A 115,343-nucleotide genomic window follows, 5' to 3' on the forward strand; every position below is an offset into this window, starting at 1 on the left:
CTAACGCCGCCGCCCTCGCCCCGCGCTACCCAAATCACAACAAATTGCCCGAAAATCGGGCCGGCGATGCTGCGGCAGCTGCATCGCACGTTACTTGTTACTGCCTCAACGTCTGGTCAAAGCGCTTTTTCAGCAGGGTGCTAGATTACCAATCTACTTCAAGGATAACACAAAGTACAACCATTTTTCCTTATGAAACTCACCTACCTCAAGACCACCCTATCCAATTTTGCCACCCTTGCAGGGTTTGGCTGCGCATTCGCTACTACAGCCTCCGCGGAGGCTGTGGCCTACGAAGGCTTCGATATCCCGGCCGGCTCATTTGATGGAGCATCAGGAGAGACCAGTTTTGGCTGGTTTGACGTCTGGAGTGTCGTCCATAACCAAACCATCAGCGCAGAAGGCCTTTCTTATGGTAATCTCGCGACGACCGGTGGAGCACTCGAACTTTCCGATGGCACGACTCCCTCTCAGAAGGTTGGAGATATCGCCCGCGAAATAGACGAAGTATACTTCCCCACTTCCCCGGGCGAGCTCTGGATGAGTGTACTCATCCAGCCCAACATCGTAGCAGGCTCTCCTGCTGACGGTGGATTTATCCAGGTGGTGCTAGGCAATGGTGCGACCAACTCGCTCTACTTAGGGACAGCGTGGAGGGGCAGTGTATGGTCGGTGGGGGGAGAACGCGCTTCCCCGAAGACGGTTAACTCCTCGGTTCCAGTAGAACATGGCGTTACCACCCTTCTTGTGATGAGGCTCGACTTCACCACCGATACGGGCTCCTTCTGGGTCAATCCCGATATTTCTGCAAACACCGCTCCCTCCGAACCTGTTGGAACCTTTTCCTTGCTTTCGGACTTCGAAGCAGACCGAGTGACGGTTTGGTTCAGCAACTACATTGATGATGGGGAAGTCTTTATCGACTACACGGGCTCCAAGGTCGACGAGATCCGCTTTGGCACTGACTGGTCATCTGTAATCGTGCTGGGTGAAGGCGGTGGCGGAGACGAGACGTGGGGAGGCTTTGACATCGACGACGACAACAACGTCGACACGGGCGAATGGATGAAGTGGCTCTATGTCGAGCAGGCGCCTTGGATCTGGTCTTACAAGTTCAAGAAGTGGCTCTACATCGAAGAGGGCAACATTGCCGACAATGGCACTTGGGCCTACATCCCGGGCGACACTTCTCCGGAGACCCCCGGCACCGGCACCACTTGGTCGGGCTTTAGTGTAGATGCCAACAATAATGCCGACACGGGCGAATGGATGGGATGGGTGCAAGTGGCTTCGACCCCTTGGATCTGGTCTTACGATCTCGGGCAGTGGATCTACATCGAGGAGGGCTTCATCGGCAGCGACGGCGCCTGGGGCTTCATCTCGCGTTAACTTTCGGGTGCGACGTTGTTTCTATCTGGCAAGCGCGGGGGCTAAAAGTCCTCGCGCTTTTTTGGTTGGACTAAACTACCGGACGATAGTCTCCGAAACTGCTCAAAGCCCCAAGTCGTATCAACCAATTGGATCATCCAATCGCATCAAACCTTGCTTGAGCTAAGAGGTCGGAAATCATCCCTCTTAAAACGCTGGTCCATCCAAGCTTTGGTAAACCATGGATTACGTCCTTGGCGTTTCTCAAGCCAGAACCACAACGCCAATTGCGGTGACTTCAATACCTTGCGCTTGAAGCGAGGAAAATTACGACATTCGTGGCGTAAAATATTGACCTGCAGCTGACGACAGGAATCCCGGAAGGCCGGGTCAAATCGGCTTGCGTAATCAGAACAGACTTTGGCGGTCCGCTTTAGATTCGACAGCGTATCATGCTGCGTCAGCTGGCCTTCGTAAGTCCGCCAAGTGGCCAGATAATCGGCGAGATGCACTACATCGGTGTGCGTGAAAGCCATCATCTGCCAAGCATAGTCTCCAATCGGCCCGTATTCGGTGGGGAAGAGGCCTGTCTTTTCAAAAAGACTTCTACGGATGAGCACACCCGTCATCGATACAATAATCGTCCCTATGCAAGGCATCATCAAAAGATCGGCGGCGCCCGAGCGAGTATGGTCACGGTGCATCCATCCGTCGAAGACCTTTACGTTGAACATATTATCCCACTTATTCTCCAAGACCTTTCCTTGCTCATCGAGCATGTGGATATTGAAGTCGCACAAGTCGATTTTGGGGTGCTGCTCCAACGCTGTACAAGCCCGCTCCAGACATTGAGGATAAAAAGTGTCGTCACTCGTGGCGAAGTAAACGTATTCACCACTGGAATGCTCGACACAGCGATTCCAATTACGATACAGACCGTCGCGTGGGGTTTGGAACATTTTTACCCGCCGGTCTCCAGCAAAACGCTCTTGCATGTATTCCCAGGAACCGTCATCGGAATGGCTGTCGACCACAATGAGTTCCCAGTCTTGAAATGTCTGGGCGTAAATGGAGTCGATTCTGGCCGGCAGGAAGCGGCGGTGATTCAGATTAGGCAGGCAGATGGAAATTTTCGGAGCAGCCATGGTAGACAAATGAGATTCGCAAGCGTTCAGCTCTCTGCAGAGCAGCATTGGCCGATCCAGTCCTGAAGCGGCATCGCCGAAAAGTGTAGCGAATAAAGCTGCGTGAAACTGCTGTTTGCTCTCCAATCGAGCAAACATTGGAGGCTCACGAAACTTGGCGGTTGAGGCATGACGAGGTTGACAGAACTTGATCGAAAAGCCCCGCAGCATGGTGGTGTCTTCAGGAAAGTCGAGTGCCAATCCCCTTCCCCGCCTGTTCCCCGATTGAGCAAGCTGCCGTTAAATCTACTTTCCGTCAAAGGATGGACGGCTCTTTGCCTGCCCCGACCACTGACTCGTAGAACTCGATCTCGATCAGCGACAGCTCGCCTTGGCCGACGTTTTCTTCGCCGGTCGTGGCGTTGCCCTGGTCGATCAATTCCGTGATCTCACCAAAAGCGTCGCGCGCTTCGCTGCCAGCCAGCACTTGGATCTCTACCGTGCGGCCCTCTGCTGCTGCCTTCAGGGGCAGCGTGATGTAGCCCAGGCTGCGCGGGGTGACGCCGGAGAAGACTTCCTGCCCGCCGAGCAAGACGCGGATCGGGTAGCTACGGGCGCGAAAACCGCCCGTCTTCATCGTGATTTCGCTCAAGCGAGCGGTCCGCTCCAGCTCAAAAGTGATCGAGCCCTGCCCCACCCAGGCCGTCGCTTCGTTGTCGTCGAAGGCGAGGCGAGGATCGTTACCCGAAGCTCTGGCGGTGCGCACCGGCACATCGTAACGGGTGGGTGTAACCGTTGAGGCCTGCGGCGTGGGGCCTTTGCCCAGACGCGCGGCCAGCGCTTCGCCGGGGTGTTGGTGCGACCAGCCATCGGCGACGCTCACGGGTTGAGATTGGACGGAAGCCGTAGCCGGCTGAAGCCCTTTGGACTGGGCGCGCAGCGTAATACGACCACTCTCGGGCAGCGTGCGGACGAGCACGCGGTTGACGCCGCCTTCGACCGGCAGGGACGTGGCGAGGATGTAATTATCGGGCCCTTGGGCAATGCCGCCCCGCCATTCCGCCGGCCCTTCGAGGGAGAAGTCGACCTTATTGAGCGCAGTCGGGCAGCGCCGACCTTGGGCGTCCACCACTTCGACTTGCGCGAGGAAGACGTCCGCACCGTTGGCCTTCAAGCCGGTGGGGGATTGCATGATCTCCAGCTTCAGCGCCACCGGCTCACCCGCCGTTTCATGGCGCGCAGTGCAGACGGGCTTGCCACGGGCGTCTAGCCCCACGGCTTCGATCACACCCGGCTCCCAGGCGACGTCTTCGAAGGTGAAGAGGAAGTGGTGCTGGCGCTGGCCCTGCCCCAGCGAGCGATCATTGATGCGCAGCTCCACCGCGTCGGTATTGGAAACGACGTGGATGTCTTTGACGACACCTGCCTTGTAATTCCAATGTCCGATGATGTGGGCGGCCGGTTGCGCGGGATCGACCCAGCCGTCCCACATCACCTGATGGGCAAAGAAGCCGTCTTTGGGGATGCGCATCGGGTCGACTTCGCCGCTGCGGCGGTAGTTCTCGGCGCCACGGTAGTGGGTATTGGTGTCCGAAAAAATGATATTGAGGCCACCGCCATTGACGCGCCGCCCTGTGCCCGGACGCTCAAGCCAGTAATCGTACCAGCGCTCGACGTTTTCGATGGCGTGCGAATCCTGGTTGCGGTTGTAGGCGCGGGCGGGATGGCCGCGATAGAGCGGTCCGTCGCCGTCCGGGTGGTAGGGAGGCGAAAACTCGTCCCAGTATTTGCGCAGGCCTTCGTCGCGCGAGTATTCCGTCTGCCAATATGGGATGCCGGCGCTTTTGTTGATATAGAGCATCTCGCCGCCATATTCGGCCTCCTGCGAGCCCAGCATGTCGCGACTGCCGATGGCGCGGCCGCCGTGAGGGTCGAAGCGGTCGCGCAGGGCCTTCATCTCGGCCATATGGGGCTCGCTGATCTCGTTGTTGCCCGCCTCGTAGACGATCACGCTGGGGTTGTTGCGGTTGTAAATAATCGCGTCGCGCATCAGCTCCAGACGCTGGACCCACTTACGGCCGGTCGCGTCGCGCTCGGAATCGCCCGCCGGCAGCATCTGCATCAGGCCCACGCGGTCGCACGATTCCACGTCCTGCTTCCAGGGGGTGACGTGCATCCAGCGGACCATGTTGGCGCCGCTTTCGACCATCAGCGCGTTGGAGTAATCGCTGAGCCACGGCGGCACGGAGAGGCCGATCGCAGGCCACTCGTTGGAAGTGCGCTGAGCGTAGCCCTTCACATGGATTACGCGTCCGTTGAGTTTGACGACGCCGTCTTCGAAGGCGGTCTGGCGGAAGCCGGTGGTGGTACGGACGCGATCGACGACTTCGCCGTCGACCTTCAGCAGCGTCGTGACTTCGTAGAGGTAGCCGTAGCCCCAGCTCCAGAACTCCAGATTCTCCACCCGGGCCGAAGCGGTTGCGACGATCCGGCCGCGCTGCGGGGCCACGAATTCGCCCCCGGAGAAGGCGGCCACCAGCTTGCCTTCGGGGTTGCGCACCTCCACCTCGAACTCGAAGGGCTGGTTGTGGCGCGGTTCGAACACGACTTCCGACTCCACGTTGATCACTGCGCTCTGGCCTGAGACGTCGATTTCCGTCGGGTAGATATAGACGCCGGTGTGGCCGAGGTTGGAGTAGAGCGGCAAGGTCTGGTGCAGGATACCCGTCAGGTGGAGGCGCACATTTTTGACGAGCCCACCGTAGTTGGCGTTGAAATTCTGGTCGGCCCACTGGAAGCCTTGCCCGGATACGCGCTCCCGGTAGTCCCAGGCGTTGTCGGTGCGCACGGCGATGACGTTTTCCTCCGGCCAGGGCTTAACGTAGCCGGTGAGGTCGAAGCCGAAGGCCATGACGCCGTTTTCGTGGGAGCCGACTCGCTCGCCGTTGACCCACACTTCCGCCAGTTGGCGCGCGCCCTCGAACTCGATGTAGACCTTGCCCGGTTCGCTGCGCTCCGGCAGCTTGAAGCGCTTGCGGTACCAGGCAATCCCGGTCCGGTGGTCGTGAATGGAGAGGTGAAAGGCGTCGTCTTCGTTCCAGGCGCGCGGCAGCGTCACCGGCTCGAAGGCAGAATCGTCGAAGCCGGGTTGCTCGGCGCCGGGAAATTCGCCCACCCCCATCCGCCAGCCCGGGTTGAAGTTGAGGTTGAGCCGCTCGGGCACCTCGGCCCATAAGCTGGTCGCAAGCGACATCGCAAAGAGGGTCAACAGCTGGCGCAGGCCGAGCCTGCACCGGTTTCGGGGAGTTTTGAGCATGGGGAATAAGAGGGTGTTTCGCTGCCCACGAGGCAGGGGCGGCGACGTGTGAGGGGATTATTCTGACACCTGTCCCGAAAAAGGACGCGTCTAACCCTAACACAGTAGATGCAGCACGAGGTATCCCTAAAACAAGGCAGTTCCGGACTCAAAAACTCTGCGCCTCTGACCGTCAACCGTGCCCGGGGGCAGCACCCCCTAACCGCTCCACCACCCAATAGACGCTGATGGCAATGATCGCACAAGTCAGCGCAGGCGCGCCGTAGCGGCTCCAGACGACGTGGCGGCGCGCCCACAGCAGCAGCGGTAATACGAGGGCCGCCAGCATAACTTGCCCGGCCTCTACCCCGAGGTTGAAGGCCAGCAGAGACGAAACCAACTCCTTCAGATCCGGCCCGAGCCCCATTTCGCGCAGAATGGCGGCAAAACCGAAGCCGTGCACCAGCCCAAAAAGCCCGGCGAGCCACCAGCGATCGGCCTCATGATCACGACGCAGCAGGCTGTCGAGGCAGACGAAGATGATCGAGGCGGCAATGAAGGGCTCGACAAACCAGTCGGGCAGCGTGAAGAGGTCGAGCGCCGCGAGGGCCAGCGTGAGCGTGTGCGCCAGCGTGAAGCACGAGATCACCACGAGCATGGATTTGAGGCTGCGCACGCCCAGCAGGAGCGCGGCGAGGAACAGGAGGTGGTCGAGCCCGATCAGGATGTGCTCGACGCCCAGCCGAAAAAATTCGCCCAGAGAAATCCCCGGCGAAGGCAGGGATTCGACTGCGGCGACCTCGCCCTCTGCCGAGCCTGCCACCGGAGCCGCCTCTGGCCTTGCGACCGGTAGCAAAGGCAGCGAAATGGTGGCGTCGTCGTGGCGGAGCACCGCCATGCCCAGCGAGCGACCATCGGAGCCGAACAGCGTAATGACGCTCTTCGTCAACTCCGGCACCGCCTCATAGAGCGTGAGGTGCAGGCCCAGTCGCGAGGCTGCCGGGCGTGGGTAGATGAGCACAATATCGACCTCCAGGCCCTTGGCCTCGGTCACGACCCGCTCGGCCGCCACGGTTTCCGCGCCGCTTTGCACCACAAACAGGTGCGGGGCGAGCGAGACATCCTGCTCGACCGTCAGGCCGGGCTGGAGCGCACGGGTGGTTTCGGCGACTTTCTCCGGCGGATAACCGGCGTGTGCGAGCAGGGCGTTCATGGCGTCTAGCCCCAGCGTTACCCGCAGCTCCACGTGGTCGTCCGTCACGAGGCCCTCGGTCGAGGCCTCAAAGGGGGCGTGAGCCCGTAAGGTGCCGACAAGACAAACGATCAGGGCAGTAAAAAGCCCCAAGGGGCAAAATCGAAAGAGACGAAATTTCTGCATAATGAAAATGGCAATGAAGGCATTACTCATGCCCTAACGGAAGAGAGGGCTCCCGCTACAGGAGCCCTCCCACCCTATTTGCGGGAAATCCCGCTGGTCTGTTATTGCTACCTATTACCGTACTAAAGCGTAGGGTCTTCGGCGACGACGCGGACGAAGAACTTCGACGCGTCGGGATGGCGAATGTGGGCCTGCACCGTTTCGGTCAGGTCTTCGTTGTCTTCCACCGAGATGATCTCATAGCCCGGGGCCGCATCGGCGTCCAAAGCGGTCCAGGTGGTGAGGTCGGTCGAGATTTCGTAGTGGTATTCCACCGCCACGTTTTGCGGGCGGGTGTAGGTGAGCGTCACCGCCGCGCCATCTTCATAGGCCCCGAGGCCGGATGCCTGCGGCAGGTTGCCGTGGCCTTCACCGGTGATGGGGTCGATGCCGAAGGCAAAGGCGAGGAAGTTGCTGATGCCGTCGCCGTTGTAATCATCGGTCGCGCCTGTGTTTTCGGCTCCCACCGGGAAGATGCTGGCAGCGTATTGGGCATAGCTGGTCGCCATCGCCACCAGCGTGACGCTGAGGGTGCCGCCGCTGATGCTGACTTCGCCGCCGAGGCCCGGGGTGAGCGATTCGACCGTGATGTCTGCCGCCGTCAGGTCCGTCGAACCGAAGGCTGCCAGCGTATACACCTGGCCGGCTTCGACTCCGCTGCCTGCGCTGATCCGGATGACGTGCGAGCCTTCGCCCGACTTGCCGAGCGCGCCGGTGACGCTGAGCGTGCTCGTCGAGCCGCCGAGGACAAACTCCAGCATGCCGCCGGCCTGCCAATCGAGGGACGAGACCGTGAGGCCGGTGCCGGGCGTCGCCGCGCCGGGGGCCAGGGTGCCGCCGTTTTGCAGCGCCACCGCACGGTCGACAATGCCGCCGCCGCTGAGGCGACCGCCGGCAACTGTGAGGGCCGCGTCTCCTCCGATCGTGCCGTTGGCGACCAGCTCGCCTTCCTGCACCGCGAGGGCGCCGGCAAAGCTGCTGTTGCCGCTGAGCACGAGGTGCCCTGCCCCAGTCTTGACGATGCCGCCCGAGCCGGAGATGTCGCCCGCCAGCGTGATGTCGCGAGCGTCACCGTTGATGTTGGCGGTGTGGACCGTCACGTCGCCCTCGCCGCTGAGTGCCAGGGGCACTTGCGTCGACCAGTCCGACTTGGCGCCCAGGGTGCCGCTCACGAGGGAGACGTTGGAGACAAAGTCGCCCGTCCCCCGTCGCTCGATGCCGCCTGCACCCACGTAGAGCGTGCCGCCGTTGAGGGTGAGCGTGGCGGTGCCGAGCGTGATCGTCTCGTCGAAGCCGAGCTTGATGCGGTCGACCACACTGGTGCCGCCGAGGAACTGTGCGACGGACCCGTTGTTGTTGCCGCGCACAATGACGAGGCCGTCCACGAGGTTGGTAGCATAGAAGCTGCCGCCAGTCACGCGCAGGTGGCCACCGCGACCGCCCGTGCTCTGGTTGCCCAACATGATCGGGCCCGTGACCGAAACCGTGCCGCCTTCGACGGACATGGCCGCGTTGGAGTTGGCCGTGCCCAGGTGGATATCGCCCAGTTGGGCCTCGCCGCCCCGGATGATCAGGCCGTCGTTATAAGACACGCTGCCGGCGGTGCTGCGGCGGAACTCGACCGTGCTCGCGATGAGCAGGCCGTCGTTGAGGATGGCGACGTTGCCGGAGTTGTTGCTGCCGTAGATGCGGCCAAAGCTGGCGGTGCCACCGTCGATGATGAGCGCACCGGCGCCGTTGATGTCGGCATCGCCATCGGAGACGATTTCGCCACCTGCGATACGGAAGGTGTTACCCCCGCCGTTGACCGCGATGCTGCCGGGGCGGTAGCTGGCTGCCGTATCTACGATCAGCTGGCCGGCGTCGACGTTGATCGAGCCCGACAGGGAGCCTTCGCTGGCGAGGACGAGCGTGCCCGCGCCGCGCTTGGCAAAACCAGCCGTGCCTGCCAGGGGCACTGCAATCGTGGCAGTGCTTTCGGCAGCCAGGCCGTCGACCGTGATGGAGGGGCCTTGGAGGTCGCCAGCCAGCGTCAGCTCGCTGCCCGCACCGCTGCCGTTGCTGATCAGCCAGTTGCCCGCGCTGCTTGCATCGGCATCACCAAAGTTGAGGTGCGTGATGCGGCGCGGCTGGTCGAGGACTACTTCGAGCGTTTCTTCAACATCCACCGTGGCAAAATTGGCGGTCTGGTCCAGGCCGTCGGCGACGATGCCGCCTTCCCAGTTGGCGTTGTCGCTCCAGTTGCCGCCCGTGAGGGAGTGCGTCCAGGTGCCGCTGCCGAGCAGCACGCGGGTGAAGACGTCGCCCTCGGCAAAGCCACCGTTGAGGGCGTTGCCCGCCACGTCGGTAATGCCCGTGCCAGCGGCGTTGACGGTGAGTTGCAACGTGCCGGCGCCGTCGAGCGGTTCGACCGTTACGTCGAAGGCGTTGCCTTCCGCCGGCTCGACCGTGCTGATCGTGCCGGTGAGGGAGCTGCCCAACGCAAGAGCGAAGTCGGCCGCATCGACGCCCGCTACGGCTTCCGAGAAGGTGACGCGGAAGGTTGCGGCGGTGGCGCTCGAAGTGCTGGACTCGGGCGAGATCAGCTCTACGGAGGCGACCGTCGGGGCCATCTGGTCGACCGTCACCGGGAACAGCACCGAGCCGAGGCCGTCGGAGCTGATGGCGACAAAGGTGTAGCTGCCGGGCTCAAGCGTCGTGCCGGAGTAGTCGAATTCCCATTCGCCGCTGCCGTTGGCCGTGGCGGTGCCGATGACGCCGCCACCGAGCTGCAGGATCGAAACGGTGGCACCGGCGGAGGCCGTGCCGCTGAAGACCAGCGCGCCATCGGTCGTAATCCCGTCGGCATCATCCACGCCCGTATCGGTGACGACGCCGCCCACGCTGGGCACCGCCACATCCGCATCGAGCGTCTTTTGGGCCGCACTGCTCAGGTTGCCCGCCGGGTCTTCGGCCACCGCCGAGACGGTGTGACTGCCGGCGGTCAACGGATCGCCGCTGTAGGGCAGCATCCAGTTGCCATTGGCATCGACGCTGGCCGTGCCGATCAGGCCAAGGCCGCTGACTTCAACTTCCACACGGGAGAGCGGTTCGGCGGTGCCGATCACGGTAAAGCCGCCTTCGGAGGCCGCCACGACTTCGATCACCGGCGCGTCGGGCACGACGGTTTCGATCTCGATCACAAAGGGCAGCGAGTAGTCGTCCTGGCCGTTATCGAGGCGGGCCAGAAGGTAGTGGCTGCCATCGGCCAAGGCCGTTTCGTAAGGGAACGTCCAAGCGCCGCTGGCGTCGGCCACCGCCGTGCCGTCGTCGCTGCCGCCCACGCGAGAGACGATGACGGTCGAGCCTGGGGGCGCGATGCCGGAGAGCGTGGGCATGTTGTCGTTGGTCAAGTGGTCGCCAGCGGAGTGCCCGGCGTCGTCGCTAAAGCCGGTGATGGAGGGGGCGGTCGCGGTGGAGCTGAGCACGGGCACGATGTCCGGGGCGGGCGGCAAGGTCATGCCGTCGCCCAGGTAATAGTCGATCATGTGCGACTGGAGGTAGCCCTTGACGGTAAAGCCGGCCCGGTAGGTGGGGTTGTGGGGCAGCGTGTAGAGGCGCACGTCGGTCGGGATCGGCGTGGTGTAGATCATCAACTCCGTGCGGTCGGAATTTTCGAAGAGTACTTCTTCGCGCCAGTCGCCCATGATGTCGCCGTAAAACTGGGCCGCGTCGCGCCAGGAATCGACCGCACCATCATTACCGGCCGAGAGCAGGTTGATCGTGCCGCCGGTAGTCGGGTCCCACTTTTCGACGATCTCGCGGTTGAGGTTTTCGCTCATCACGTCGCCATCCCACCAGATGCGGAAGTTGGGCCACGGGCGGCGCGGGTTGGGCGAGATGACGCTGCCGTCCTCGATTTCGTGGATGCCGTGGAACGACCAGTATTCGTAGCCGCGGTGCGCTGCGCTGATGTCGGCGGCCGTGCCGCGCCCGGTGTCTTCGATCCCGCCAAAGTGCTGGTGGATCATCTCGCCGGTGGCGGCATCGTAGACGTAGTAGAGCAACCCGCTGCCGTTGTTTTGCTGGATGCCAAAGCCTTCCAGGCCGGGGCGGTCGGGGTCGAGATCGCCGATGTGGAAGCGGTCGCCGTGCACGACGCCCTGATCCTTGAGGTTGTAGAGCACGGTGCCGTCGTCATCGAGCACGTAACCGCCATCACAGACTTCGTCGCGGCCGTCGCCATCGACATCGGCAATGCGGATCTGGTGGAAGTTGGGGTAGTCGACTTCGCTGCCGGGCGCGAACTTCCAACGCTGGGTCAAGTCGGTGCCGTCGAAGTCCCAGGTCGTCACCATAACATTGAAGGCGCCGCTGCCGATACGGTTCTTGGCCTTGAAGACAAAGCTGGGCTTTTCGCCATCGAGGTAGGCAATGCCGAAGTGGCCGGCCACGGTGCCGTCGGCGATATAGTCGGTCGGCACCGGGGCGGTGGCACGGGGGCCGCCGGTCATCCCGTCGAGCACCGAGACGAACTGGGTCATGTTATCGCCGTAGGTGAACTCGCTGTCGTCGCCATAGGTGACGCCATTGGCCGTGATGATCACCACCTCGGAGAGACCGTCGCCATCGAGGTCGTAAACCGTAACGCCGTCGTTGTGGCCCGCACTGATGGTGGAGGCGGGCGGCTCGATGTTGTCGGGGTCGACGGAATTGGGGCCGAAGTCGACGCGCCAGAGGAAGGTGCCGTCGCTCAGATAGGCGTCGAGCAGGCAGGGCCTCCCCGTCACGGAAGGCAGGCGGTTGACGATGTAATCGTACTCGCCGTCGCCGTTGAGATCGCCCACCCAAGCAGTGTGGACGTAGGTAGCCCAAGGCGTGGGCTCGAGCGGCACGCTGAAGTAGGGCCGGTCGGATGCATTGGCGGGCAGCGTGTAGGCGGCACTGGCCTGAAGCTCCGTGCCGTTGATCACAGGCCGCACAAAATAGGCGTTCGGGACGCTGAGGTCGGCCGTGGTATCGGTAAAGTTGGTGCCGGCGGCGAGCGGCTCGGCGTTCAGCTTCACGGCCATGCCATCGTTGGCCGAGCGGTAGAGGTTGAACGGCAGGTCTTGCGGCTCGTAGCCGAGCAAACGCCAACTGACGAAAACGCTGTTGTCGGTATTGCGAATGGCGACGACGCCACGGCCCAGATTTTCCATCTGGCGCTGCGCTTCTACCGCCTGAAATGCGGCAGTGGAGGCAAGCAAGGTAGCGAAGAGGCGCCCGTATTTACGTAGATACGTGCAAGGGCAGAGATACTGCATATTGGAGGAGTGGTGGGGTTAGGGCCCGTCGGTAGGAGCAACACGGGCTCCGTTTGGGGGTAGTCGCCGTCACAGGAAGGCAAAACTGCGGTGCCCGTTGACCGCCATCATAATTCCTGACGGCTCTGAAAAGAATCCCTTGTTTCAGGGATATTGGAGGTAAACCGCTGAAATCTGGCGCATTTAGTCACATATAACGCGCAAAACCGCACGCTTTACGATTGGCCAAGGCCGCGCAAACGATCAAACTCGATGCCATCCCCTGCCATGACAACCGTATCAAAACCCCGACTCCCCGCCTCCCTCGCGTTTGCATGCGCCTTGTTCGCAACGGCTTCCGCGTGGGCAGCTCCCGCCATGAAGCCCCAACCTGCTCCCGAGATCTACCATGATGGCTGGATCGACCTGAACAAGAACGGAGAAATGGACCCGTATGAGGATCCATCCTTACCTGAAGACGCGCGCATCGACGACTTGCTGGGCCGCATGACGCTGGAAGAAAAGACGGCGCAGATGACGACCCTCTACGGTTTCCCTCGCGTGCTCAAAGATGAGCTGCCTACCTCGCAGTGGAAGGAGCGGATGTGGAAGGACGGCATCGGCAATATCGACGAGCACATGAACGGCAACGAGGGCTGGGATGGCGGCCTCCCCAACCCGGAGCACGATCTCCCCTGGGCCAAGCACACGGCGGCCATCCACGAGGTGCAGCGGTGGTTCATCGAAGAAACGCGGCTGGGCATCCCGGTCGACTTTACCAACGAGGGCATCCGCGGTCTGATGCACTCCGAGGCCACGAGCTTCCCCGCCCAGCTGGGCGTAGCCAGCACCTGGAACCCGGAGCTGGTGCGCGAGATTGGCCGGGTGACGGGCAGCGAGGCCAAGGCGCTCGGCTACAGCAACGTCTATTCCCCCGTGCTCGACGTGGCCCGCGACCCGCGTTGGGGCCGCATCATCGAGAGCTACGGCGAAGACCCCTTTCTCATCTCCGAGCTGGGCCTGCAACAAGTCCTGGGGATCCAGGAGCAGGGCGTGGCCTCGACCCTCAAGCACTACGCCGTCTACGGCATTCCCAAGGGGGGGCGCGACGGCCATGCCCGCACCGATCCGCACGCGACCTGGAGCGAAGTCCAGACGATGTACCTGGCGCCTTTCCGCAAGGCGATCCGTGAGGGTGGCGCGCTGGGCGTGATGTCTTCCTACAACGATTATGATGGGGTGCCGGTGCAGAGCAGCTCGCTCTTTCTGCAAGACATCCTGCGCGACGAGTGGGGCTTCGAGGGCTATGTCGTCTCCGACAGCGCGGCGGTGGAGTTTATCCACGAGAAACACCGCGTAGCCCCTACCCCCAAGGAAGCGATCCGCCTGTCCGTCGAGGCCGGGCTGAATGTGCGCACCAACTTTACCCCGCCCGAAGAATATGCGGAGCCCCTGCGCGAGCTGGTGCGCGATGGCAGCCTTTCGATGGAGGTGATCGACGCCCGGGTGCGCGACATCCTGCGTGTGAAGTTCCGCCTTGGCCTCTTCGACCGCCCCTTTGCCGCCGACCCGGCCAAAGCGGCCGACGTCGTGCGCGCGCCGGAGCACATGGCCACGGCGGCCCAGGCCGCGCGGGAGTCGATCATCCTGCTCAAGAACGAGGGGGGCCTGTTGCCACTCGATGCCGGGAAGCTCAAGCGCGTGCTCGTGACCGGCCCGATGTCGGACCATAACCGCGCCTGGTGGAGCCGCTACGGCGCCCAGCATCTCGACTTTACCACCCCGCTGGAGGGTCTGCGCGCCGCGCTGGAAGGCAAATGCGAGATCGACTTTGTGAAGGGAGTCGAAGCTGCCGACGAGAATTGGCCGCTGAGCGACGTCTACAAAGAGCCGCCGTCGGCCGACGTGCGCGCGGGGATCGAGGCCGCCGTGGCCGCCGCCCGCAATGCGGACGTGATCATCGCGTGCCTCGGCGAGACCGACGAGCAGTGCCGCGAATCGCGCAGCCGCATCAGCCTCGACCTGCCGGGCTATCAGGAGGAGTTGCTGCGTGCACTCCACGCGACGGGCAAGCCGGTGGTGCTCGTGCTTTCCAACGGACGCCCGCTGAGCACCCAGTTTGCCGCCCGCCAAGTGCCCGCGATCCTCGAAATGTGGTTCCCGGGCGAAGACGGCGGCACGGCACTCGCCGAGGTGCTGCTGGGCGATTACAACCCGGCGGGTCGCCTGCCGGTGACGGTGCCGCAGTCGGTCGGCCAGCTGCCCTTCAACTTCCCGACCAAGCCGGGAGCGCAGGCGCAGGACTACGGGCAAGTGGAAGGCCCGCTCTACCCCTTTGGCCACGGCTTGAGCTACACCCAGTTTGGCTATGCCGGGCTGGAGGTGACGCCCAAGCGGAGCACCGCCGATCACGACATCCGCGTGCGCGTCACCGTTACCAACAAGGGGCAGCGCGCGGGCGACGAAGTGGTGCAGCTCTATTTGCGCGACGACTACAGCAGCGTGACGACTTACGAGCAGCAACTGCGGGGCTTCCAACGGGTGCACCTCGCGCCGGGCGAAAGCCGCGTGGTGGAGTTCACGCTCGACCGCGAAGACCTGCAGCTGTTCGACGCGAAGCAGCAATGGGTGGTCGAGCCGGGCCGCTTTACCGTAATGATCGGGGCCTCTTCGGCGGACATTCGCCAGACGACCACCTTCACCATCACCGATGAGGAAGGCCAGGCGCCGGAAGAGGTCGCCATCAACGATGAGTGGATCGACCCGGTGTAAGACGATGCCGACCGCCCTGCCCGCTCATCCTTTGCCCGGCTCCCGCCAGCGGGTGTTGATCGCCCTCTACTGGTGGGAAGACCGTGTATTCGAGGGCGTGGCCAAGGTGGCGGCCGAGCACGGCTGGGTGCTCGACTGCCGGATGCGGTGGACCCATTCGGCGCAAGCCTTCGCGCAATGGCGGGGCGATGGCATTATCGCCAACCCGGGGGCCTCCAGGCGGCTTGTGCCACTGGTCGACCTGCTGGAACGCGCTACAGTGCCCATCGTGGGGCTGCAGACCTTTGGCGACTACCGCTCGACCGCGCGTGTGCTGGTCGACCACCGGGAGATCGGGCGGCTGGCGGCGGAGCACTTCCTCGCCCTGGGGTTCCGCCAGCTGGCTTTTGTGCGCTTCGCGGACAACCCGATCGAGCGCGCCCGTAGCGAGGGCTACCGTGAAACTGCTCAGGCTGCCGGCGCGGCGTTTTGCGAGATCCCTTTTGCCCAGCTTCGCGAGCGGCTGGCCGAGCTGCCGCTGCCGGTGGCCCTTTGGGCGCTGAACGACGTCAATGCGCTCGAAGTCACCACTGCCTGTCTCGAAGCCGGCTACCGTATTCCCGAACAAGTGGCGATCCTCGGGGCCGACGACACCCGGATCGTCTGCGACCTGGCAGAAGTGCCCCTCTCCAGCATCGACTGTAACCACGAGCGCCAAGGCTATGAAGCGGCCCAACTGCTGCAGCGGCTGATGGCGGGGGAAGGAGGTGCCGGCGAGCCGATCCTCATCCCGCCGACCGGCGTCACCAGCCGCAAGTCGACCGATACCATTGCCGTGCCCGATCTCCCCACCACGCAGGCCCTCCGGCTGATTCGCGACCGTTTTCGCGAGCCGCTGCGCGTCGAAGAGATTGCGCAGCAGGTGGGCGTTTCCTCGCGGCGGCTGCAGGCATCCTTCCGCGCGCATCTGGGCTTCACGATGGTGCACGAGCTGGCGCGGGTGCGGGTAGAGCACGCCTGTACGCTGCTGGCCGATCCCGAACTGAAGCTCGACGCCGTGGCCTACGAAAGCGGCTTTTCCAGTCGCTTCCACTTTATCCGCGCCTTCCAGCGTATTACGGGCGAGACGCCGAGCGCCTTGCGCAAGTCACTGCTCGCCCACCCGTAGCCAGCCGCTTTGGCGGATGCGGCAGCGAAGGCCTCCCCTGCCCTTCAGCCACTGAAAAGCGCCGGTCGTAATCGCCTCGTCCATCCAGTAGCAGGGCGCGCATTCCTCGCTGCCTTCCAGCTCCACTTCCCCAAGGAAGAAGCGGCTACCGATGAGCGCATTGAGGTCGAGCCCGCGCACCAGCACGTTGCGCCGAAACGCCGCCGGGTCGATCTCCGGTAGGGCAAACGCGCATTGCAGGGCGTCGATCACCGCGCCGTCGATCAGGGTCAGCTGGCCCTTGAAATCGGGCTTGTGGTCGTAATAGCGGTCGCCCACCAGCCCTTTGCCCGCGTGGCATTCCACCGCGTCCACCTCGACCACACCGTGATCGAGGCGGCCTTTGCCGTGGCGGCCCTTGAAGTCGTGGCCCGGCGAGATCCAGATGCGCTCGATCCGGGCGGGCGACGTTGTCGGTTCAATAGACATCGCGGAGGTAGCGCTTGTTGCGCTTCAGCTCCTCAACGTAGGCGGCGGCTCCCTCGGCGTCGATGCCTTTATGCTCGGCCACGACGGCATGCAAGGCGGCGTCGACATCCTTGGCCATGCGCGAAGCGTCGCCGCAGACGTAGACGTGTGCGCCCTCTTCGAGCCAGCGAAACAGCTCCGCGCCTTCGTCCTGCATGCGGTGCTGCACGTAGATCTTGCGCTCCTGGTCGCGCGAAAAGGCGAGGCTGAGGCGGCTGAGCACGCCGTCGGTGCGGAAGCTTTCCAGCTCGTCGCGGTAGAGGAAGTCGCAGCTCGATTTCTGGTCGCCGAAGAAGAGCCAGTTGCGGCCTCCGCCGACGTGCTTGCGCTCGTGCAGGAAGGCGCGGAAGGGCGCGATGCCGGTGCCGGGCCCGATCATGATGACGGGCGTCTCCGGCTGCGCGGGCAGCTTGAAGTGGGCGTTGGCCTGCAGGTAGACCCCCACCTTGCTGCCAACCTCGCAGCAGGCCAGAAAGTCCGAACAGACGCCCTTGCGACCGCGCCCATGCGTCTCATAGCGCACGCGGCCCACCGTCAGGTGCACCTCGCCGGGGTTGGCGCGCGGGCTGGACGAGATCGAATAGAGGCGCGGCTGGAGCTTCTTCAGGCTTTGCACCAGCGCATCCGCATTCTCGAACTGCGGGCGATAGTCGGTAAAGAGGTCGATCAGCTCCCGGCCATCGGCGTAGGCGGCAAACTTCTCGGCTTCGGCGCACAGCTCGTCGAGCGTAGCGTCGCAGCGGGCGGCCATTGCCTGGGCCAGCGGCAACGTGAGGCGAGAGATGTCGCGCTCGGTACTCAGGACCTCCTGCAACGTGCCGCCCGCGACCGCATCGTCCGGCTTCAGGCCTGCCGCAGCGATCAAATCGGCCACGGCGGAGGAGCAGTTACGTGGGTAAACGCCCAACACATCGCCCGGCTCGTAGCTAAGGCCGGAGCCTGCGAGCGAAAACGCTACATGCCGGGTCTCCTTGCCCGAGCCGGGTCCATTGAGCACACGGTTGTCCACGATCTCGGCCATGAAGGGATTGCGCTTGGAGTATTCGGGCGCGGCGTCTTCTTCGGGCTCGGAAACACTGATCTGCGGTGCCTTCCCGGCGGCGGACTCGTCCCGTGCCTCTTCGAGCACCTGCTTGACCCAGCCTTCAAAGGGCTCGTCGTAGTCCACATCGCAATCGACCCGGTCGAGGATACGGGTGGCGCCAAGGGCTTCGAGTCGAGCATCGAAATCCTTGCCCGTCTGGCAAAAGTCCGGGTAGTTGGAGTCGCCCAAGGCCAGCACGGCGAAGCGGAGGCCGTCGAGCTGCGGCGCACCTTCGGCGTGGAGGAAGTCGTAGAGCGCACGGGCGTTGTCCGGCGGCTCACCCTCGCCGTAGGTGCTGGTGATGATCAGGACCGTCTGGGCGTCCTTGAGCTGCGCCGGGTCGAAGGCGGCCATGTCCGAGACCTTCACCGCGTAACCCGCCTTTTCGCCCGCCTTGCGGGTCTGCTTGGCGAGACCCTCGGCGTTGCCGGTCTGCGAGCCGTAGAGCACGGTCAACGTCTGGGCGGGCGCGGCGTTCTCGGCTTCACCCTCGCGCTCGGAAAAGAGCCCGGCGAGGAATCCGTTGAGCCAGGAGCGCTGTTCGATGGTAAACGGCGCGTTATCGGGAATGAAGGGCAATGTCGCAGGCATGGATCGAAAAGGTGGAGGTGGAAAATTGGAACAGGAGTTAAAAGGAGTTAAAAAGAGTCTGATTACAGGTGGGTTCAGGCTCATGGTCGTTTTCTGCAACTCCTTTTCACTCTTTTTAACTCCTGTTCATAATCGTTATTCAAACTAGTTCGATGGTGACGGCGCAGCCTTTGTAGCTGGGCTGGCGCGAATGGGGATCGACAATTTGGTGAGTAAGGAAATTGGTGCCGGGGAAGTGCATCGGCAGGAAAACCTGGCCAGGTTGCACGGTGGGCACGATGACGGCGGTAGCGAGCGTTTCGCCGCGTCGCGAGCGGACCCGCACGCGCTGTTGCGGCTCGATGCCGAGGCGGTGGGCGTCGTCGGGGCAGATTTCGAGGCACAGCTCCTTGGGGCCGAGCTTGCGGAGCACGTCGCTCTTGGCCGAGCGGGTCTGCGTGTGCCATTGGGCGGAGCTGCCGCGCCCGGTGAGCAGCCAGAACGGGTATTCCCCATCGGTCGGCTCGGGCACGGCGGCGGGAGGATCGAAATGGAAGCGTGCACGACCGCTGGGCGTAAAGAAGCGACCATCGGCGAAGAGGCGGCGCTCCTTCTCCGGCGCGATACCCTCCGGGCAGGGCCACTGGATTCCGCCCTGCTCGTCGAGGTGGTCGTAATCGCGGATGCCGGTGATGTCGCAGGGCTGGCCTCGGCTGACTTCCTTGAGCGTCTGGAATACGTCGGCGGGGCTCTGCCAGCGCTCAAACAGGCGGCTGTTGTCCCAGGTGTCGGAGAGTGCCTTGAAAATGTAGAAATCGGAGAGCGCCTGGCCGGGTGCGCGACGCGTCTTGCGAATGCGACCGATGCGGCGCTCGGAGTTGATAAAGACGCCGTCTTTCTCGCCCCAACCGGCGGCGGGCAACAGCAGGTCGGCCATCTGTGCGGTCTCGGTGCTGTGATACATGTCTTGCACCACGAGGAAGTCCAGTTGCTCGCGCAGTCGGCGGAAGCGGCCCTGCTCAATCCATGAATGGGCGGGGTTGGTCGCAATGATCCACAGCCCCTTGATCTGCCCTGCCTCGACCGCTTCGAGGATCTGGTCGTAGGCGAGGCTGTTCTCGGTGGGGATGCGGTCGGGGTCGATTCCCAGCGCGGCCGCGACCTTTGTGCGGTGGGCCGGGTTCTTGAAGTCGTGGCCGCCGAGCAGGTTGGTCGTGTTGCTGAAGAGGCGGGAACCCATCGCATTGCACTGGCCGGTAATGGAGTTGGCCCCGGTGCCGGGCTTGCCGATGTTGCCGGTCATCAGCGCGAGGTTGATCAGCGACTGCGCGATGCGGGTGCCTTCGTAGCTCTGGTTGACTCCCATCGTCCACCAGAACGACACCCGCTTGCCCGAAGCCAGTAGCTCGGCAAAGCTCAGGATCTGTGCCTCCGTCAGGCCCGAACGGGCGGCGGCGGCCGGTAGGTCGTAGTCGCGGACAAAAGCGGCAAACTCGTCGAAACCTTCCGTATGGGCGTCCACGAAGGCCCGGTCCACCGCGCCCCACTCGATGAGGAGGTTTGCGAGGCCGTAGAACAGCGCGAGGTCGCTCTTGGGCTGGATCGCGAGGTGGCGCGTCGCGGCCATGGCGGTCTCGGTCTTGCGCGGGTCGACCACCACGATCTCGGGGCTGCGACGGTTGCGCATCACGCGCTGCCACATGATCGGGTGCGCGATGCAGGGGTTAGCCCCGACAAACACGATCACGTCGGACTCTTCGTAGTCTGCGTAGGTGTAGGGGGGCGCGTCGAAGCCGAACGACTGTTTGTAGGCTGCCACGGCGGTGGCCATACACTGGCGGGTGTTGCCGTCGCCGTGCAGGACGCCCATCTGGAACTTCGCGAAACAACCGAGCATGGCCATTTCTTCGCAAGGGATTTGGCCCGTGCTCAGGAACGCAACGCTGGCCTTGCCGTGCTGCGCCTGAATCGCCTTGAAGCGGTCGCGGAAGGTCGCCAGCGCCTGGTGCCACTCGATGGGTTGCATGCCGCCGGCGCCGCGCAAGAGGGGCACGGTGGCGCGGTCTGGAGCAGCCAGCGGCGTGAGGGCTTCCCAGCCTTTGGGGCAGGCCATCCCGAGGTTGACCGGATACTGCGGCGACGCGCTGAGGTTGATCGCCTCCCCTTGATGCAGGTGCACGTTGAGCGAACAGCCGGTGGCGCAAAAACCGCAGACGCTCTTGACCGTGGCGTCGGGCTGGAGGCGCGAGGGCAACTGACCGAGACCGAACTGGCCCGGACGGCGCACGAGATCTTCGGTCAGCGGGCCTTGCCAGCGGCGGAGGGAATAAGGGCGGTCTATCGTGTTTAAAGGGCTCATGCGGTCATACCTCCCGGCATTTTGGGTGCGTCGACGGCTTTGAAGAAGAGCACGCGCTCGCAGAATTCGCCCACGAGGAAGAGCAGCCCGGCCAGACCGGCCAAAAGCGGCAGCCCCAACGCAACGGAGGCTAACCACGCGGCGATGGCACCCCCACCCCAGGCGGCGCGAGCAAGGGTCCACCGCCGAAGCGGTCCGCGCATAAGGCGCGTGGAGACGCTTGACGTGCCCTTCGCCCAGAGCGGGCGAAATTCGAGGAAGAGCTTCGTGGCGAGTGCCCCGGCGGCGGCGAGGCCCCAGAGCGGTCCGGTGGCGAGGCTGAGCCCGGAGAGCGTAGCCGTGGCGGCGACGCCGAAGAAGCGCAGGCTCGTGCGTGGCCAGTGCCAGAAGCGGCGGTGCGTGTCGTGGTAGATCATCATGCTGCTGCCGACCGCGAGCCAGCCGAGCAGCGTCAGCCCGCCCCAGACCGGCAGGGGCAGCGCGAAAAGGAAATGGTGCACGGCCACCAAGCTGAAGAACGCCGGTGCGTAGCCGCCGAAGAGCACGATCTCGCGGCTGAGCCAGGAGCGGCGCAGGCCGAGGAACGCGCGCCAGGCTCCGAGCGGGCGACCCAGGTGCAGGATGCTGGCGGTGAGGCCAGCCCCGAGCAGCACGGCAGTGATGGCCTCCAGCCAGAGCGGGTGATTCGTAAGCGTGGCGGCGGTTTGCAGGCCGACGGCGGCTTGGGTGAGCGTCAGCATCGCCACCAGCGGAGTGTGGGCGTGCTGGGGGCGCAGCACCTCGGTATCGGCGGCGCGAGCGTTTGCCGGCACCGGGCGCTGCGAGATGTAGCGGGTCGTCGGCCGGGTGTATTCCGGGGCTGGCGCGGCGGCGAGAAAGGCGTCGTTGGCTGGCTTTTCGGCGGCGGGTGCGGTCCTGGAGACGATCGTGATCTTGATCGCCTGGGTCGGGCAGGCTTGCACGCAGGCGGGGGCCTCGCCTTCAGCCAAACGTCCGTGGCACATGTCGCATTTGCGCACGATGCCCAGCCGCTCCGAGAACTTCGGCACGTCGTAGGGGCACTTGAGCACGCAGTATTGGCAGCCGATGCACTGGTCGTCGAGGTGGCGGACGATGCCCGTCAGCGGATCCTTCTCATAGGCGAGCACCGGGCAACCGTTCAGGCAACCGGGATCTTCGCAGTGGTGGCAAGCGCTGGTGATCGTCTGCTGATAAGGTGCGTTGCCGCTGCCGCCCACGATCAGGCCCACGTCGCGCCAGGTTTCTTCCTCTTCGAGGCCGTTGAGGCTGTGGCAGGCGGCGACACAGGCCTTGCAGCCGGTGCACGCGTCCATGTCGACCTCGAAGGCGTATTGCTCGCCCGGCTTGGGCTGGCTCAGCGGGATGAGGTCGCGGTAGTAGGGCGCCATGGCTGGGCCTCCCGCGTCGTGCAGCTTGGAGAAGCGTTCGACGGGCGTGCCCATGTCCTGCTGTTGCCGCAGGTATTGCTCGATGGGCGAGCGCTCGACTGTGACCGAGTCGGACATGCGTGGCTTACGCGGCGGCGGTTTGCAGCGAAAGGAGGTTCTTGAGTTCTTCGATCGTGTGGCGGCGCGTGAACTGCCAGAAGGTCTCGCCGGGCTCGCGGTGCTCCAGATAGCCCTCGACCACTTCGGCCAGCAGCGGCTTCAGCTCGTCGAACGGCACGCTGGCAAAGAGCTGGCGGCCGATGGACTGACGCTCGTCCACCCCACCCCCGACGAAGACATGGTAGCCCTCGACGCTGGAGTCGCCGCGCTTGACCTTCGCGCCCAGCAGGCCGATGTCGCCAATGTAGTGCTGGGCGCAGGAGTGCGGGCAGCCGGTCAGGTGAATGTTGATCGGGCGGTCGAGTTGGAAGCGCTCGGAAAGGTAATCGCCGAGGGCGGCGGCATGGCCTTTGGTGTCGGTAGCGGCGTATTTGCAGCCCTGGTTGCCGGTGCAGGCGACGAGGCCCGCCTTGACCGTCGTGGTCTCGTGCGTCAGGCCGAGATCGCGCAGGCCTTGCAGCAGCGGCTCGACGTCTTCGCTGGCGACGTGGGGGATAAGCAGGTTTTGCCACACCGTGAGGCGGATTTCGCCGGCCCCGTAACGGCTGGCGAGGGTGGCAATGCCCTTCATCTGGGCGGGCGACATGCGACCGACGGGCGTGACGACGCCAACGTAGTGGCGGCCGTCATTCTGCCCGTGCACGCCGACGTAGCCGTGCTGGTTAGTAGCGGGGCGCGGCTCGCACTTGTCCAGCGCGAGGCGGCGGAGCGGGAACGCGAGCTTCTTGGCGACCTCGTCGAGGTATTTCTCCACACCCCACTCGTCGACCAGATACTTGAGGCGCGCCTTGTTGCGGTTGGTACGGTTGCCGTGCTCAATGAACACGCGCACCATCGCGGCGGCGACCGGGATGGCCTCACTGGGCTTGATCAGGAGGCCGCAGTCGCTGGCGAACTGCCGGTGACCGGTTATGCCGCAGAGCTGCACGCGGAAGTAGACGCCTGGCTCCACCCCGTGGCCTTCGCCGACGCGGGTGGCGTAAAAGCCGATGTCGTTGGTATCGGCGCAGACGCTGATCGAGCCGCCGCTGTCGAACGCGATGTTGAACTTGCGCGGCAGGCCGTAGAGGTCGCGGTGGTTGAGGATGTAATGGTGCATGGCCCGCGCGTAGGGCATCACGTCGATCAGCTCTTGCGCATCGAAGCCGGAGGTGGGCGAGGCGGTGACGTTGCGGATGTTGTCCGCCCCGGAGCCGCGGGAGGTCAGGCCCAGCTCGTCGAGCTTGATCAGGGTGTTGATCGTGTCGCGCGGCATGATCTCGCGGATCTGGAGGTTGGCGCGGGTGGTAACGTGCGCGTAGCCCCCACCCCAGTCTTCGGCGATCTCGGCGAGGCCGGCGAGCTGGTGGCTGAGCAGGCGGCCCCCCGCGATGCGGCAGCGCAGCATGAAGCTGTCTTGCGCGGGCTTGACGTGGAAGAGGCCGTAAAACTTGAAGCGGAACATGTCGCCCCCCTCGGGGAACTGGTCGACCTCGGAAAGCGCGACGATCTTGTCCCACACGTCGAGGCCGTTTTGCTCATGCTTGATCCGCTCTTCCTTGCACAGGTCTTCGAGCGGGGTGCCGTAGACGATTTCCTCCTCCACGGCCTGCTGCGGATCGCCCGTAAACTGCCCCTGCCGGTTCTGCCCGAGGAAGGGCAAGCCACGCTGCTGCACGCCCGCAAAAAAGCCTTGCAGGTATTGCTTCTGTTCGTCGGTGAAAGCGGCGGTATTCATGATGAAAAAAGGTTTATGATGAACAGGAGTTAGAGGAGTTTCAGGAGTTCCAAACAGGAGGTTTTCGATTCTCTTTAATCAACTCCCTACACTCCCAAAACTTCTGTTCCAATTATCTTATATTAAAAGATGGCGGCGATGCGCTGCATCACGGTTTGCTTGGGCTTGTTTGGAGCCGTGGTAGCTTTATTTTTCTTCGCGGCGTGCTTCTGTTCTTCGCATTCGTCGAGGAACGAAAGCAGGGCCTGGCGGTAGCGGTAAAACTGGTCCGTCTCCAGCAGGGCGGCGCGGTCGCGGGGGCGCTCGAACTCGATGTCGAGCACGCGCCCGACCTTCGCCCCGGGGCCGTTGGTCATCATGCACACGCGGTCGGACATGTAGATGGCTTCGTCCACGTCGTGCGTGATGATCATCGTGGTGATGTGCTCGCGGTCGAGGATCTCGAGGATCACGTCCTGCAACTCCATGCGGGTGAGCGAATCGAGGCGGCCAAAGGGCTCATCGAGCAGCAACATCTTGGGCTTCAGCGCGACGGCGCGGGCAATGCCTACCCGCTGCTGCATCCCGCCCGACATCTCGCGCGGGTATTTGTGCATCGAATCGGCCAGCCCGACGACGCTGAGCGAATACTCCACGATGTCGTGGCGCTGCTGCTTGGTGGCGTGCGGGTAGACGCGGTCGACCCCCATCTTGACGTTCTGGAAAGCCGTCATCCACGGCAGCAGGCAGGGCGCTTGAAAGACTACCGCGCGGTCCGGACCAGGGCCGTCGATTTCGTGGCCGTCGACCACGATACCGCCCGCGCTGATCGGGTTGAGCCCAGCGACCATCGTCAGGACCGTGCTCTTGCCGCAACCGGAGTGGCCGATGACGGAGATAACCTCCCCCTGACGCACGATAAGGTTAAAACCATCGACAACCTTCACGTCTTCGCCGAAGGGATTCGGGTAGGCTTTGACGAGGTTGGAAATTTCTACGTAGCGGTCCTGGCGCATGATGAATATTGAGGAAAATTAAGGATTTAACAGAAGCACGCTAAGAACACTAAGTTCTAAAATTTATGCCATTCTTTGCGCTCTTGGTGCTCTTCTGTTGAGAGATTTACTTAAGCCGCGGTGTCGGTCTTGGACTTGCGTTCCCAGACGCGCGTGCGGCGCGTTTCGTAGAAGTCGTGCGGGCGCACGTCGGGCATCTCCTTGCGCTGGTCGGTCCGCAGGGCTTTGGCCTCCTTATTAAGGCCGATTAGGTATTGCGAGATGCGGGTGCGCAGGTGCTTGAACGCCGGGTCGGAGTTCGAGAGGGTGCGGTCGCGGGGGCGCGGCAGGTCGATCTCGAAGGCGTCGGCCAGGGTGGCATTCGGGCCCATCGTGAGCGGCACCACGCGGTCGGCCATCAGCAGGGCCTCGTCGACATCGTTGGTGATCATGACGACGGTGCGGCGGTCTTCTTCCCAAATGCGGACGATCTCGTCTTGCAGGTTGGCGCGGGTGAGGGCGTCGAGGGCCGAGAGCGGTTCGTCGAGCAGGATCACCTCGGGCTGCATGGCAAGCGTCCGGGCGAGCGATACCCGCTGGCGCATCCCGCCGGAGAGCTCGTGCGGCTTCTTCTCGGTCGCGGGCGTGAGGCTGACCATCTCGATATAGCGCTCGATGTGGGCCTTGCGCTGAGCCTTGCTGTGCTTGGGGAAGACCTGCTTCACCGCGAGCTCGATGTTGCCGTAGACGCTGAGCCAGGGCAGCAGCGAGTAGTTCTGAAACATGATGCCGCGCTCCGGGCCGGGCTCGGTCACCGGCTTGCCCTTCATGCGCACCTGGCCTTTCTCGGGCTGCTGCAGACCGGCGAGGAGCGAAACGAGGGTGCTCTTGCCGCTACCGGAGAAGCCGATGATGGCGACGAATTCGTTTTCCCGCACCTGCAGGTTGACGTCCTTCAGCACCTCCGTGCGGTTGTTCGGCGGACCGAAGCCAAGGGAGACGTTGTCGAGTTCGAGAAAGGCCATGATAAAGAAAGGTTTGGATTTAACAGAAGAACACGAAGGGCACGAAGAGTTCAGAATGAACAAGATTTTTCATGTCCCTTTCTCTGAGTTCTTTGTGTCCTTCTGTTGAACAGGTTTTTCCCCTTACAGCGCGGTGGGGGCGCCGTCGAAGGAGACGAGGCGTTGGAAGACGATCATGATGCGGTCGAGGGCGAGGCCGATGGCGCCGACCACGAAGACGACCACGAACATCTGGGCGAAGGTCTGCGAGGAGCCGTTGTTGAACATGTCCCACACAAACTTGCCGATGCCTTCGCTGGAGCTGAGCAGCTCGGCGGCGATCAGCACCATCCAGCCCACCCCGAGGGAGATGCGCAGGCCGGCAAAGATCAGCGGCAGCGCGGACGGGATCACGATCTTCACCAGACGGCTCCAGAAGCCGAGGCGCAGCACGCGGGCGACGTTGAGGTGGTCCTTGTCGATCGCAGCGACGCCGAACGCGGTGTTGACCAAGGTGGGCCAGAGCGAGCAGAGCGCGACGGTGATGGCGGAAGACAGGAACGCAGGGTTCACGTCATACGCGCCGAGGAAGGGGATGGCGTTGAAGAAGTCGAGCAAGGCCGAGTTATCGGGCTCGGGGATGAATCCGCCGACGATGATGAACACGATGGGGAGCCACACGATGGGCGAAACCGGCTTGAAGAGGCTGATCAGCGGCGTCATCGCGGCCATGAAGACCCGATTGAGGCCGCAGAGAATGCCGATTGGGATGGCGACGATCGAAGCGAGCACAAAGCCGGTGAAGACGCAGAGGATACTGCGTGCGATCTGGTCGGGCAGCGTCCAGGGCTTGGCGTAGGTGGAGGTTTCGATACGGCTGAGCGTCTGCTCTTGCGCGAGTATCTGGTTGGCCAGAGCGAGGGTATCGTCGCCGCTCTGGGCACCGAGGAAGGCTTCTTCGCGCTCCTTGAGCTGCGCCTGAGCCTCGGCCAGCTTCAGGCTCTGGCTGTCGGTGGTGAGGATGTCGCGGCGCTTGCGGAGGAATTGCAGCTCTTGCGCGGCGGCGTTGCTGGCGCGGCGGGCGGCTTCCAGCTCGGGCGACCGGGCGTTTTCGATCTCGCTGATCTGGTCTTTGAAGGCACTCAGTTTGTTCTTCTCCGCTTCTTCCCAGGCGCGATGTTCGCGCACGGCGGCAAGGAACTCCTGACGCGCTTCGGCGTCGCCGGCGGGCAGTTGGGCGGCCTCAGCGGACAGGGCCGCCTCGCGCTGCTTCGACTCATCGCGGAAGGCCACGCGCAGGTCGCGGTATTCGTCGTAAAGCGGCTTGGCTTGCTCCATCATCTGGCTGCGGTAGGTCTCTTCGACCTTGCCCAGCTCTTCGGCGCGCTGTTGGGCCAGCGGCTCCAGCTCGGCCATGCGGACCTCAACGGCGGCGAGGGCCTTTTCGCGGTCGGCACCCGAACGGAGGTAATCCGCGGCCTTGGTGTCTTCCCACTCGTCGAATTGCCAGGTGTCGCGGCCGGCCTGGTAGACGACGGCGGGCGACGGCACCTCACCGGCCTTGGTCTTGTGGCGAGGACCCACGTAGGCCCACAAGGCGACGAAAGCGGCGAGCGTCAGGAGCGGGATGACGATAAAGAGGCCGATGCGGCGCAGCTGCTCCTTGGGCTCTTCGCCGTAGAGGAGGCGCACGACGGGGTCGAAGACCTGCAGGCCGGCGACGTCGATGGCTTTGAGAAGCTTGTATTTGAAGGCCATGGTGGGTGGTGCGGGAAAGGTGGTTGGGAGGTCTGGGCCGATCCCGGGCGGCGAATGGCAAGACGCCGCCCGGGCCGGTGGTTTCCAGGCTGTTACGTCACTTGCCGGCCGTCGTGCCGGCAAAGTCCTTGTTGCCGATCTGGTGGCTGTTGAGGTAGCCGATCGGGTCGTGGGCGTCGAAAGCGATGCCGTCGATAAAGGCGGAGGTGGCAGGCTTGTAGCCGTCGGTCTCCCACGGGATCTCGCTCTTTTCGATCAGGCCCTCGTCGAGCAGCTCTTGAGCGGCGGCCAGATAGACTTCGGGGAGGTAGACTTTCCTGGCCGTCTCTGCATACCACTCGGCGGGCTTGGCTTCGGTGATCTGGCCCCAACGGCGCATTTGCGTGAGGAACCAGATGCCGTCGCTGTACCACGGGTAGGTGGCGTGATACTTGTAAAAGACGTTAAAGTCGGGCATCTCGCGCTTGTCGGTCTTCTGGAAGTAGAAGTAGCCGGTCATCGAATTCTTGATCACGTTGAAGTCGGCGCCCACGTAGTTGGGCTGGCTGAGGATGCGCACGGCCTCGTCGCGGTTGACGTAGTGGCCGCTGGCGTCGGCTTCATCGAGCCAGCGCCCGGCGCGGATCAGCGCCTTGACGACGGCCACGTGGGTGTTCGGGTTGGAATCGGCCCACTTTTTCGTGACGCCGAAGACCTTTTCCGGGTTGTTCTGCCAGATGTCGTAATTCGTCACGACCGGCACCCCGATGCCCTTGGTCACCGCTTGCTGGTTCCAGGGCTCGCCCACGCAGTAGCCGTGAATGTTGCCAGCTTCGAGCACGGTGGGCATCATCGGCGGCGGCGTGACCGACAGCTCGACCTGGGCGTCCGTGCGGCCCCCAACATCGGTCTCGGTATACATGCCGGGGTGGATGCCGGCGGCGGCGAGCCAGTAGCGCAGCTCGTAATTGTGGGTCGAGACGGGGAAGACCATGCCCATCTGGAGCTTCTGGCCCGTGGCGAGCATTTCATCGACAATGGGCTTGAGCGCGGTGGCCGGGATCGGGTGCTCCGGGAAGGGGGTGTCGAGGTCGAAGTCGATCTCCTGCATGCGTTCCCAGATATTATTGGAGACGGTGATCGCGTTGCCGTTGAGGTCCATCGTGAAGGCCGTGACCACATGGGCCTGCGTGCCGATGCCGATGGTGGCGGCGATGGGCTGGCCGCTGAGCATGTGGGCGCCGTCGATGTTGCCGTTGATGACGTTGTCGAGCAGCGTCTTCCAGTTGGGCTGGGCAACGACTTCGACCGACAGGCCTTCGTCCTGGAAAAAGCCCTTCTCCTTCGCGATGACGAGGGGGGCGCAGTCGGTGAGTTTGATGAACCCAAATTTGAGTTCGGTCTTCTCCAGCGCCGCAAAGGAAGAGGCGACGGTGAGGAGGGTGGCGCAAAAAGTGACCAGGCTTTTCATGGATAGCGAATGGATGGGTCTGGTGTGATCGCAGTGGTTAATTTTTCTTATGAGCGGCTGTGGTGCCAGTGGTGCCAATTGGCCAAAACTGTGCAGGCGATTCGGTTCACGCAGCGCATGAATGAAATTCATACTTCTCTGGAAACCTCATGAATGCTTCAGTAAGCGAAGGTGAGTTCGGCGATGACGCGGCTGACGTCGGCCCGGGTGTCGCCGTCGTAAAGGGCAACTTTGACCAGCGCGGTCACTTTTTCATGGATCGGATAGGTCAGCACGAGGTCCACTTCGTCGCCGTCGGCGGCCTCGCCCTCATCGGACTGGAAGTGATGGTAAAAGACGGTGCCGCCCAGCTTGCCGACCTTGTAGCCCACGCTGGCGTAGAAGTCCTGCAGGCCTCCCGCGCCCCCGTTGTCGAGGTAGGCGTCGGCAAAGCCGTTGTAGGCGTGCGCGGTGGCGAGGGGAGTCAGGAACTGGCCCTTGCCCTCGTCGCTGCCCAATAGCTCGTAACCGAGGCCGAGCTTGAGCGCGCCGATCTCCGCCCCACCCTGCAGGTGCGTGTACCACGTATCGATGTTGGCGTCGTCACGGTCTTGCCAGGCCGCTTCGGCCCGGTAGGTCAGCTTCACGCCGTCGAGCGGCAGCGAGCCTGCCACAAAGCCGCCGAAAGTCTCCGTCTCCGACGCGCCCGCGCCTTCAAGGTCGAGCAGATAGGCGTAGGCCCCGACACTGACGGTGGGCGTGATCGCATAGGCGAGGTGGATCAGGTGTGAATCGCTCTCCCAGTCGCGCTCGTCCGCAAAGATGCGGTTGACGTGGTCGAGGTAAGCGTAGTCGAGCTTGAGTCCCTTGACCGGCTCCAGGCGCACGAGCCCGGCGTCGAAAGTCTGTTCGTTCTGGCGCCAGCCGACGTTGCCGATAAAGCGGGCGTTGTCGTAGATCAGCCGCTGACGGCCGCCCTTGACGAGCGTGTATTCGTTGGCGAACTGGAGGTAAGCCTGGTTGAGCTCGGTCGTCTCAGGGTCGGCGACGACGGTCTTGCCCGGTTCGCCGTTGAGACCGGCGGCGTTGTAGGCCCCATCGTCGAGCACGCGGGTATCGGTAAATTCAATCTGGGCGGAAAAGCCCTGCCAGGGTTCGGTCGTGTATCCAAGCAGCGTCTTGAGCGTCGCCGCATGGGAGGTGTCGAGGCCGTCCTGGTCGGCGGATTCATAGCGGGGGCGCAAGGTCAGGTTGGCCTTGCCCTCGGCGAGGGCATCGAGCGGCGTTTCCGCAGCCCCGGCAGCGGAGCAGAGCAGGAGGGTGCCGAAAGCGGCCAGGGCGGGACGAGCGGAACGAATTTGAGTCAGGTGCATTTTTTACAAGCAGGATGGAGATATTGGCGGCCTGGAAGCCTGCCCTCCCCTGTTGCAACTGGCTTACCTTGACCAGCAAATGGGCAAATTCATACAGTTCATCGTCGTCCGTAAAAGTATGACCACGATTCATACTGCGCTGAACGCTCTTCTCCGAGCAGCGCCCAATCGATGCGGTTTGGACCGATAAACCGCGCGATAGACGGTCACGACCCCGTCCTCAACCCTGCACCTGCGGACCTGTGAGCAGGCCCCGCCCTGGGAGCGTTAGCTGATTTGCCGCTCGGAGCGGTCCAGGCGCACCTGAGCCTTCTTATACAAGGCCGGAGCATAGATAGAGCGTAATTGCTCATCCGAAAGCTGGCGGCTGCTCTCCATCTGCCCGCTCTGCACGAGGCAGCGCTGCAGCCAGCGAGCCTTGGGCAGCGTGATCTCCTGCACCTTTGGGCCGCCAAACTGGAACATCGGCCCCGGCGCCTCCAGACCCTCCACGCCACGGGAGAAGGTGCCCTGCAGGCTGGCCTTGATCGCAGGGGCCGGCATGTCGAGGTAGACGCGGCGGGAAAGCGTTTGCGCCAGTTGGTCGGCGTTGGCCGGGTCGTCGCACCAGTTGGCGGCACGGATCAGGGCCACCAGCAGCGCCTCGACCTCCTGTGGATTGGCGTCAATCGTGTCGCGACGGGCCATCAGTACCTTCTCCGGGTGGTTGGGCTCGATCTCGCGAGAGAGGGCCATAATCGCGCCCAATCCCAGGCTTACGGCCATGGAATTCCAGGGCTCTCCCACGCACGCGCCAATGACGGTGCCGGACTCCAGGTGGCGCAGGAACTGGCGCGGCGGCAGGGTGACGACATCGACTTGCTTGCCCGGCGTGAGGCCAATCTGCGACAGCCAGCGCCGCAGGAGATAATGGTGCGTGGAAAAGGGCGAAACCGAGCCGAGGACGAAGCGCCGTTCCCAGCGGTTTTGCCGCACATAGGTGGCGAAATCTTCAGAGGTTTTAACCCCCTCGTCGACCAGTTTGCGGCTGATCGTGATCGCGTTGCCGTGGGTGTTGAGCACCATCAGGCCTTGGCAGACTGTTGCGAACGAACCGAGGCCAATGCTTGCGGCCAGCGGCAGCGGCCCGAGCGCGTGCGCCGCCGTCAACTCCCCCTGGACGATCTTGTCCAGCAGGGTCGCCCAGCCCATTTCGCGCGACAGCTCCACAAACAGCCCTTCCTCCCGGAAGTAACCGAGCTCGGCCGCCATGATGAGCGGCGCCGCGTCGCATAGTTGTACGAAGCCGAGGCGCCAGTTCTGACTGCCCTGCGGGGTAACCCTTGTCATGGAAACCTCTCCAGCCAAGAACATGCCAAAGCGGCCGATTGGCCAAAGCTGGCCCAGTTCTCGCTTCAATAAAGCCATGCCCTCATTGCTGGACAGCCGTCAGTTGCTCAACTTTGTTACGCTTGCCCGCACCGGCAGCTACACGCGCGCCGCCCACGAGCTGAACTTGACGCAAAGCGCCATCAGCCACTCGATCAAGGCACTGGAAACCGATCTGGGCTACAAACTGGTCAAGCGCGCGGGCCAGCGGCTGCTGTTGACCGAGCACGGCGAAATCTTCCACACTGAGGCGCAGCAGATCGTGGAGAGCATGTTCCGGCTGCGGCACAAGCTGGACGAGCTGAACGAGTGGGGCCGCGGTCGCCTGCGGGTGGCCGCCAGCAACACGGCCTGCCAATACCTTGTGCCTTCGATCCTGCGCGAGTTCAAGCAGTCGTTCCCCCACTGCAACGTCGCGCTCGTACCCGCTGACACCCCAGCGAGTGTTGAAGCACTGCGGCACAACCAGGTGGATCTCGCGGTGGGCATCCGCCCCGTCGCGGCCACCGACCTGACCTTTTACCCGCTCTTTTCCGACGAGCTGAGGCTGGTCTTCTCGCCCCAGCACGCCTGGGCGCGGCAGCGCTCGATCAGCGTCGAAGACCTCGCGGGCGAAACGATCCTAAGCTACGCCCGCAGCAGCCTGACCTTTTCCATGCTGGAAGCCTACCTCAATCGGGCTGGAATGCGCCTGCGCCCACCTCTGGAAGTGGGCAGTATGGAGGCGATCAAGGAGATGGCGCGCATCGGCCAAGGCGTAGGCGTGGTCGCCGATTGGGTGATCGAGAAAGACGTTGCCGCCGGCAAGCTGATCTCGCGTCCTCTGCCCGCCCCGCGCCTGAAACGCGAGTGGGGCCTGTTGACGCTCAAGGGCAAGGCGCTGAATCTGCTGGAGGAGACGTTTCTCGGGTTGGCCGAAGAGGCCGCCATTGCCCTGCAGGGCAAGAACATCATCCGCTACGACGACCTGCCGATCAACGCCCAGCTGGCCGCGGCGCAGTAGGATCGACCCACTCCACGCTGCCGTCGGCGTAGAATTCTTCTTTCCAGACGGGCACGCGCTCCTTGATCGCGTCGATGATCCAGCTGCACGCGGCGAAGGCTTCCTGCCGGTGCCCGGAGGAGACGCCTACCCAGACCGCGCAGTCGCCAATCGCGAGATCGCCGATGCGGTGGACGGCATAGGCCGCCGCCAAGGGAAAGCGGGCACGCGCCTCAGTCAGGATCTTCTCGCCCTCCTTTATCGCCAGCGGCGCGTAGGCGCTGTAGCTGAGGCGATCGACCGCACGGCCTTGGTGATGGTCACGCACCAGCCCCTCGAAGGTCGCGATCGCACCGGCAGCGGGGTCCTCCAGACGCGCCCGCCAAGTGGCGACATCAACCGGTTTTTCGCTGAGTTCAAAACACGCCATGGTCAACCTCCGGCCAAGGGGGGCATGATCGCCAGGGTGCCGCGCGCGGGCAAGGGATCGCCTGCAGCGGTGTATTCGTCGTCGACCGCAAAGAGCACGCGCTCCACCGGCAGGCGGAAACCGTGCCGCGCGGCCAGATCGGCATAGAGCGCAGCGGGCGTTGCGGCAGCGGTTGAAAGCGTTTCGCTCCCGACTCCGCGTTGGGCCCGCAGGCTGCCAAAGTAGAGCACCTCAAGCTGCTTCATGGCGCGCCTCCGGGAAGGCCGCCGACCAGTCTGCCGGCGTGTTGGCGTTGTCGAGGGCGCGACGCGAGGGCAGCGGCAGCATCCGCACACGCGGCCCCGCCAGCACCTTGCGCGGGCAGCGGACATCGAGCGCCCAGGCACGTTGAGCCACTGGCAACAGAGCCGGGCGATAGAGTGCGCACAGCGGTTCGGGCTTGCCGTCGAATTCGCTGCGGTAGGCCACCGCCGCGTCCTGAGGCTGCACCGAGGCGAGCAGGCGTTCGAGCGTGCGCTCCTCCAGTAGCGGGAGGTCGCAGGCGAGCACCAGCCATTCTGCCTGCGGGTGCGTCAGCTGCGCAGAAAGGATCGCACCGAGCGGCCCCTGCCCCGGCCAGCGGTCGACCAGCACCGGCCAGCGCTCGGGCGGCACGGGAGCGCTCCGACGCGAGACGTAGACGCGGTCGGCAAAACGCTGCGCTAGGGCGACCGTATGCTCCAACTGCGTGCGGCCATCGGGGCGGCGCAGGGCGGCCTTGTCGCGACCCATGCGGCGGCTCTTGCCACCTGCGAGCACGAGAGCGAAACGCTTCACGAGGCGGCCTCCCGCTGGTAATCGCCGGAAGCCCCACCGGTCTTGGATTCGAGGCGCACGTGCCGGATTTCGAGGTCGGGCCCGAACGCCTTGCACATGTCGATGATCGTCAGCGCGGCAGCGGAGGCACCCGTCAGCGCCTCCATTTCGACGCCAGTACGGTAGGTAGTGCGCACGCGGCAACGGATCTCCAGGATGGGAGCCTCCGCCGGGGTGATCGTAATGCGGCAGCCTTCGATCGGCAACGGGTGGCAAAACGGGATCCAGTCGGCGGTGCGTTTGACGGCCTGCGTGCCGGCGATGATCGCGGTGTGAAAGACGGGGCCTTTTTTGGTCTGGATGTCGCCATCGGCCAAGGCCTGCCACGCGCCGGGATTGAGGCGCACCTGCGCGCTGGCCACAGCCTCGCGGGCCGAAACCTCTTTGGCCGTAACGTCGACCATCTGAGGCTGCCCCTCGGGGGTAAGGTGGGTAAAGGTTTGTTTCATCAACGGAGGAAGGGATAGTACGGGACGCCTTCTTGAGCAGGAGGCATGCCGCCCCGTGCAATTTCGACCACCCCCGTCGCGCCCACCGCCGCCGCGAAATCCCCGGAGTTCTGGAAGGCCAATGGCCGTGCCCTGCCCGCCTCCAGCCGCACGGGTATGAGGCGCGTGGCCTGCGGCATCGTCTCGACCGGCTCGATCAGCGGCACATGCATGGGCTCGGGCCAACGCCCCGTCTCCAACAGGGCCAGCAATGGCACGAGGTAGCGCGTGGCGGCGGCAAGCACCGACAAGGGGTTACCCGGTAGCCCGAGCGCCAGCGGCCCGCCGTCGACTTGCCACGCGCCTAGCGGCTTGCCCGGCTTTTGGGCGACGCCGTGGAAGAGGCAGCGGCCCATGCCGTCGAGCAAGCGCGGCAGGAAGTCGCGCTGGCCTCGGCTCATCCCGCCCACGACCACGATCAGGTCGGCGGACCGGCTCGCCTCCAGCCAGCGCCGGATCATGTCGGCATCGTCGATCAAGTGGCTGCTTTCGACCTCCGCGCCATGCGCCCGCAGCAGCGCCTCCAGCACCGCGCGATTGCTCTGGCGCACCTGGTGTGTGGCGGGAGCGAGGTGCACCGGCATCACTTCATCGCCCGTCGTCAGCAGGTGCACGCGGGGGCGGCGCACCACCGACAGCGCGACAGCCCCCACAGCAGCAGCGACCCCCATCTCGGGCAGCCCCAGTCGGGCCTGAGCAGGAATGAGCACGCGCCCAGCAGGGGCATCGGACGCTTGGGCGTGTATGAATTGACCAGCGGTCAGGCTATGAATGGAATTCATAGTGAGCGTCTGCTTGTCGCGCTGCGTCCATTCGTAGGGCACGACGGCATCGGCATCGGGCGGCACGGGCGCGCCGGTCATGATCTCAATGGCTTCGCCTTCATCCAGCGGATCCTCGCTAACAGGCTGCCCAGCCCAGGTCCGGCCCACCACCTGCCAACGAGGACCGGTGCCACATACCGCGTAGCCGTCCATCATACTGCGGTCGTAAGGCGGCTGATCGCGGTCGGCAATAATGTCGTTAGCCAGCCAGCGCCCCAACGCGTCGGGCAATTGCACGCTTTCGATCCCAAGCTGGCGTCCGGCCTGCTGGAGAAGGGTATTCACGCCACTTGGCTCAATCAGCGCATCCATGCCACCAGTTTCCCTGCCCCGCCGCACAAGGCGAACCGAAATTTCACCACCCGCCATGTCCTTTCCTGCCCTTGCCCCTGCCCCCGTGCAATCCACCACCCCCCTCGACCGCCGCCAGCGTCCCGTCCACGACTTGCGGCTCTCGGTGATCGAGCGGTGCAACCTTCGCTGCCGCTATTGCCTGCCGGCAGAAACCTTTGGGCCCGACTACGCCTTCTTGCCCGAGAAAGCGCTCCTGTCGGTCAACGGGCTTTACAAGATGGCGGCGGCTGCCGTCGAGCTGGGGGCGCGCAAGGTGCGGCTGACCGGCGGAGAGCCTCTCCTGCGCCGCGACTTGCCGGAGATCGTGGCCCGCATTGCCGGGCTGGATCTCGACGACCTTGCGCTGACCACCAACGGCATCGCCCTCGCCCGACTGGCACCGATCCTGAAGACGGCCGGGCTGCAGCGGGTCAACGTGAGCCTCGATGCGCTCGACCCTGAGGTGCTGGCGCAGGTGGCCGGTCGGCAGATTGATCCCTCGATCATCCTGCGCGGCATCTCAGCGGCACAGGCAGCGGGGCTGGGCGTAAAGGTGAATACCGTAATCCAGCGTGGCCTGAACGACGACCAAGTGTTGCCGCTGGCACGCTGGGGCCGCCGCGAAGGCATCACCATCCGCTTCATCGAGTATATGGACGTGGGCAACCAGAACCGCTGGGACCGCTCGCAGGTCTACTCCGGGCGTGAAGCGCTGGAGACCCTCGAGCGCGAGTGGCCGCTGGTGCCGGTCGAGCCAGCGTACGCGGGCGAAGTCGCCCGGCGCTACCGCTATGCCGACGGCGCGGGCGAGATCGGCCTGATCAACTCCATTACGCAGCCGTTTTGCGGCAACTGCAGTCGCCTGCGCGTGACGGCTCGCGGCGAGGTGTTGACCTGCCTCTTTGCCCAGCGCGGCCTTAGCGTGCGCCACTGGGTCGAGGATCCGCTCATGACGTCCGACGACCTCGCCTTTCACCTGCGCCGCCTGTGGGCCAAGCGCAGCGACGCCTATTCCGAGCAGCGCCAGAGTGCCACCGCGCCCCAGACGAAGCGCGAGATGTGGGAAATCGGCGGATAGGCCGTCTCACTCCAGCAAGGCCGGATCGCTGATCCGGTCGGGCGTCCACCGGATATCGTCGCGCACCCGCACGGCGGCATGGCGGACTCCGGGCAGGCCGGCGACGACCGAGCGCGTCCCCTCTTCCAGCGTGTCCTTGAGCGGGCAGCCGGGCGAGGTCACAATGAGATCGACTTCAACGGCGCCCTCCCCGGGCAGGCGAATTTCCTCGATCAGGCCGAGGTCGACGATGTTGAGGCCCACTTCCGGGTCTTCGATCGTGCGGAGGGCTTCGATGACCCCGGCAACGGTTGGCGTGGTAGAATCTAGCACATTCATGGGCGGGAAAGGAAAGGGCGGATGCGGTGCCAGAGCTGGCCGCAGTTGATCAAACGGATGGCAAAGAGCGCTACGGTGGCGGTCAGGGCTACCAGGCAACTAGCTGGGCTTGGCTCGATCAGGAAAGTCGTCCAGGCCAAGGCGGCCAGCACGACGCAGCCGAATTCGCCCCAAAGCAGGCGCTCGGACCACAGTTGCTGCACGGTCGGGAGCTTTTGCCGACCGAGCAGGGGCGCACAAGCCACCTGCCAGGCGAGGAAGGGAACCACCCGCGCCGAGACGGCAAAAGCAATCGGAACGAGCGCCAGCGGGAGCAACGCGGCGAGCAGGACCCAGTCGCTGAACGGCAGCCCCATGCCCAACCCCCGCAGCAGCCACGCCAGCGCAACCAGCCCGAGCCCGAAGGTGCCCAGGGCGTAGCTCCAGAACGAGCCACCGAGCGGGCGCAGGCGGGAGCGGATTTGCAACGCCGTCGCGATGCCGTGCGGCAAGATCGAGCACGCCAGCAGCGCATCCCCGAGCTGCACCCAGCCAGGCAATTCCGCCAGCAGGCCGAGCGCATCGCAGGCGAGCCCGGCATTGAGCAGGAGCAGTGCGAACAAGGCAGCGCGTCGACCCGTCTGCCGCGAAACGATGAACATCGGCACCAGGCGGTGGGACAGGCCCAGCAGCACTTGCAGGAAAAACCCGGCGAAAGCGGCCCGCAGGTGCAGCCCACGCAGCTCGGCCAGCGCGACAGGCAGCCCTACCCAACCCGCGCGAAAGCTGGCCATCCACAACCCAAGGCCGAGGGCGAGCAGCAACCACCACAGCCCGGCGTAGAGGCCGAGCGATTCGGGCGTCCAGGCGCGGCGACGTTCCAGCGCCCACAGGGCCACACCGCCAAAAACCAACAGCCCAAGCGCGACCAGGCTACCACCCAGTACCAGCAAGCGGTGTTGCGTACCCCAGAAAGCCACCACCATCATGGCAGTGCCGCTGAGGTGGAGCACCGCATGCGTCCAGGCCAGCAGACCACCCGCTGCCGCCCGGCGTTCGCTGATCACCGGATAAAGCTGATGGGCCGCGCCGAGGTAGACCGACAGCAGCCCGCCAAGCAGGAGCGCGTGCACCCCGGCCAGAAAGGCAGAATGCGCCGGCTCGAAACCGCCCACCGCTCGCCAGGATTCCCCGAACGCTACCAGCCCGACGCCCGTGAAGGCCACGGCGGCGGCGAAAAAAGCGAAAGTGGCGCCGACGGAAGGCCAGTTGGGGCGCGTCTTCATGACACGACTTTCTGGAGATAGATCTGGCAGCTGCCGTCGGCCTGCGGGTCTTCCTCCCACGCGATGCCGCGCGCCTCCAGTTGCTCCAGTAGCGGACGCGGGCGGTGTGGCAGGTGGACCACCAGACAACCGCCCGGCGGCAGACTCGCAAAGGTCTCCAGCGTGCGTTGCATCGGCTCGGGCGGCGGCAGGCGGCGGAGATCGAGAAAGACCGGCACCAGCGCGGAGGCCTCCTGCTTGGTCACGGTGATGCGAAAGCCGGCGGCATCGGAAGCGACCGCGTAGTCCGCCCCCCATTGGCGGATGTGCTCGTAGAGCGGTACGGGCTCGAAGGGGACGCACAGCACCAGCGCCTCGCCCGGCGCCAACGCGGCAATGCGCTCCTGCACCACGGGCAACGGGCTGATCCCCTGGGCCAGGATTGCGCCCAGATCCATCTCAGGTTTCACGGAAGTCATGTGGCAAGTCTAGCAAAGCCCGCCGCGCAGCGCCTTGACGCGGATCAAGCCCGCCGCGAAACTCCTGCACATGGCAACCCCCGCTAGTTCGATCCGCGCGGCCGTGCTGCACGGCACCTTGAAGCAGTGCCCGCTCTTCAGTGCGCTCAGCGACAGCGCGCTGGCGGAGGTCGCCGCCACCTGCCGCCTGCGTGGGCTGGCCAAGGGCGAATACCTTTTCCACGAGGGCGACCCGGCGGAGGGGTTCTTTGTCGTTCAGGCCGGGGCGATCAACGCGCACCGCATCTCGCCGGATGGCCGGGAGCAGGTGATTCGCGTCTTCCGCCCCTATGCGTCATTTGCCGAGATCGCCTTGTCTGAAGCAGACCGTTACCCCGTGCATGCGGTAGCCATCGAACCCTCGCAGGTGATCTTGATTCAGCGGCGACCGCTGCGCGAGCTGATCCAACGCAATCCCGACATCGCCTTCCATATCATTTCCTCGATGAGCAACCACTTCCGGCACCTCGTGCAACTGCTGGAAGACCAGAAATTCAAGGACATCGAGGGGCGCCTCTCCCATTGGCTTTTGCGGCAACTGGAGGAGACGGGGCAAGCGGGGCCGGGTGTGGTGCAGCTCGACACCTCGAAAAAGCTGCTGGCCAACCGTCTCGGGGTGGCGAGCGAGACGCTTTCCCGTGCCTTTGCCCGCTTTCGCGATGCGGGCTGGATCGAGGTCGACGGGGCGCGCATCCGGGTGCTTGAGCCGGAAGCCCTGCGCACGATGCTGGCAACGGCGGAGTAGCCGCCCAAAGAAAGCGGCCGCCGTTTGCACGACGACCGCCAACCATGGTTTTTGACTGTGTCTGTTGTTCAGAAAGCTCAGACGGCGCACGCCTGCAGTTGGGCCGCACGCTCAAGCGCCTTGGGGAAGAGCACGTTGTTTTCCTTGTGCACGTGCTGGTGCATGTCCCACTCCAGCTGGTGGAGCGCCTGGAACATCGCGCGGTAGGTATTGCAGGCCCAGTCCGGCGGGGTGAAGTCGTCCGTCAGCTCGCGGAGTTGTTCGAGCGCATTGCCCGCACTTTCGTGCTCGCGCTCCATCTGCGCAATCGGGGCGGCCAGCGGCATCCCGGGCATCTGCACAAACGACTCGGCCTGATCGATCTCGCGTACCAGCGGGAAGAGCACGTTTTCTTCCTTCAAGAGGTGGTGGGCAAGCTCCTGCTGGAAGGCTTCGAAAACGACGCGGATCTCGCGCAGGCGGGGCTCGCTATCGCCGTGCACCGCTGCGACCTTGCGGGTCATGAAGTCGAGGCGTGGCATTTCTTCGCGCAAATAGGCGTGGTGGGTATCGACGATGTGCTGCGCAAGCTCGGTAAGGCTGAGCGTGTCGGCATCGAATGCTTCGGGCGTGGCATGATCGAGCGCGCGGAGTTGTTCGAGCACTTCTTCGGGATCGATGCCGCGCTTGGCGCAGGCTTCGGCCAAGGGAATCTTGCCGCCGCAGCAGTAGTCGATCTTCAGGCGCTCGAAGACGCGGGCACGGCCGGGCTGGGCCTTGACGAGTTCTCCAACGGTGGTTTGGGCATTCAACTGGGTCATGGGAATCGGTAGATGAGGTGGAAAGTTACTTGGTGGGGACGGCGGCATCGGGCTTGGCCGTGGCAGACCAGCCGAAGTGCAGACCGGCGATGAACCAGCCCAGCGCAAGGATGCCGACCGCAAAGATGGTGTCGCCGATCACACGCAGCCAACGCAGGGTGTCCATGCCGTCGCGCTGGAGAAACTCGGCCGAGCGGGCATACCACATGCCGTGTTCGACGCTGGCCATCGTCTGGAGGATGCCGACCGGCAACACGCTGATCAGCACCATCAGGGCGAGGCCGAGGTTGATCGTCCAGAAGGCCAGCTTGAGCGCGCCGGTCTTCCACTCGCGGTGGTGCGTGAGGCCCTTGAGGCAGAAGAGCGTCAGGCCGATGCCAAGCATACCGTAGACGCCGAACAATGCGGTATGGCCGTGCACGGGCGTCGTGTTGAGCCCCTGCATGTAGTAGAGCGCGATGGGCGGATTGATGAGGAAGCCAAAGAGGCCCGCGCCCACGAGATTCCAGAAGGCAACCGCCACGAAGAAGTAGATAGGCCACTTGTAGGCCGAAACCCAACGCTTTGCTCGCGAGAGGGAGAGGTTTTCGTAGGCTTCGAAGCCGATCAGCACCAGCGGCACGACCTCCAGCGCGCTGAAGACCGAACCCAGGGCCAGCACCGCCGTGGGGGTGCCGCTGAAATACAAGTGGTGGAAGGTGCCAATGATGCCGCCGAAGAGGAAAATCGTGCAGCTGAAGAGCACCGCGCCTGTCGCAAGGCTCGTCTGCAAGAGGCCCATGCGGGTGAAGAGGAAGGCAATGACGACGGTCGCAAAGACTTCAAAAAAGCCCTCCACCCACAGGTGCACCACCCACCAGCGCCAGTACTCGATCAAGGCAAAGTGGCTGCCTTGTCCATACATCAAGCCCGCGCCATAGAAGCCGGCGATCGCAAGTGAGCTGATCAGGAACAGCCCGAGCAGGTGCTTGTGCTCGCCCGGCTGGCGGAATGCCGGCCACATGGCGCGCGTCATCAGGCCAAGCCAGAGGAACAAGCCGATAAAGAGAAACCATTGCCAGAAGCGGCCGAGGTCCACGTATTCGAGGCCTTGGTGCCCGAACCAGTAGCTGGCCGTCAGCCCCATCTCCTGCCGGGTCGAATACCAGGTGCCGAAAAGGGTGCCGATCACAATGACCAGCAGGCACGAGAAGAGCACGTTGACGCCCAGGCGCTGGAGCTTCGGTTCGTAGCCGGAAACGGCGGGGGCCATATAGAGGCCGGTGGCCAGCCAGGCGGTTGCGATCCAGAAGATGCCCAGCTGGGTGTGCCAGGTACGCGTGACCGAGTAAGGAAGCCATTCGGCCAGCGGGATGCCGTAGAAGGCCTCGCCCTCGACCCCGTAGTGCGCGGTGACCGCCCCCAGGACGACCTGCACCACGATCAGCGCGGCAACGACCCAGAAGTATTTGAGCGTGGCGCGCATGCTGGGGCTGGGCTTGAGCGCGAGCAGCGGATCCACCTCGGGAAGCTCGCCCGCCGGCTCTTCATGGTGCTTCGACACGGCGTAAAACCACGCCAGTGCCCCTACCCCACCCAGCAACAGGACAAAGCTGAGGACGGACCACACGACGATCGGACCCGACGGGCGGTTGTCGATCAAAGGCTCCGGCGGCCAGTTGTTGGTGTAGGTGATCGCGGGAACGGTGCCAGCAGCGGCGGTTTCAGCAACCGTGGCATCGGTCTCGGCGGGGCGCTCGGTGCCGCAGGCCCAGGCGGCCCAGAAGAAGAAGGCGTTCATCGCGTCCTGGCGGTCGGTGTGTTTGATCGTGTGGGCCGGGATGGCGTAGGCGTCACGCAGCTCAGGCGGGGTCATACCGCCGTCAGCCAAAAAGCGGAGGTCGGCGTCGAACTGCTCGGCGTCACCAAAGATCGCAGCGTAATAGCGCGACATGGCATCGACCGCACGGGCGCGGTCTGCCGAAAGCGTAAGGGTATCAGTCGCCGCATCGTAGCGGTTGGTGCGGAACTCGGCGCGCAAGCGTGCCTGAACGGCCGCCAGTTCCTCGCCCCGCAGCTCTGCGAAAGGCACCCCGTAGCGCTCCTGCGACCACTGCTGTGCCACGTAAAGGATCTCGCGGTGGAGCCAATCGGCCGACCAATCCGGCGCAACGTAGGCCCCGTGCCCCCAAATACTGCCGACCTGCTGACCGCCGATGGATTGCCAAACCGCCTGGCCGGTAAAGATATCCTCCCCGGTAAAGAGCGGCGCGCCTCCCTCGACTACCACTTGCGCAGGGTACGGCGGCGCCTTGCGGTAGATCTCGAAGCCGTAGTAGCCGAGCACGGCGAACGAGGCCACCACCACGGCGACAAAGCCCAACCAGAGTTTCCAGTAATTTCGTTTCATTTCGAGTCCCCTTCTTCGGGTTTGGCAGCACGGGCACCATCACCTCAAGCTATTTAACGCTTCAAGGCTTTAATGCTCTTTTGCGTTCTTTCTGGACAGAGCAAGATGGCTCGTCAATCATTAATCCCAGCTCATGAAATTACTTTCCGACGCCTCCGAGTATGCCTTGCGCGCCGTCGTGTGGATGGCCCAGCGCCCCGGCGAGACCCACAAGCTGCGCGACATCTCCGAGGGCACGAAGGCGGCACCGGGTTACATGATCAAGGTGCTGCAAGGGCTGGCGCGAGCGGGGATCTTCTCGACCCAGCGTGGCAGCAACGGCGGTTTTTCGCTGCTCAGCGACCCCAACGCGCTGACCGTGCTGGAGGTAATCAATGCGGTCGACCCGATCCAGCGCATCCGCACTTGTCCACTCGGGCTCGAGTCGCACGGCACCTGCCTCTGCCCGATGCACCGGCGGATCGACGACGCGATGGCGGGCATCGAAGCGAGCTTTCGCGACACCACGATTGCGGAGCTGCTGAACGAGCAGAGCCAGTCCACGCCACTCTGCGAGGCCTTGGGCGCTCCGGCAAAAAGCCAGCCGCCCGCATAGTCGGGTTTGACCAGCGGCTTCCGCTTGCTTCATGGTCATCGGATGCCCGAGTTGAACGAAGCCGTCGCCCGTCCGCCCAAGCCCCTGCTCGCCCCGCTGGAGGGAGAGGCCGACAGCGATGCCATTCTGGAGCACTTTCTCGACTACGTCGCGAAGAAGAACATCGAGCTCTACCCGGCGCAGGAGGAGGCGATCCTGGAGATCTTCGACGGCAAGAACGTGATCCTGAAGACGCCCACCGGCTCGGGCAAGTCGCTGGTGGCCACCGCGATGCACTTCAAGTCGATGTGCCAGGGGCGGCGCTCTTACTACACCTGCCCGATCAAGGCGTTGGTCAACGAAAAGTTCCTCGCGCTGTGCCGCGACTTCGGGCCGGAGAACGTGGGCATGTCGACGGGAGACGCCTCGGTCAATACCGGCGCGCCGATCATCTGCTGCACGGCGGAGATCCTGGCCAACATCGCGCTCAACGGCGGCGAAGATGCCCCGGTGGACGACGTGATCATGGACGAGTTTCACTACTACAGCGACCGCGAGCGCGGAGTCGCCTGGCAGATCCCCTTGCTGACACTGCCGCAAGCGCGCTTCCTCCTCATCTCGGCCACGATGGGCGACAGCGAGATCTTCGAGAAAGATCTGACGCGGCTGACGGGCGTAGAAACCGTGCCGGTGTGGTCGGCCGAGCGCCCGGTGCCGCTGGAGTTTACCTATAGCGAAGAGGGGCTGGAGGAAGTGATCGCGCAACTACAGGAGCAAAAGCGCCTGCCCGCCTACCTGGTGCACTTTACACAACGCGCGGCGACTGAAACGGCGCAGAAGCTCCTGAGCATCAATTTTTGCACCAGCGCGGAGAAGGAAGCGCTGGGCGAGTCGCTGGCCGCCGTGCGCTTTAACAGCCCGTTCGGCAAGCAGATCAAGAAGTTCCTGCGCGCGGGCATCGGCGTCCACCACGCGGGGATGTTGCCCAAATACCGCATCCTGGTCGAAAAGCTGGCGCAGGAGAACAAGCTGAAGGTGATCTGCGGTACCGACACCCTCGGCGTGGGCGTCAACGTGCCGATCCGCACCGTGTTGTTTACCAGCCTGGCGAAGTTCGACGGCACGAAGGTGCGGGTGTTGCCAGTGCGAGACTTCCACCAGATTTCCGGGCGCGCGGGCCGCAAGGGCTTTGACGACATCGGCTACGTGATCGCGCAAGCGCCGGAGCACGTGATCGAGAACCGCAAGATCGAGCGCAAGATTGCCGAGAACCCCAAGAAGGCCAACAAGCTGCGCAAGGTGCAGCCGGCCAAGGGCGAGGTGGGTTGGGAAGAAAACACGTTCCGCAAGCTGATCGAGTCTGCGCCCGAGCCGTTGACGAGCTCCTTTGTGGTCAAGCACGGGATGTTGCTCAACGTGTTGGGCCGCCCGACGAACGGTTGCGCCGCGATGAAGCACATCATCCGCGACAGCCACGAGACCGACGCCGCGAAGCGGACCCACCGCAAGCGTGCCATGCAGCTCTTCCGCTCACTGGTCGAGCGCGGGATCATCGAGATGCTGCCCAAGGAAGAGCGTCGCGGCAGCCCCGTGCGGGTCAACGTGTCGCTGCAGCAGGATTTCTCGCTCAACCAGGCACTTTCGCTCTTCCTGATCGACACCGTGCGGCGGCTGGACCGCGAAACGCCGGAATACACGCGCATCATCCTGGCGCTGGTCGAAGCGGTGCTCGAAGACCCGGGCATCATCCTGCGTGCGCAGGTGTCGAAGGTGAAAGACAAGATGATGGCCGAGATGAAGGCCGAAGGCATCCCCTTTGAGGAGCGCATCGACCGGCTGCAGGACGTAGAGCACCCAAAACCTTACCGCGACTGGCTCTACAACCTCTTCAACGAGTTTGCGGCGCTGCACCCGTGGGTGGGCGAGGAAAACATCCGCCCCAAGAGCATCGGGCTGGAGATGTTCGACCGCTACATGAGCTTTACCGACTACATTCAGGAGTATGACCTGCACCGGGGCGAGGGTCTGCTGCTGCGTCACCTCTCGGATGTCTACAAGACGCTGACCCAGACGGTGCCGGAGGAAAACTGGACCGACGAGGTGGAGGAAATGATCCTCTACTTCGAACAGCTCGTACGCGGCATCGACTCCAGCATTCTTGATGAATGGGAGCACCTCAAGGACCCGAGCAAGGAGGCTTTGCCGGAGCAAAAGAACGACCCGATGGCCCGCCTGCGCCCGACTGACATCACGCGCGACCGCAAGGCGCTGGAGCGACTGGTGCGCAACGCGATCTACCGCCTGCTGCGTCCGCTGGCCTCCGAGAATTACGAAGACGCCGCCGCCGAACTCGCCAAGTTGGCCGGCCGCCCGGAAGAAGACGCCGCCCCACCCCCGCCCGCCACGCCCGACCTCAGCGCGCTCAACGAGGGTCGTGGACCGTTTGAGTGGGACTGGCGCACGCTGGAGGCAGCCGTCGATCCGTATTGGGACGAGCACGAATCCATCCGCCTCGACCCCGCCGCTCGCGCCCATGCCAACACACATTTTGAAACGGATCCGCTGCGCCCGGGCCTGCGGGTCGAGCATATCCTGGTCGACGCCGACGAACAGAACGACTGGTCGCTCGTCTTCCACCTCGATCTGACGGAATCGAAGGTGGCGGGAGAGCCCCGGATGCGGCTGGAGCGGGTGGGCCCGGTGACGGATTGAAAAAGGCGGCGGCCTGCGTAAAAAAATTCGTATTTGCAGGGAAGAAAACGTCGGGCTGGGGGCTCCCAGTCCTGATGACTAAACCTCTCTACTTCTTCGCTTTGGCCGCTTTGGCTCTTCCTCTCAACGTTTCGGCGCAGCAACAGCCGCCGAAAAGCCCCGCTGCCGAGATCGAGCAGATGGTGGGCTTCACCGAAATCGACGTGAGCTACGCCCGCCCCAGCGCACGCGACCGCGACATCTACGGTGCGCTCGTGCCCTATGGTGAAGTCTGGCGCGCGGGTGCCAACGCCTCCACCAAGGTCTCCTTCAGCCGCCCGGTAAAGGTAGGCGATGTGAAGCTCGCCGCTGGCGTCTACTCGCTCTTCGCCATCCCGGGCAAGGATGAATGGACCATCATTTTCAACAAGGACACCGCCGCCTGGGGTGCCTACCGCTACGATGAGTCGATGGACGTGGCCCGTGTGACCGCCGAACCGGTCAAGATCGAGCCCTTCGTCGAGACGTTTACCATCGGCTTCGACGGCCTCAAGGACGACTCGGCCATGATGTATCTGGACTGGGCCAACACCCGCGTGGCCTTCCCCATCGTCGTGGCCTGGGACGAAAAGAAATAAAAACCAGCCCACCGGGCGGCACGTGTGAAAGCGTCCCGCCCTTTTTGTTTTAAAACGTCCTGCCCCGCGAGGGGTTCCGTCAATTTATGATGTCCCGCCTCCGCGCCCTTATCTGCATGCTTTTGGGAGCCGTCTCCGCCTACGGACTCACGCCGCCGCCGAGCGGTCAACTGGAACTCGACCTGCGCAAATTGGGCCGCCTGACCAGCGTGCTCTACGTCGCCGCCCACCCGGACGACGAAAATACGCGCCTGATTGCCTACCTGGCCAACGAAGACCTGGCGTTGACGACCTACGTGTCGTTGACCCGAGGCGACGGGGGCCAGAACCTGTTGGGCTCCGACCTCGGGGAACGTCTGGGGCTCGCCCGCACGCAGGAGTTGCTGGCAGCGCGGCAGATTGACGGGGGCGAACAGCGTTTTTCGCGCGCGGTCGACTTCGGTTTCTCCAAGACGCCAGAAGAAACGCTGGAGATCTGGGGCCGCGAAGCGGTGCTGGGCGATCTGGTATGGGTGATCCGCAGCCTGCAGCCCGACGTGATCATCACGCGTTTTGGCCCCGAGCCGGGCACGACTCACGGGCACCATACGGCCTCCACCTGGCTGGCGCAGGAGGCCTTTACCGCCGCGGCCGATCCACAGCGATTCCCCGAGCAACTGGCCCACGTCGAGCCTTGGCAGGCCAAGCGGCTGCTCTGGAACACGTCGAGCTTCTTCTATGCGGGGCGCGACGAGGTGAATTTTGACCACCTGCTGTCGGTCGATACAGGGGCCTACAATCCTTTGCTGGGCGCTTCGTATGCCGAAGTGGCCGCTCTGAGCCGCAGCGCGCACAAGACGCAAGGCTTTGGCGCCACGCCCACCTTGGGTGAGGCCAAGGAGTATTTCCAGCACCTGGCCGGCAGTGAGGCCCAGCGCGACTTGTTTGAGGGCGTCGATACCACTTGGGCGCGCGTAGCGGGCAGTGGCAAGGTGGCGGAGGCGATTGAGGACGCCATCGCGGATTTCAACCCCAAGGAGCCGTGGGCGATCGTGCCGGAGCTGTTGCAGGCACGGGCGGCAATGGCGAAATTGCCCGCAAGCTTTTGGCGCGACCGCAAGCGCATGGAGATCGACTACGTGATCGCTGGTTGCCTCGGGCTCGACCTGGAGAGCGTCAGCCAAAACGCGTCCGCCATTCCCGGCGAGGTTGCTTACCTGACGCTCAACGCGATCCAGCGTTCGCCGCATGCGGTGGAGGTGCAGTTTATCGGTCCGGTAGGCGAAACCCTTTCCGAGACCTTGCCGCTGGAGCCCAACCGCTTGCAGTCGGCCAAGGCGAGCCTCGTGCTGCCGAAGGACGCCGCGATCACGCAGCCCTACTGGCTGGCGGAGGCGCGCGAGCAGCAGGGGCTGTTTACGGTGAGCGATGCCACCTTGATCGGCCAGCCGGAGAACGGCCCGGCACTGCCGGTGGCAGCCATCGTGAAGGTGGAGGGGCAGACGCTCCGCTTTGCCCTCCCGAGCACGACCAAGCACAACGACCCGGTGCGCGGGGAGGTGAAGGAGCCGTTTGTCATCACGCCGCCCGCAATGATCAACCTGGCACAAGACATCCAGATTTTTGGTGCGCCGGAGCCGCGCTCCATCTCCGCCCGGCTGACCTTGGCCGATCCGAACGCCACCGGCATCGTGCGCTTCAAGGCGGGCAACGGCTGGCAAGTCGAGCCGGCCAGCATTGCCTTTGAGGGCGCCAGACGCAGCGAAATCCCGCTGACCGTAGAGCTGATCCCGCCCGCCAAAGCCGGTGAAGCAATCCTGCAGGCGGAGGTAGAAGTCGCCGGGCGCACCTACACGCGGGGCTTTGAGCAGCTACGCTACGAGCACATCCCCGTGCAGACCCTCTTCCCCGAGGCCAAGGCGCGGCTGGTGTTGCTGGACGTGCGCAAGGCAGGCGAGCGCGTGGGCTTTATCCCCGGCGCGGGCGACTTGATCCCGGAGGCGCTGGTGCGACTGGGTTATCAAGTCGATACGCTGACCGAAGCCGACCTGCGCCCGCACAACCTCGCCCGCTACGACGCGATCGTGCTTGGCATCCGCGCGGTCAACACGGTCGACCGCATCGGCTATTACCTGCCCGCGCTCTTTGAGTATGCGAAGCAAGGGGGCGTGGTGGTGATGCAATACAACACCAACCGCAGCCTGCAGACGGAGGACTTCGCGCCCTACCCGCTCACGCTTTCCCGCGACCGCGTGACGGACGAGACGGCGGAAATGACCGTGCTCGCGCCGAGCCACCCGGTGCTGAACTTCCCCAACCGGATCGGTCCGGCCGACTTCGAGGGCTGGGTGCAGGAGCGCGGCCTCTATTTTGCCTCAAACTGGGACGACGCCTACACCCCGATTTTTTCCGCTCACGACGCGGGCGAACCGCCTCGCGAAGGCAGCTTGCTGATCGCCCCGGTCGGTGAAGGTTGGTTTGCGTATAGCGGGCTCTCGTGGTTCCGCCAACTGCCGGCCGGAGTGCCCGGTGCCTACCGTATTTTTGCCAACCTCGTTTCCCTCGGTCACGCGCATGACGACGCCGCACATTGATGAACCGCGCCTCTCCTGGCGCACGATTTACGGGCTCGTCCTCGGTTGGCTGATCGTGCTGATCGTGGGCATGAAACTCTTTGGCGTTTACTTCGCATGACCTCGCTCGACTGGTTGGTGCTCGCCCTCGTGGTGCTGGGGATCGTGGGCTATGGCATGTGGACGGCTCGCCGCAATCAGGGCCTCAGTGGCTACCTGAAGGGCGGCGACCTGAAATGGGGCACGATCGGCCTCTCCGTCATGGCGACGCAGGCCTCGGCCATCACGTTTCTTTCCACGCCCGGTCAGGGCTACGAGAGCGGGCTGGGCTTTGTGCAAAACTACCTCGGGCTACCCATCGCGCTGGTGATCATCTCGGCGGTGTTCATCCCGATCTATTACCGGCTCAACGTCACCACGGCCTACGAATACCTCGGGCAGCGTTTCGATGAAAAGACGCGCTTGCTGGGTGCCGCGTTGTTCCTGATCCAGCGCGGCTTTGCGGCGGGTATCACGATTTACGCCCCGGCGATCATCGTCTCGACCATCTTCGGCTGGTCTCTCGGCACGACTATCCTGACGACGGGCGCACTGGTGATCCTCTACACCGTAACCGGGGGCACCCGCACGGTCAGCCTCACGCAAAAATACCAGATGCTGGTGATCCTCTTCGGCATGGTCGTGGCGTTTGGCTATGTGGTGGCGGGGCTGCCGGACGACGTCTCCTTCACCGACGCGCTGCACCTCGCCGGGATTCAGGACCGCCTGCAGGCCGTCAGCCTGTCGTTCGACCCCAGCGAGCGCTACACCCTCTGGACGGGGCTCGTCGGCGGCACCTTCCTCGCGCTCTCCTATTTCGGCACCGACCAATCGCAGGTGCAGCGTTACCTCGCCGGCAGCTCCCCTAGCGCGAGCCGCCTGGGCCTGATGTTCAACGCGGTGCTGAAGATCCCGATGCAGTTCGGCATCTTGCTACTGGGCTCGCTGCTCTTCGTCTACTACCAGTTCCAGGAGCCGCCGATCTTCTTCAACCAGGCAGCGGTAGAGCAAGTGGCGGAGGCCGACCGCGCGCCCCTGGAGGCCAATTTCCGCGAACTGGTGGACGCCCGTCAGCCCTTGTTGCGGCAGGCCTTGGCCGAGCAGGCCGCGACGGGTGCCGTGAGTGTGGGTACGCGCACTGCCATCGCCGACGTGAATACCGAGATCGAGGCGCAGCGCGATGGTTTCCGCGAGGCTCTGCGTGAGGCCAACCCCGACGCGGACACGGAGGACGCTGATTACATTTTCATCGGCTTTGTGCTGCAAAACCTGCCGGCGGGCCTCGTGGGGTTGCTGGTGGCGGTGATCTTCCTCGCCGCGATGTCTTCGACCGCCTCGGAGCTGAATGCACTGGCTGCCACCGGCATGGTCGACTTTTACAAGCACTTGATCCGCAAGGATGCGAGCGAACAACACTACGTTTGGGTGTCGAAGACCCTCACGCTCTGCTGGGGTGTGCTCAGCGTCAGCTTTGCGATGACGTTGACGCTGTTCGACAACCTGATCGAGGCGGTCAACATCATCGGCTCGCTCTTCTACGGGGCCATTCTCGGCCTGTTTCTGATCGCGTTTTTCCTGAAGCGGGTCGGTGGGCACGCCGCGTTTTTGGCGGGAATATTGGCCGAAGTGGTTGTTCTCAGCCTCTACTGGTCGTCGCTCGAAATCGGCTACCTGTGGTTCAACCTGATCGGCTGCGTACTGACGATCGTCTTCGCGCTGGCCCTGCAACCTCTGATGCCTCAACGCAAACCCCAGACCGCCTAGATGCCCTCCACCGAACCGGTTATTTGTTTCGGGCAGCAACCGTGCGGGTTTCTGCCCCGGCGCTTCCTTTGGGCCAAGATCGTGACGGCCAAGCGACTGCAGCGGGAAATCGGCGGGCGCATCGTGTTCTTTTACCACGACAGCGACCACGACCCGCGTGAGACGCAGACCATCCTGACCGATCTGAAGACAGGTGAGGAGCAGAAGCTGAACTTCACCTTCGCCAATCGCCTGCAGAAGAAATACGCGCCCCTCTACGCCAAGCAGGTCGACCGCCAGTGGCAGGCGCAAATGGCCCGGCAGTTGCCCAAATACCTGCCGGAGCCGCAGGTGGAGGTCTTCGCCGCGATCCAGGCAGGTAACGTTGCGGATTTCTGCCTCGAAATGTATCGCACCCTCAACTTGCTCGACGGCGTGGAAGTGGTGCGGTCCAGCGATCGCGCGTTTCGGGAAACGGCGTGTGCGGTGGAGGACTACTTTGTCGACGTGCCGCACGAGGGGGAAATCGTCCGTGCCCGCCTGGGTGAAAACGGCGCCCTGCGACTGCACAAGGGCGGCAACGCCTTTGAAGACCTGCCGGCACAGGATTACGGCAAGGCCCAGATCAGCCCCACCCGCGACACGCGCCTGCGCTGGATGCAGTCGGTGATCCGCTGTACCCACTACATCGCGGGTGCGGGCGAGATGAACTACCTCGACACCAGCGAAGCCCCGGAAATCGCCTTCGTTTCGCGCGACCCCATCGACAACTCCAGCGCTGCCTACATCCCATGAGCCTCACCTACTCCATCCTCGCCCTCGGCGCCCATCCCGACGACCTCGAATTTGGCTGCGGCGCGGTGTTGTTGAAAGAGCGCACCCGTGGCACCCGCCTGACGCTCGCCATTTCTTCGCGCGGTGAAGCGGGCACTGCCGGCACGCCGGAAGAGCGCGAGGACGAAGCCCGAGCCGCCTCCCAGATGCTGGGCGTACCGGATGGCCCCGTATTTCTGGATTTCGGTGGCGATGGGCAGCAACGCGAGACGCCGGAAAATGCGCTGCAGCTGGCCAGGCTGATCCGCCGGATCCAGCCCGACCTCGTGCTCGCCCCGCTGCCCTGCGAAAACCAGCACCCAGACCACACCGTGGTAGGGCGACTGGCGCGGACGGCTTGCCGGCAGGCGCGCTATGGCGGGCTGCTCCGCGATCTGCCGCGCCACTCGGTGCAAGGGCTGTGGTTTTACTCGATCACCCACGAGAGCCCGCTGGACGGGGCCGTGCTGGTCGATATCTCCGCGCAGGTCGAGGACTGGAAGCGTCTGATGCATTGCCACCAGACGCAGGTGCAAAGCCGCGCCTACGTCGACCTCCAGCTCTCTCGCGCCCGCCAATGGGGCTTGCGGGCCGGCTGTGAGCACGCCCTCGCCCTCTGGCCCAACGACCCGCCTCGCCTGGATTACCTGACCGACCTGCCTTACAGCGCCCGCAGTTTCTAACCCTTTTACATGAGCGACTTCCTCCGCATCGGCATCGTCTGCTACCCCTCTATCGGCGGGAGCGGCATCTTGGCTACCCACCTCGGCAAGCTCCTGGCCGACGCCGGGCACGAACTGCACTTCATCAGCTATGAGCGCCCGGTAAAGCTCGACCTGCCGTCGCCGAACCTGCACTTCCACGAAGTCACCGTCAGCGAATACGCGCTGTTTCGCTATCCCGACTACACGCTGCCGCTGTCGGTCAAGATCGCGGAGCTGAGCGAAGCTTATGATCTGGACGTCTTGCACGTGCACTACGCGGTGCCCCACGCCACTGCGGCCCTGCTGGCCCGCCAGATGCGCCCCGGCCACAAGCGCCCGGTGATCGTCACCACACTGCACGGCACCGACACCACGCTGATGGGCCGCGACCCGCATTATCGCCCGATCATCAAATACAGCATGGAAAGCTCCGACGGCGTCACGACGGTCTCGCACGCGCTCAAGGCCCAGACGCTGGAAAACTTCGGCCTCGAGCACCCGATCGAAGTGATCCACAACTTTTACGATCCCAAGCCCCCGCAAGTCTCGCGCGAGCAGATGCGGCGCGAGCTGGGTGTGGCGGACGACGAGGTGTTGTTGCTCCACATGTCGAACCTGCGGCCGGTCAAGCGCTTCCCGGACATCCTGGAAGCCCTCTCGCTGATGCAGACGCAGCCCAAGGTGAAGCTGCTGGTAATGGCCGGGACCGACTTCTCGCCCTTCCGCGCGCAGGCGGAAAAGCTGGGCGTGGCCGACCGTATTATCGTGCGCGAGGCGGTCTGGGAGGTCAGCGACTACATCGAGGCGAGCGACATCGGCCTCTATGCCTCCGAACAGGAGAGCTTTGGCCTGAGCATCCTCGAATCGCTGAGCTACGGGCGTCCGGTGGTGGCGACCCGCACCGGCGGCATCCCCGAGGTGGTGCGCGAGGGCGAGACGGGCCTGCTGGTGCCGGTGGGCGATACGGCAGCCATGGCTCGTGCCGTTGATCGGTTGGTGCAGAACCCCGAGCTGCGTCAGCTGATGGGAACGATGGCCCGCGACGATGCTTTTGTGCGCTTTTCCGGCCCGCCCGTGCGCGACCGTTACCTCGAGCTTTACCGTCGCCTCTTGCGTGAGGCGGGCGCATAACCTTAACTTGAAGCCCAAGATGTCCCCCCTTCGCTTCGCCCTCACCGCCAGTTGTCTCGCCGCCTCCAGCCTGTCCGCCTGGACGCTGCAGGGCTCCGGCACAGCCTTTACCAACGTCGATCAACTTACCCTTACACGCGGGGGCGAGACACTCGCCACAATCCCGGTGGAGGATGGCCGATTCGCGTATGAAAGCGATGCGGGCAGCGGCTATTTTGGGCTGAGCTGGGGCGATCAGAGTCTGGAGCTGGCGCTGCTCGCCGATCAAAGCGTGCGCATCGAAGCCGCCGACCTCGCAGCGGGCCTGCACATCACCGGCTCGCCCGACACGCACTTGCTGCAGGCCTATCACGACTTTCGCCGCGCCTCGCTTGCCCGCCTGGTCTACCCCGTGCGTGCAGCCGCCAAAGCGGCCCGCGAGGCTGGCCACACTGAGGAGGTGGAGCGCCAGACCGAGCTGGAGGTGTCGGCCTACGCGGCTCACCGCCGCGAATTGGTCGACTTCACGCTCGCAGCACTGAAGGGCTCCCCCGCCCTCGCCACGGCGGCCTTGCGCTGGGGCGGAGACTACCGCCTGGAGGAGCTGGCCGCCGCCGTCGATACGACTGCGGAGGCGTTCCCGGAAGCGCCTTTCGCCGCCGAGCTACAGCAAAAGGTGGCAGCCTTGCAGCGCGTGGCCATCGGCGCGGAGGCACCTGCCGTCGAAGGAGCATCGCCGGAGGGCGAAACGGTGCGACTGGCCGACTACCGGGGCAAGTGGGTGCTGCTCGATTTCTGGGCCTCCTGGTGCCCGCCCTGCCGCGTGGAAAACGCGCACTACCGCGAGCTTTACGCGCAATATGCCGAGCAGGGCTTCGAGATCGTCGCCGTTTCGCTGGATCAAGCCGAGCGGGGCTGGAAGCGAGCGATCCAGCAAGACCAGGCCGGCTGGGTCCATCTTTCCGACCTGCAAGGGCTCAAAAGCCCGCTGGCCACGGCCTATTCTGTAACGGCGTTGCCCGCGAGCTTCCTGATCGACCCGCAAGGCAAGATTGTCGCCACCGACCTGCGCGGACCGGCCCTCGCCCAAAGGCTGGCAGAAGTCTTCGAGTAGACTACTCGGAGCCAGCCGCCGCCCAGCGGAAGACGGTGCCGTCGCGGCGATCAGGCACAGTGCCGGGCCAATCGGCGCCGTAGGGTTCACCTGTGCCCGAGTGGGTGCCGACGTAGCGGTGGGTGTGGAGCGACAACAGCATGCACTCTCCGCGCAGCATGTCTTGCCACATGAAGAGGCTGCCAGCGCTCTCCTTGGCCATCAGGCGCACATCGGAGGACAGCCCCTCGCCCACCACGGTGAGGAAACCGCCTTCCAGCGCCTCCAACGCCACCTTGCCTTGCCCGCGATCATGCACCCGGAATTGCACGCGCGCACCCGAGGCCTGTTCAGTGCCGGGCCGCGCGCGATGGAGCATGCCATGCGGGCTGGCCCAAAGCAGCGAATCGTCGGCCAGGTTAGCGAGCGTGATCACTTGACCCAGCGGCACGTTTTGCGAGCGGTCGGCCATTGGTTCGTCGACCTCGAAGCGGCGGAAGTCCGCATACCCGCCCTCCCGGCCTTCGGTATTGAAGGCAAAGAGCGCGTGGCGGGTGCCCTGAAAGGTCTTGAGCTGGTAAGGCAGACGGATATCGTCACCCAGTTGCACGAACTCACCGCCCTCTTCTCGATAGCTGAGCTGTGCCACGTCGTGGTCGTAATCCCCGGTGGTGCGCAGCGTAAACTGGGGAGAGGAAACCGAGCGCTCCAACGTCTGATTGCTCAGTTGGTCGTACCAACGCAGGACAAGGCCGTCGCTGGTGCGGGCAAGGCCGATCCAGGCATACGGGATGTTGAGCAAGGCCAGCCCGGCCACGTCGCCGGGTTGCAGGCCCGAGGCGTCGAGCTCGACCGTTGCGGTGGAGACGGGGCCGATCACACGCTGGGTCAGACTGTTGCGTGCCCAGAGGAAGTGGTCGGCGGGCATCGTATGCAGCCGCAGCGCGCCGGGCTGCTCGGTCAGCGACCACTTGGCGTCGACCGGGTTGTGATTCCACTGCCAGACGGGCAGCAGCTCTGGCCCGTCAAAGTCATCGCTGCGTTGGTAAGGTGCGGTGGGTTCGACCACCGCTTCGACCGCTGGTTTGGTCCACGTGCGCGGCGAGCGACCGAGGTTGCCGGGCAGCCCGAAGAACGGCCAGCCGTCTTTCCAGGTGACGGGCGAGAGGAAAGTCGTGCGGCCGATGGAGCGGAAATCCATCATGGAGAAGCCCCACCAGTCGCCATTGGGGAGGTCGACAATCCCGCCTTGGTGGAGCGGCACGGCGGCCTGAAAGTTGCCCGGTGGAGGGTCGAGCTGGAAATCGAAGCCGGGTCCTGGCACCCCACGCCCGAGGCCGGAATTGCCGACCCACCAGCCGCGCTGGGTGCCCATGGTTTCGCGCGCGCTGATCACGATGGTCTCGTAAGGGCCCTCGGGCCGGTCGGCACGGGCGCACTGCATCCGGCCCACGGGGGCGTAGTTGGCGCTGATGATGTAGTATTTGCCGTCGATCTTGTAGAAGTGGTGGCCCTCGCCCATCGCGTTGCCCCGTGGAATGATGACGCGCTCGCTGCCCTCGACGAAGCCGCTGAAATCGGGCTTGATTTCGATCATCCGGACTTCGTCGTAGCTATACACGGCGTAGATCTTGCCATCGTCATCGAAGAGCACGGAAAGGTCGTGGATGCCGCCCCCCATGTTTTTGTGCTCCCAGGGGCCAGCAGGATCTTCGGAAATAAAGACCTGCATCCCATGCCGGTTTACGTTGGAGAAGATGTAGAATTTGCCGTCGTGGTAGCGGATGCAAGGCGCCCAGATGCCCTGCCCGTAGGCTTCCTTCCCGTCCTTCAGGTTGAACTCCGGCCCCAGCTCCAGCCGGTCGGTGGCATAGCTGAGGAACTGCCAGTTGACGAGGTCCTTCGAGTGCAGTACGACGACGCCCGGCATGGCGTGCATGGTAGTGCCCGCGAGGTAAAAATCGTCTCCCACCCGGATCAGGTCGGGGTCGGAAAACTCGTCGTAGAAGAGCGGGTTGGTGAAGGTGCCGTTGCCGTTGTCGGCGGTCCATGAAGTCGCGGCCTGCACCAGCAGAGGCGCGGCATACGTGGTCGCCATGAGGGCAATGAGTGGGAGTTTCATGGGGTAGCAGGAGGTTAGCGTTGGATGGCGGAGGGGTCTCCAGTGGGGGCAGGCGCGTGGTCCTCGGCAGCACGTGGGCCGAGCAGTTCGGCCAGCAGCGGCACTAGGTTGCGCGCCCAAATTTCGTAGCCCTGCAGCGAAAGGTGGAGCCGGTCCACTGTCACGCCCTCGTAAAGCTGACCGTCCGCATCGGCGAGCTGATCGTTGATATTGAGGAAACGCACCCGTTCGCCATCGGCCAGGAGCGCAAGCTGTCGGTTGGCTTCGGCGATCACGGCGTTGCTGTGCGGGCTGTCGTTGCGTGGGAAGATGGCGGTAAGGATAATCGTAGCGTCGGGCACCTTGGCCTGAATCGTCTCGATCAAGGCCGCGACCCCCTCGGCCACGTCGGCGGCGCGCTCAGGCTTTTCCCCATTGCCGATATTGTTTGTGCCGGCGAGGAGCACGACCACCTTCGGTCTCAGGCCGTCGAGTTCTCCATTCTGGATGCGCCAGAGCATGTGGTGGGTGCTGTCCCCACCCCAGCCGAAATTGGCGGCGTTCCAGCCGTGAAACTGCTCGCGCCAGTGGGTGAGAAACTCCGGGTAATCGGTCGCACCCCAACGGCGGGTAATCGAGTCGCCGAGGAAGTAGAGGTCGATCTGGCCTTGCTGGGCCTTCTCCAGCAACTGCTGGTGCGCGATGCGGCCATTCTCATTCCAAGGCTCGTAGGCGACGTGCGGCGCGGCGTGCACCGGCTCCGGCACTGGGCCGAAGTAGCTGGGGCGGACCTCCCCGGTGTGCACGACGAGCTTTTGCAGCACGATGCCGGGATCGACCATCCAGACCTTGAGCGTATGCACGCCAGCGGCGGGCACGTTGAGCATCGTGGAGGTGGTGACGGCGTTGTTGCGCACCCAGTCGTGCCAGCCGCGGATGGCGGGGGCCGACTTGTCGGGGCGCGTGGTCGGGTCTTCGTAGCGAGTTCCCTCAAAGAGGTCCACGATCTGGGCCGGTTGGTCGTTGAGCGACACCGCCAGACGGACGCCTCTGCCGGGCAGCACGCCGAGCGCGACGCCCGTGATCAAATCGAGCGGCACCTCGCCTGCCTGCGGGAAGAGCACACGGTATTCGAGACGGGGCGCGTCGTGCGGCGGCAGGATGCTCTGGGCAGTAGTGGGGAAGATACTCAGGCCGGAGGGGCCGCGCCCGTAATCGGGGATGCGCTCCCAACGGGCACTGGGCGCCGGCACGTTGGCCATCGCCTGCTCGGCATGGATCGCGACCGGGCCGGTCAGACTGCCGAAGAAGGGACGGGCGGCGAGGTGGTTTTCCTTTGAGCGCAAGGTATCGACCTGCACCCGGACACGCTGCTGACCCGACTGCACCGTCACGTAGGCCTGAGCTTCACCGACGGGGGCCTTCGTCCAGTCGATGTCGACCCACACGCGCTGATCCTGCGCAAGGTCGCCGGAGGTGGTGCTGAGCCTGACCCAAGGCTCGCTGGCCGTAGCCTGGAAAGATAGGGTCTTTTCGCCCTGACGGAAGACGTCGATCCAGCGGCGTTGTTGGCCGATGGAATCGAAGCCCGGCAGCGTGAGTGCCTTGGCCTCCTGCGGCCAAGCGGCTTCGGAGCCTTCGATTGCGACGCCGAGCAGGGCCTTGCCCGAAAGCTTGGGCTCGACCACTTCAGGCATGATGTTTGTCTTCGGGTCCGACCAGGTGGTGTAGCCGATGCGGGTTTGCGCCATCATGTGGTTCCACTTGCCATCGGCCACAGCGTGGTAAGCCTCGGTCAGCTCCGCGTCTTGCGCGAACAGCTCGCGGGCCAGTTTGGCTTCGGCGAGCGTGCTCGCACGGCCTTGTTTTGCGTATAGCTGGTTGCGCCCCGCCGCCAGATAGAGGCGCGCGACGGTGGCGGAGGCGACGACCGGATACTGCACCAGCTGGAAGTAGGCATCGCGCTGTTCGGCCGGGATTTGTGCCCCCACCCGCTCGGCTTCCGCCACGAGATCTTGCCAAGCGGCATCCACGCGCTGGGCCTCGCGGTAGTTGACGAAGCTGAAGGTGTCGGGCTCCAGCAGCTCCGGCTTGCGCCAGGCGTTGTACTTGGCGTATTTGGCCACGAGGTCGGCAATGGCAGCCTCGTGCTCCGGGCCAAACTCGCGCTCGGCCCAGCGGCGGGTCCAGGCGTCGATCCGCTCCTTCGGAAGCGCCTCGGGATCCCATGCCAGCCGCAGGAAAAACTCGATTGGCAGCTCCATCGGCTTGAGGTCGCCCACGTTGACGATCCAGACGCGGTCGGCGCCGTAGTCGGCTGCCATCGTCATTTGCTCCCAGATTTTGGGCTGCGGGCTGACATTCATCCACTTGTAGGAGCGCGGCGAGCCTACGTAATCGAAATGGTAGTAGATGCCCGCGCCACCCGAGCGCTTGCGTTCTTCGGCGGTCGGCAGGCGGCGGTTGTTGCCCCAGTTGTCGTCGCACCAGAGCAGCGTGATGTCGTCGGGCACGCGCATGCCCTCGGCATAGTAGTCGGCCACCTCCTTGTAGAGGGCCCAGATTTGCGGCACCTCCTCCGGTTTCTTGCCCAGCACGTCGGCAATGATGGCGCGCTGGTCGTCGACGACTTTCTCCAGCAAGGCGATGTTGGCGGCCATGTCGTCGTCACCTGCCATCGGCTCATCGCCGTCGCCGCGCATGCCCACCGTAATCAGCGTTTCATAGTCGCGGTTGCGCTCGATACCTGCGCGGAAGAAACGCTGGAGGCCCTCTTCGTTGGTGGCGTAATTCCACTCGCCGTTGCCCATCTTCTGGCGGTGCATCGTCCAATCGTGGTGGGCGCGCATCATCGGCTCGTGGTGCGAGGTGCCGATTACGATACCGTATTCATCGGCGAGGCGGGCACTCTCGGGGTCGGCCTCGTAGAGCGACTTGCCCCACATGGCGGGCCAGAGGTAGTTGGCGCGCAGGCGCAACAACAGCTCGTACATATGGACGTACATCTTGGAATTGATGCCGCCGAACTGCTCACGCGCCCACGGGCCGAAGGCGGGCTCTTCGTCGTTGATAAAAATGCCGCGATACTTGACCACCGGGGGGCCTTGCACGTGCGCACCTGCAGCGATGAAAAGCTCCGGCTGGCGAGCAGGCGGCACGTCGGCCCACCAATACCAGGGTGATACGCCGATTTGCTCCGACACCTCGTAGATGCCGTAGATCGTACCCCGTTTGTCCGAGCCAGCGATCACGAGCGCCTGCTCCACGCCCGGCATCGGGTCATCCACCGTCGCGATGAGAAACGATTCCCATTGCCCCGCGATGGGCTGGGTGTCGATCTTGCCCGCACGGGCAAGGCTGTCGATCAAGGTGCTGTGGCCGAGCGTGCCGATGAGCACTGCGGGCTGGCCGCGCGGCGTCTCCTGGGTGCGTAGCTCAGGGCGGCGGTCGGTCACGCGTTCGATGTCGGCCTGAAGATCGCCTGCGGCTCGAATGACACCGGCGTGATCGTTGGCGTCGACATACAGGGTGGCGGCCTGCTCCCCCGCCACCAGAGGGAATGCACCGTCGGTGGGGCCATCGGCGACGAGGTCGACCGGCAATCCCAGACTGGGGCGAGCAAAGGCCGCAGCCGTGAAGCCGAGCAGTAAAAAGAGAAAGGCGGGGCGGGCTCTTAGTCTCATCTTAAGGAGGTGTGAGGGGTTGAACAACGGGCAAGGCATGGGTATAAGGAGGCTGAGGGTGGCCCGAGGGGCGTCACCGGAGAGGAGGAGGTGGAATCGTGCGGCGAGGCTATTCCAGCACGATGATGCCGCGCCGCACCGCCGCCAAAATGGCCTGCGTGCGGTCGGCGACGTGGAGCTTGGATAGGATGTTGGTGAGGTGCACCTTTACGGTGCCTTCGACAAGGTGGAGCTGAGAGGCGATGTCTTTGTTGCTCATACCCTTGGCGACGAGCATCAGCACCTCCAGTTCGCGTTTCGAAAGTTGGGAAATGGCCCGGCGGCTGACCCGGCTCGCGATCTCTGCCGGCATGTATTGCTCACCGTTGGCGACGCGGCGGATACCCTCCAGCAGGCTCTCCAGCGGCATGTCTTTGACGACAAAGCCGGAGGCCCCGGCGTCGAAGGCCTGCAGAACCTCGTCGCCACTCGCGTAGTTGCTGAAGACGAGCACGCGGGCACCGGGGAACTCGTCGCGCAAGTGCTTGATCGTCTCCAGGCCACCCGTCTTGGGCATGCGCAAATCGAGCACCACGACATCGGGCGAACAACGGCGGTAAGCTTCCATGGCTTCCTCGCCATTCTCGGCCTCGGCCACCACTTCGAGGTCTGGCTCGCCATGGGCGGCGGTGGCCAGCCCCATGCGGAGCACGATGTGGTCATCGACGAGCAGGATTCTGATCTTGCGAGTAGTCATCGGTAAACTGGGCTCTCCTTTCCTGGCTGGGGGCGATGGGCAGCTCGATTCGCACGGTGGTGCCCTGCCCCCGGCGGCTGACGAAGTTGAGGCGACCGTCGATCTTGGCGACGCGCGCACGCATCCCGCGCAGGCCGAAATGGCCGGGGCCTTCCGCCAGCGCTTCGTCGGTCGAAAAGCCGGTGCCATAGTCGCGCACTTCCAGCACCACGCGCTCGGGCTCGTAGACGAGGCTGACGTCGATACGGTCGGTATGGCTGTGGCGCATGGCGTTGGTGATGGCCTCCTGCGCGATGCGGAGCAGGTGGTGCTGCTTACTGGGCTCGAGCACGATCGCGCGGCCTGCAGTCGAGACTTCCACCGCCGGGCTGCCCGAAGTTACCATTTGGGCCATGGTGCGAAGTGCGCCCGCGAGATCGGCGTCTTCGAGGAAGGGCGATTCGAGGTCCCAAATCGCCTGCTGCACTTCCTCGCGCGTAAACGAGACCATCTTGCGCGCCATGGTGAGGCGCGAGCGCACCTCGGGTTGCAACTCGGCCAGCTTCAGCGTGGCATCGAGCTGCAGGATGAGGCCGGTAAGCCCTTGCTGCACGCTGTCGTGCATCTCTTCGGCCAAGCGGTTGCGTTCGGCCAGCGTGGCGGAGAGGCGGACTTCATCGGTCAGGCGCGCCATCGTCTCTTTCAGCTTTTCGGTGCGCTCGTGGACGAGCTTCTCCAGCATGGCGTGTTTGCGGCTGGCCTGGCGGACCACGTAGGCGCGGAAGAGCCCGACCGCCGTCAGGAGCAGTAGCCCGTAGATCGGGTAAATTACAGGCTGGCGAAACCAGGGAGGCTCCACCCGAAACGCCACCACGGCCGGTCGACCGATTGGGCTGCCACCGTCGAGCAGCTGCGCCTCGACCTCGTAATCGCCTTCCCAAAGGTTGGGCAGCGCGAGCAACGAATCGGTGCTCAGCATCGTCCATTCGGTGGAGCCACGGCGGATGTGGAAGCGGTAGGAGAGCGCCTGCAGCGTTGGGTAGCCACCGGCGAAAAAGCGGAAAACGAGGTGATTGCGGTCATAGGGCACAGCCTCGGGCAGACGGTCGGCGAGCCCGGCCGAGTAGAGATCGTCGCCCGTACGGCCATCGGTGACGGACACGAGTTGCGGCGACACCTCCAGGTGGTGCGAGGCGGGCATCTCGCGGTCGAGCCGGTAAAAGGAGGACTCGGTCGAGACCCATATCTGGTCGTCGCCCACGAGGTGGAGGACAGGATAGCGGTCGGGGAAGCGACCGGCAAAAGGGCTCTCCCAGTGGCCCAGATCCATGCCCTCGCGCACCAGGATCCCGTTTTCGTGTGCGCCCCACCAGTAGCCTTCGGCGTCTTGCGCGATGCGCTTGATCGGGTATGGAGCCTCGCTCAGTTTCCGGTCCAGCTCGGGGGCGTCGATAAAGCGCTCGGTAGCCTCGTCGTAATAGCGGCGCTCGTTATCGGGGCCGCTGAGCACGACGGTGTCGCCGATACTGCCGAGGTTGACCCAGGTCGGTTCGCCCCAGTCGTCCAGATCGAACACTTCGCTACGCAGCTGGCCATCGCGATAGCTGATGCGGGCGGCGAGGTTGAGCCCCAACTCGATCCAGGCCGAGTGCCCGACCGAATGCACTACCCAAGGGAAGCCGACACCGGGGACACGGGGGGCACACTCGGTCCATTGGCTGCCATTCCAGCGGAGAATGGCCAGCTCTGCCATGCCGATGACGTAACACAGGCCGTCCTCGGTCATGACGAGGCGGGAGGCATCCAGGTCGCCCAAAACCTGCTGGAAACCGTTTTCCATGCGTGCGTAAACACCCGTGGCATTGCCCACCAGCATCTGCTCACCTGAGCCATCCACGCCCCAGGCCCCGCCGGTCGGGGCGTGCGCCACCTGCTCAAAGCGGTAAGACAGCCCGTCGTCGGCCAGCGTCAGGTCATAGAGCCGCCCATGTGAGGCGATGACGGTGTTGCCGCGCCACTGGATGACTTGCGGCCATTCGACGATGACGCCCGAACGCTGGTCGATGACTGAGATGCCTGTGCGGTAGAGGACCTTTTGCACCGAGACTTCCGTCGTCAGCCAAAGCACGCCTTCCTCGTTGGCTGCGATGTCGAAGACACGCTGGTATTCGGCGGTGGTCAGCGAACAGAGCAGGTTACCCTCGGGCGAGAAGACAAACACCCCCTCGCCATCGACCGCCATGGCCACGCCCCCCTCTGGCAGGGGTGCCAGGCAAGAGACGGAGCCTTTGGTCCGGGTACCCAGGGGGCTGTGCCAGAGGCTGATGCCAGCGGCGTCGAGCCGCATCAAGGTATCGCCGGTGGTGGAAAACAGCATCGTCTCTGGGCTGACCCTCGCCACCTCGTCGACCACCAGACCGGATGCAACCACCTCCGTGCTGCCAGCGTCGAGATCGAGCCGCAAGAGACCGTCGGCAAAGGTGGAAACGTAGATGGCCGAGCCGAGTTGAAAGACCCGGGTCAGCTCCGGCAGCTCGATGAAGTCGCGGCGGCCCGTCGTTTCATCTTCGTAGACGATGCCGTTGTAGCCTGCGAAGAGCACGCCTTGCTCCAAGACCAGGACTTGCTTGAAGTTGGTACTGCGGACCCAGTAAGGGAACGCGTCGGGCCGCAGGGAGTGGAAGGTGAGGTGCCCGTCGGGCTGCAGCTCTGCCCTGCCCCAGCCTCCCAGCGTGCCGTAATACGAGCGGTTGCCCTCCTGCCACACGAGGTCGAGCAGGTGCGGCGAGCTGACGTTGGGGTGCTCGGCGGCGACTTGCAGCCACGTATTGTCGTTGAGCACAGCGTAGCTGGAGCCGCTGAGCACGCCGATCCGCCCCAAATGATCGAACGACAGTCGGGCCCCGCGCGATGCCCCGATCTCGTTCAGCGAATAGGAGCGGACGAAGGGTAGCCCTACCATCTTCTCCGTCGGCATCGGAGCGGCGGCGAGGGTGCACATCCCGAGTAGCCCCCAGCCCAGAGCCAGCCGGTGGAGCAAGCAGCCGGAGACTCTGCGGAGTAACAGAAGGGGCAGGATTTGCGGGAGTAGCAAGGGGGTAGATGGGGTGAAGGGGAGACTATTGCAGCGGGAAGCGGCGGTAAACGAATTTTGTATCCGTAAACGCACTTCCCACGTGCAAGCTATTCGGTGCGGGTATGAGGGCCGACGGTCGCACCGACAAAGCCGCCCGCCGCAGCGGTGGTGATCATGCGGGCGTCGAGGTCGGTCGCCAACGGCATCCAGTGGGCGCCATCGAGCGAAAAATCAAAGGCGCAGCGTGCCTTTTCCGCCCGCACCCGCAGGGCCACTTGGCTGGCATCCGGCAACTCGAAGGTGCGCACGATCTGCTTCTTGCCTTCGCGCACTTGTTCGAGGAAAAGCTGAACCTGTTGCCCGTCGCGCTTGACGCCGAGGTAATAATGAAAGCCCTCGTTCTGGAAGAGGACAAGGCCAGCCGATACGCCCGACTCGACGGGCACCTGGGCCAACGTGGCAGCCTCGAAATCGTGGTGCTGCACCCGCCGGGCAAGATAGCTGGGGTTACCGCGCTCGCTGAGGACGTCGGCGCGAGGCGTGAGCTGCAGCTTCCCTTCGAAGCCCGAATCGACGTGCCACCAGATTTCGCTGGGCGTGCGCAACATGATCCAGGCCGAAGCCAGCTCGGGTTGGTCGAACTCGTCGCGCCAGGTAAAGTTGCCCGCCAGTGGCAGCTCGACCGTGGGCTTGACGACCGCTCCGCCCGGCGAAGCATGCGTCAAGGGCACGCGCTGGTCCATCGGCAGAATCGTCGGCCAGCCGTCTTCCGTCCACTCGACCGGCAGCAGAAAAGTCTCGCGGCCCATCGGCGAAGCATGTCCATCGTAGGGCCGCACGCCGAGGAAAGTGGCCCACCAGTTGCCATCGGGGCCGATTTCGAGGTCGGCATGGCCCACGCAGGTGACGGCGCCGGGCACGTCGTCGGGCAAATGGCGCTGCGTCATGATCGGGTTGTTTTCCCACGCGACATAGGGGCCCGTCACGTTGCGGCTGCGGAAGATGACTTGCGAGTGGCCCGGCCCGGTGCCTCCTTCGGCGCAGGAGAGGTAATACCAGCCCTCGCGTTTGTAGATGTGCGGCCCCTCGATCCAGATAGGCTTGGTCGAGATGTCGACGCCGCCGTTGACCAATACCTTGCTCTCGCCCTTGATCTGCATCGTTTCGAGGTCGAGTTCGCGGATACGGATGGCGCGGTGGCCGTCATAGAGCGGCTTCCCCTCCGGATCGTCGTTGTTTACGATCCATACGCGGCCGTCGTCGTCGAAGAACAGCGAGGGGTCGATGCCGGAGAAGCGCAGGCGGTGCGGATCCGACCACGGGCCGGCGGGATCTTTGGCCGTAATGACGAAGTTGCCGTCTCCGTCGACCATCGTGCAAATGAGGTAAAACGTGTCGTCGTGGTGCGTGATGGCGGGCGCGAAAATGCCGCGCGAAACGCCGAGCCCTTGGTAACGAAGCTGGTCGGGCCGGTCGATGGCGTGCCCGATCTGCTCCCAGTTGACGAGGTCTTTGCTGTGGAAGATCGGCAGGCCGGGGTAGTAGGCAAAGGTCGAGTTGGTGAGGTAATAGTCGTCCCCCACCCGGCAGATGCTGGGGTCGGGATAAAAACCGGTCAGGATCGGGTTGGCGTAGTGGCCGGCGGGGAGCGGTTCGGCGCGAGTCCGGTCGAGGCCGGAGTATTCGAACCAGTCGAAGCTTACGGGCGCAGCGGCCAAAGCGGTCGCGGCCACGCCAGCGAGGGCCAACAGGAGGGTAGAAGAAGTTTTGGGCATGATAAAGGGGGTGGTAGGGGCAAACGGAGTCAGTTGACCGGCTCTACCTTAAGCTCGGTCGCACCGACGGCGGGAAGCGTCTCTTGACCGGCTTGGCGGACAAGCTCGTAGGCGGGCTTGGGGTGCAAGGCGCGGTCGAACAAGAGGGGGTAGTTGGTGCGCCCTGGGATCGGGAAGTTATTGAGCCAGCTTTCGCCGTCGCCGAGGCCCCAGAGGGTGACGCGGGTGATCGACTGGCGGTGCTGCAGGAAGACAGCAAACAGCTCGGCATAACGATCTGCAAGTTGTTGCTGCACTTCGTCGGGCAAGCCTTGCGTGTAGGGGTTGAACGCCGCGCCCCCCTCCTCGCGATGGGCGATATCGGCCATGCCGGGCCGGTTGCGCGAGGGCAGGACATCGACGTCGAGCTCGGTGATCATGACCTTGAGCCCGAGCGAAGCGAAGTCTCGGATCGACCGGTCGACCTCTTCGAGCTTGGGCCAGTGAAGGTGGTAATGGCCTTGCATCCCCACCCCGTCGACCGGTATGCCGCGCTCGATCAGCCCGCGCAGCATCGTGAGGGTACGCGCGCGTTTGCCGGGCTCCACGAGGCTGTAGTCGTTGTAATACAGCTCGGCCGCAGGGTCGGCTTCGCGGGCGAAGCGGAAGGCGTAGTCGAGGTAATCGTCGCCGATAATGCGGCGCCAGGGGGTGTCGCGCAGGCCGCTCTTATCGTCGTCGATCGCTTCGTTGACGACGTCCCAGCCCTTGATCCGACCCCGGTAGCGGCCCACTACGGTCTGGATGTGCTCGCGCATGCGCTCCAGCAGCTCTTCACGCGTCAGTTCATTGCCCTTGGCGTCCGTAAAGACCCAGTCGGGCGTCTGGCTGTGCCACACCAGCGTGTGCCCAATCACCTCCATGCCGTGCGCCTCGGCAAAGGCGAGGTAGGCGTCGGCCGCGGCAAAGTTGTAGCGGCCCGGCGCGGGGTGGATGTGCTGCCACTTCATGTCGTTCTCCGCCGTCAGCGCAGCGAATTCCCGAGCGGCGAGGCGAGCGGCGGAAGATTCCGCCTGCTCGATGGTCCGGCCGTTGAGGGCGACGCCGATCAGAAAATCGTCGGCAAAGGCCTCGCGCAAAGTGCCGCCCTGCTCAGGGCGGGCAGCCAGCGAAAGAGCACAGGAGGCCAGCATCAGCGATGGACGTAAGAAGTTAAATACGGGCAAGAGATACATGTTCGTAAATCTCAAATACACACTCGTCGTTGGTGCGAGGTGCAGAGTCATGGGGGATGCGGGAGAAAACGGGGTATTCTCGCAATGCGCAGAATGCGATAAGATTAAGGACACAGAAGAAGGTTAAAATCAAGCCGTCATTGGTCCTGCCTCTTCTATAACCTAGGTTATAGATTCAATATGCCGAAAATATGACCTAGGTCATAGCAAAGACTAAACCAATGTCTCGTTGAACGGACGGCAGCTTTAGCCTTATCCTCATCGCAGCTAAGACGGCCTGATTTCGCCCGTGAATCCGTCCAGATTCATAACCCTTCAATCGCCTGTATTTCAGGTGGATACCACAGCGCACAGGACAGTCTCAGCCTGCATCATCCGGCTCGCTCATGCTTCATACCCCAACGCATGTAGCGATACTGCACATCAACCCCAATCCTGCTCCAACCTGACCGCCGACCTGACTTTAGTTATAGCAAAGTTCTAACCATCGAACCCTTGCTACCTCCTCCACCTGCGTCCATCCCATAGACGTTGCCTCGCATTGGCGATTGTCTCAAACGCCTTGACCCTACCCAGGCAAGGCTCACCGCCAAATGCTAATCAACAAGGGTGCCTACCCATGCATCCTTCTTTACCCCACAAACACAAACTTCACTTACGTGATGCCCACTACCAAGTTCCCCACGCGTTACCTATTCGCTAGTACCATACTGCTATCATCGGCCCTGCTTGCTCCATCTTCTGCCTTTGCGCAGACCAGCACCAGTTCGGATGCCGATCCCGAGGAAGTCTTCGAGCTTTCCCCGTTTGAAGTTCAGGCTGAATCCTCCGTCGGTTATACGGCCACCCAGACCCTCGCCGGCTCCCGCATCAATACTCGCCTCGAAGACGTCGGCTCGGCCATCTCGGTCGTTACCGCCGAGTTCATGCAGGATACGGGCGCGACAGACAACAAATCGCTGCTCGCCTACACCACCAATACCGAAGTCGCCGGCCCGCAAGGCAACTTCACCGGCGCCAGCGGCGGGCAAGTAGAGTCGGAAGCCTACCGCCTCACCAATCCCAACTCCACCACCCGTGTGCGTGGCCTGACCGCCGCCGACAATACCCGTAACTTCTTCGGCAGCTCCATCCCGTGGGATGGTTATGCGGTCGACCGGATCGACGTGCAGCGGGGCCCCAATTCGATCCTCTTCGGCCTCGGCAGCCCCGCAGGTATCATCAATGCGACGATGAAGACAGCGGTGCACGATGACTTTGGCAGCGTTGAGCTTCGCGTCGGCTCTTATGGCTCCAACCGCCAGAGCCTCGACGTCAACCGCAACCTGATCGACGACGAACTCTCCGTACGCTTCATCGTGCTGCGCAACGATGAACAATATCGGCAGGACCCGGCCTACAGCCTCGACAAGCGTATTTTTGGCACCGTGCGCTACGAACCGAAGTTCCTGCGTGGCGATGGGGCCAAGACCACCTTCAAGTCATACTTCGAAGGCGGCACCATCCGCAGTAACAACCCGCGCCGCATCACCCCGCTCGATCAGATTACCGGCTGGTGGGACCAGCTCGACCAGGCGACCTACGACCCCGCTTCGGCTCGCTACAGCGGTCAGTTTTACACCTACGACGCGCAGGGCAACGAGTCCTCCTATTACCCGCCCAACATGGGCCAGTTCAACAACACGCGCGATGGCGGCGTGGCCAACCCGACCTTCGAGCCCTGGCTGAACGATGTGGGCATGTATGGCGGCGTGTGGCTGCAATACAACAACGGCCAAAACCAGCCGTTCCTCGCTTCGATGCCGGAATTCAAGACGATTGGCGGCCGGAGCAGCACCGGGGAGGTCGACAACACGGTCGCGCTGCCTTTCTCGCGCCGGGTGCTCGTTTCGACGACTACGACCTGGGCCACCCGCGCCAACGCCGAATGGGCCAACAAGGGCCTCTGGAAGTCCGACACGCTCTCCGACCCGAGCGTCTTCGACTTTTACAACAACCTGATCGACGGCGACACCAAGCAGGAGTGGCAGAACTTCAACAACGTCAACTTCAGCCTCAACCAGACCTTCTGGGATCATCGCATCGGGATCGAAGCTGCCTACGACCGCCAGAAATACAGCAGCGGCTCGTCGCGCATCTCCCCCAGCGGCGCCCTGACGGTCGACATCAACACGACCAACCTCGACGGCACGCCCAATCAGAACCTGGGCCGCCCCTACATCTACGGCACGGGCACAGGCGGTCGAAGCGACATCACCAACGAATCGTGGCGCGTCAATGCCTACGGCTCCTACGACTTTTCGAAAGAGCATGAGGGCTGGCTGATGCGCCTGCTCGGGCGTCACATGATCAGCGGCCTCGTGAGCCAGGACGCCCGCACCAGCGACTCGCGCAACTTCATGGTCTACGGCACGCCCGATGAGTTCGGCAACCTCGTGGCGACGGGCACTGCCGCCACGTTCATCGACAGCAACGACCGGGTCGTCATCCCCACCATCTACCTCGGCGACTCCCTGCTCGGCGCCAACAGCTACCGGGGCGTGAACATCCCCCGCCCCGGCGGGATCGATGTGCCCCGCACGGTAGACTGGTATTACTTTGACGCCACCTGGAATGCAGGCCCTTCCGTCGCCTTCGATGCCGACTACTACAACTACTTCACGGGCCGCCTCAGCACCCAGTCTGAAAATCCGGACAATTATGTGGGCTGGCGCAGCCGGCAGGTGGAGATCCTGAATGCCTACGATGGAGATCAGGACGCCCTTACGACCAGCGCCAACCTCCAGAAGCGCGAAGTCAACTCCTACGCCGCCGTCTGGCAGGCGAACCTCTGGAACGACTCCATCGTCGGCATGTGGGGCATCCGCTACGACGAAGTCGATACCTACGGGAGAGATGCCTCTCGCGTGAACAACCGCGCGCAGTTCGACGGGCCCGACGGTCGCCTCTATACGCTCAATGGCATCAGCCCCATTGTCGATGATGCCTACTCTCCCAGCTGGAGCGTGGTGGCAAAGCTCAACAACCTGGTCGGCAACCGCCTGCCGATCGATGTAAACCTCGCTTACAACCGCTCGGAGAACTTCCAGGTCACCGGGCCCCGCAACGACATCCTCGGCAACGCCCTGGCCGCGCCTTCGGGTGAAACGGAAGACTACGGCATCGTGCTCGCCGACAAGAGCCGCCGCTTCATCTTCCGCATCAACCGCTTCGAGACCAAGGCGCTCAACGCCAACAACAGCGTGGGCTTCCCCACCTGGTTCTTCACCGGCACCGGCAACTTCATCATGCGCAATGAAGACCGCGTCGACGCCTACGAATACCAGCTCGGCGAGCTTGGCAACCCCGGCTCGGCCGGGCAGGACGGCTCCTGGGAGTGGCAGTATGCCCCACGCGTCGGCGAAACACAGGAGCAGGCCGATGCCGAGATGAATGCCGCCATCGCCGCCTGGCGCCAATACACGCAAGAGCCGCTCGTCCAGCAGATCATGCAGGCCTGGGGCTTCAACGACTTCGGCGTAACTCAGCTCACCACCATGAGCACCCCGGTCAACAACTTCACCGCGACGGAAGACCAGATCTCCAAGGGCTGGGAGTATGAGTTTACGGGTAACCCCACCCGCAACTGGCGCATCACCTTCAATGCCTCGGAGACCGAAGCCATCCGTTCCAACATCGGCGGGCAGCTGCTCTCCAATTTCGTGGAGCTGACCAACGAGTATCAAAATGGGCCGATGGGCCAGATCCGCCAATGGGGCGGCGGCGGTATCTCGTCCACCAGCCTCGTCAGCTGGAACTCCAACTTCTATTCGAGCTATGTGCTGATGAAGCAGATGGAAGGGCAACGCGCGACCGACCTGCGCCGCTGGCGCTTCAACCTCGTGACCAATTACGAGTTTGATGAGGGCCCGCTCGAAGGCATCAACATCGGCGCCGGCTACCGTTGGCAGGACAAGGTCGTGATCGGTTATCGTCCAGAACTGGCGGCAGACGGCCAGTCCGTCATCTTCGACCTCGACAGCCCCTACTACGGCCCGAGCGAAGACGCGATCGACCTCTGGATCGGCTACAAGCGCAAGCTGACCGACAAGATCGACTGGCGCATCCAGCTCAACGTGCGCAACGTCGGCCAGCACGAGGAGCTGATCCCGGTTGCGACCCAATGGGACGGCACTGTAGCCCAGTGGGCCATCGCCCCCCACGAAACGTGGACGCTCTCCACCACGTTCGAATTCTAGCACCACGCCGTGCGGCCAGCCCCCTCCATGGCTGCCCGCGCGCCTCACCACCTTCATGTTCCCTAGAACATATGGAGCAGGATCGATAACGATCCAGTATAATCAGGACTACTAGGACCGCACAGATTAGGGGACTACACTGGGAGAGCCTCGGGGATTGGACACCCCGAGGCTCTTTTCTGTATGGATCCATCGACCGTTTCCGCTTGCGTGAATCCAAATGGAAAGAAGTATGTCTGCAATGCAGACCATAAGATGCCTCCTGCTTCGATCACTCAGAAACCTGGTATTGTTGGGTGTAGCCTGCGGCAGTCCTTTCTTGGTCTGGGGCTGCTTTCACGTCTTTTATTGGTATGCTCTGGTCGATGTTTCCGACCAATGGTTTTCTCCAAAGTTCCATGGGAGCTGGGGCGACTCAGAACGATACGTGGTGCGCCAAATCATTGTAACCATCCCCACCTTGAACGGGTTCGGCGATGGGGAGTTTCATGTCTATACGCGCTACAGGGAGGGCTTCGATTATCGGGACATACCTGCAGCCAGGATTCATGAAGGAGATCTCACGTGGCCGCGGAAGCCGCAATGGATGCCTCAGCCGGAGTCGGGGAGTTTTCTGCATACCACGAGCGGTCAGGTAGTCGGAGGGGTCTGGGTCGAGGCCATTTTCTTTGAGGTGGAGGGGACGGTGTACTCCTATATTCACGCCTATACTCACTAGCTCTGCCCTAGCCTAGCCCTGCGGACACAAAAACGCGCGCCCCGTTTCCGGGAGCGCGCGTGAAAGATGCCAATGGTTGCCCGGGTCTACTAGGCCTTGAGGCCGAAGTAGTTGGTGGCGTTGCTGTAGCAGATGCGGCGCACCATGTCGCCCACGAGGTCGTAATCGGCGGGGACGAGGCCCTTCTCGATGTCTTGGCCGAGGATCTCGCAGAGGAGGCGGCGGAAGTATTCGTGGCGCGGGTAGCTGAGGAAGCTGCGGCTGTCCGTAAGCATGCCGACGAAGGGGCTGAGCAGGCCGACGCTGGAGAGCGTGTCGATCTGCTTGGTCATGCCGTCGAGCGTATCCATGTGCCACCAGCCGGAGCCGAGCTGGATCTTGCCCTCCACCGTGCCGTCCTGGAAGTTGCCCATGAGCACCGCCAGCGAGTAGAACTGCGAGGGGTTGACGGTGTAGAGGATCGTCTTGGGCAGCTCGTTGGTGGACGAGAGGCTGTCCATGAAGCGCGCGACCTGACGGGCGACGGGCACGTCGTCGAGCGAGTCGTAGCCGGTGTCGGGGCCGAGCTTTTCCATCATGCGCGCGTTGGTGTTGCGCAGCGCGGCGAGGTGGAGCTGCATCGTCCAGCCCTTGGCAGCATTGAGCTGACCGACGTAGCGGAGGATGAAGAAGCCGAACTGCTCTTCTTCCTTTTCGCTGACGGCACTGCCTTTGCGGGCCTTGGCAAAGATGGCTTCGGCCTCCGCTTCGGTGCAGTCGATACCGGGCATCACGTCGAGGCCGTGGTCGCTGAGGCGCGCGCCCATGTCGTGGAAGAAGTCGTGGCGCTGCTTGAGGGCCGCGAGCAGGTCTCCCAGGCTTTGGATCTCCTGGTTGGCGCGGGCGGCAAGGGCTTCGACCCACTGGTTCCAGGCCGAGAGGTTGGCGAGCTTGGTCGCCTTGTCAGGGCGGAAGGTCGGCACCATGCGGGTCGGGTGACCGGAGGCGGCGAACTGCTTGTGGTATTCGAGCGAGTCGATCGGGTCGTCGGTCGTACCGACGTAGCGCACGTCGAACTTGCGCAGCACGTTTTGCGCGCTGAATTCGGGGGACTGGAGGCGCTCGTTGGCTTCCTTCCAGATCTTGTCGGCGGTCTTGGGGCTGAGCAGCGTGTCGATGTCGAAGTAGCGCTTCAGCTCGAGGTGGCTCCAGTGGTAGAGCGGGTTGCGCAGGGCGTTGGGCAGCGTCTTGGCGTAGGCGTCGAACTTCTGCTTCCAGGTCGTTTCCTTGCCGGTGATGCTGCTCTCGGGGATGCCGCAGGCACGCATCGCACGCCACTTGTAGTGGTCGCCGCCGAGCCACATTTCGCCGATGTTGTCCCAGCGCTTGTCGTTGGCGACTTCCTGCGGGGAAAGGTGGCAGTGGTAGTCGCAAATCGGCTCGCCGTCGGCATAATCGTGGTAGAGCTTGCGGGCCGCCTTGGTCGAAAGGAGGAAATCCTTATGGATAAATTCGGACATGGTAAAGGGGTGTGAGGGGGTTAAAGACGAAGGGCGCCGTGAAGCGCCCTTCGCAGGTAGAAACGGTGACTAGATCGTCATGCTGGCGTAGCCGCCGTCGACGATCAGCTCAAGGCCGGTGATGAAGCTGCCGGCCTTGCTGCTGGCGAGCAGCAGCGTGGCGCCGACAAGCTCTTGCGCCTCGCCGAAGCGCTTCATGGGCGTATGGCCCATGATGGTGGCCACGCGCTCGGGGGTCAGCACCTTCTTGTTTTGCTCGGCGGGGAAGAAGCCGGGCACGAGGGTGTTGACGCGGACGCGCTGCGTGGCCCACTCGCGGGCGAGGTTCTTGGAGAGGTTGTGCACGGCAGCCTTGGACGCGCTGTAGGTAAACACGCGCGAGAGCGGGATGACGCCGCTCATGGAGCCGAGGTTGATGATGCTGCCGCCTTCGCCGCGCTCGACCAGATACTTGCCGAACACTTGGCAGGCCTGGTAGAGGGCCTTGAAGTTGACGTTCATGATGCGGTCGAACTCTTCTTCGCTCACGTCGAAGAAGGGCGTGGGCGAGTTGACGCCGGCACCGTTGACCACGATGTCGACCTTGCCGAACTGCTCCAGCACCTTGGCCAGCAGCTCTTCAACGGCGGCCTTCGTCGAGACGTCGGCGGCGATGAAGGTGGCCTGGCCGCCCAGCTCCTTGATTTTGGCGAGGCGGGCTTCGGCCTTGGCTTCGCTGCGGCCCACGAGCACGGTCGTAGCACCAGCGGCGGCGATGCCTTCGGCCATCGCGCCACAGAGTTCACCCGTGCCGCCGATGACGACGGCGACCTGGCCTTTGAGGCCGTAAAGATCTTCCAGATAGGACATGTTTGCTGGGCTCCGGGTTAGGCGGTGGCGAAGGACTTCAGGTCCCACTTGGCCTGGCCGCATTCTTCGGCCAATTCGTTGAAGGCTTCGACTTCGGCGGCGCTGAAGAGCAGACCACCGGCGACGGCGCTCTTCTTGGCGAAGTTGGCTTCCGGCTGGCCGGGCAGCATGCAGCTTTCGTTGCCGTGGCCGAGCACGTCTTCGATCACGGCCTTGACGTTGTCGGCCTGGTTGCGGCCGAGCGCGTAGTCCTTGCCGTCGAGGGCATCCGGGTGGATGACCTGGAAGTAGAAGCAGGGCGTGTGCTTTTCTTCCGGGCGCTCGCTCCAGCGGCTGCGCAGCGTGGGCAGCGAGCCACCGATGAAGCCGCCGACGATTTCGTTGATGAGGCTGAGGCCGTAGCCCTTGTGCGCACCGAAGGTGGTGAGCGCCACGACTTCGTCGGGGTTGGTCGTGATGTTGCCGTTCTTGTCGACCGCAGCGCCGGGGGGCAGTTGCTTGCCTTCGCGCTTGAGCTGCTGCACGCGGCCCATGGCGACGACGGAGGTAGCCCAGTCGATCACGATGGGGAAGCCGAGCGCCTTGGAGGTGGGGAAGCCCCAGCTGTGCGGGTTGGTGCCGAGCGTGGGGAACTTGCCGCCAAAGGGCACCACTTCGGCCAGGGCGGCCGTGCAGTTGGTGTAGGCGATGTAGCCGCGCTGGGCCGCATCCATCACGTAGCCGCCGCCCCAGAGGTAGTGGAAGGCGTTGTCGACGGACACTTGACCGATGCCGTATTTGTCGGCCAGCTCGATCGCGCGCTCGAGGGCGGCGTAGCCGGTGGATTGGCCGAGCTTGCGGTTGGCGTTCCAGATTTCACTGGCTTCGAAGCGGCTGGGCAGCTTCTCGATCTGGGCGCCGGGCACGCAGCCCTTGGCACCGCTGCCAAAGAGGTGGTCGAGGTGCAGGGCCTTCAGCGCGTTGTGCGTGCGGATGCCGTGGCGCGTGGCGTAGGCGGAAAAGCGGGCCGCGTCGCTGGATTCATCGGCAGTAAAGCCGCGGTGCTGGTAGGCAGCCGCCACGAGGGCGTTGTGCTGCGCTTCGGGGACGACGTAGAAAGTCTCCATGGGTTTTGAAACGGTGGGGGTTAAAGGGGGCTTAGGCTTGGGGCTTGATCGCCACTTCCGGGTTCACTTGCGCGAGCGGCTTCTTGCCGGAGAGCACGAGCTTGAGGTTTTCGACCGACTTGGTGGCCTGGCGCACAACGCTTTCGTAGGTGCGGGAGCCGATGTGCGGCGTCACGTAGCAGTTCGGGAGCTGCAGCAGCGGGTGGTCGGCGGGCGGGGGCTCCTGGTCGAGCACGTCGGTGCCGTAGCCGCCGAGCTGGCCGCTCTTGAGGGCTTCGACCACGTCGGCCGTGTGCACGAGCTCGCCACGGGCGCAGTTGATCAGGATGGCGTCCTTCTTGAGCATCTTGAGGGTGCGCGCGTTGATCATGTCGCGGGTCTCTTCGCTGAGGAAGGTGTGCAGCGAGAGGATGTCGCACTGCGGCAGCAGCTCGTCGAGGCTGTGGGCGCGGCGGATGTTATGCTGGCGGGCGAAGTCTTCGTCCCAATACACGTCGTAGGCGACGACATCGAGGGCGAAGGCGCGGGCGCGGATCGCCAGCTCCTTACCGATACGGCCGAGGCCGACGATGCCGAGCGTGCGGCCCATGATTTCGTGGCCCACGAGGCGCTTCCACTGGCCGTTGCGCGTGATGGTGACTTCTTCGACGAGGTTCTTCACCAGGCCGAGGAGGAGCGCCATGCAGTGTTCGGCCACGGTGGTGTGGTTCACGCCGGGGGTGAAGCAAAGGGGGATCTGGCGGGCGGTGCAGGCCTTGACGTCGATCTTGTCCACGCCGATGCCGTACTTGCTGATGCAGCGCAGGCGGGGGAGCGACTTTTCGATCACCTGCTCGGTGATGGCGTCGTCGCCGCAGATGAAGGCATCGAAGTCTCCGACGAGTTCGAGCATTTGAGCCTCGGACAAGGGGCCGCGGGCGGTGACGATTTCCCAGCCGGTCTCGGCCAGCAGGTCGTGGTGCGATCCAGGGGTGTCCTGGAAGGAGGTGGTAGTCAGCAGTACGCGCATGGTAATTAGGGGTGTTAAGCTAACACGTGTAAGGTTATATTTTCGAAAGCGGTAGAGGTGAAGGCGGGGTTAACGGACTGTCGGCACCGGCCCGGTCGTATCGCGAAGAATCATGCGGGCCTCGACCGTCTCCACCGGGGGCGGCGAAACGGGCTCGGGGCTCATGCGGGCGCGGAGCAACTGGATGGCGGTAGACATGAGCGTCTCGATCTGTTGGTCGATCGTGGTGAGAGCCGGCTCGACCCAGGAGGAGACGTCGGTGTTGTCGAAGCCGATGATGGAAAAATCCGTGGGCGCATGCAACCCTGCTTCGCGCAAAGCCCGCAGCGCGCCGATGGCGATGCGGTCGTTATTGGCGATGATGCCGGTGCATTCGCGGGCCTGCTCCACCCAGAGGCGGCCCAGGTCTGCCCCGTAGAGGAAGTCTTGCAGGCTACGGTCGGGCAAGTGGAAGCTGCGGAAATCGGCTGCGGAGAGGTTCAGCTCCGGGCGGGCGCGCTCGATCCCGCGCATGCGGTGCGGGCCGAGGATGGGATCGCTCTCCAGCCCGAGCAGGGCAAACTTGCGGTGCCCCAGCCCATGGAGGTAGTGCACGGCTTCGGCCATCGCGCGGCTGCGGTCGAGCTGCACCGTGGGCATCGGCAGCGGCGAAGCCGGGTCGATCACGACTGCGGGGACCTGCTGCTTGACAAGTTGTTTGATCAAGGGGTGCGTGGCCTTGAGCGTAGTGCCGACCATCACGATGCCCTCCACCCGCAGCGACATGAAGTGGCGCAGCGTCTCCGCCTCCCAATTCTGGTCCCCGGCGCTCAGCTCGATCACGGCACGGTAGCCTTCGCCGCGTAGGCGTTGCTGGAGCTGGGCGGCCTTGCGGGCCAGCGCGGGCGATTCGATCTCCTGAAAGAGCACGCCGACGAGGCCGGTGGCCCCACCCCGCAGCCCGCGCGCCATGCGGTTGGGCTCAAACCCGCTCTCCGCGATCAGTGCTTCAACGCGTTGGCGGGTCGACTCGCTTACCCCAGGCTGCCCGTTGAGCACGCGCGACACGGCCCAGCGCGAGATACCCAGGTGGGCCGCGAGGTCGCCAGTCGAGCGGAACGCTTTTTTGGGGAGTCGGGATGACATGAACGGGGCTACTACCCAACACGTGTTAGGTGCGTGTTTCACTCCCGTCAAGGGGAAACGGGCGAGGTATTACCCCTTTCGCCGGAAGGTGCTGGGGCGGACGCCGACCGTCTTGAGGATGACGTTGGAGAAATATGTTTCGTCGTTGAAGCCGCTGAGGGCCGCCACTTCAGCCATGGGCAGGGCCGTTTCCTTGAGCAGGGAGAGCGCCTTTTGCACCCGACGGTTGCGCACGTAGGCGACAGGCGCCACGCCAAAGGCCGCCTGGAACTGCCGGTAGAGGGTGGTGCGGTGCAGGCCGTGCTTGTGCGCGAGGCGGCTGATCGAGAGGTTCGAGTCCATGAACCGCGCGTCGATCTCACTGCGGATCTGGTAGATGGGCGAGGCAGGCAGAAATGTCGCGGCGTGGCTTGGCAGCGCACGCAGCAGGATCTCGTAGGCGAGGGCCGAAGACGCGCCCTCCCCCGTCGGCGTATTGTCGAGGATGCGCTCGTGCAGGCGCTCGAAGAGGTCCTGCGGGCAGGGCCCGGCTTTGAACTTGCGCTCGGCAATGCCCAGCTCGCGCAGCCATTGGCCGGTGTTGTGCCCGTCACAAGTCAGCCAGCGGTATTCCCAGTAGGGCGTCTCCTGCCGGATGCGGTGCCAATCGCCGGGCTGGTAGAGGAAGACTTCGCCGGGCTCGAGCCGCAGCCACTCACCGCCTTCCACCTGAAAGCTGCCCGCTCCTTCGAGCCCCCAGAAGAATTCGTAGACCCAGCGTTGCCGCTCGGCCTCGGGCTGGTCGCCATGCAGGCGGTAATGGCCGACGGAGCGCACCGGCAGGGGCAAGGGCCGTTGCGGGCTGGGCGAGGGGCGAAAGAGGGCGGTCTTGACGCTTTGCATCAAAAGTTCAGGTGGTGCATCATTCTTCCACTAGCGTTTTTACCGCCGCAAGCCAGAACGTAACCGGATTGTTGCGCAGATGTAACGTTCTAACGTTAATCGCTACCAAAGTTCATTTTAGAGTCTGAAAATCCTGTTAATTCCTTTACCGGGTAGTAGCTTTTGGCCTTAGTAACTGTCTCACAACTGTATGCAGGAAGAATTTGCAGCATTGGTTGCCAAAAGCCTGGCCGGCGAGACCACCCGCGAAGAGCGGGAGGAGCTGGAGGCGTGGCTACGCTACCCGGAGTATCGGGAGCAATACCAGTGGCTGCAAAAACAGTGGCAGGCCGCTGAGTCCGCCACCCCCGCGCGCAGCTACGATGCCGAGGCGGCGCTGGTGAAGCTGCGCCAGCGCATCCAGGCGGCGCCCACGGCAGCGGTTGAGCCTGAAGCGCCCGCCGCCGAGCCAAAAGTGGTGCATTTCCCGTGGCAGCGCCTGCTACAGGTGGCGGCGGTGCTCGCCCTGTGCGTGTGCGGCTACGGCCTGTATTCCGCCCTTCAGCCCAGCCGGGAACAAGCACCCGCCAACGAGCTGGTGATGGTCGATCAAGGCCAGCGAGTGCTGACGCTGACCGATGGAACGCGGGTGCGCCTGAACGCAGGCTCTACCTTGCGCTTCCCGGCTGAGTTTGCGAGTGACATCCGGCGCGTAGAGCTGAGCGGCGAGGGCTTTTTTGAGGTTTCGGCCGACCCCGAGCACCCGTTTATCGTCGCCACCGAGGCGATGGAGGTGCGCGTGACGGGGACGGTGTTCAACGTGCGCAACTATCCCGACGAAGGCGCGGCCCAAGTGTCGCTGCTGGAGGGCAAGGTAGACGTGAGCACGGCGGCGGCTTCGCGGCCCCTGCAGCCCGCCCAGCAGTTCCAACTGGACAAGCAGAGCGGCGGCCAGGCGGTGCAGGCCTTCGACCAGGACGAGGTGACGGCGTGGACCGAGGGGCGTTTTGTCTTCCGCAACGAGCCGCTGGAGCAGGTGGCGCGCGAGCTGGGCCGTCACTATGGTGTCACATTCGAAATCGGCGACGAAAAGCTGGCCCACCGCCGCGTAACGGGCGATTTCAGCCAGGATAGCCTTGGGGTAATTGTCGAAACCCTCGCCTATTCGACTAACGCAACCTACGAAATGCAGCGCGACGGTCACAAACTTGTCACCGTGCGCCTGAAGCCTGGCGCTTGACCTCCGGGGAATGGCTGCTTCTGCCTAGGAAGCAGGACCCATGAAGCCCATCGCCCGCTGCACTTCTCTCGCTGCCTTGGTGTGCCTTGCTCCCGCTTGGAGCATGGCCGCTTCGGTTTGTGAGACGCCGGTCGCAATCTCTCCCCAGATCGAGCGGCTGGGCAAGGCGTTTCGCGAGATCGAAGCCCAGACGGCCTTCCGTTTCTCTTATGTGGAGGACGAGGTCGATCTCGCGGCGGGCATCGAAATCCCGGAGGGGGCTACAACTTTGGCCGAGGTGCTCGAATCGCTGGCGGAATACGGGCAGCTGCAGTTTCGCCGTATCGGCAACCAGCTCGCGGTGCGCCCGGGAGCCCCGGAAGTGATCGACCCGGATTGCTTCCGCCCGGCCCCTGCCCCAGCCGCCAGCCCCGACTTCAACTTCCAGCTCCCCGCCCCGGAGATCGTCGAGCTGGAGGCGTTTTCGATCAACAGCTTTGCCTTTGCCAACGGGGCCTCGATCCAGCACAAGCGGCAGGGGCAAGGTATCCAGGAGACCTTGTCGGCCGACGAGGCGGGGCGCCTGCCGGATTTTAACGTGGCCGACGCGCTGCGCCGCGTGCCGGGCGTGATGTCAATCCTCGATGAGGAGGAGTCGCGCTACATCTCGATCCGCGCCGCCCGCCCCGACTACATCAACGCCACGATCGACGGCATCCCTATCGCCGCGCAGGACTTTTCGCGTCGCCGCATCAACCTCGAAGCCATCCCCACCAACGCGGTCCTGCGGCTGGAGGTGGCCAAGACCGTCCAGCCCGACCGGGTCGACTCGAGCATCGCGGGCACGGTCAATCTCGTGACCCGAAGTCCCTTCGATGCCGACCTGCCCACCGTGTCGCTGGTCGGCTACGGTGGCTACTTCGATTCGCGAGCCGTGCCGGGCGAAGACGGGCACTCGTGGCGGGGTGAGCTGACGGTGGCCGAGCAATTTGGCCCACGCGACATGTTCGGCCTGCTCTACGGCTACACCTATTACGAAAAGAACCGCGACCAGGAGAAGACCAACCAGAATTCCTATCGCTGGTACAACGACAGCGGCTTCCGCGTGGAAGGTCCGCATCAGGGCAACGGCATCCCTGTAACGCACCACTTCGACTGGTTTGTCTACGACAACACGGTGACGCGCCAAGGGCACTTACTGAAGCTCGAAGCACGCCCCAGCTCTTGGCTCAACGCCACCCTCCAGAGCTACTATTACTCGCAGGAAGACGAAGAACAGCGCCACGTCCACCACCTCTACAACCGGGGCACCGTTAGTGAGCAGACCGCGACCACCGGCCGTATCTCGACGGGCGAAGGTGCGGTACAGTTTACGGAATACCCGCCCTTTCGCATGAACTTCGGCGTCTCGCTGCAGGTGAAGGCGACTCTGCCCTTCGAGCTGGATCTGCACGCCGCGATCGCTTATTCCGCCGCCGAAGAAAATCTCTACGACTACGACAGCGCCCGCTTTACAACTCCTTCGACCGATAGCCTGGCCTACCGCTACGATATGTCGCACATGATCGCGACCTACGAGCTGGAGCAGCCTGAATATTTCAACGACCCGGCCAACTACCGCCTCGATTATTTCGATTCGATCGACCAGGACAGCGACGAAGACATCTACACCGGCCAGCTCAAGCTGAGCCGCCGCATGGGCCCCGACGATCTCGGCCTAGGGTTCTTTCTCGGCCTCAACCACGAAGCGACCCACCGCGACTACGCCTACGACCGCGAGATCTATCATACGACCAACAGTAACCCGGTGACGGTGGCCGATGCTTACTGGCCGGTCTATTACGTGCCGCCCCACCGCCAGGAGCGCTTCATTCTCGTCGATTTTGCCGCCTTTCGCGAGTTGATGGCGACGCAGCCGGAGCGCTTCGTGGAGCAGGCGGGCACGAGCATCCTGGAATCTCTCGTGAGCGACTTTGTCTACGACGAGGAGCTGCTGACCGGCGTGGGCCTCTTGCGCTACGGCGGCAAAGGCTGGTCGATCCTCGTCGGCGGCCACTTTGAGACGGTGGAGAGCGAGGTGCTGAACATGAAGCGCGCCAACGGTCGCTACACGCCTACCGTGATGCGCAACCGCTATGAGCGCTTCCTGCCCAGCGCTTCGCTGCGCCTCCAGCCGACCGATTCGCTGGTGCTGCGCCTGGCCGCCAGCCAGGCGGTAGCACACCCACAGATCGAGCATCTAGTGATCCAGCAGCGCGAGGAGATCAGTTCGCGCCAAGTCACGGTGACGCGGGGCAACCCCGACCTGAAGCCGACCGAGGCGCTGAATCTCGACGCCGCAGCGGAATATTACTTCGACGGCGGCAACGCTCTGTTTTCCATCGGCCTCTTCCAGAAGGAGATCGACGGCGAGGTCTATATCGCGACGCACACCTTTGAGCGAGACGGCATCCCCTACTCCATCACGCAGCCCGAGAATGGCGAGAGCAGCTTGTTGCGCGGGGTGGAGCTGAGCCTGGTGCAAAACCGGCTCCATTGGCTGCCCGGACCGCTGCAGGACTTTGGCCTGAGCCTCAACGCCACGCTGCTGAAGGGCGAAACGGCGGTCCACATGCACGACGGGAGTCTGCGGGAGCTGGACCACGCGCTGGAGCAGCCCGATTACTTCTGGAATGCGAGCGTGTTTTATGCGCGCGGGCGCTTCGAAGCACAGGTGGGCTACACCTACACTGGCAAATACCGGGCCTTTGTCGACCGCGACTACTATTGGCGCGATTACAGTTGGGATGCCTTCGATCAGCTCGACGTGCAGGTGGCCTATCGGCTGACGAGCAGGCTGGAACTGAGGGCCGAGGTGCGCAACCTCACCAACTCCGCAAAATTGCGCCTGCGGGGCCCCGAGCAGGAACTACTACACGAAATCGTAGAATCCGGGCGTTCTTTTTGGGTCGGCTTAAGCTATTACCATTAAGCAACTTAAAACCATCGTTCGCACGCCTGCAACGCTGCGTAACAGAAGCGTCACCGGCTTTGCGCAAACGTCACGGAGGCAGAGTGATAGATTTTTTCCAAAGGCGTTGTCGTAGGGGGTAGATCCAACCCATGAAGACAAAGCTGACCTCTCTCTTCTTGCTCTTGCCGCTGGCCGCCAGTGCGCTGTGGGGCTACTACCCCTCCGACGACGTGGAGCAACCCGTGGCCGACGGCGCCTTTTCCGTGGCGTGGCTGACGGATACCCAGTATTACACGCAGCCCTTTGGCGAAATCGGCGATTTCCTGAAGATGACCGATTGGGTGAAGCGCCACCAGGATGGCCGCAATATCCAATTCCTCATCCACACCGGCGACATCACCAACCGCAATCAGGCGACCGAGTGGAGCCGCGCCGAGGCCTGCATGCAGGTGCTCGAAGGTGTGATGCCGACCTACATGACGGTGGGCAACCACGACATGGGCCCCATCGGCAAGGCCAAGGAGCGCGACGTGCGCCTCTTCAACCAATACTTCCAGGCGGGTGACAATCCCTTGACCGCCAATACGCTCGGCGGCGTCTACGAGGCAGGCCATCTCGAAAACGCCTACTACTGCTACGACTACGGCGACTGGAAGCTCCTCGTGCTGACGCTCGAATTCGCCACCCGCCCGGCGGTGGTCGAGTGGGCCGACGAGGTCATTGCCCGCTACCCCGACCGCAAGGTGATCCTCGCGACGCACGAGTTCATCGACTACAACACCTCGCAGATCACCGAAGATGGTCGCCCGCTGCGCTCGCAGCACGAGGCCAAGTGGGGCTGGGCTGCCGGCTACGGCGTGGCCGAAAAGGAGCCCATCGCCTCCGGGGAAGACATCTGGCAGCAGCTCATCTGCAACCACGGTAACTTCATCCTCACGATCAACGGCCACTATGGCGCCCGCGACATCGACCAGGATGGCAAGGAGTCCGGCAAGTCCCGCTACGCCAGCTCTTACCGCGCAGACCAGACGCCGCAGGGCAACTACGTGCACCAGATCCTCTTCAACCCGCAATACAACAAGGACGGCGGGCAGGGTATGATGCGCCTGATGGAGTTCCAGCCCGACGGCGAGACGATCGTCTTCCGCACCTTCTCCCCCAAATACGCGATGGACAAGGACGAAGAGACTTCGCCCTACCAGCCCGGTGAGTGGGAGCAATTCAGCATCAACACCCGCACCGGCAAGCGCGAAAAGCTGCGCTAGCCCCTCCCCTGCTTTCGATCCCTCTGCACCCAACTGCGGGTCTCCGCCCCCCGGAGGCCCGCTCGTTCCCCACAGATTTCCATGCAAGCTTTGAACTATCTGCGCCCGCATAAACTGGCTCTCTGGACCACCCTCGGCCTCTGCTGCGCCACCGCCGGCCAGGCGGCCGAAATCCGCGGCACCGTCTACGACGACATCAACGACCTCTACATCAACGGTGGTGAGGTGCGCGTGCTCGAGCTCGACCGCAACACCTTTACCCAACGTGGGGGCCAATTTGTGCTGCGCGACATTCCCGCCGGCACCTACACCATCCAGGCATCGTCCACCGGCCTGCCCCACACCACCCAGACGGTAACGGTGGCCGACGCCGAGAGCGATGTTACGGTCAACCTCACCATCACCGAAGAGCAGATCTTCGAGCTGGAAGCCTTTGCCACCACCGGCTCGCTCGTGGGTCGTGCCAAGGCACTGGACCTCCAGCGCTCGTCGCAAAACCTCACCAACGTCGTCTCGGCCGACGCGATGGGCCAGTTTGTGGACCGCAACGCCGCCGAAGCCCTGCAGCGCCAGCCCGGCATCACCGTGGTCGACAGCCAGGGCGAGGGTAAATACGTGGTCATCCGCGGCTCCGACCCAGCCTGGAACCAGGTGATGATCGACGGCATCAACGTCGCCACACCGGAGGAAAATGGCCGCACCACGGCCTTGAATATCATTTCGACCGACCAGCTCGAATCCATCGAGGTCACGAAGACCTGGACGCCCGACCAACCTGCCGGGAGCATCGGCGGCACCGTCAACCTCGTGACACGGAGCGCGCTGGACCGGGGCGAGCGTTTTGCCTCGATCGAAGGCGCTTACGGCAGCTACGACCTGACGGACGACGACAGCTGGCGCTACAACCTCGTCTACGGCGACGTGTTCGAGCTGGGCAAGGAAGACCGCAAGCTGGGTATCCAGATCTCCTACAACCAGTCTCTCGACAACCGGGGTAGCGAGACCCTGCGGGCCGACGGCTGGAGCAGTGGCGTACGCCCAGAGGTGCGCGAATACCCAAACGGTTTTGGCCTCAATGGCCTACGGATGGAAGATTACCTGATCGAGCGCGACCGAATGTCGTTTGGCGGCAAGATCGAGTTTCAGCTTAACGAACAACATCGTTTCTATGCCTCAGGCTCCCATAACCGCTATGACGATGTCGAAACGATGCAGGAAGTCGCGCTCAATACGAGCACCGGCTCATCAGTCGCCTACCGCGGTTCACTCTTCTTCAACGAATCGGTCGCGACCCGCCTCGGCTACGACCTGAACGATCCTGACGTCCAAACCCGGCTCAACCTGCCGGCCAACAGCGCTCAGCGCAAGCTGACCTTCGATGAGGCAGTGAGCCTCGGTGAAATCGCGTATAATCCGGAGAACCACAACTACGATCGTTATATCGCGGCGGGGGACATCCAGAAGCGCTTCGTATACCGCGAGACAAACGACCGTATCGATACCTACCAGCTTGGCGGCAAAAGCGAGCTGGGTTCCGTCGCCCTCGACTATAAAATCTACAATTCCGAAGCGAAAAAGGACTGGACGGAAGACAGTGTGATGCTCGACTCGCCCGAAGTGTCGTTCATCACTCAGCTTGACCCGAACGACGGTTATTCCCCCACGATGGTGACCAACAACACCATCAATCCGCTGCTCGACCCGACTTTCTTCGCACTCAACCGCAACAGCGGTAACATTCAATTCAACCAGTGGGACAGCTCGGACCGCCGCAAAGGAGCTGAGCTGAACGCCGATTGGGAATTCGACGCTTTAGGGCTCCAGCACACGGCCTCTATCGGGGGAGCGATGGATCTGCGCGACAAGTCCTATGAGCGCAACTACGTCCGCTACAGTGATGTCAATACAGACCCCATCCCTCAGCTGACGCTGCAGGATGAGTATTTCATGGGCGAACCGAACTACAAGTTCCTTAGCAACCATCATGTTAGCTACGACTTCGGCCCGCGTTTCGACGTCGATAAGACGCTCAATTTTCTGCACCACATTCCGGACTCCATCACGCTCTCCCAAGAGCAAAACGACATTACCTATAATATCACCGACGCAGTCCTGAAGAACTACGCGGCAGAGGAAGACATCTCCGCACTCTACTTGATGCACAACATCAAGTTCAGAAAGTGGGATTTCCTTGCCGGCGTGCGCTGGGAGCAGACCGACAATACCTTCCAGAACAGCGTCATTCAGACTCGGGATGAGGAGACCAATCAATTTATCTCCCCGGTGCTCTGGGCTCGAAGAGGCGTTGATGGCGTGAGCAAGTGGGTGACCAACAAGCGCAGCTATGACCACGTGCTCCCCGCGCTGCACATTCGCCGTAACATCGGAGAAGACTGGGTAACCCGATTCTCCGTCACCAAGTCGATCTCTCGCCCCGAGTTCACTGACTTGGTCCCGCTGGAGCGGATCAGCGTCAGTGGCTCTCGTTTTGGCAATACGCTTTGGCTGCCAAACTGGGATTTGGAGCCGATGGAGGCTACGAATTACGACCTGAGCATCGAGCGCTACCTGCGCGGAGTAGGTCTCTTCGCGGTGAACGTATTTTACAAGGATCTCAATGGAGTGATCTATCAGGAATCGCGCTCGGAAGTGCCTTCCAGCGATCCTCTCGTAGCCGACGCTTCCTTGAAGTACATCTCCAACCCTGGGTCGGTAAACTCTCTTACCTGGAATACCCGCCAGCAAGCCAACTCAGGGGCAGGCAAACTTTTCGGTGCCGAGTTTACCTTCGATCGCAAGTTTACCTTCCTGCCGGGCCCTCTCGATGGCCTCGGTATGAACGCCAACATGACTTTGGTAGATTCCGAAGTCGAGCTGCTGCTGGAAGAGCGCTACAAGGACAAGGTCCCTCTCTTCAAGCAGGCAGACCAGAGCGGCAACTTCTCTCTTTATTACGAGAAATTTGGACTGCTCGTGCGCCTGAGCTACGTCTGGCGAACCGAATACCTCGAAGACGTTCAGGCTGGTGACCAAGACATCAAGAATCTCGGTAAGGTTGGCCTCTCCAGTCAGGCATTTGACGTCTACGCCGACGATTTCGAGCGGATCGACCTGCTGGTGCGCTACCGCATCAACCACCAGTTCAACGTCTTCGTGGAAGGCATCAACCTGACCGACGAGCCGCTGCGCTTTTACAAGGGCGACGCCTCGCGCCTCGAATCCATCCGATACACCGGCCCTGCCTGGTTTGCTGGCATCAGCTGGCGTCTCTAGTCGCCCTACCCTTCTCTTCAACCGCTACTATCGCACCTTACTGCTATGAAACAGCAACTGAAACGAGCCACACTCGGCTCTCTGACGACTCTCTTCCTGGCGATTTCCGGCCTGCACGCCGCCGAAGTCACCGCCTTTCAGGAGGACTTTGAAAGCGACGGCCTCGGCACGCGCTACAGCGTTGAAAACGCCTCCGACGATGGCGCCAGCGACTTCTTTGCGCGCCGCGCCAACCTCTCCAACGGCACACGCACAACCGGCGGCACGCTGAGCGGCACCTACTTCTGGGGCGCTCGCGACCTCGACGCCGACGGCGCCGCCGTTAATGGCATGGAAGCCGATGAGGCCCGCATTACTTTCGAGCCCTTCTCGATCGCCGGCCTAGGCGACTTTACGCTGCGCATGGAAGCAGCCCAGGGCGAAGATGAGTTCGAGTTTGATAACTCCTTCCTCATCGAGATCAAGATCGACGATGGCGACTGGTATGCCATCGGTGGCTTCCGCGGTACCGGCACCAATGCTCCGGGTCGCTGGTTCGAAGGCGACGAGAATACCGTGGCCAGCCTCGAATCGCCCCGCTTGACGACCAATTTCCAGACCTTTGACTGGAAGCTGAAGCGCGTGGGCACGACGATGCAAATCCGCATCAAGGCCAACCTCAACGGTGGCAACGAGGAATACGCATTCGACAACTTGCGTGTGTTGGCCGACGACGCCCTGAAGGTCGCCTCGCTCCAATTCGACAAGGCGAGCTACAACGAAGGTGAGGCCGCCACACTGAAGGTGACGATCAACAACCCCGCCCCCGCCGGCGGCGAGACCTTTGCCCTGAGCAGCAGCAACCACAACGAAGTGCTGGTGCCCGCCGAAGTCACGATCCCGGAAGGTCAGACCTCCGTCGACGTGCCGGTGACGATTGTGGCGGACAATGGCTTCGATGGCGACCAGACGGTGGTGATCGGCATCGATACCGCTGGCTTCGCGCCTAATGAAGTGTTCGTAACGGTCAAGAATGTCGATGCCAAGCCCGCCATCATCATGAACGAGTTCATGACCAGCGTGCCCGGCAAGATCGAGGAAGACTTGATCGGCGACGCCAATGGCGACGGCATCCGCAACGGCAGCCAGGAAGAGTTCATCGAGCTCGTGAACAACGACACGATCCCGGTCGACCTGACCGGCTGGATCCTCAGCGACGACAAGGGTCCCCGCCACGTTTTCCCCGAAGGCACTGTGCTCCAGCCCGGTCGTGCGATCGTGATCTTCGCCGGCGGCAAGCCCAACGGTCTTTTTGGCGGCGCTATCGTCCAGACCGCCACAGCCGGTAACTTCGGCTACGGCGACACGGGCGATGTGATCGTGCTCAGCTCCGGCGGCGCGGAAGTGCTCTCCTATGACTACACAGCCACCTTTGCCGGTGCTTACCAGGGGGTGACGCGTAATCCGGACATCACGGGCGAATACGTATTGCACTCCGAGGTCAACGGCGCGCTCTTCTCCCCCGGCACCAAGGTCGACGGCTCGCCCTTCGGCACCTTTACCAATACGATCACGCTGAGCGTCGACAAGGCCACGATGGCCGAAGACGAAGCCACCCCGGCCATCGCCACGATCTCCCTCGCCAACCCTGCCCCCGCTGGCGGCCTCGCAGTCGAGATCACCACCGACGGGATGGACCAGGATGGTGAAACGCTGCTGGCCAACGAGGTGAACATCCCCACCCCCACCGTGGTGATCCCCGAAGGCCAGACCACCGCCACCTTCGAAATCTGGGCCCACAACGACGGCCTGCTCGATGGCGATGTGAGCATCACCGTGGTAGCCCGCGCCGAGGAAGCCGTGCCGAGCCTGGTGAACATGACCATCACCGACGTGGCCGTGAACACCTACAGCGTGGTGATCAACGAGGCCTTCGCCAGCGTTCTGGGCACGGGCACCGACGCCAACGACAATGGTGCGTTTGAAGAGACCCTCGACGACCAGTTTATCGAGATCGTCAACACCTCCGGCCGTTGGATCGACATCTCCGGCTGGCGCCTCTATTCCATCGCCGCAAGCGACCTGACGGGCCAGCAGCTCGTGCACGTCTTCCCGCAAGGCACCCGCCTCAACGACATGGGCGCGATCGTCGTCTTCGGCGGCGGTGACATTGACCACCTGACCGCCAATGCCGCGACGATCGCGGGCGGCGCTCAAGTCCAGATCGCCAACACCGGCGGCGTGGGCGTCAACCTCACCACCAAGTCCGATGCCGAACTGCGCTTGACGAACCCCTACGGCTACCCGATCGACTCCGTCGAATACACCGCCGCCAAGGCTGACCAGACCCAGTCGATCATCCGCCTGCCCGAGCTGACGGGCGAGTTCGACAACCTGCACATGGCGGCCTCGGAAGGCTTCCTCATCATCTCCCCCGGCACCAATGCCGACGGCGTGCCCTTCAGCGGCAACGGCCCGGTGGTGCTCCCTGGCCTCGAAGGCATCCTGACCGACGGCTTCCAGTATAGCGATGTGCACTACTGGAGCGATTCGTTCCAATGGCTCTTCACGCCGCACTACCCGGTCGTTTACTCCTGGGATGTGGGCGACTGGATCTACATCCACGAAGGTGCCAGCGGCAACGGCGAAGTCATGATCTACAGCTACAGCCGCTCGGCCTGGCACTACACCAATACCGATACCTACCCGACCTCCTGGAACTACGACCAGAGCAAGTGGATGCGCCTGCGCTAAGGGTAGCCACTGATTTACCAGACAGCAGATATCGATAGTTCAAGTCCAAGAGGGCCCGTCAGCGACATTCCGACCCAGGACCGCTGGCGGGCCCTCCCATTTTCACCACCCTCCCTTTTCTTGCATGAAACCGCGCCTCCTTCTTGGCTGCCTGTTGGGTCTCGGCACCCTCAGCAGCATCGCTTCCGCCGAGCCTTACAAACTGGCCGTCTTGCCCGACATCCAGTATTACTACAACAACTACCAGCCTGGAAACTACGCCAAGCTGCTTTCCCAGATGCGCTGGCTGGCGGAGCATACGGAGAGTGACAACCTCCAGCTGACCCTGCAGCTCGGCGACATCACGCAAAACGACAACAACGTCCACCAATGGACGGGTGCCCGCGCCGCCTTCGACCTGCTCAACGATCGCATGCCATACGTGCTGGCGGTGGGCAACCACGACGGCGTCGACAACGGCCGCGTCTCCTACTTCCCGCGACCGGAGTATTTCGGCCCCGGCAGCCCTTACGCCACCCAGGAAACCGTCGGCGGCAGCATGGTGGAGGGCGACCTCGCCAACTCCTACCACTTCATCGACACTGGAGAGCGCACCTGGCTGGTATTGACGCTGGAATGGGCGCCGCGCGATGCCGTGATCGACTGGGCCGACGAGATTCTCAGCCGCTACCCCGAGTATCGCACGATCCTCATTACGCACGGTTACTTCTTCCGCGACAACATGCGGTACGACTATCAGCTCCACTACCACGAATACAACGGCAGTCAGGGCAACCCGAAGGAATACGAAATCATCGCGAACGACCCGGAGGGCGCAAACGACGGCCAGGATATTTGGCGCAAGCTGGTGAAAAAACACCCGCAGGTGGCCTTGATCTACAGCGGCCATGTCGGCTCCAACGGGGTTGGCCGCCGCTTGAGCATCGGCTCCCAGCGTCAAGTGGTGCGCGAGCGCCTGACCGATTTCCAGGGCTGGACGGGTAGCGGTAATGGCTGGATGCAGACCCTCAAGCTGACGCCTGAGGGTGACGAGGCGCTGGTCGAAACCTTCTCCCCCTATCTCGACGAAGAGATTTTCGACCCCGACCTGCATTACCAGTTCCCGTTTTTTGAGGACGTGCTGCCCGCCAGCCGCGCTGCCGCCTTGGCCGAAGCCGCCCCGGATTATCACTTCAACCTGCTTGGCCAGAGCGCGAGGCGCCCGATGCGCAACGAGGGCAGCCTGAGCGATGGGTATTACCTCTTCACGCGCTTGGAGGAGGGCCAAAGCCATGAGCTGCGTGGCGGCCAGGTCGTGAAAGGCAACGTCGTCACCCCCACTGCCAACTGGACGTTGGCGACCTGGGTGCGCCTCGACGCCAGCATGCTCGATATGCCCTACGGGCTGGAGATCGCCAAGCTGGGCGGCGTGCAGGCCTTCACCCACCCCACCGCCGAAGGGGCCAGCCTGCAGATCCAGGTGGACGCCCACGCGGTGGTAACGGATGCCTTCCCGCTCCAGGCCAATCGCTGGTATTTCCTCGCCTTGAGCCATGGCGCCGACGGCCTCGACGTGTATCTTGACGGCGAGCGCATCGGCCAGAGCGAAACGCCGGTGACGCTGGGCGAAACGAGCATGCTCAAGCTGGGCTCGGTCGACTTCAGCGGTGAGATCGCCGACGCATCCCTCTTTCATCGCACGCTCTCGATGCAAGAGCTGCAGCGCATCCGCCTTGCGGCCTTTACCGAAGTGCAGGCGGGCCAGATCACCCTTGGCGCCCAAAACTCGACTGACGCCACCAGCCTGCCCGGTTTCAGCTTTGCCCCGGATGGCACGGGCCGCGCCAACGTGCGGCGCACCGAGCGCTCTTACCTCCGCTATGGCGGCAACGGCGTCTTCGACCAGATCAAGTGGATGGACGACCCGCTCCACTACACCGACGGCGTGCTGCTGGCGACCCCGCGCGGCAAGCTGCAGGACGGGGTGCTCGCCAGCGTGGGCGTCGACCGCGCCTACCGCGACAGCTTCAACGGCTTCCACCACGGCTTGCGCAGCGGCCTGAGCCTGGAGGCCCACAATACCGGCGGGGGCGCCTTCACCCCGGTGAACACCACCGTCAGCTACGCGTTCTTCCCCTTTGCGAGCGGTTTCACCGCTGGCCAGATCGGGATCGACGGCGTGTTGATCGAGGAAAACAATCTCCCGACCGATGCGGCGGAGCCAGTCGGCAATCTGGGGGCGGTGCGCATCGCTCCAGAGGTGCTCGACGTGCGGGGCGGCCTCCTCTTCGCTACCCCGGGCAACGCCGATTCGCAGATCGTAACCGTAGGGCAGGATGCGGAGGGCACCGCCTACTTTTACCCGCTCGACAGCTACCGCGACCACTCCGTGGCGGCGGGCGTCGGTTCGTTTGGCTTCGTCTACCTGCCGGGCGATACCCCGGAGCTGATAGGCGGCACCTTCGACGGCTTGCAAAACAGCGCGGTGCAGCAGTTTGGCGAGGCCACCGTGACGCGCGAGGATACCGGCGTCTACCGCATCGACGTGCCGGAGGGCCTGGGCGAAGCCACGCTGCTCCTGAACGCCATGACACCCGATGCCGATGCTTCCTACAGCGAAATGGCGGACAACCACCTCGTTTACGAAGCCGTGGATGCGCAAACCTACCGCGTGTATGTCTACGACCTGCCTGCCCGCACGCCCGAAGACAGCGTCTTCAACTGGGCGCTGGTCCCCAACGACCGCGCCTTCCAGCCTCGCCCCACCCTACCAGCAGCCGAGCAGCAGCTTTCGCAATACGTGCCCGATCTCGGCTACGTCTCGCCCCCTTGGTCTTACAGCCCCAACTGGGGCTGGGTCTTCGCGACGGACTGGCCGTGGGCCTTTGTGCAAGACCATGGCTGGATGTGGTTCGAGCCGACCGATGAGGCGCACATCTGCTGGATGTGGGATTCGCGCCAGCAGCGCTGGTATTACCTCAATGCCGCATACTGGCCGTGGATCCACAGCGGCGAAACCGACTGGGTGTATTATCTCCCCTGAATTGTCGCCAAACCGTAACCTTCAATTCACAAGCGGGGCCTTGGCGGTCCCGCTTGTCCCCGATTTGCTGAGCTAACCCGATGAAAAGCCCTTCCCCACTTTCCCGCCGCCGTTTTCTGCAGACCACTGGCCTCGGCGGCCTGCTGCTCGGAGCCACCAAGCTTGGAGCCGCCAACCCCTTGAAGCCCGCCAAGGCGACCGGTCGCCCGCGTAACCTGATCTTCCTCGTCTCCGACGGGATGACGCAGGGCGTGCGCTCCGCCGCCGATACGTGGCTCAACCTGACCGAAAACCGCAGCTCAGAATGGACGCGCCTGTATCAGGACGGCCTCGCCCGCCGCGCGCTGGTCGAGACACATTCCGCCAGCAGCATTGTGACGGATTCCGCTGCGGCCTCCAGCGCCTGGGGGTGCGGTCAGCGCGTGCCCAACCGCAGCATCAACTTCAGTGCCGAAGGCAAGGAGCTGACGCCGCTCTACAGCTTTGCCCGCCACGCCGGCAAGCGCGTGGGTCTGGTCTCCACCGCGCGTATTACCCACGCCACCCCCGCCGGTTTTGCCACCAACGTGCCGCACCGCAACATGGAGGACGAGATTGCCCGCCAGCTGATCGACCGCGAGGTTGACGTGCTGCTCGGCGGTGGCGGTCGCCATTTCGATGCCGCAAGTCGTAAGGACGGGCAGGACCTCTTTGCCCATGCGCGCCAGCAGAACTACCAGGTGCTGCGCACGCGCGACGACTTGCGCAAAGCCCAGGGCGGGCAAGGCAAGTTGCTGGGGACTTTCTCCAAGAGCCACGTGCCCTTTTACCTCGACCGCCAGCACGATGCGGAACTCAAGCGCGTGACGCCGTCGCTCGAAGAAATGATGTCGCTCGCGCTCGAACGCCTGCAGGACGCCCCCGACGGCTTCCTGCTGCAAGTCGAGGCAGGCCGGATCGACCACGCCGCGCACAACAACGATGCAGTCGCGATCTTGCCCGAGCAACTGGAATTCGACCGCTGCATCGCCCTCGCCCGCCGCTTCTCCGAGCAGCACCCCGATACGCTGGTGGTGGTGACGACCGACCACGGCACGGCGGGCTTTGCGCTCAATGGCTACGGGCCGGATTACAACCTCGCGACCGACATGTTCCTCAGCCTGGGCAAAGCACACCACAGCCTGGAATACGTCGCTCAACACGCCAGCGCCGACGCCAGCACCGCCCAGCTTGTGGGCCAACTGGAAGACGCCCTGCAGCTCAAGGCCGGCCCCGAGCTGCGCCAGGCCATGCAAGCCGCCTTCAGCCAGTGGGAGCACGACGAGCAACTACTGGGCATCGCCTTACGCGACGCGCTCTACCACGTCTACGCCGTCAACTGGACGAGCGAAAACCACACGGGCGAGCACGTAGAATTTGCCGCCTGGGGCCCCGGCAGCGACGCCATCCCCGGCTTCTACGAAAACTGGCAGCTCCACCACATCATCCGCGAGCAGATGGGCTTTTAGCCCTCCTCCCATGGGCGACTTACCGAAGGCTCCCCTTAGCGGGAGCCTTTTTCGTGACCAGCGGGCTCGGCGGCTTCGGCACGGGCGGGGCGGTGGAAGCTGGCGAGGTGTTTCACGGCTTCGACCATCTGGTTTTGCACCGTGTTGACGGAGATTTGCAGAATGTTGGCGATCTCCTTGTATTTGAGGCCGTCGAGGCGGCTCATACGAAAAATGGCTTGGCGACGCGGCGGCATCTGGCGGATCAGGTCTTCGACTTCGGCCAACACTTCTTGCTGCTCCAGCCCGCGCGCGGCGTCGTGAGCATCGTCGGGCAGGCGCTCGGCATGGTCGTCGAGGGCTTCCAGCTGGCTGCGGCGACGCGCAAGGTGGTTGAGGCTGTGGTTGCGGACGGAGGTGTAGAGGTAGGAGCGTACGCTGGAGGGCAGCGGCAGCTCGGCCCGCTTTTCCCAGAGCTTCACAAACACATCCGACACGATTTCCTCCGCCTGCTGGTCGCTGCGCACATAGCGGTAGGCAAAGCTGCAGAGGCGTTGGTAGTGCCTCGTGAAAAGCTGCTCGAGGGCAGATGCGTCGGCATCCCGCATCCGGCCCCAAAGCTCGATATCCGATAGCTCATTCATCCAGATGCAAAGACGCTGACGGTAGGCGGTGGCCGGGCGCTGCACAAGCCGCCCTCGTGACGAAAGGGTAACAATCTGGAGTCCTTTTACGGTCAGAAACGCAATTTGAGGCGAATTCGCAACCCTGGGGGCATCCTTCACGTTTTCTAAAGGTTGAGTCTGCTACGATACCCCTACGAAAAGCGACTGTGATGGCTTCCAACTCCTCTTTTTCGACGCTTCGCCTGCTGGCCTCCTTGCCCTTGCTTCTGGGTTTGACGGCCTGCACGACCACCGGCATCCGCAGCACCGCTGATGCGACCGTGACTCCACCCGGCCAATGGCAGCATGTTGCCGAGGCCAACGCACAGCAGGGCGCGCTCGACACGGCGGCTCTGGCCGAGTGGTGGCACCGCTTCAACGATCCCGTGCTCGACCAGCTGGTCGGCGAAGCCCTCACCTCCAGCCCCGACATCCGGACCGCCATCTCGCGGGTGAGGCAGGCGCAGGCCCAGCGCGGGGTGCAGCGGGCAGGTCTTTTCCCGAGCGTCAATGCGGGGGTGTCCGGCAGCGGCAGCCGCACGCATGATCGCGAGGCCGATACCTACACCAACCGGGACTCGTGGGGCGCCAACGTCGGCGCCAGCTGGGAGGTGGACTTGTGGGGTCGCCAGCGTCTGCAACTGGAAGCCGCAGATGCGAATTTCGAGCAGTCGCAGGAGAGCTTCCGCGCCGCCCAGGTGTCGCTCGCCGCGCAGGTCGCCACCACTTATATTTCCCTCCGCTCCGCCGAGTCGCAACTGGCCGTGCTGGAGCGCAACCTCGCCATCCAGGAGCAGACGACGCAGTTGACGCGCTGGCGTGAGCAGGCGGGCCTGACCGACAACCTCGACACGCTGCAGGCCGAGTCTTCGCTGCAACAGGCGCGGGCTTCGCTACCCTCGCTGCGGCAGTCGATCCAGCAGACGCGTAACACCTTGGCCGCGTTGACGGGCCAGACGCCGGGCGCGCTGGATGCGTTGTTGACGGCCTCTCAGCCCATCCCGGCCGTGCCGCCGCAGATCATGGTGGGCATCCCGGCCGAGGCGCTGCGCCAGCGCCCCGATGTGCGCGCGGCAGAGCAATTGGTGCGTGCGGCCGTGGCCTTGAACCGCAACGCCCAGCTCCAGCGCCTGCCCAGCTTTTCCTTGAGCGGCTCGCTCGGGGCCGACGCGGACAATCTTGGCGATCTCGTGGACCCGCAGAGTGTCGTCGCTTCGCTGGCCGGCAACCTGACGGCACCGATTTTCCAGGCGGGGCGTATCCGGCAAAATATCGTGATTCAGAACGAGCAGACCGAGCAGGCTTTGATCGCCTACGAGGCCACCGTGCTGAACGCGCTGGCAGAGGTCGAGAATGCCCTCATCGCGACCCGCACGACGTCCGAACGCCTCGCCACGCTCGCCCAGGCTACCGACTCCGCCCGTGAGGCCAGCCGCCTCGCCACCCTGCGTTACGAATCGGGCGAGGCCGACATCCTCGACGTGCTCACCGCCCAGCGCACCCTGCTCTCGCTCGAAGACCAGCAGGCGAGCACCCGGGCCTCGCAAGCCAATGCCCACATCCAGCTCTACCGCGCTCTGGGCGGCGGCTGGACGGCTGCCATCCCCACCCTTTCCGCCAACTGATCACCTTTCCGCCTTCGCATCCATGACGACGCAATCCGACACCAATCTGGCCGGCATCATCGAAGCCGCCAACCCCAAGCGGCGCTCCAAGGCACGCTACTTCATCATCGCCGCCATCCTGATCGCCGGCGCAGTGGGCTGGTTTATATGGAGCCGCCAGAGCCAGACGCAGGAACCCGTCAACCCTTACGAGACGCAACCGCTCACCACGGGCACCATTTCTCTCAGCGTCACCGCCACCGGCAACCTTGAGCCGACCAACGAAGTGACGGTGGGGAGCGAACTTTCCGGCACCGTGCTGGAGGTCTATGTCGACACCAACGACCAGGTGACCAAGGGCCAGCCGCTGGCCAAGCTCGACACGACCGTGCTGGACCAAACCATCCGCAGCAGCCGTGCCACCTTGCGCTCGTCCGAGGCGCGCGTGAACCAGGCACAAGCAACCTTGAAGGAAGCCGAAGCCGGACTGACCCGCCTCGAAGAGCTGCGCAAGCTGAGCGATGGCCGCCTGCCTTCCACGGCGGAAATGGATGCCGCCATCGCCCGCGCCGACCGTGCCCGGGCCGACCTCCTGGTGGCCGAAGCCGCCGTCGGTGAGGCCGAGGCTCGCGTGCAGATCAACGAAAGCGATTTGAGCAAGGCCGTGCTGAAGTCCCCCATCGACGGCCTCGTCTTGACCCGCGCCGTCGAGCCGGGCCAGACGGTTGCCGCCAGCTTTACCGCGCCCGAGCTGTTCGTGATCGCGGAGAGCCTCGAAAACATGGAGCTGCTCGTGACGGTGGCCGAGGCCGACATCGGGCGCCTCGCGAAGGGCCAGAAGGCGACCTTCACCGTCGATGCCTGGCCGGGCCGCACTTATGAAGCGGAAGTCATCCTCGTGGCCTATGGCTCGACGGTGACGGAAAACGTCGTGACCTACGAGACCGAGTTGAGCGTGTCGAACCCTGATCTGAGCCTGCGCCCGGGCATGACCGCCACGGCCGACATCCAGGTGGCGGCAGCGGAAAACGTCTTTGTGGTGCCCAACTCAGCCTTGCGCTTCGATCCGGTGGCCGCCGCCGCCGCGGTCGCTAAAAAGGATGACGATGGATCGCTGATGCAAAACCTCCAGCCGATGGGCCGCCGGATGTGGCGCCGCGATGGCCCCGGCAACAGCGCCAACGGCGTCGTGCATGGGCGCGGCACGGTGTGGGTGTTGCGCGATGGCGAGCCGCAGGCCGTCCAGGTGCGCACGGGGCTGACCGACGGCATCCAGACCGAGATCATCAGTGACGAGCTGAGCGAAGGCAGCCCGATCATCCTGCGCCTCCTCTAGTCATGGAGCCCGAACCACTTATCCGCCTGAACGGTCTCACCAAGACCTACGGCAAGGGCAACGCCGCGTTCCAGGCGCTGCGCGGGATCGACTTGACGATCAACCGTGGGGAATTCGTCGCGGTGATGGGCCCAAGCGGCTCCGGCAAGTCGACCTTGATGAACATCCTGGGCTGCCTCGATACGCCGACCAGCGGCTCTTACCGCTACGAAGACATCAAGGTGCACGAGTTGACGACCGACCAGCGCTCGCTTTTGCGCCGCCACGCCCTCGGCTTCGTCTTCCAGGGCTTCAACCTGCTCGCCCGCACCAGTGCGCTGGAAAACGTCGAGCTGCCCCTGCTCTACCGTGGCATGTCGCGCAAGGATCGCCACGCGGCCGCCATCGAGGCGCTGACTTCCGTCGGCCTCGCGACCAAGCTGAAGAATACCCCGGCTGAGATGTCGGGTGGCCAGCAGCAGCGTGTCGCCATTGCCCGCGCCATCGTCACCAACCCGATCACCCTCTTTGCTGACGAGCCGACGGGCAACCTCGACTCGACCACGACGGTCGAGATCATGGAGCTGCTGACCCGGCTCAACACCGAGCGCGGTATCACCGTGCTGATGGTGACGCACGAAGACGAGGTGGCCGAATACGCCAAACGGGTCGTGCGCTTCCGCGACGGTCTGATCGACTCCGACGTGTATAACACCCACCAGGCCCTTGTCCCATGATCTGGAACGCCTTTCAAATCGCTCTGCGGGAAATCCGCCGCAACCTCACCCGCGCCTTCCTCACCGTGCTCGGCATCATCATCGGCGTCGCCGCCGTGGTGACGATGGTCACGCTGGGCGATGGCGCCACCGAATCGGTCAAGACGCAGATCTCCAGCCTCGGCAGTAATCTGCTGGTCCTCCGGCCCGGCATGGGCTGGCGGGCTGGCCCGGGCACGCCCCGCTTTACAATGGAAGACGCCGTCGCCATCAAGCGGGAGATACCGGGCGTGGTCGCCGCGGCGCCCATCCGCAGCGGCTCGTTCAGCACCATCTTCCTCGAAAACGCCCGCACGACCTCCGTCAACGGCTCGACGACCGACTATTTCTTCATCAACAAGTGGGATATCGCCGAGGGCCGCTTTTTTACGGATGCGGAGGTGCAGGCGGGCGAACCGGTCGGCGTGATCGGCGATACCGTGCGCAAGGAGCTGTTTGGCGAGGTCAACCCCATCGGCCAGAAGATCCGGGTGGGCAATACCTCCATTCAGATCATCGGCCTGCTCAAGGCCAAAGGTCAGGTGGGCATGGGCGACCAGGACGACAACCTGATCATGCCGATCACCACCGTACAGCAGCGCCTGACGGGACGCTTGACCTCCAACGACGTCAACATGATCAGCATTTCGGCCGCCGACGGCACCAATAGCGACAAGCTGATCTACGAGATCAACTCGCTGATGCGGCAACGGCGTAACCTGCAGCCCAACCAGGGCAACAATTTCAACGTCTTCGATACCCGGCAGATCGCCGACACCCTCAGTGCTTCGACCAAGACCATGACGATGCTGCTGGCAACCGTGGCAGGCGTGAGTCTGCTGGTCGGCGGCATCGGCATCATGAACATCATGCTCGTCAGCGTGACGGAGCGGACGCGTGAGATCGGCATCCGCCTCGCCATCGGGGCGACCGCACACGAGGTGTTGCTGCAGTTTCTGGTGGAGGCCATCACGCTCTCGTGTATTGGCGGGCTCGTGGGCCTTGCCATCGCGCTGGGCTTGTGTAGTTGGCTCTCCGGTCTGATCCAGGTGCCGTTCATCTTTAACATGAACATCAACTTGATCGCGTTTGCCTTCTCGGCGGGGATTGGAGTGCTCTTCGGCTTTGCCCCCGCGCGGCGGGCGGCCAAGCTGGACCCGATCGAAGCCTTGCGCCACGAATAGCCTGCCATGCGCCTGCTGGTAATCGAAGACGACCCCGCCCTGCTCCGCAGCCTTGCCGCCAGCCTGCGGGAGGAAAACTACGCCGTCGATACGGCCGCCGACGGCGAGGAGGGGCTCTACAAGGCGCAGGAGACGGCCTACAACGCCATCATCCTCGACGTGTTGATGCCTCGGCTCGATGGCTGGGGCGTGCTGGCCCGCCTGCGCCCGGAGAACCTCACGCCGGTGCTGATGTTGACGGCCCTCGACGCGACGCCCGACCGCGTGCGCGGCCTTGACCAGGGGGCCGACGATTACCTGCCCAAGCCTTTCGAACTGGAGGAGTTGCTGGCCCGTCTTCGAGCACTCATCCGCCGCTCGATTGGGCAAGTGCACCCCGTGGTGACGATTGGCGACCTGAAGCTCGATACCGCCGCCAAGCGCGTGGAACAAGCCGGGCAAGACGTCCTCCTGACCGCGCGCGAATACAGCCTGCTCGAATACCTGGCGCTGCATCGTGGGCAGGTCGTAAGCCGGGCCGAGCTTTACGAACACCTCTTTGACGAAGACGACGACAGCCTCTCCAACCTGTTGGATGTGCACGTCTCCAACCTGCGCAAGAAGCTGGGGCACGACTTGATCGCCACCCGCCGCGGCCACGGCTACTCCATCCCGTGAAGCATCCTTTCAACTCCATCCGTTGGCGCCTGCAGGCATGGCATGGCCTGCTGTTGCTGGTCGTGATCGCCGGCTTTTGCTACATGTCGTATCAACTGGCGTGGAACCACCAGTCGCGACGGGTCGTGCGGGCGGTGTTCGACCACGAGCGCAGCCTCTTTCACCCGCTGTTCGAAGCAGTCAAGCCCGAGGGTGCCGACGAGGATACGCCGGTCGCCCAGTCGGTGCTGCTGGAGCACCTGCGCGCAGGCACTGTAACGCTGCCGGACGAGGTGTGGACGCGCTTTCAGGGTACGGAGCCCGGCTATGCCTACTTTGTGCTCTACGACACCGACGGCAGCGTGCTCCTGCAGTCCCCCAACCTCCCCGCCCAGCTCGACCCGCTGCCGGTCGGCGAAGCGGGCGAATATGAGGACGACATGCGCACAGTCGACGCGCACCGCGAGATGGCGCGCAACAACCCGCGCGGCGTCAGTAGCATCGTGGGGCGCGACATGGCTCCCGAGATCGACGACATGCACCGCCTGGGCGTGTCGCTGGCCCTGAGCGGCGCAGGCGTCTGGATCGTAGGGCTGCTGGGCGGTTGGTGGCTGGCCGGGCGCGCATTGAAGCCCATCGCCACGATCAGCGAGACGGCGACGCGCATTGCCGACGGCAATCTGGCCGAACGCATCGACGTCTCCGGCGGCAGCGAGCTGCACCAACTCGCCCGTGTGCTCAACCAGACCTTTGCCCAGCTGGACGCCACGTTCGAGCGACAACGCCGCTTCACGGCGGATGCCTCGCACGAGCTGCGCACCCCTGTCACGATCCTGCTGACCGAGACCGAACGCATCCTCAAGCGCGAGCGCACGGCAGAGGAATACCAGGACGCCCTGCACACCTGCCACGAGAGTGCCACGCGCATGCGCAACCTGATCCAGGCGCTGCTCCTGCTCTCCCGCCAGGAAAACGCCGAACCGCACCGCGAAGCCTGCGACTTGGCCAAGCTGGCGGGGGACGTGGTGCGCCAGCACCGGCCACTAGCCGAGGCCCGCCAAGTAACGATCGAGCCCAGGCTGCAGGCCGCGCCCTGCCTCGCCGACCCCGCCGCGCTCTCGATCCTGATCAGCAACCTCGTGGCCAACGCCATCCAGCACCACCGGGAAGGCGGTCGCGTCGAGGTGTCGACCCAGCGCGAGGGCGCCCATGCGGTCCTGACCGTGCGCGATGACGGCCCCGGCATCCCCGCAGACGACCTGCCGCACATCTTCGACCGCTTTTACCGGGCCGACAAGGCCCGCACCGGCACGTCGGGCCATACCGGGCTGGGGCTCGCGATTGCAAAAACGATTGTCGATAAGCACCAGGGCCAAATCGTCGCCACCAGCGAAGAAGGCCAAGGCGCAACCTTTACCGTGCGCCTGCCAGTGGAGGGGTGAGGTAGACTTAAGCCGCAGATGAACGCAAATTCACGCGGATGAGGAGCTACATAAAAAACGACGCGGTCGGGTGACTGCGTCGTGTAAGGAATTGAAGTTGTTCGGGCGCTTTAGCGGCCAGCCGTTTCGGCGATGTAGGGCAGGCCGTTGGCGACTGCCTCGACTTGCTCTTCGCCGTTGATCAGGTCCTGGATCGGGTCCCAGAAGCCGCCGACGAGGGCCTGGCGGTTGGTCTCGCGGATCTCGCAGGGGATCGACAGGTCGCCGAAGTTGATGCGCTGCTCTTCGAGGTTGATGTTGATCGTCAACTCCGGGTCGGCCTGGAGCGCACGCACGAGCGTCTGGATGTCGTCGTGGTTGGCGGACACGCAGGGCATACCGAGCTGGGTGCTGTTGCCGAAGAAGATCTCGGCGTAGCTCTCGGCAATGACGGCGCGAAAACCGGCGCGGTAGATGGCTTGGGGCGCGTGCTCGCGGGAGGAGCCGCAGCCGAAGTTGTTACCGCTGACGAGGATGGTGGCGCCGGCGAACTTCGGGTCGTTGAGCGGGTGCACGCGATCGGTGCCGTCCTCGTTCTTGCGCACGTCGTAGAAGACGTATTCGCCGAGGCCGTCGAACGTGACGCACTTCATGAAGCGCGCAGGGATGATGCGGTCGGTGTCGATATCGTCACCGGGCACGTAAACCGCGCGGCCGGCGATCTGGGTGATCTTGGGTAAGGCCATGGAAATAAAGGGATAAGAGATGGATTTGAACAGGAGTTAAAAGGAGTTAAAAAGAGGAGAGACAGGAGAAAAGTGGTTTATGTCGGATGCGGTAACGCTTCTTTGTGTGCATCGTTGTCTTCTGCAGAAACAACTCCTTTTCACTCTTTTTAACTCCTGTTCATAGATTAGGAGTCTCTTGCCTTATGCGCCGACGGGCTCGGGCAGCAGGCCGAAGACTTCGCGGGCATCGCTGACTTCGCCGGTGATGGCGGCGGCGGCGACCATGATCGGGCTCATCAACAGCGTGCGACCGGTCACAGAGCCTTGGCGGCCCTTGAAGTTACGGTTGCTGGAGCTGGCGCTGAGCTGGTCGCCCACGAGCTTGTCGGGGTTCATCGCAAGGCACATGGAGCAGCCTGCGCCGCGCCATTCGAAGCCGGCTTCGCGGAAGATCTTGTCGAGCCCGAGCTCGATCGCGAGCTGGGCCACGACTTGGCTGCCCGGCACGCAGATGGCCTTGACGCTGGGGTGCACCTTGTGGCCCTGGATGTACTTGGCGACTTCCTTGAGGTCACTCAGGCGGCCGTTGGTGCAGGAGCCGAGGAAGGCCACGTCGATCTTCTTGCCCTTGATCGGCGAACCGCCTTCGAACTTCATGTGCTCGAGCGCTTCGGCGATGCTCTCGCGCTCGCTCTGCGTCTTGCCTTCGGCCACGGCGGGGATGTTCTCGTCGATGAAGACGCCCTGGCTGGGATTGATGCCCCAGGTGACGGTCGGCGCGATGTCTTCGGCGCGGATGTTGACCACGTCGTCGTATTCGCAGTCGGCGTCGCTCGCGAAGGACTTCCAGCGCTCGACGGCGGCATCCCAGGCAGCACCCTTCGGCGAGTAGGGACGGCCCTTGAGGTATTCGAAGGTCGTTTCGTCGGGGTTGACGTAGCCGACGCGCGCGCCGCCTTCGATGGACATGTTGCACACGGTCATGCGCTCTTCCATCGTGAAGTTGTCGAACACTTCACCGGCGTATTCGTAGGCAAAGCCCGTGCCGCCCTTGGTGCCGAGCACGCGAATGATGTGCAGGATCACGTCCTTGGCGTAGACGCCCGGGGCGAGCTTGCCGTCCACATTGATGCGACGGACCTTCAGCGGGCTGAGGGCCATCGTCTGCGTGGCCAGCACGTCGCGCACCTGGCTCGTGCCGATACCGAACGCAATGGCGCCAAACGCACCGTGGGTGGAGGTGTGGCTGTCGCCGCACGCGATGGTGGTGCCCGGCTGGGTGATGCCCTGCTCCGGCCCCACGATGTGCACGATGCCTTGCTTGCCCGTGTGCGTATCGAAGAAAGTAACGTTGTATTGCTCGCAGTTCTTGCGCAGCTCTTCGATCATGGCCTGCGCGAGCGAGTCGGAGTAAGGCTCGACCGCTTCATTGGTCGGCACGATGTGGTCTACCGTCGCGAAGGTGCGGTGCGGGTATTTCACCGTCAGGCCGCGGTCGCGCAGCATACCAAACGCCTGCGGGCTCGTCACCTCGTGGATGAGGTGGGTCCCGATCAGCAACTGGGTCTGCCCGTTGGACAGACGGCGCACCGTATGCGCCTCCCAGACTTTCTGAAACAAACTTTTGCCCATGATAATCGTCCTTTTTGAAAAACTTAGTCTCAATAAAAGCCCCTTTTTGAGACTCCGCAAGCCGAAAATTGAGCCACGTGTCTCAATTAATGCATTTTTTTTCCTTTACACTTGCCAAGCCCTGAAAACCTGTCTTTATCTCTAGTTTTTCTGGCGGCAGGATAGCTCAGTTGGTTAGAGCGAAGGACTCATAAGCCTTAGGTCGCCGGTTCGATCCCGGCTCCTGCTACCATTCCATCCTGCTGATGGTCAGCGACATGCACCGTCAATTTGTGACTAAGCGTGTCAGTTTCAGCGGCTTGCGCTTCTCGACCCGAGAGAACCCGATTGCCAGCCGATGACAGCGAAAGACCACAAAAGTCTGTGAAATCGGTGCATATATCGGTGCAGCTTGCGCCCAGCGGAACGAGCTTTTGCACCGTTGCGGCCGAGGGTAATTGAGACACGTCGGTATAGCGATTGGCCGAAAGATTGGCGTCTTCGTGCCGGGCCAGAAACTGCACCATTTGCGTGGGCACCCCTTGAGCCATAAGCCCCGTGATGTAAGTATGCCGTAGCGCGTGGAAATCCAAGTCGCCTTCAAGCATCCGGTAGACCACTCCCACCGCCTGCAGGTCCTTTTGTAGCCGAGTGGAGTTTGGAATGCGGTAGCGAAGAACGTGATCGGAAGACAAGGCCTCCTTTGGCCTAATTTGACGCAGAATGGAGAGCGTCTCGCTGTCGATCGGGAGCTTCACTTCCTTCTTATTTTTGGTGATCGAAGAGCGGAAGCGCAGATAAGGGATCGGCACATCCAAGTAGACATCACCCCATTTCGCAACCCGTTGAGGATGACAAGGTTTATCCTCGCTCGTCACGCCCTGTCACGGGGCATAGGTATGGTGCGGGCGGAGGGAATCGAACCCTCATTTCAGGCTTGGGAAGCCCACGTATTAGCCTTTATACGACGCCCGCAGTGATGCGGTGGGACAAAGAGGGCAGCGTGGGGAGTGAAGGCTGGTTTGGCAAGCGGGAAAGTGTTGAGAATGATGGCCAGCTTCCCTTCTGCGCTTGAGTGATCTTACTCGTAGCGGCGTCGACTTTCGAGGGCGCTGCGGAGGGTAGAAGCATCGGCCATCGTGACCCCTCCCCCACTGGGCAGGCCGAAGCCAATTCGCGTCACCTTCACGCCCGCCGGGTCGAGGATCTCTTCCTGCAGGTAATGGCAGGTGGCCTCGCCTTCCACGTCGTTGCCGAGGGCGAGGACGACTTCCTCTACCTGGTCGCGCTGGATGCGCTCGGCGAGATGGTGCAGGTTCAGGTTTTCCGGGCCAACCTGGTGGAGGGGCGAGAGCTTGCCGTAGAGCACGTGGTAGCGGCCCCGATAGGCGGAGCTGCGCTCGATCGCCATCAAATCGGGCACGTGCTCGACGATGCAGAGCAGGTGGGCATCGCGCTGCGGGTTCTGGCAAATGGGGCAGAGCGGCTCTTCCGCCAGGTTGCCACACTCGGTGCAGCGTTGGATCGTTTCGCTCGCCTCCTGCAGGGCTGCGAGTAGCGAGGGCAGGTCTTGCGGGCGCTCGACGAGCAGGTGCAGGGCCACGCGCTCGGCCGAGCGATGGCCGAGGCCTGGCAGTCGCTTGAGCAGTTGCTGGACTCTGTCGAAGCTCGGCGTCATGCGCCGGGGCTAGAACATGCCCGGCAGGCTGAAGCCGGAGGTGATGGCGCTCATCTTTTCTTCGCTCTGGGCCTTGCTGCGGTTGACGGCTTCGCGCACGGCCTCGGTGAGCGTTTCTTCGATCAGCTGGCGGTCTTCCTTCAGGAACTCGGGATCGAGCTGGATCGCCTTGATCTCCTGCTGGAGCGTGATCTTGATGTTGACCGCGCCGCCGCCGCCGGAGACCTCGATCACGGTCTGCGCCATTTCATCTTGCAGGGTTTGCAGTTGTTGCTGCATCTTGGCAGCCTGCTTCATCAGTTTTCCGACTCCGACCATAAGTGCGCCAAGGATTTGGGAGGGTTTGGCCAGAGTCAAGCTTCTCGTCTCAAGGTATGATAATCAATGATTACGGCAAAAAAAACATTGCCGAAACGGTGTTGTTTGCCGAAATAAAAACCGGGTTTCATCTTCGGCTTGTTATTCTGTTGATCAAACAAACTCCGGCCGTCAGACTGCGCTGAACACTTACTCGTCGCGTGCTTATCCATGGCTCCTCGCAAGATCAGCTTCATTAACTATAAAGGTGGGGTCGGAAAGACCTCCTGCATTGTCAACGTCGCTGCCTGTCTCGCCGAAATGGGCAAGCGCACTCTGCTGGTGGACTTGGACACCCAGTCCAACGCAAGTATCTGGCTGATGAGGCTGGAGCGTTGGAACAAGCTCAACCTCAACGGGCAGGGATCCGTCTTTTCGATCTTCGAGCCCGCTCAGGAGCGGATCAAGGACATCATCGTCAAGGACGTGGTGATCGACCGCTCCGGCAACCAGATCCTCCCGGGCCTCGACCTGCTGCCGACCAGCTTCAACCTGATCGACGTCGAGCACGAGTATCAGCCCAAGGACGGTCGCCCGCCCTACGTGAAGTTCCAGGAGCAGCTCGCGGAGGTCGAAAACGACTACGACTTTATCTTTTTCGACTGCCCGCCCAACGTGTTGCGCGCCTCGCAGTGCGGCCTCTTTGCCTCCAACGAGGTGTATGTGCCGTCCAACCCCGACGCGCTGAGCCTGATCGGCTTTACGTTGCTGACGGGCAAGCTGTTGCAGTTCAACGAGCGCTCGGCCAGCTTCCGCCGTAGCGGCATGGGCAAGCCGGCGCAGATCCAGGGCATCCTGTTCAACGGCATCAAGGCCAACATGGACATCGAGGTACCGAAGATGCGCATGCAGTTCCGCCTCAACCAGTTCCGCAACCAGAAGAAGGTCTCGGCCAACGCGAAGATCTTCGGAGCCTCGATCCGCGATGCAGTCGTGGTGCGGCGCGCGGTAACCTTGGGCCTCCCCGTCGTCTCCGTCGGCCAGTCGCCGGGTACCGACGGGGTGTTGAGCGATTACAAAGCCTTGGCGCGCCAGATCATGCGCCACGGCACGACCTCTTCCGCCCTTTAACCCCCTGCCCTAGCAGCCGATTCCTTTCATTATGGAAAACAGCCCCAGCGGTGTGACCAAACAGGAGTGGGATTCCGTCCGCGAGCGCTTCAAGAGCTCGATGATGGTGGGAACCGAAATGGCCAAGCTGGCCTCGAACGTCGACCGCGTCTGGCCCCTCAAGGGGCGCGACGAGGTGCCGCTCAAATACCTGCCGCTGACGCTGGACGAGCTGCTGATGCTCCCGGGGATCGCCGAACACCCCAAGCGGGTGCGGCTGATGATGGACATTTTTGAGGAGACGATGGCCTTTGACGACCCCTTCGGCGAAATGGCCGAGCAGGTCGATTCGTCTTCGCGCCACGACGACAAGCCGCTCAAAGTGCTGAAAGACCTCGAGATCCCGCGCGAATACCCCGTCGATCTCTGCAACATTTCCGCCGAAACGCGCAAGTTCTGTCAGGACGAAGACATCAAGACCATCGGCGACTTCCTGCTCTTTGCCCAAAACATGGCGCAAAACGTCGTGGTGGGCGGAGACTTCCGCACCATGCTCAACGGCTTTACCAGCCAGGACGAGAAGGAGATCGCCAAGTATCTGCCCAATCGCCCCGGCTTCCCCGGGCTGCACCTGCCGGAAGCGTTCGGCCATATCGCCCGCTCCCTCAGCCCCGAGCAGTTTGTCTACATGCTGCAGCGCTTTGGTGGCAAGCCGACCGCCGAGCAAAAGCAGTTGCGCGAGCTGAGCCAGGAAGAAGTGACTGCCCTCGACGAGCGCTTCAACACCCAGAAGCACAAGCTCTTTGCCTTCTTCGAGAAGGAATCGCTGGATGTGCTGACCGTCCTCAAGGAGGGTGGCTCGCGGCAGGAGCGCTACTTTATGGTGCTCAACGACCCGCAGCTCGAAATCGTGGCCATGGGGGTCGCTCGGATCATGACGGGCGAAGCCGGAAGCGGAAAAGCGCGCAAGAAGGGCTTTTTCGCCCGCCTTTTTGGCCGATAATGGCTTATTATGGCTTCCGAGCCAAAAGGTAGGATCCTTTTTCGCCCCATTCTCGAAACGCGCCCCGGCGATACCATCAAGCCGGGAGATATCGCGCATATCCCGGCGGCTCCACCGCCTGGGCCAGGCACGCCACCGACGATCGACGCTATCATCCGGCGCACCCGCGAAGCTGCCCGCCGTTGGCGCTACCGCAGGGGAGAAGATTTGCCCGCAGCCGAAGGCGATCTGCCCGACCCGGATGACCTCGCCCAGCGCGAGCGTGAGCTGAGGCAGCGCGAATATATCGTCGCCGAGCACCAGCGCGAACTGGAAGAAGACCGCATGCTGCTGGCCGCACGCGAGCAACAGTGGCAGCGGCGCCTCGAACAGCAGCGCCCGCCCGGCGCCGATCAGGGGCGCCTGCAAGAGCTGCAGCGACAACTCCACAGCGTCGAACGCCGCAACCAGGAGCTGGAAGAGGCGTTGCAACTGGCCACGCAAGCCGCCCTGGCCGAGGCCACCAGCGCGGGCGACTCCGACATCATGGCCGAGCGCGAGGCCTTCATCGAAGAAAGCGAAAACGCTCTTTTTGAAAAAGCGATGGAACTGCAGGAGCTGGAGACACAGCTCGCGCACATCATGGACGAACTGAAGGCAGTGGCGGAAGAGCTGGGTGTCGACTGGGCCACTTTAGCCGGAGCCCTTAAGCTGCCCCAATCCGACGCTCCCGGAGCGGACGAATAGCCGTGCACAACAGCGGCCAAGGGCGTCGTTTTGCAGTGCCTGCCAGAGCGTAAAGGCGCGCGCAGCCGCTTCTTTACCGGGATCACCCCAGGATAAGCCGAGTGGCATCGTTCCGGCTGGCAACAAGGCCTACTCCCATGAAACCCTCCCATACCCTAGCCCTTGGTGCCCTCGGCCTGGGTGCAGCCACCGTCTGGTGGCATCAGCGCCGGCCCCGTTATTCATTTGCCGACCGTGTGGTGGTCTTGACCGGCGGCTCGCGCGGTCTTGGCCTCGAACTGGCGCGTCAACTGGCCGAAGAAGGGGCCGTGCTGGCCCTACTGGCGCGCGATTCGGATGAATTGCTGACCGCAGCGCATGAGCTACGAGCCCTCGGGGGCGCCGTGCGGTGCTACCCGTGCGACGTCGGCAGCGCCGAGGAAGTCGAGCACACCATGCATGCCATCGATGCCGACCTTGGCCGGATCGACGTGCTGATCCACAACGCGGGCCGGATCCTCTGCGCGCCGGTGGACAATCTGCGTCGTGAGGATTTCGAGGCATCCATGCGCACCCATTTTTACGGGGCGCTGCACACGACCCTGGCCGCTCTTCCGATCATGCACCGCCAACGGGAGGCGCGCATCCTGTATGTCAGCTCCATCGGGGGCAAGATCGGCATTCCGCATATGGCCCCCTATTCTGCCAGCAAGCACGCGCTGGCCGGCTTCGCCCGTGCCCTGGCGGCAGAGCTGCGCCCAACCCAAATTCGTGTAACGCTGGCTTGCCCGGGGCTGCTGCGCACAGGCTCTCACCGCGCCGCCCTCTTTGGCGGCAAGGCGGAGGCAGAAGCCCGTGTCTTTACGGCTGCCGCGACCGCACCAGGCGTCACCGTCTCTGCGGATTTGGCGGCGCGACGCTTGATCGAGGCCTGCCGTGCCGGACGGGCGGAAGTGACCTTCCCTTGGCAGTGGCGCATGACGGGAGCCGGTTTCGAACTGTTTCCTGAAATGGCGCAGACGGCCAACGGGCTCATCTCCCGTGTCTTGCCGGCTGCCACGCCCACCCACACGCCAATTCGCACTGGCAAGGAGGTGCGCGGCCCACAGCCGGGCGTCTGGTCGAAGCGACACGAAGAGCAGCTGGCGGCACGCATGCACCAGCACTAAAAAGCCGGCGGCTTGATTGGCCGCCGGTCCATTCGTTTTACGGGGTCAGGACAACCTTCACACAGTTGTCCTGCTTTTTCTTGAAGATATCGTAGCCGTGGCTGATCTCCGAGAGCGGCAGGCGGTGGGTGATGATGTCGTCGAGCACGATCTTGCCCTCCTCGACGAGATGGCAGAGGTGGTCGATGTATTTGTGTACCGGGGCTTGACCGGCCGCGATCTTCAGGCCCTTGTCAAAAATCTGGCCGATCGGGAAGTTGTCGTAAGACATCCCATAAACGCCAAGAATGCTGACCGTGCCGCCACGGCGCACGGCGCTGAAGCAGCTCCTGAGCGCGTTGATCGTGCCGACTTGCAGGTGCACAATGTTTCCGAGCTTGTCGAGTGTGCTGCGTTCGGCCTCCATCCCCACGGCGTCGACGCAAACATCGGCCCCACGTCCTTCCGTCATCTCCCGAATGACTTCGACCGGATCGGCCTCCTTGTAGTTGATCGTCTCGCTCTTGGCAGTGCGCTTCGCCATATCGAGTCGGTATTGCTCCTTGTCGATGCCGATCACGCGCTTGGCCCCTCGTAGCCAGGCCACTTTTTGAGCCATGAGGCCAACGGGGCCACAGCCGAAGACGGCGACGGTCTCCCCACCCTGCACGTTGGCCCAGTCGATCCCCGTATACCCAGTCGGGAAAATGTCCGTCAGAAAAAGGACCTGTTCGTCGGTCAGCGCCGGGCTGACCTTGCGGGGGCCAAAATCGGCATAGGGTACGCGCACGTATTCGGCTTGGCCGCCATCGTAGCCGCCATACATGCCGGTGTAGCCAAAGAGCGCCCCACCCTTCTGGTGCAACAGGCCGCCTTCGGGGCCGTAGTTGTCGTTGGAATGCTCGCAGTGGCCGGGCAATTCGTGCTGGCAAAAGAAGCAGCACCCGCAGGCGATAGGGAATGGCACGACGACGCGGTCTCCCTTGCGCAGCGTTTTGACTTCGCGGCCTACCTCTTCCACGATGCCCATAAACTCGTGGCCGGGCACCATGTTTTTGAGCTGCGGCAGATAGCCGTCGTAGATGTGGAGGTCGGACCCGCAAATGGCCGTAGCCGTGACGCGGATGATGGCGTCTTGCGGGTCGAGGATCTTCGGATCGGGCACGTCTTCGTAGACGATCTTCCCAGGGCGGTGAAAAACGGCTGCTTTCATACTACAGCCGTGAGCAATGCGTCTGCCAATCCTAACGAGGATGCACCCTACGAGCGGCGTTCCTCGTCTTCATCGTCATCCTCTTCGTCCTCGTAATCGTCCTCCTCATCCTCGTAATCCTCATCGTCGTCGAAGTCGTCATCATCTTCTTCGTCGTCGTAATCAGAGGCATCGTCGTCGGCGTCTTCGTAAGCTTCATCGCTGTCGAAGTCGTCGTCGCCTTCCTCGTCACCCACGTCTTCGTCTTCATCCGCAGGCTCAGGCTCGGGCTCATACTTGAGCTCGCCCGAGTAGCCCATCTCGTCGAGCAGGGCGTTGATTTCGGCGCCCCGCTCCTGAGAGGGATCGTAAACAAAGTCGAGGTGCGGCAGGTACTTGAGCGTGATGGTCTTGCCCATGTAGTGCCGGATTTCGACGTGATTACGGGTGAAGAAGTGGTCTGCATCGCGCTGCGCCGACTCGTCGCCAAAGACGGAGTAGAACACCTTCGCCGTGCGCAAGTTGGGGGCCACGTCCACATCCAGGATGGTGATGGTCGTGGCCCGGGAGCGAAAGCGCGTGTGCAGGATCATGCTGATCTCGCGCTTGAGCAGCTCGTTAACGCGGATCTGCCGCTGTGACATAGGTCTGGTCTCGAGTTGGGTGGAGACACCAGCGCCCTAGAGCGCCGGCTTGATTTTGAGGATCTCGTAGCACTCGATGATGTCGCCCATTTCGTAGGCATCCTGATCACGCAGCTGCAAACCACATTCGTAGCCGGCACGGACCTCGTTGACGTCGTCCTTGAAGCGCTTGAGCGTCTGGATCTTCGCTTCGGAGATCTGGTTGCCCTTGCGGAAGAGGCGTGCGAGGTGGTCGCGCTTGATGCTGCCTTCGGTGACCATGCAGCCTGCCACCTGGCCCTTGCCCAGCGGGAAGGTCGCGCGGACTTCGGCCGCACCGATCTTGTTCTCGCGGAACTCGGGGTCGAGCAGGTCGGCCATGGCGGCTTTCACCTGGTCGATCAACTCGTAGATGATGTTGTGGCGGATGATATGGATGTTGTGGTGCTTGGCCACGGCCTGGACGCCGTTTTCCATGCCCACGTTGAAGGAGACGAGCGAGGCGCCGTCGGCAGTGTCGGCGAGCACGACATCGTTCTTGGTGATGTCGCCCACGCCCATGTCGATGACGTCGATGTCGATCTTGTCGCTCTTGATCGAGAGCAACGCAGCGGAAAGCGCTTCGGCGGTGCCATACACGTCGGCCTTGACGATGCACTTGAAGGTCTTCTTCTGCGTGCGGGCGATAGCGGCAAAGAGGTCTTCGACGCTGGCGCGACCTTCGTCCTTCTGCGAGGCTTCGAGCTGCTTGCGCTCGCGCTCGTTGTCGGACGCGATGGTCTTCGCTTCGCGCTCGTTCTTGACCTCGTAGCAGGTGTCGCCGGCATCGGGCGGGCCGGACCAGCCGGTGATCTTGACCGGGGTGCCCGGGGTAGCCGACTTGATCTGGTTGCCCTTGTCGTCCATCAGCTGACGGACGCGGCAATAGTTTTCGCCACACACGAGAGCGGCACCCGGCTTGAGCGTGCCAGCCGTCACGATGACGCTGGCAGTCGAACCACGGCCAAGCTCCTTCTGGGCTTCGATGACCACGGCTTCGGCGTTGCCCTTGACGCGGGCTTCGATGCCTTCAGTCACTTCGGCCTGCAGGAGGATGGAGTCGAGCAGACCTTCGATGCCGAGGCCCTTGAGGGCGGAGACTTCGGCGGTGAGGGTTTCACCACCCAGCTCTTCCGGCGTCAAGTCGCGCTGCATCAGCTGCTGGCGCACGCGGTCGGGCTTGGAGCCCGGGGCGTCGACCTTGTTGATCGCCACGACGACGGGCACTCCGGCCTTGCGGGCGTGGCCGAGAGCCTCGTCCGTCTGCGGCATGAAGCCGTCGTCTGCGGCCACCACGAGCACCGCGATGTCCGTCACATTGGCACCACGGGCACGCATGTTGGAGAACGCGGCGTGGCCCGGGGTGTCGATAAAGGTGATCTTCTTGCCGTTGTGCTCCACCTGATAGGCACCGACGTGCTGCGTGATGCCACCGGCTTCGCCCTTGACCACGTTGGTCTTGCGAATGGTGTCGAGCAGCGTCGTCTTGCCGTGGTCGACGTGACCAAGGATACAGACGACGGGGGCGCGGGGCTCCAGCTCTTCCTTCTCGGCTTCTGTTTTCTTGGCCTTGACGGGTTGCTGGGGTTGCGCTTCGCCGCGGTGCTTGATGTCGAGCTCAAAGCCGTGGCTGCGAGCGATCTTGGTCGCCACCTCTTCCTCGATCGCCGTGTTCATGGAGGCGAAGATGCCCAGCTCCATCAGCTCGGAAATAAGCTGGAAGGGCTTCTTGCCAATCAGGACGGCGAAGTCGCGGACGACGATGGGGGTCTTGACCTGCAGCTTGCGCAGCTCGCGGCCAGCGGGCTTTTCGGCGGCGGGTTGGCCTTGCGGCGGCACCGCCGGGGGCGGCGTCAAAGACTTGGGCGCGTTGGTGGCGGCCGGGCGAGGCGGTTGCATCGGCGGCGGGGCCATGCGCTGCGGGCCACCCGGGCGGGGCGGCGTCATCGCCTTGGGGGCATTGCCACCCCCACCCTGTTGCGGGGCCGGGCGCGGCGGAGCCATCGGGGCGGGCGCGCTGCGGTTTTCCGGGGCCTGCGGGCGGGCGGGCGGCGGGGAAACGGGGGCCGGTCGGTTGGCGGGGGGTGCCACGGGCTCGGGCGCCTTGGCGGTTTCCGGGGCCTTGACCACCGGGGCTTCGGGCTTGCGAGCCTCCGGCTGGCGCGGCTTTTCGGCCGGCGGCAGGTCACTCCGCAACACGGGGGATGCGGGGGCCGGGCGCGGGGGCACCACGGCGCGCGGGGCATTGCCTTGCGCGGCGGGCGGCGGAGGCGTCGGGCGGGCGGTGACCGGCGGGCGCTTCGGCAGGGGCGGCGGGGCCTTGACTACCGGGGCGTTCCCGGCGGGAGCCGGGCGCGGCGGCACGACCACGCGGGGCGCCTTGTTGCTCTGCTCCTGTGCTTCGCGTTCGGCGCGCTCGCGCTCGATGTCTTCCTTCGAGCGGACGACGGCGCCGGCGGGCAGCTTGGGTGCTACGCTTTGCGGTTGGTCGGAAGAGCCGTCGTTCTCGGAATCGGAGGACGCGTCACCAGACGCAGCGCCTGCGTTGCCAAATTCGCTTCGCAGGCTTTCGGCCGAAATGTTGTCGATCGTGCTGGAGGCACTCTTCACTTGGTACCCGCGCTTTTTAAGCAGGTTAATGAGTTCGGCATTGTCCATACCGATGTCTTT

At 63.4% G+C, this 115,343-nt stretch carries 80 protein-coding genes and 2 tRNA genes (1 of these 82 running past the window's edge); 34 read left to right on the forward strand and 48 right to left on the reverse strand.

The features are described from left to right. Positions 1 to 750: 750 nt before the first annotated feature. Positions 751 to 1,389 (forward strand): hypothetical protein, encoded by a 639-nt coding sequence (locus Q7P63_15520; GenBank protein MDP0501502.1) that lies wholly within the window; start codon positions 751 to 753, stop codon positions 1,387 to 1,389. Between the two features lie 146 nt (positions 1,390 to 1,535). On the opposite strand, the gene Q7P63_15525 is transcribed toward Q7P63_15520, so the two are convergent. From Q7P63_15525 to Q7P63_15540, 4 genes are all read right to left on the reverse strand, one after another. Next, the gene (locus Q7P63_15525; GenBank protein MDP0501503.1) at positions 1,536 to 2,753 is read right to left on the reverse strand and encodes a glycosyltransferase; all 1,218 of its coding nucleotides are present in this window, start codon (positions 2,751 to 2,753) and stop codon (positions 1,536 to 1,538) included. A gap of 55 nt (positions 2,754 to 2,808) precedes the next feature. Continuing rightward, positions 2,809 to 5,808, reverse strand: a complete 3,000-nt coding sequence (locus Q7P63_15530) for a DUF4982 domain-containing protein (protein MDP0501504.1) — start codon at positions 5,806 to 5,808, stop codon at positions 2,809 to 2,811. A gap of 172 nt (positions 5,809 to 5,980) precedes the next feature. Then, positions 5,981 to 7,165 (reverse strand): HupE/UreJ family protein, encoded by a 1,185-nt coding sequence (locus tag Q7P63_15535; GenBank protein ID MDP0501505.1) that lies wholly within the window; start codon positions 7,163 to 7,165, stop codon positions 5,981 to 5,983. Between the two features lie 122 nt (positions 7,166 to 7,287). Beyond that, a complete protein-coding gene (locus Q7P63_15540) occupies positions 7,288 to 12,432 on the reverse strand; it encodes an Ig-like domain-containing protein (protein MDP0501506.1) in 5,145 nt (1,714 codons plus the stop codon). Between the two features lie 414 nt (positions 12,433 to 12,846). Between Q7P63_15540 and Q7P63_15545 the strand changes: the two genes are divergently transcribed. Both Q7P63_15545 and Q7P63_15550 read left to right on the forward strand, forming a co-directional pair. Beyond that, positions 12,847 to 15,240 (forward strand): glycoside hydrolase family 3 N-terminal domain-containing protein, encoded by a 2,394-nt coding sequence (locus Q7P63_15545; GenBank protein MDP0501507.1) that lies wholly within the window; start codon positions 12,847 to 12,849, stop codon positions 15,238 to 15,240. 4 nt (positions 15,241 to 15,244) lie between these two features. After that, the gene (locus tag Q7P63_15550) at positions 15,245 to 16,387 is read left to right on the forward strand and encodes a substrate-binding domain-containing protein (protein MDP0501508.1); all 1,143 of its coding nucleotides are present in this window, start codon (positions 15,245 to 15,247) and stop codon (positions 16,385 to 16,387) included. Here Q7P63_15550 and Q7P63_15555 read toward each other — a convergent pair. The 11 genes from Q7P63_15555 to Q7P63_15605 all read right to left on the reverse strand — a co-directional run bounded on the left by Q7P63_15555 (position 16,367) and on the right by Q7P63_15605 (position 32,059). After that, complete coding sequence (locus Q7P63_15555; GenBank protein ID MDP0501509.1) at positions 16,367 to 16,855, reverse strand: MOSC domain-containing protein; 489 nt, start codon at positions 16,853 to 16,855, stop codon at positions 16,367 to 16,369. The genes Q7P63_15550 and Q7P63_15555 overlap by 21 nt on opposite strands. Further along, positions 16,845 to 18,569: a sulfite reductase subunit alpha gene (locus tag Q7P63_15560; protein MDP0501510.1), complete on the reverse strand. Its 1,725-nt coding sequence runs from the start codon at positions 18,567 to 18,569 to the stop codon at positions 16,845 to 16,847. The genes Q7P63_15555 and Q7P63_15560 overlap by 11 nt, the downstream gene beginning before the upstream one ends. Before the next feature lie 139 nt (positions 18,570 to 18,708). Then, positions 18,709 to 20,907, reverse strand: coding sequence for a molybdopterin-dependent oxidoreductase (locus tag Q7P63_15565; GenBank protein MDP0501511.1), 2,199 nt, complete (start codon positions 20,905 to 20,907; stop codon positions 18,709 to 18,711). After that, positions 20,904 to 22,433, reverse strand: coding sequence for a DmsC/YnfH family molybdoenzyme membrane anchor subunit (locus Q7P63_15570; GenBank protein ID MDP0501512.1), 1,530 nt, complete (start codon positions 22,431 to 22,433; stop codon positions 20,904 to 20,906). Before Q7P63_15570 ends, Q7P63_15565 begins: the two co-directional genes overlap by 4 nt. A 7-nt stretch (positions 22,434 to 22,440) precedes the next feature. Continuing rightward, positions 22,441 to 24,192, reverse strand: a complete 1,752-nt coding sequence (locus Q7P63_15575) for a NirA family protein (protein ID MDP0501513.1) — start codon at positions 24,190 to 24,192, stop codon at positions 22,441 to 22,443. A gap of 122 nt (positions 24,193 to 24,314) precedes the next feature. Then, complete coding sequence (locus tag Q7P63_15580; protein ID MDP0501514.1) at positions 24,315 to 25,187, reverse strand: ABC transporter ATP-binding protein; 873 nt, start codon at positions 25,185 to 25,187, stop codon at positions 24,315 to 24,317. 110 nt (positions 25,188 to 25,297) lie between these two features. Next, positions 25,298 to 26,191: an ABC transporter ATP-binding protein gene (locus tag Q7P63_15585; protein MDP0501515.1), complete on the reverse strand. Its 894-nt coding sequence runs from the start codon at positions 26,189 to 26,191 to the stop codon at positions 25,298 to 25,300. 123 nt (positions 26,192 to 26,314) lie between these two features. After that, positions 26,315 to 27,928: an ABC transporter permease subunit gene (locus Q7P63_15590; GenBank protein ID MDP0501516.1), complete on the reverse strand. Its 1,614-nt coding sequence runs from the start codon at positions 27,926 to 27,928 to the stop codon at positions 26,315 to 26,317. 97 nt (positions 27,929 to 28,025) lie between these two features. Beyond that, the gene (locus Q7P63_15595; protein ID MDP0501517.1) at positions 28,026 to 29,378 is read right to left on the reverse strand and encodes a CmpA/NrtA family ABC transporter substrate-binding protein; all 1,353 of its coding nucleotides are present in this window, start codon (positions 29,376 to 29,378) and stop codon (positions 28,026 to 28,028) included. 158 nt (positions 29,379 to 29,536) lie between these two features. Then, positions 29,537 to 30,730, reverse strand: a complete 1,194-nt coding sequence (locus Q7P63_15600) for an alginate export family protein (protein MDP0501518.1) — start codon at positions 30,728 to 30,730, stop codon at positions 29,537 to 29,539. A 267-nt stretch (positions 30,731 to 30,997) separates the two neighbouring features. After that, positions 30,998 to 32,059 carry a CmpA/NrtA family ABC transporter substrate-binding protein gene (locus Q7P63_15605; GenBank protein ID MDP0501519.1) on the reverse strand — a complete coding sequence of 354 codons (1,062 nt, stop codon included), beginning with the start codon at positions 32,057 to 32,059 and terminating at the stop codon, positions 30,998 to 31,000. Positions 32,060 to 32,135: 76 nt separating this feature from the next. Between Q7P63_15605 and Q7P63_15610 the strand changes: the two genes are divergently transcribed. Continuing rightward, a complete protein-coding gene (locus Q7P63_15610) occupies positions 32,136 to 33,101 on the forward strand; it encodes a LysR family transcriptional regulator (protein ID MDP0501520.1) in 966 nt (321 codons plus the stop codon). Here Q7P63_15610 and Q7P63_15615 read toward each other — a convergent pair. From Q7P63_15615 to Q7P63_15635, 5 genes are read right to left on the reverse strand one after another with little or no spacing between them, the layout of a single operon-like run. After that, positions 33,073 to 33,510, reverse strand: coding sequence for a molybdenum cofactor biosynthesis protein MoaE (locus Q7P63_15615; protein ID MDP0501521.1), 438 nt, complete (start codon positions 33,508 to 33,510; stop codon positions 33,073 to 33,075). The genes Q7P63_15610 and Q7P63_15615 overlap by 29 nt on opposite strands. Positions 33,511 to 33,512: 2 nt before the next feature. Further along, complete coding sequence (locus Q7P63_15620; GenBank protein ID MDP0501522.1) at positions 33,513 to 33,755, reverse strand: MoaD/ThiS family protein; 243 nt, start codon at positions 33,753 to 33,755, stop codon at positions 33,513 to 33,515. Next, complete coding sequence (locus tag Q7P63_15625; protein ID MDP0501523.1) at positions 33,742 to 34,326, reverse strand: molybdenum cofactor guanylyltransferase; 585 nt, start codon at positions 34,324 to 34,326, stop codon at positions 33,742 to 33,744. Before Q7P63_15625 ends, Q7P63_15620 begins: the two co-directional genes overlap by 14 nt. Further along, positions 34,323 to 34,814 (reverse strand): cyclic pyranopterin monophosphate synthase MoaC, encoded by a 492-nt coding sequence (moaC, locus tag Q7P63_15630; GenBank protein MDP0501524.1) that lies wholly within the window; start codon positions 34,812 to 34,814, stop codon positions 34,323 to 34,325. The genes Q7P63_15625 and moaC overlap by 4 nt, the downstream gene beginning before the upstream one ends. Then, entirely contained in the window at positions 34,814 to 35,989 is a 1,176-nt protein-coding gene (locus tag Q7P63_15635; protein ID MDP0501525.1) for a molybdopterin molybdotransferase MoeA, read from the reverse strand. The genes moaC and Q7P63_15635 overlap by 1 nt, the downstream gene beginning before the upstream one ends. 55 nt (positions 35,990 to 36,044) lie before the next feature. Between Q7P63_15635 and moaA the strand changes: the two genes are divergently transcribed. Further along, the gene (gene moaA, locus Q7P63_15640) at positions 36,045 to 37,088 is read left to right on the forward strand and encodes a GTP 3',8-cyclase MoaA (GenBank protein MDP0501526.1); all 1,044 of its coding nucleotides are present in this window, start codon (positions 36,045 to 36,047) and stop codon (positions 37,086 to 37,088) included. A 6-nt stretch (positions 37,089 to 37,094) separates the two neighbouring features. Here the strand turns inward: moaA and Q7P63_15645 are convergent, their stop codons facing one another. From Q7P63_15645 to Q7P63_15655, 3 genes are read right to left on the reverse strand one after another with little or no spacing between them, the layout of a single operon-like run. Further along, on the reverse strand, positions 37,095 to 37,406 hold the full coding sequence (locus tag Q7P63_15645; protein ID MDP0501527.1) for a metal-sulfur cluster assembly factor: 312 nt from the start codon (positions 37,404 to 37,406) through the stop codon (positions 37,095 to 37,097). Then, on the reverse strand, positions 37,403 to 38,671 hold the full coding sequence (locus tag Q7P63_15650) for a hypothetical protein (protein ID MDP0501528.1): 1,269 nt from the start codon (positions 38,669 to 38,671) through the stop codon (positions 37,403 to 37,405). The genes Q7P63_15645 and Q7P63_15650 overlap by 4 nt, the downstream gene beginning before the upstream one ends. Further along, a complete protein-coding gene (locus Q7P63_15655) occupies positions 38,668 to 39,129 on the reverse strand; it encodes a DUF2249 domain-containing protein (GenBank protein MDP0501529.1) in 462 nt (153 codons plus the stop codon). Before Q7P63_15655 ends, Q7P63_15650 begins: the two co-directional genes overlap by 4 nt. Positions 39,130 to 39,199: 70 nt before the next feature. Here Q7P63_15655 and Q7P63_15660 point away from each other — a divergent pair, with 70 nt between their 5' ends. Next, positions 39,200 to 39,913: a Crp/Fnr family transcriptional regulator gene (locus Q7P63_15660; GenBank protein MDP0501530.1), complete on the forward strand. Its 714-nt coding sequence runs from the start codon at positions 39,200 to 39,202 to the stop codon at positions 39,911 to 39,913. Between the two features lie 77 nt (positions 39,914 to 39,990). Here Q7P63_15660 and ric read toward each other — a convergent pair whose 3' ends face one another. Together ric and Q7P63_15670 are read right to left on the reverse strand one after the other, a co-directional pair. After that, entirely contained in the window at positions 39,991 to 40,713 is a 723-nt protein-coding gene (gene ric / locus Q7P63_15665; protein MDP0501531.1) for an iron-sulfur cluster repair di-iron protein, read from the reverse strand. Between the two features lie 25 nt (positions 40,714 to 40,738). Beyond that, complete coding sequence (locus tag Q7P63_15670; GenBank protein MDP0501532.1) at positions 40,739 to 43,102, reverse strand: nitric-oxide reductase large subunit; 2,364 nt, start codon at positions 43,100 to 43,102, stop codon at positions 40,739 to 40,741. A 133-nt stretch (positions 43,103 to 43,235) separates the two neighbouring features. Between Q7P63_15670 and Q7P63_15675 the strand changes: the two genes are divergently transcribed. The 9 genes from Q7P63_15675 (at position 43,236) to Q7P63_15715 (ending at position 55,080) form a co-directional block, all read left to right on the forward strand. After that, on the forward strand, positions 43,236 to 43,697 hold the full coding sequence (locus Q7P63_15675; protein MDP0501533.1) for an Rrf2 family transcriptional regulator: 462 nt from the start codon (positions 43,236 to 43,238) through the stop codon (positions 43,695 to 43,697). A gap of 42 nt (positions 43,698 to 43,739) precedes the next feature. Then, positions 43,740 to 46,388, forward strand: coding sequence for a DUF3516 domain-containing protein (locus Q7P63_15680; protein ID MDP0501534.1), 2,649 nt, complete (start codon positions 43,740 to 43,742; stop codon positions 46,386 to 46,388). Between the two features lie 74 nt (positions 46,389 to 46,462). Further along, complete coding sequence (locus Q7P63_15685; GenBank protein MDP0501535.1) at positions 46,463 to 47,005, forward strand: DUF2911 domain-containing protein; 543 nt, start codon at positions 46,463 to 46,465, stop codon at positions 47,003 to 47,005. 86 nt (positions 47,006 to 47,091) lie between these two features. Then, a complete protein-coding gene (locus Q7P63_15690) occupies positions 47,092 to 49,578 on the forward strand; it encodes a PIG-L family deacetylase (GenBank protein ID MDP0501536.1) in 2,487 nt (828 codons plus the stop codon). 96 nt (positions 49,579 to 49,674) lie between these two features. Continuing rightward, positions 49,675 to 51,360: a sodium:solute symporter gene (locus Q7P63_15695; protein MDP0501537.1), complete on the forward strand. Its 1,686-nt coding sequence runs from the start codon at positions 49,675 to 49,677 to the stop codon at positions 51,358 to 51,360. Next, positions 51,361 to 52,134, forward strand: coding sequence for a hypothetical protein (locus Q7P63_15700; GenBank protein MDP0501538.1), 774 nt, complete (start codon positions 51,361 to 51,363; stop codon positions 52,132 to 52,134). After that, on the forward strand, positions 52,131 to 52,835 hold the full coding sequence (locus Q7P63_15705; GenBank protein MDP0501539.1) for a PIG-L family deacetylase: 705 nt from the start codon (positions 52,131 to 52,133) through the stop codon (positions 52,833 to 52,835). Before Q7P63_15700 ends, Q7P63_15705 begins: the two co-directional genes overlap by 4 nt. 9 nt (positions 52,836 to 52,844) lie before the next feature. Then, a complete protein-coding gene (gene bshA / locus Q7P63_15710; GenBank protein MDP0501540.1) occupies positions 52,845 to 53,987 on the forward strand; it encodes an N-acetyl-alpha-D-glucosaminyl L-malate synthase BshA in 1,143 nt (380 codons plus the stop codon). A 19-nt stretch (positions 53,988 to 54,006) separates the two neighbouring features. Then, positions 54,007 to 55,080, forward strand: coding sequence for a TlpA disulfide reductase family protein (locus tag Q7P63_15715; protein ID MDP0501541.1), 1,074 nt, complete (start codon positions 54,007 to 54,009; stop codon positions 55,078 to 55,080). A 1-nt stretch (position 55,081) separates the two neighbouring features. Here Q7P63_15715 and Q7P63_15720 read toward each other — a convergent pair whose 3' ends face one another. The 6 genes from Q7P63_15720 to Q7P63_15745 all read right to left on the reverse strand — a co-directional run bounded on the left by Q7P63_15720 (position 55,082) and on the right by Q7P63_15745 (position 67,581). Next, positions 55,082 to 57,157, reverse strand: coding sequence for a glycoside hydrolase 43 family protein (locus Q7P63_15720; GenBank protein MDP0501542.1), 2,076 nt, complete (start codon positions 57,155 to 57,157; stop codon positions 55,082 to 55,084). Between the two features lie 38 nt (positions 57,158 to 57,195). Beyond that, complete coding sequence (locus Q7P63_15725; protein ID MDP0501543.1) at positions 57,196 to 60,843, reverse strand: glycosyl hydrolase 115 family protein; 3,648 nt, start codon at positions 60,841 to 60,843, stop codon at positions 57,196 to 57,198. 109 nt (positions 60,844 to 60,952) lie between these two features. Then, positions 60,953 to 61,579 (reverse strand): response regulator transcription factor, encoded by a 627-nt coding sequence (locus Q7P63_15730; GenBank protein ID MDP0501544.1) that lies wholly within the window; start codon positions 61,577 to 61,579, stop codon positions 60,953 to 60,955. Beyond that, entirely contained in the window at positions 61,542 to 64,559 is a 3,018-nt protein-coding gene (locus tag Q7P63_15735) for a sensor histidine kinase (GenBank protein ID MDP0501545.1), read from the reverse strand. Before Q7P63_15735 ends, Q7P63_15730 begins: the two co-directional genes overlap by 38 nt. Before the next feature lie 182 nt (positions 64,560 to 64,741). Then, positions 64,742 to 66,409 (reverse strand): glycoside hydrolase family 43 protein, encoded by a 1,668-nt coding sequence (locus tag Q7P63_15740; protein MDP0501546.1) that lies wholly within the window; start codon positions 66,407 to 66,409, stop codon positions 64,742 to 64,744. 29 nt (positions 66,410 to 66,438) lie between these two features. Next, positions 66,439 to 67,581 (reverse strand): endo-1,4-beta-xylanase, encoded by a 1,143-nt coding sequence (locus Q7P63_15745; protein ID MDP0501547.1) that lies wholly within the window; start codon positions 67,579 to 67,581, stop codon positions 66,439 to 66,441. A gap of 704 nt (positions 67,582 to 68,285) precedes the next feature. On the opposite strand from Q7P63_15745, the gene Q7P63_15750 reads away from it, so the two are divergent. Then, positions 68,286 to 71,861, forward strand: a complete 3,576-nt coding sequence (locus tag Q7P63_15750) for a TonB-dependent receptor plug domain-containing protein (protein MDP0501548.1) — start codon at positions 68,286 to 68,288, stop codon at positions 71,859 to 71,861. An 807-nt stretch (positions 71,862 to 72,668) separates the two neighbouring features. Here Q7P63_15750 and uxaC read toward each other — a convergent pair. The 6 genes from uxaC to Q7P63_15780 all read right to left on the reverse strand — a co-directional run bounded on the left by uxaC (position 72,669) and on the right by Q7P63_15780 (position 79,049). After that, positions 72,669 to 74,078, reverse strand: coding sequence for a glucuronate isomerase (gene uxaC, locus Q7P63_15755; GenBank protein ID MDP0501549.1), 1,410 nt, complete (start codon positions 74,076 to 74,078; stop codon positions 72,669 to 72,671). Positions 74,079 to 74,147: 69 nt separating this feature from the next. Further along, entirely contained in the window at positions 74,148 to 74,927 is a 780-nt protein-coding gene (locus Q7P63_15760; protein MDP0501550.1) for an SDR family oxidoreductase, read from the reverse strand. Positions 74,928 to 74,944: 17 nt separating this feature from the next. Then, positions 74,945 to 76,033, reverse strand: a complete 1,089-nt coding sequence (locus Q7P63_15765; protein MDP0501551.1) for an Ldh family oxidoreductase — start codon at positions 76,031 to 76,033, stop codon at positions 74,945 to 74,947. 31 nt (positions 76,034 to 76,064) lie between these two features. Beyond that, entirely contained in the window at positions 76,065 to 77,042 is a 978-nt protein-coding gene (locus Q7P63_15770) for a phosphoglycerate dehydrogenase (GenBank protein ID MDP0501552.1), read from the reverse strand. A gap of 69 nt (positions 77,043 to 77,111) precedes the next feature. Beyond that, entirely contained in the window at positions 77,112 to 78,167 is a 1,056-nt protein-coding gene (locus Q7P63_15775; protein MDP0501553.1) for a LacI family DNA-binding transcriptional regulator, read from the reverse strand. A 69-nt stretch (positions 78,168 to 78,236) separates the two neighbouring features. After that, a complete protein-coding gene (locus Q7P63_15780; GenBank protein MDP0501554.1) occupies positions 78,237 to 79,049 on the reverse strand; it encodes an AraC family transcriptional regulator in 813 nt (270 codons plus the stop codon). A 190-nt stretch (positions 79,050 to 79,239) separates the two neighbouring features. Here Q7P63_15780 and Q7P63_15785 point away from each other — a divergent pair, with 190 nt between their 5' ends. The 7 genes from Q7P63_15785 (at position 79,240) to Q7P63_15815 (ending at position 94,980) form a co-directional block, all read left to right on the forward strand. Then, complete coding sequence (locus Q7P63_15785) at positions 79,240 to 80,268, forward strand: FecR domain-containing protein (GenBank protein MDP0501555.1); 1,029 nt, start codon at positions 79,240 to 79,242, stop codon at positions 80,266 to 80,268. A gap of 40 nt (positions 80,269 to 80,308) precedes the next feature. After that, positions 80,309 to 83,218 (forward strand): TonB-dependent receptor, encoded by a 2,910-nt coding sequence (locus tag Q7P63_15790; protein ID MDP0501556.1) that lies wholly within the window; start codon positions 80,309 to 80,311, stop codon positions 83,216 to 83,218. A 131-nt stretch (positions 83,219 to 83,349) separates the two neighbouring features. After that, the gene (locus tag Q7P63_15795) at positions 83,350 to 84,465 is read left to right on the forward strand and encodes a metallophosphoesterase (protein MDP0501557.1); all 1,116 of its coding nucleotides are present in this window, start codon (positions 83,350 to 83,352) and stop codon (positions 84,463 to 84,465) included. 81 nt (positions 84,466 to 84,546) lie between these two features. Then, complete coding sequence (locus tag Q7P63_15800; protein ID MDP0501558.1) at positions 84,547 to 87,738, forward strand: TonB-dependent receptor; 3,192 nt, start codon at positions 84,547 to 84,549, stop codon at positions 87,736 to 87,738. 45 nt (positions 87,739 to 87,783) lie between these two features. Beyond that, a complete protein-coding gene (locus Q7P63_15805; GenBank protein ID MDP0501559.1) occupies positions 87,784 to 90,471 on the forward strand; it encodes a lamin tail domain-containing protein in 2,688 nt (895 codons plus the stop codon). Between the two features lie 124 nt (positions 90,472 to 90,595). Beyond that, entirely contained in the window at positions 90,596 to 93,493 is a 2,898-nt protein-coding gene (locus tag Q7P63_15810; GenBank protein MDP0501560.1) for a LamG-like jellyroll fold domain-containing protein, read from the forward strand. Between the two features lie 80 nt (positions 93,494 to 93,573). Then, positions 93,574 to 94,980, forward strand: a complete 1,407-nt coding sequence (locus Q7P63_15815; GenBank protein MDP0501561.1) for an alkaline phosphatase — start codon at positions 93,574 to 93,576, stop codon at positions 94,978 to 94,980. 35 nt (positions 94,981 to 95,015) lie between these two features. Here the strand turns inward: Q7P63_15815 and Q7P63_15820 are convergent, their stop codons facing one another. Next, positions 95,016 to 95,603, reverse strand: a complete 588-nt coding sequence (locus Q7P63_15820; GenBank protein ID MDP0501562.1) for an RNA polymerase sigma-70 factor — start codon at positions 95,601 to 95,603, stop codon at positions 95,016 to 95,018. Positions 95,604 to 95,794: 191 nt separating this feature from the next. Here Q7P63_15820 and Q7P63_15825 point away from each other — a divergent pair, with 191 nt between their 5' ends. From Q7P63_15825 to Q7P63_15850, 6 genes are read left to right on the forward strand one after another with little or no spacing between them, the layout of a single operon-like run. Next, positions 95,795 to 97,249, forward strand: coding sequence for an efflux transporter outer membrane subunit (locus tag Q7P63_15825; protein MDP0501563.1), 1,455 nt, complete (start codon positions 95,795 to 95,797; stop codon positions 97,247 to 97,249). Positions 97,250 to 97,271: 22 nt separating this feature from the next. Continuing rightward, positions 97,272 to 98,564, forward strand: coding sequence for an efflux RND transporter periplasmic adaptor subunit (locus Q7P63_15830; protein MDP0501564.1), 1,293 nt, complete (start codon positions 97,272 to 97,274; stop codon positions 98,562 to 98,564). A 2-nt stretch (positions 98,565 to 98,566) separates the two neighbouring features. Further along, on the forward strand, positions 98,567 to 99,280 hold the full coding sequence (locus Q7P63_15835; protein MDP0501565.1) for an ABC transporter ATP-binding protein: 714 nt from the start codon (positions 98,567 to 98,569) through the stop codon (positions 99,278 to 99,280). After that, positions 99,277 to 100,482, forward strand: a complete 1,206-nt coding sequence (locus Q7P63_15840; protein ID MDP0501566.1) for an ABC transporter permease — start codon at positions 99,277 to 99,279, stop codon at positions 100,480 to 100,482. Before Q7P63_15835 ends, Q7P63_15840 begins: the two co-directional genes overlap by 4 nt. Before the next feature lie 6 nt (positions 100,483 to 100,488). Then, positions 100,489 to 101,139: a response regulator transcription factor gene (locus Q7P63_15845; protein ID MDP0501567.1), complete on the forward strand. Its 651-nt coding sequence runs from the start codon at positions 100,489 to 100,491 to the stop codon at positions 101,137 to 101,139. After that, complete coding sequence (locus tag Q7P63_15850) at positions 101,136 to 102,560, forward strand: ATP-binding protein (protein MDP0501568.1); 1,425 nt, start codon at positions 101,136 to 101,138, stop codon at positions 102,558 to 102,560. The genes Q7P63_15845 and Q7P63_15850 overlap by 4 nt, the downstream gene beginning before the upstream one ends. 110 nt (positions 102,561 to 102,670) lie before the next feature. On the opposite strand, the gene leuD is transcribed toward Q7P63_15850, so the two are convergent. Then, the gene (gene leuD, locus Q7P63_15855; protein ID MDP0501569.1) at positions 102,671 to 103,285 is read right to left on the reverse strand and encodes a 3-isopropylmalate dehydratase small subunit; all 615 of its coding nucleotides are present in this window, start codon (positions 103,283 to 103,285) and stop codon (positions 102,671 to 102,673) included. Between the two features lie 183 nt (positions 103,286 to 103,468). Next, on the reverse strand, positions 103,469 to 104,899 hold the full coding sequence (leuC, locus tag Q7P63_15860) for a 3-isopropylmalate dehydratase large subunit (protein MDP0501570.1): 1,431 nt from the start codon (positions 104,897 to 104,899) through the stop codon (positions 103,469 to 103,471). A gap of 155 nt (positions 104,900 to 105,054) precedes the next feature. Between leuC and Q7P63_15865 the strand changes: the two genes are divergently transcribed. Then, positions 105,055 to 105,131 (forward strand) — tRNA-Met (locus tag Q7P63_15865). Here Q7P63_15865 and Q7P63_15870 read toward each other — a convergent pair. The 5 genes from Q7P63_15870 to Q7P63_15890 form a co-directional block, all read right to left on the reverse strand. Beyond that, on the reverse strand, positions 105,097 to 105,756 hold the full coding sequence (locus Q7P63_15870; GenBank protein ID MDP0501571.1) for a site-specific integrase: 660 nt from the start codon (positions 105,754 to 105,756) through the stop codon (positions 105,097 to 105,099). The two genes, Q7P63_15865 and Q7P63_15870, sit on opposite strands and share 35 nt — an antisense overlap. Positions 105,757 to 105,778: 22 nt before the next feature. Continuing rightward, a tRNA-Gly gene (locus Q7P63_15875) sits at positions 105,779 to 105,853 on the reverse strand. 106 nt (positions 105,854 to 105,959) lie between these two features. After that, entirely contained in the window at positions 105,960 to 106,556 is a 597-nt protein-coding gene (gene recR / locus Q7P63_15880) for a recombination mediator RecR (GenBank protein ID MDP0501572.1), read from the reverse strand. Positions 106,557 to 106,565: 9 nt separating this feature from the next. After that, positions 106,566 to 106,874, reverse strand: a complete 309-nt coding sequence (locus tag Q7P63_15885) for a YbaB/EbfC family nucleoid-associated protein (GenBank protein MDP0501573.1) — start codon at positions 106,872 to 106,874, stop codon at positions 106,566 to 106,568. 35 nt (positions 106,875 to 106,909) lie between these two features. Then, positions 106,910 to 107,110, reverse strand: coding sequence for a hypothetical protein (locus Q7P63_15890; GenBank protein MDP0501574.1), 201 nt, complete (start codon positions 107,108 to 107,110; stop codon positions 106,910 to 106,912). On the opposite strand from Q7P63_15890, the gene Q7P63_15895 reads away from it, so the two are divergent. The 4 genes from Q7P63_15895 to Q7P63_15910 all read left to right on the forward strand — a co-directional run bounded on the left by Q7P63_15895 (position 107,085) and on the right by Q7P63_15910 (position 110,840). Further along, entirely contained in the window at positions 107,085 to 107,984 is a 900-nt protein-coding gene (locus Q7P63_15895; GenBank protein ID MDP0501575.1) for an AAA family ATPase, read from the forward strand. The two genes, Q7P63_15890 and Q7P63_15895, sit on opposite strands and share 26 nt — an antisense overlap. Before the next feature lie 31 nt (positions 107,985 to 108,015). Then, complete coding sequence (locus Q7P63_15900) at positions 108,016 to 108,966, forward strand: hypothetical protein (protein ID MDP0501576.1); 951 nt, start codon at positions 108,016 to 108,018, stop codon at positions 108,964 to 108,966. 9 nt (positions 108,967 to 108,975) lie between these two features. Further along, positions 108,976 to 109,692 (forward strand): hypothetical protein, encoded by a 717-nt coding sequence (locus Q7P63_15905; GenBank protein MDP0501577.1) that lies wholly within the window; start codon positions 108,976 to 108,978, stop codon positions 109,690 to 109,692. A gap of 137 nt (positions 109,693 to 109,829) precedes the next feature. Then, positions 109,830 to 110,840: an SDR family oxidoreductase gene (locus Q7P63_15910; protein ID MDP0501578.1), complete on the forward strand. Its 1,011-nt coding sequence runs from the start codon at positions 109,830 to 109,832 to the stop codon at positions 110,838 to 110,840. 37 nt (positions 110,841 to 110,877) lie between these two features. Here the strand turns inward: Q7P63_15910 and Q7P63_15915 are convergent, their stop codons facing one another. The 3 genes in view from Q7P63_15915 to infB are tightly spaced (at most 47 nt apart) and all read right to left on the reverse strand, a layout consistent with a single transcriptional unit that may run on beyond the window. After that, complete coding sequence (locus Q7P63_15915; GenBank protein MDP0501579.1) at positions 110,878 to 112,032, reverse strand: zinc-dependent alcohol dehydrogenase; 1,155 nt, start codon at positions 112,030 to 112,032, stop codon at positions 110,878 to 110,880. 47 nt (positions 112,033 to 112,079) lie between these two features. Then, positions 112,080 to 112,655, reverse strand: coding sequence for a ribosome-binding factor A (locus Q7P63_15920; GenBank protein MDP0501580.1), 576 nt, complete (start codon positions 112,653 to 112,655; stop codon positions 112,080 to 112,082). Between the two features lie 36 nt (positions 112,656 to 112,691). Then, positions 112,692 to 115,343: the 3' portion of a translation initiation factor IF-2 gene (gene infB, locus Q7P63_15925; protein ID MDP0501581.1), read on the reverse strand. Its footprint extends 27 nt past the window's final position; the window shows 2,652 of its 2,679 coding nt (coding positions 28–2,679); its start codon lies off the right edge, out of view — the gene reads right to left on this strand; its stop codon occupies positions 112,692 to 112,694.

This window comes from Verrucomicrobiota bacterium JB022, from assembly GCA_030673845.1.
Classification (GTDB): domain Bacteria; phylum Verrucomicrobiota; class Verrucomicrobiia; order Opitutales; family Oceanipulchritudinaceae; genus WOUP01.

Excerpts from the sequence above, each read along its gene's own strand:
- Q7P63_15520 (MDP0501502.1), top strand. The coding sequence starts at position 751 with ATGAGGCTCGACTTCACCACCGATACGGGCTCCTTCTGGGTCAATCCC.
- Q7P63_15530 (MDP0501504.1), bottom strand. The coding sequence starts at position 5,808 with ATGCTCAAAACTCCCCGAAACCGGTGCAGGCTCGGCCTGCGCCAGCTG.
- Q7P63_15535 (MDP0501505.1), bottom strand. The coding sequence starts at position 7,165 with ATGCAGAAATTTCGTCTCTTTCGATTTTGCCCCTTGGGGCTTTTTACT.
- Q7P63_15545 (MDP0501507.1), top strand. The coding sequence starts at position 12,847 with ATGAAGCCCCAACCTGCTCCCGAGATCTACCATGATGGCTGGATCGAC.
- Q7P63_15550 (MDP0501508.1), top strand. The coding sequence starts at position 15,245 with ATGCCGACCGCCCTGCCCGCTCATCCTTTGCCCGGCTCCCGCCAGCGG.
- Q7P63_15555 (MDP0501509.1), bottom strand. The coding sequence starts at position 16,855 with ATGTCTATTGAACCGACAACGTCGCCCGCCCGGATCGAGCGCATCTGG.
- Q7P63_15560 (MDP0501510.1), bottom strand. The coding sequence starts at position 18,569 with ATGCCTGCGACATTGCCCTTCATTCCCGATAACGCGCCGTTTACCATC.
- Q7P63_15565 (MDP0501511.1), bottom strand. The coding sequence starts at position 20,907 with ATGAGCCCTTTAAACACGATAGACCGCCCTTATTCCCTCCGCCGCTGG.
- Q7P63_15570 (MDP0501512.1), bottom strand. The coding sequence starts at position 22,433 with ATGTCCGACTCGGTCACAGTCGAGCGCTCGCCCATCGAGCAATACCTG.
- Q7P63_15575 (MDP0501513.1), bottom strand. The coding sequence starts at position 24,192 with ATGAATACCGCCGCTTTCACCGACGAACAGAAGCAATACCTGCAAGGC.
- Q7P63_15580 (MDP0501514.1), bottom strand. The coding sequence starts at position 25,187 with ATGCGCCAGGACCGCTACGTAGAAATTTCCAACCTCGTCAAAGCCTAC.
- Q7P63_15585 (MDP0501515.1), bottom strand. The coding sequence starts at position 26,191 with ATGGCCTTTCTCGAACTCGACAACGTCTCCCTTGGCTTCGGTCCGCCG.
- Q7P63_15590 (MDP0501516.1), bottom strand. The coding sequence starts at position 27,928 with ATGGCCTTCAAATACAAGCTTCTCAAAGCCATCGACGTCGCCGGCCTG.
- Q7P63_15595 (MDP0501517.1), bottom strand. The coding sequence starts at position 29,378 with ATGAAAAGCCTGGTCACTTTTTGCGCCACCCTCCTCACCGTCGCCTCT.
- Q7P63_15600 (MDP0501518.1), bottom strand. The coding sequence starts at position 30,730 with ATGCACCTGACTCAAATTCGTTCCGCTCGTCCCGCCCTGGCCGCTTTC.
- Q7P63_15605 (MDP0501519.1), bottom strand. The coding sequence starts at position 32,059 with ATGACAAGGGTTACCCCGCAGGGCAGTCAGAACTGGCGCCTCGGCTTC.
- Q7P63_15610 (MDP0501520.1), top strand. The coding sequence starts at position 32,136 with ATGCCCTCATTGCTGGACAGCCGTCAGTTGCTCAACTTTGTTACGCTT.
- Q7P63_15615 (MDP0501521.1), bottom strand. The coding sequence starts at position 33,510 with ATGGCGTGTTTTGAACTCAGCGAAAAACCGGTTGATGTCGCCACTTGG.
- Q7P63_15620 (MDP0501522.1), bottom strand. The coding sequence starts at position 33,755 with ATGAAGCAGCTTGAGGTGCTCTACTTTGGCAGCCTGCGGGCCCAACGC.
- moaC (MDP0501524.1), bottom strand. The coding sequence starts at position 34,814 with ATGAAACAAACCTTTACCCACCTTACCCCCGAGGGGCAGCCTCAGATG.
- Q7P63_15635 (MDP0501525.1), bottom strand. The coding sequence starts at position 35,989 with ATGGATGCGCTGATTGAGCCAAGTGGCGTGAATACCCTTCTCCAGCAG.
- moaA (MDP0501526.1), top strand. The coding sequence starts at position 36,045 with ATGTCCTTTCCTGCCCTTGCCCCTGCCCCCGTGCAATCCACCACCCCC.
- Q7P63_15645 (MDP0501527.1), bottom strand. The coding sequence starts at position 37,406 with ATGAATGTGCTAGATTCTACCACGCCAACCGTTGCCGGGGTCATCGAA.
- Q7P63_15650 (MDP0501528.1), bottom strand. The coding sequence starts at position 38,671 with ATGAAGACGCGCCCCAACTGGCCTTCCGTCGGCGCCACTTTCGCTTTT.
- Q7P63_15655 (MDP0501529.1), bottom strand. The coding sequence starts at position 39,129 with ATGACTTCCGTGAAACCTGAGATGGATCTGGGCGCAATCCTGGCCCAG.
- Q7P63_15660 (MDP0501530.1), top strand. The coding sequence starts at position 39,200 with ATGGCAACCCCCGCTAGTTCGATCCGCGCGGCCGTGCTGCACGGCACC.
- ric (MDP0501531.1), bottom strand. The coding sequence starts at position 40,713 with ATGACCCAGTTGAATGCCCAAACCACCGTTGGAGAACTCGTCAAGGCC.
- Q7P63_15670 (MDP0501532.1), bottom strand. The coding sequence starts at position 43,102 with ATGAAACGAAATTACTGGAAACTCTGGTTGGGCTTTGTCGCCGTGGTG.
- Q7P63_15675 (MDP0501533.1), top strand. The coding sequence starts at position 43,236 with ATGAAATTACTTTCCGACGCCTCCGAGTATGCCTTGCGCGCCGTCGTG.
- Q7P63_15680 (MDP0501534.1), top strand. The coding sequence starts at position 43,740 with ATGCCCGAGTTGAACGAAGCCGTCGCCCGTCCGCCCAAGCCCCTGCTC.
- Q7P63_15685 (MDP0501535.1), top strand. The coding sequence starts at position 46,463 with ATGACTAAACCTCTCTACTTCTTCGCTTTGGCCGCTTTGGCTCTTCCT.
- Q7P63_15690 (MDP0501536.1), top strand. The coding sequence starts at position 47,092 with ATGATGTCCCGCCTCCGCGCCCTTATCTGCATGCTTTTGGGAGCCGTC.
- Q7P63_15695 (MDP0501537.1), top strand. The coding sequence starts at position 49,675 with ATGACCTCGCTCGACTGGTTGGTGCTCGCCCTCGTGGTGCTGGGGATC.
- Q7P63_15700 (MDP0501538.1), top strand. The coding sequence starts at position 51,361 with ATGCCCTCCACCGAACCGGTTATTTGTTTCGGGCAGCAACCGTGCGGG.
- Q7P63_15705 (MDP0501539.1), top strand. The coding sequence starts at position 52,131 with ATGAGCCTCACCTACTCCATCCTCGCCCTCGGCGCCCATCCCGACGAC.
- bshA (MDP0501540.1), top strand. The coding sequence starts at position 52,845 with ATGAGCGACTTCCTCCGCATCGGCATCGTCTGCTACCCCTCTATCGGC.
- Q7P63_15715 (MDP0501541.1), top strand. The coding sequence starts at position 54,007 with ATGTCCCCCCTTCGCTTCGCCCTCACCGCCAGTTGTCTCGCCGCCTCC.
- Q7P63_15720 (MDP0501542.1), bottom strand. The coding sequence starts at position 57,157 with ATGGCGACCACGTATGCCGCGCCTCTGCTGGTGCAGGCCGCGACTTCA.
- Q7P63_15725 (MDP0501543.1), bottom strand. The coding sequence starts at position 60,843 with ATGAGACTAAGAGCCCGCCCCGCCTTTCTCTTTTTACTGCTCGGCTTC.
- Q7P63_15730 (MDP0501544.1), bottom strand. The coding sequence starts at position 61,579 with ATGACTACTCGCAAGATCAGAATCCTGCTCGTCGATGACCACATCGTG.
- Q7P63_15735 (MDP0501545.1), bottom strand. The coding sequence starts at position 64,559 with ATGTGCACCCTCGCCGCCGCTCCGATGCCGACGGAGAAGATGGTAGGG.
- Q7P63_15740 (MDP0501546.1), bottom strand. The coding sequence starts at position 66,409 with ATGCCCAAAACTTCTTCTACCCTCCTGTTGGCCCTCGCTGGCGTGGCC.
- Q7P63_15745 (MDP0501547.1), bottom strand. The coding sequence starts at position 67,581 with ATGCTGGCCTCCTGTGCTCTTTCGCTGGCTGCCCGCCCTGAGCAGGGC.
- Q7P63_15750 (MDP0501548.1), top strand. The coding sequence starts at position 68,286 with ATGCCCACTACCAAGTTCCCCACGCGTTACCTATTCGCTAGTACCATA.
- uxaC (MDP0501549.1), bottom strand. The coding sequence starts at position 74,078 with ATGTCCGAATTTATCCATAAGGATTTCCTCCTTTCGACCAAGGCGGCC.
- Q7P63_15760 (MDP0501550.1), bottom strand. The coding sequence starts at position 74,927 with ATGTCCTATCTGGAAGATCTTTACGGCCTCAAAGGCCAGGTCGCCGTC.
- Q7P63_15765 (MDP0501551.1), bottom strand. The coding sequence starts at position 76,033 with ATGGAGACTTTCTACGTCGTCCCCGAAGCGCAGCACAACGCCCTCGTG.
- Q7P63_15770 (MDP0501552.1), bottom strand. The coding sequence starts at position 77,042 with ATGCGCGTACTGCTGACTACCACCTCCTTCCAGGACACCCCTGGATCG.
- Q7P63_15775 (MDP0501553.1), bottom strand. The coding sequence starts at position 78,167 with ATGTCATCCCGACTCCCCAAAAAAGCGTTCCGCTCGACTGGCGACCTC.
- Q7P63_15780 (MDP0501554.1), bottom strand. The coding sequence starts at position 79,049 with ATGCAAAGCGTCAAGACCGCCCTCTTTCGCCCCTCGCCCAGCCCGCAA.
- Q7P63_15785 (MDP0501555.1), top strand. The coding sequence starts at position 79,240 with ATGCAGGAAGAATTTGCAGCATTGGTTGCCAAAAGCCTGGCCGGCGAG.
- Q7P63_15790 (MDP0501556.1), top strand. The coding sequence starts at position 80,309 with ATGAAGCCCATCGCCCGCTGCACTTCTCTCGCTGCCTTGGTGTGCCTT.
- Q7P63_15795 (MDP0501557.1), top strand. The coding sequence starts at position 83,350 with ATGAAGACAAAGCTGACCTCTCTCTTCTTGCTCTTGCCGCTGGCCGCC.
- Q7P63_15800 (MDP0501558.1), top strand. The coding sequence starts at position 84,547 with ATGCAAGCTTTGAACTATCTGCGCCCGCATAAACTGGCTCTCTGGACC.
- Q7P63_15805 (MDP0501559.1), top strand. The coding sequence starts at position 87,784 with ATGAAACAGCAACTGAAACGAGCCACACTCGGCTCTCTGACGACTCTC.
- Q7P63_15810 (MDP0501560.1), top strand. The coding sequence starts at position 90,596 with ATGAAACCGCGCCTCCTTCTTGGCTGCCTGTTGGGTCTCGGCACCCTC.
- Q7P63_15815 (MDP0501561.1), top strand. The coding sequence starts at position 93,574 with ATGAAAAGCCCTTCCCCACTTTCCCGCCGCCGTTTTCTGCAGACCACT.
- Q7P63_15820 (MDP0501562.1), bottom strand. The coding sequence starts at position 95,603 with ATGAATGAGCTATCGGATATCGAGCTTTGGGGCCGGATGCGGGATGCC.
- Q7P63_15825 (MDP0501563.1), top strand. The coding sequence starts at position 95,795 with ATGGCTTCCAACTCCTCTTTTTCGACGCTTCGCCTGCTGGCCTCCTTG.
- Q7P63_15830 (MDP0501564.1), top strand. The coding sequence starts at position 97,272 with ATGACGACGCAATCCGACACCAATCTGGCCGGCATCATCGAAGCCGCC.
- Q7P63_15835 (MDP0501565.1), top strand. The coding sequence starts at position 98,567 with ATGGAGCCCGAACCACTTATCCGCCTGAACGGTCTCACCAAGACCTAC.
- Q7P63_15840 (MDP0501566.1), top strand. The coding sequence starts at position 99,277 with ATGATCTGGAACGCCTTTCAAATCGCTCTGCGGGAAATCCGCCGCAAC.
- Q7P63_15845 (MDP0501567.1), top strand. The coding sequence starts at position 100,489 with ATGCGCCTGCTGGTAATCGAAGACGACCCCGCCCTGCTCCGCAGCCTT.
- leuD (MDP0501569.1), bottom strand. The coding sequence starts at position 103,285 with ATGGCCTTACCCAAGATCACCCAGATCGCCGGCCGCGCGGTTTACGTG.
- leuC (MDP0501570.1), bottom strand. The coding sequence starts at position 104,899 with ATGGGCAAAAGTTTGTTTCAGAAAGTCTGGGAGGCGCATACGGTGCGC.
- recR (MDP0501572.1), bottom strand. The coding sequence starts at position 106,556 with ATGACGCCGAGCTTCGACAGAGTCCAGCAACTGCTCAAGCGACTGCCA.
- Q7P63_15885 (MDP0501573.1), bottom strand. The coding sequence starts at position 106,874 with ATGGTCGGAGTCGGAAAACTGATGAAGCAGGCTGCCAAGATGCAGCAA.
- Q7P63_15895 (MDP0501575.1), top strand. The coding sequence starts at position 107,085 with ATGGCTCCTCGCAAGATCAGCTTCATTAACTATAAAGGTGGGGTCGGA.
- Q7P63_15890 (MDP0501574.1), bottom strand. The coding sequence starts at position 107,110 with ATGAAGCTGATCTTGCGAGGAGCCATGGATAAGCACGCGACGAGTAAG.
- Q7P63_15900 (MDP0501576.1), top strand. The coding sequence starts at position 108,016 with ATGGAAAACAGCCCCAGCGGTGTGACCAAACAGGAGTGGGATTCCGTC.
- Q7P63_15905 (MDP0501577.1), top strand. The coding sequence starts at position 108,976 with ATGGCTTCCGAGCCAAAAGGTAGGATCCTTTTTCGCCCCATTCTCGAA.
- Q7P63_15910 (MDP0501578.1), top strand. The coding sequence starts at position 109,830 with ATGAAACCCTCCCATACCCTAGCCCTTGGTGCCCTCGGCCTGGGTGCA.
- Q7P63_15915 (MDP0501579.1), bottom strand. The coding sequence starts at position 112,032 with ATGAAAGCAGCCGTTTTTCACCGCCCTGGGAAGATCGTCTACGAAGAC.
- Q7P63_15920 (MDP0501580.1), bottom strand. The coding sequence starts at position 112,655 with ATGTCACAGCGGCAGATCCGCGTTAACGAGCTGCTCAAGCGCGAGATC.